This is a genomic window from Roseateles albus, assembly GCF_028595345.1.
Taxonomy (GTDB): Bacteria; Pseudomonadota; Gammaproteobacteria; order Burkholderiales; family Burkholderiaceae_C; genus Paucibacter_A; species Paucibacter_A albus.
Genome location: NZ_JAQQXT010000004.1, coordinates 57,672 through 167,804 on the forward strand (window position 1 = coordinate 57,672; position 110,133 = coordinate 167,804).

Sequence of the window (110,133 nt, forward strand, 5' to 3'; positions counted from 1 at the left end):
CTAGCCTTGCTGCTCGCCGCCAGCGGCATCGGGTTGATTGCCAGCCATACGGACGGCAGCGCTACGCCGCTGGGGCTGGTGATGATTCTGGCCGCCGCCTTCAGCTGGGCCTGCGCGAATATGCTCGGCAAGAAAGCCGGCCGGGTCAATATGCTGGCCTATATGGTCTGGACCAGCGTCTTTGCTGTACCGCCCTTGCTGGCGCTGTCCTTGATCGTTGAGGGGCCAACGGCCATGGCGGCAGGCCTGGCCCGGGCTGACGCGACGACCTGGGCCGCCGTGCTCTGGCAAGCCGTCGGCAACACCTTGTTCGGCTATGCCGCCTGGGGCTGGCTCCTGGCTCGCCATGCGCCGGCCACAGTCGTGCCCATGGCCTTGCTGGTGCCGGTCTTCGGCATGAGTACGGCGGCCTTGGTGCTGGGCGAGAGCCTGCCGGCCTGGAAGCTGATCGCAGCGGGCCTGGTGTTGAGTGGCCTGGCGCTCAACCTGCTGTGGCCGCTGCGGCCATGGCGGGTTCGCGCCGTACATTGATCTAGAGCAGGCGGCGCTCACTGGCTGGGAGTTGGCAGGCGGACTGGAGATTAGGATGGGACGATGAACGCCTCATACACACTCGCCTTGCTCAAACAGCCGCCCCGCTACCTTTTCTTCACCGGCAAGGGCGGCGTGGGCAAGACCTCTTGCTCGACGGCGGTGGCGCTGGCTTTGGCGGACAGGGGGCTGCGGGTGCTGCTGGTCAGTACCGACACGGCCTCAAATTTGGACGAGATGCTGGGCGTGCCGCTGCGCAACCACCCGGTGGCTGTGCCCGGCGCTTTGGGCTTGTCGGTCTTGAATATCGACCCGAATCAAGCCGCCGAGGATTACCGCCTGCGGGTGCTGGCTCAGTTGGCAGTTGACGTTAGCGAGTCCGAGCGAGGCACGGTACGCGAACAGTTGTCGGGCGCCTGCACGACCGAGATTGCCGCTTTTGACGAGTTCGCGACGCTGCTGGCCGAGCCGCCGGCGGACTTTGACCACATCATTTTTGATACCGCGCCAACCGGTCATACGTTGCGCTTGCTGAGCCTGCCCAAGGCCTGGAGCGGCTTTCTGGCCGACAACGACCGCGGTGCTTCCTGCCTGGGCCCGCATTCGGGCCTGAAGATGCAAGAGCAGCGCTTTCAAGCGGCCTTGGCCGCCCTGACCGACCCGGCCTTGACCGAGGTGGTGCTGGTGACGCGGGCCGAGGTGGCCGCCTTGGCCGAAGCCGGCCGCACTTCGGCGGAGCTGCGCGAACTGGGTTTGAACCGCCAACGCTTGCTGGTCAACGGCGTATTCAAGGCCAGCGACCGAAGCGACACGGTTGCGCTGGCGCTGGAGGCGCGGGGCGAGGCCGCCCTCGCGGCGATGCCTGCGGCCTTGTGCGAGTTGCCGCGCGATCAAGTGCCGCTGCGCTCTTTTGACACCGTGGGTTTACCGGCCTTGCGAGGCTTGTTGAGCGAGTTGCCTGTTGGCCATGCGACTTTGGCCGCTGTGGCGCCGCCCGCTCAACTCGACGCCGCCAGCCTCGGCGCGCTCTGCGATGACTTGGCTGCTGCGGGCCATGGCCTGATCATGGTGATGGGCAAGGGCGGGGTGGGCAAGACCACGATCGCGGCGGCACTGGCCATCGGCCTGGTGCAACGCGGCCATGCGGTTCACCTGACGACCACCGATCCGGCCGCCCATGTGCTGCCGACCGTGCACGGCGATTTGGCCGGGCTGCGCGTCGACTGCATAGACCCCAAGCGCGAAACCGAGCTGTACATCGCCAAGATCATGGCGGCGCGTGGGCGCACGCTTGACGATGCTGGGCGCGCGCTCTTGCTGGAGGACTTGCAATCACCCTGCACCGAGGAGGTCGCGGTGTTTCATGCCTTCTCGCGCGTGGTCAGCGAAGCGCGCAGCGCCTTTGTGGTGATGGACACCGCGCCGACGGGCCACTCGCTGCTGCTGATGGACGCCACCGGCGCCTACCACCGCCAGATGATGCGCGAGTTCGAGGGCCGCAACTCGGCGGGCAGGGTGCTGACGCCGCTGATGCGGCTGCAAGACCCGAAGCACACCCGCATCATCATTGCCACGCTGGCCGAGCAGACGCCGGTGTCGCAGGCGGCGGCGCTGCAAGACGATCTCAAGCGCGCCGGCATCACGCCGTTTGCCTGGGTCATCAACCGCAGCCTGCTGGCCGCTGGCGCGCGCGATTCTTTGCTAACGGCGCGGCTGATCGGTGAGCAGCGCCAGGTGCAACGCATCCGCGCCGGCCTGGCCGAGCGGCTCTATGTCTTGCCTTGGTCGGCCACACCGCCGGTGGGCGTGGCGACCTTGGCGGGTTTGACGGCCTCGTGAATCGCCGCACCTCTTGAGTGCAAGCAAACGGCTTCAGTTCCTGTGCGGCTGCGCCGTTTGAGCTTGCAGGCCGCTGCTCAAGGCATGGGCCAGCGCGAGCAAGGCATCAAAGCGCTTGCGAGCCTCGGAACGCTTCTTCGAGGCGATCGCAGTCAAGTCCGGCGGGCTCAGCGGCTCGCAGCTCAATTGATAGTCGCCGTCCGAGCGTTGTCGCGCCCCCATTTCTTCCCACAGGCTGTTGTAGTCGGCAAAAATCTTGCCCTTGCGGGCGGCGCTTCGGTGGGCGAGGTTGGCGTTGCCAACCAGCAATAGCTGGCGACAACCATAGCCATGACCTAAATGTGCCAGCAATCGCAGCATCAGGCATTTGGGACGCAGGCCATGGAAATCTTGAGTGGCTTGGCGGATGTGTTGGAGGCCGTCTTCGCCCTGCGGCCCTTGCATGCAGCCTATGCCCAGCGCCAGCTGGGTGCCCTCGCGGAAGAAAGAAAACGCCGCCGAGTAGATCAGCGTCTCGCCTTGCACCAGGCGCAGCACCAGTTCGCCTTCACGTTCGAGTGGCGCGATCGCCGACAACTCAATGCCGTAGCTCGCGCCGCTTTTGCCCTCGACTTGGGCCAGTAGCACTGCTTGCTGCGCGGCGCGCACGACCAAGGGGGCTAGGCCTTGACTGAAGATGAAGTGGTAATGCGCCTGCAGCAAAGCCAGCCTTTGGCTGCAGTTCAGGGTGTTGCTCAGGTAGGGGCGGTAGATCTTCAAGACCAAGCTCGGCTTGTGCTTGACCAGCTCGCTGAACGGTGAGTGGGCATTCAGCAACTGCAACCAGGCGGAAGTGGCCGGCCGGTTGGCGAAAGCTCGCCAGCCGATCTTGATGCTTTCACGTAAACGGGGCAGGCCTTGCCTTCCGCTCAGGCCCGAATTGAGGGTGATGGTTTGCGACAAAGTGGGGTCTTCAGCGGGGCGGTGGACGGCCGCGGATGGAGCAGCTGGTGCGATGGAGGTCTAGGACGCGAGGGGCAAGACTTCTTGCTGGTCTGTGGCCACAAGGTAATGAATTGTAAATCTTTGTGTTTTGGTACAACTGCCTTGACACCTCCCTCTGATGGGGGTGTCGGGCGGCAAATCGTCACGATTCAAGGCATGTTTCGCGTCATCTCCAGCTCCGGCACCAGCTGGACCATGCAGCCCATGCTGAAGAAAGTCCCAGGTCAAGCGGAGTTCCGGCGCCCCCATCCTGGCTAGCGCCGCTGGGCTGCGACCCATTGTTCGAGCGTGACAAGTTCAAGCCCGAGGCGCTGATAGTCCACCGCGAGATGCCCGTCCGGGGCCACCGTCACGGCCTCAGGTACCGCCACCGCAACTTCTTGAGCCAACACGCCGACATAAACGGTGTCGCTCCAGACGTAGCGATAGGCGTACAGGCCCAGTCCCGCAGGTGTGCGCTCCAGCAAGCTGATGTCTTGCTTCAGGCCTTGGTCTGAAAGCCAATACCAGCATGCGCGAACGGGGCCGGCGTAGCTGCTATTGCTGCCCCAAAAACCGTTGGGCGACTTGCGCGGCGACTTGAGTTCGGCTTGGGCGGCATTTTTGTGCTTTGTGATCTGTAGCCGAGCTTGGTTTGAATGCCCGCCAGTTGCCGAGGCTTGCCAAGCTTGGGTCGAACGCGGCTCGCCGGCGGCTTGTGCGGTGCCGGTGACGGCTGCCGCCAGAAGGCAAAGCAATGTGGCGCAATGCCTCAGGGTAAGGGTCGCTTTCATAGGGAGTCCTTGTTGTTCAGTGGTTTATCAGCGCGGGGCGACGGGGCGACAAATTGGCGAAAGTGCGAGACGCCTCGCGCTTGAAGGCCGCTCGCCGCCTGTGCTGCCAAACTCAGCCGCGCCGGCGATGAATCGCGCCAGCGCCGATCGCCAGCAGGCCCAGGCCCATCAAGGCCCAACTGCTTGGTTCAGGCACTGCCGTGATGTTGTAGGTGATGTCCTGCTCGAAGGTCCACTGGCTCGCAAACGGGCCGGTCGGCGAAGAATTGACCGTCCAGCGCACTTGATGATTGCCTGCGGACAGTCCCTCCATCGCGATCAGGTAGCCATCCGAAATGGCCGGGAAGATGCCGGCAGGCCAGCCGCCCAGATTGTCTGCGCCGACATGCAGCGGGAACAAGTCGGTTGATTGGCGGAATTGGCCCAGCGACGAATAGCCGGCTGGCAGCAAGGCGGGCGCGCCGTCGACGGTGATTGACATGCTGTTGATCGTGCCCAATACATGGCCCGCTATGAAGCGAAGGTCAGCTTCGGTTTCGTTAGCGTCGGGCCAGCCGGTCACGACCTGAAGATTCAGCAGCAGGGTCTGGTCAGGGCGCACAGTCACGTTGCGAACAACCGGGGTCGCGTTGAAGGAGCCTGGCAGAAAGAAATACCCACCTTGGTCGCCGAGCTGTGTGTTGGCGCCGGGCCCGTCGAGGAGGGGGTTGGTCGCGGCTGGAATCGAGATCCACCATTGGCTGAACTGGGCTAATCTGAAGCGCTGGTCGTAGCCGGCGACGAGGGCTTCGGGCGCGATCAGCTGCTGTGCCAGCGAGGGGCCGGCCGCGATGGCAAGCAGGGCGGCCGCAGCCAGCGGGAGCAGTTGGCGCCCGACGCCGTGAGCTGCGTGGCCATGTTGTGTTGCTAAGTTTGTCATGTCGTACATCCTTTGAATTGAGGTTCGAAGATGGTTCTCGGCCTGCGCCGCCAAGCTCAAGCGCGCCGGCGGTGCAGCGTGCCGGCGCCGATGGCCAGCAGGCCCAGGCCCATCAAGGCCCAAGTGCCTGGCTCGGGCACGGCGGTGATGTTGTAGGTGACGTCGTACGAGGTCGGCGGGCCACCGGCGTAGGGGCCGGTGGAGACAAAGGTCGAGGTGAAGCGCAGTTGGTGCTGGCCGGCAGACAAGCCCTCCAAGGCAAAGGTGTAGCCCAAGGTGACGGCCGGAAAAATGCCCGGTGGATAGCCCCACATGGTGTCAATAATGCCGCCGGGTGGCAGGCTCAGCGGAAACAAGGGGCTGGACTGCAGGAAGGGATTCCGCGAGCTGGCGTCATTGGACAGGAGGTCCACACCGTCAACCGTCACCGTCAGGCTGCTGACGTCACCAAGTGCGTAGGCGGCATGTGTGCGCATATCCGCCTCGGTGAAGACCTGGGCATCCGCCCAGTAGAGGATGGTGACCGGGCTGAACACCAGCGTCTGGTCGGTGCGCACGGTCACGTTGCGCACCACGGGAGCCTGGGAGAACGTGGACGCGAGGAAGAAATAGCTGCCCTGGTCGCCTTGCGCGGTATGGGCGCCGGTCATGTCCAGTATGGGGTTGGTCGCCGCGGGGATGGAGAACTCCCACTGCGCCATCTGGGCCGACAGGAAGCTCTGGCTGTAGCCGCCGACCATGGCGTTGGGTGCGATCAGTTGCTGCGCCCGCAATGGCGCAGCCGAGATGGCGAGCAGGGCCGCCGCGGCCAACGGCAGCAGTTGCCGCACCAGGCTAGGGGCGGCTTGGCGATGTGAAGCGTGTTGGTGTGACATTTCATTCATCCCTTGAATCTGGGCTTGAGGGTTGGCGGCAGCGTGCACTGCCTCGGGCACGGCGAAGTTCGTTTGCCGTGATGCCAATGTCCTACTTGGCCGGCGCGTCGTACTTAAAGCGTCTGAAACGGCACTTAAAAATTCTTAAAGTTTGCGGCCAGCGTTCAGATGCCCTGCTTTGAATCCCTATGATCGGCAGCGCTGTGTCCGGGAGTTAGTCTCCGCGCCAGCTTCTCAGTCCGCCAAGATTTCCGAGGAGTAGCCCGCCATGCCAATGGACTCTGCCAGTCTCGATGTGCCAGCAGCGCCGGCCACAGCTTTGGCGCCAGCGCCTGCCGGCCCTAACGATGCGCTGCGCTGGAAGGTGCTCTTGCTCGCCTTTTGCCTGATTTGCGGCGGCCTGCGTTTGTGGGCCTTGGCCTACATCGATCGCAGCGTTGTGGCCGAGGCTGCGGGTGGGATGGGGGCGGAGTTCAATTGGAAGTTCAAGGGCTTGCTGTGGATGAACGAGGTGGTGAGCGTTGAGCCCGACTCGGACCTCGCACGACAAGGCGTGAGGCCGGGCGACCGGATCTCCTATGACCTGCCGGCAGACACCTGGCGATACAAGGGCATCGGGGAGCCGATCGCGGTCACGATCGAGTCGCAGGGCCAGCTCCGGCACCTGACCGCGTTGACCATTCCAGACCCTGGCCGCATAACGCCGCTTGCCGTGGCGGCCTTGCTGGGTGACTGGATCGACAGTTGTATGGCCCTGCTCGTCGCAACGATCTTGGCTTGGCGCGGCGCGGCAAACAAGCCGATACGCGCGCTTTCAATCGCGCTGGCGATCTACAGTGTGGTCGGCATGACCCAAGGTTTGCCGGGAGGCATGGTGCAAAACCTACTTTCCGTATTCAGCATGAACGTTCTGTTCGTCCTGAGTACGGGGGCTTACCTGTATTTCGCCATCACGTTTGGGGATAGACAAAATCGACTGTCACAGGCGTGGGTGCACAGAGGTTTTGTCGTGCTGATGGGCTTGGGCTTGATCATTGCTCTGTTTGATGCGGGCTTGCTGCTGCGTTGGTGGCCGCTGCCGGCTGAATGGAAGCGTTTCAGTGAAACCTTGACGAACAACTATGCAGCGTTCATCAACGTGATCTCCTTGACCTTCCTGTTTTCGACATGGCGCCGAGCCGCAGGGGCCGAACGATATCGTGCCGCATGGGTAGGTATCTGCGTGGGCCTATTGCTCTTGAGCGGCATGGTGTTCGGCGTGGCGTCGGCGCTCATAGTGCGAACTTTTGAGAATGAATTCATGGTCAGGCTGGCGCAGGTCGGCTTGGACATTGTCGCGATGCTTGGCCTCGCCTACGCCGTGCTGCGCCACCGTGTCTTCGGCTTTGGTTTTGCGCTCAACCGCGCCTTGGTCTGGGGCCTGGTGTTGGCGGTCTTGTTGGCCGGCGTGGCCTTGCTGCGCATGCTGGGTGCGCGCTGGCCCGTGCTGGCCGACCCCAAGGTGGCAGCCGGCGTGACCGTGCCGCTGGCGCTGCTGTTCGCAGGCGCCGTGCCGCGCTTGCGCGGCTGGGCCGACGGTGTCGTGCAGCAACTCTTCTTCAGCAATTGGCGCAACCGGGAGGAGCAGCTCTGGATGGCCGCGCGGTCGGCCGCCACCCTGCAGGGGCAGGACGCGCTGCTGCAGCATTACCTGGCTGCGATCGGCGGCTTTGCCGACGGCGCACGGGCGGCGGTGTATCGCGTCGGCGCCGAGCAATGCGAACGCTTGGCCTCGACGGCAGCCTCGGCAGCCAGCGCGCCCGAGCTGCCCGTTGCGCTGACGCTGACGCCAGCTGATCTGCGCGGCATCCTCGCCCACCGCCTGCCGGCCGCGCTGGCAGCGCTGGTCGGTGTGGACGGCCTGGCCATTCCAATCAAACACCGCGAGCTTTTGAGCGGATTCTTGTTGTTGAATACAAGGCCGGATGCGGCGCCGTATCGACCCGACGAGGTGCGCGCCTTGGCCCGCGCTACCGAGATGATGCAAGAGGATTTGCAGGCCGATGCTGGGCGCTCGCAAGCGCAGCTGCTGGAGCAAAAGCTGGCCGCCGAGTTGGCCGCGCGCGAGGCGGCGCAATCGGCCAATGCGGCCAAGAGTGCCTTCTTGGCGACCGTCAGCCACGAGATCCGCACGCCTATGAATGGGGTCATAGGCATGAGCGGCCTCTTGCTCAGCTCGACTCTCAGCGAGGAGCAGCGCGACAACGCGCAAACCATCCGCGACTCGGCCGAAGCCCTGCTAACCATCATCAACGACGTGCTCGATTTCTCCAAGATCGAGGCCGGCAAGATGGAGCTGGAGGCGCAGCCTTTTGACCTACGCGAATGCGTGCGCTTGGCGCTTGACCTCGTCAGCGTACGTGCCGGCCAAAAGGGTTTGCGCCTGAGCTGCCATATCGGCGCGGAGGTGCCAGTGGCCGTGGTCGGCGATGCGGCGCACCTGCGCCAGATCCTGCTCAATTTGCTCAGCAATGCGCTCAAGTTCACCGATGCCGGTGAGGTGGCACTCAGCGTGACGGCGCCACGCAGCGGGCGGCTGGCGTTTGAGGTTCGCGATACGGGCATCGGCCTGAGCGAAGAGGGCCGCTCTCGGCTGTTTCAACGCTTCAGCCAAGCCGACAGCAGCATCAGCAGCCGCTACGGCGGCACCGGCCTGGGCCTGGCCATCAGCCGCCAGCTTGCCGAGCTGATGGGTGGCTCGATGGGTGTGGAGAGTGCGGGGCTCGGCCAGGGTTGCCGCTTCCAATTCGATATCGATGCGCCGGCTGCCGATACCGCTTTGCTGCCCCAGCGCAGCGCTGCGCCGACCACGGCGCTGGACCCCCAAATGGCGGTGCGCCATCCGCTGCGCATTCTCTTGGCCGAAGACAACGGTGTGAACCAGAAGTTGGCGCTGCGCCTGCTGGAGCAGATGGGCTACCGGGCCGATCTGGCCGGCAATGGGCGCGAGGCGCTGGACTGCGTGGCGCGCCAGCCCTATGACCTGGTGTTGATGGATGTGCGCATGCCGGTGATGGACGGGCTGGAGGCGACCCGCGCCATCACGGCGCGCTGGGCGGCCGGGCAGCGCCCGCGCATCGTCGCGATGACAGCCAACGCCCTCAACGGCGACCGGCCACAATGCCTGAGTGCTGGCATGGATGAGCACTTGAGCAAGCCTTTGCGCGTTGAGGCTTTGATCGCCGAGCTGAGCGCTACAGCCCGTAGAGTTGATGCGTAATGTCGAGGTGAAAGCCATGAACCAGCCCTTGATAGATCCGCTAGTTTTCGAAGCCCTGCAGGCCAATGCCGGCGCCGATTTCGTGCTGCAACTTATCGAGGCTTTTGCCGAGGAGGCGCCGCTGCTGGCGCAGCAGTTGCGCGAGGCGTCGGCTGCCGGCGACAGCGCTCAGTTCGAGACCATCGCGCACAGCTTGAAGAGCAATGGTGTGACCTTTGGTGCAGCGCGCTTGGCTGAGCTGGCCGGCCGCTTGGAGTGGCAAGGCTTGGCGACGGGTGGCGCGGCCACAAGCGCGGCGATCGATGAATTGACGGCCGAGATTGCTGCCGCCTTGCTGGCCCTGCAAGCGGCTGCGCGCGCATGAACGGCGGCCCTGCTTCGAGACTGGTGTTCCGCCATATTGAGCTGCGCCTGGACGAGCGCCGCGTGCTGGTCGATGGCCAAGCCGTCGCCTTGGGCAGCCGCAGCTTTGATCTACTCAAGGCTTTGGTCAACAAGCGCGAACGCGTCGTCAGCAAGGAGGAGTTGCTCGACGAGGTGTGGCCAGGCTTGGTCGTCGAGGAGAACAATCTGCAGGTGCAGATCTCGGGCCTGCGCCGTGTGCTGGGCGCGTCCGCGATCGCGACGGTGCCGGCCCTGGGCTACCAATTCACGCTGCCTTTGGGGCTGGCCGAAACTGCAGAAAGCGCCGAAACAGCAGACGCTAGCGAAAAGAGGCAACAAGCCCAACAGCCGCAACATAAGACGCCGGCTTTGGCGGGCAGCCTGTCCGCGCGGGTGCTGGTGGCCGATGACAACCGGGTCAATCGGCTGCTGCTATGCCGCTCGCTGGAGCTGATGGGGCATCATGTCAGCGCGGCCGCCAATGGTCGCGCGGCGCTCGACTTACTCAGGCAGCAGCCTTTTGACCTGCTGCTGCTCGACCTTGCGATGCCCGAGCTGGATGGATTTGGTTTGCTGCAAGAGCGGGCCGGTGACGCTGCGCTGCGCGAGGTCGCGGTGATCGTGACCAGCGCCTTGGGCGGCGTGGCGCCGGTGGCGCGCTGCATCGAGCTGGGGGTGGAGGACTTTTTGCACAAGCCGGTCGACCCCTGGCTGCTCAAGGCGCGGGTCGATGCCAGCTTGAACGCCAAGCTGCAACGCGACAGCCAGCGCGCCGCGCTGCGCCGCTTGATGCCCGGCGGCCCCAGCGAAGCCCGCAGCTTGCCCGATGTGACGGTGTTGGTCGTCGGTCTGCATGGCTTGGCCGCGCTGGAGTTCTTGCCCGAACAGATGCAAGAACTGCTCAGCGACTGGTGCACGCTGATGTTTGACGCTGTCGAGGGGCGCGCTGGCGAGGTGGCGCAGTTTTGCGGCGATAGCCTGATGGCTTTGTTCCGCACGCCGCAGGCGGCTGTATTGGCGGCGCAAGACATAGGCGAGCTGATGGGCGCATTCAATGAAGAACGGCTGGCCGCCGGTTTGGCGGCTGTCAGCTCGGGCTGCGGCCTGGCGCGCGGTCAGATCCTGGCCTGCACAGCGGCAGCCAGCAGTCGCGCGGCCTATGCCTGCATAGGTACACCGGTGGCGCAGGCGCAGCGGCTGGCGCGAGCCAGCGGGGAGGGCGGCCAGGGCTTTTTGATGGATGAGGCGGTGCGGGCCGGCCTGGCTGATCAATGAGGTGGCCGCGAGCCAGGATTTGGCGGGTATGCTGGTGCAATGAAGATTCAGCCTGCATGGGCCTCGGCGCTGGCCTTGTTCGCGCTTTCGTCAGTGGTGGTCGACGTGCTTGCCGAGGCTGGCGGTTCAAGCGCCGCTCAGCAAAACCTCTGGGTCGAAGTGCGCTGGGTGGACAGCGCGCTCAGCGGCGCGGCGCTGTCTGCGGTGCGCGAGGGCTCGGTCGTGGTGGGCACGGCCGGCTCGGTGTCGGCGCGGGGCAGCGTCGGCTTCAACACGCAGCGGCGTGATGAGCAGCAGGTGCAGCGCCTCTTGGTGCTCAACGGCCATCAAGCTTCGGTGCAGCTGACCGAATCGACGCCGGTGCAGTGGGTAGATTTCGCTGTGCCCTTCAATGCCGGGGGCGGCGCTGGTGGGGCTGTGCCTTTGCCGGCGGCGGGCGCTGGGGCGAACTCGAACCCAGGCTGGGCCATGCCGCGTAACGGTGTGAGCGAGCAGACTCAGGGTTTCACTGTCACGCCCCATTGGCCGGGCGGCCAGCAACCGGTGCGGGTGGAGTTGCGCGCGCAGGGAACGAGCGGCTCCGGCTCTTTGCTGCAAGGCCAGACTCAAACTCAGACCCAGGCACAAGTCTTCAGCACCGTTTCGGTGAGTCTGGGTCAATGGCTGACCGTAGCGCGCAGCGGCGCGGCCACCCAGCGCCAGGAGCGCGGCGTCATCAGCAGCCGTAGCGCCGAGACGCAGAGCACGCGCGAGCTGCAGCTGCGGGTGGATTTGGCGCCTTGAAAAACAAGCGCGGTGCTTGGCCGGCTTCGAGCAGCTATGCTCAGCCACCGGTCGCGCGGGTCGCGAAGTCAATCGTTAGGACTGCCCCATGACCCTTTGCCCAATCGCTCTCGCCGTCGGATGCCGCAAATGCCCGATCTTCAAGCTCTGCCCGGTCAAGGGTTTGATTGGCGATATGGGGGATTCGCGGGACACGCCCGCCGCCCCTGAAAAGCCCAAGGCCGCAGCCAAGAAGACCAGCGCTGCAAGAAAGAAGACATAGGAGCTGCCGCTGCGGCAGCTATTTCCCCTGCGCTACTGCATGCCGTAATTGCGCCTGATCTGCTTGAGCACACCGCGTGCTTCAAGGCGCTCGGCGGCGGCGTCGAGAAGCAAGACATCGGCCTCGGGCACGGTCTTCTTGTTGAACATCATGTGGACCGGCGCGTGCGAGATGTTGTGGGGCAGCGGGGCCAGGTCCATCTTGAGCCGTGCCGCTTCGGTCAGCAGCGTGGCGTGGTCGGCCATGATCAGCTCGCCGCGCTCCTTGCTCAGCATGACCAGGCCTTGCGCGAAGCCCTCGAAGGTGGAGCTGAGCTTGGCCTCGCGCAGCCGGACTATGTATTGCTCGTAGGCCGGCCCGAACCAACCCGAATTCAGGCTCAAGAGGGTGATGCGGCGATTCAGCACATCTTCAAAACCACGCACATCGCGGTAGCGCTCCAGCTTGGCCGGCAAGGTAAAGAAGCTGACCGTTTCGTTGCGATAGGGCTTTGAGAACCAAGCATATTCACGCCGCTCCGGCGTATCGGACGAGCCCGGGATCATGTCGAGCTCGCCAGCCATGAACATGGCCAAGCGGCGCTTGCGCGGCACTTCCTCGCCGATCTCCAGCTTGCAGCCGGCCTCTTTGAAGATGACCTGCATGATCTCGACATCACCGCCGACCGCGGAGCCGAGATCGCCGGCGTAGAAGTAGGGCGGCCAGGCCATCATGGCCACCCGCACCGGCTTGGAGCAGGCCTGTGCCGCAGGGGTCCACAGGCCCAGCATCGAGAGGGCAAGGGCAGATGCAGCGGCGGCAAACTTCATGCTTGTGATCCTCACGCCATGTGTCGGTCATTCCTGCACCGATTTTGCGCTTGAATCGCCGCCCTCAAAGCCCAAAGCTCATCAATAGTCGATGCCAACCCTCAGGCCATACATGCGTGGGTCGTTCCACATCGCCCGCACAAAGCCACCGCCGTCCTGGGCCGAGTTCTTGGTGTACTTGTTGGTGGCGTTGAAGACATAGACCTCGGCATACCAGCTCTTGGGCGCCGACAGCTTGATCGAGGCGTCGATCTTGGTGAAGGCTTTTTGCGCATCCGAGATATGCGGGTTGTCGAGGTTGCGCAGGGTGAAGTACATCTTGTCCTGCCACTTCAGGGCCAACCAAGGTGTCACCGAATAGCCGTCACCGAAATCGAACTTCTGCGAGAAGTTGACGCCCAGGCTGTACTTCGGTGAGAAGGGCAGGTGGTTGCCGGTGATGTCATAGATATTGCGGCCAATCAGATTCGGGTCGGTGCCCTCGTTCGCCGGCGGGCAGTCCGGTGCGCCCATCTCGTGGCGGTAGTCGCAGTTCCAGGTGTCGCTGAAGTTAGGAAAGTCCTTCACCTTGGAATTGATGTAGGTGAAGAAGCCGCCGATTCGCCCGCCGGCCCATGGCTTGTAGTCGAACTCCAACTCCAGGCCGGGGATATCGACCTTGCCGACGTTGATGGTCTGGTACTTCTTGACCAGGTCGCAGTCAAAGGTATTGGGCGTGCAGCCGGCTTCGGGCTTGACCTTGGCCGAGAAGAACTCGTCGGTGACCTGCATGTCCTTGTAGCGGCTGAAAAACGCCGTGGCGGAAATGCTCAGGCGGTTGCTCAGCATCAGCCCCTTGTAGCCGAACTCCAGGTTGGTGACTGTCTCGGGCTTGTAGGGGAAGAAGGTGTACTGGGGCGACGGGCCTTCAACGCAAGTCTTGTCACCGCAGCGGTCGTCCTTGTCACCGAAGCCACCCGCCTTGTAGCCGGTCGACAAGGAGCTGTAGACCATGTCCTTGGGTGTGATCTGCGTCATGAGTCCTAAGCGATAGGTGAACTTGCGCCAGGATTCGGAGTGGTCGTTCTGCGCTGGATCGCCCCAGTGCGAATAGGCGCCGGTGCCGGCGAAGGGGCCCATGGCATTGGTCAAATTGGCACTGTTGTGCGGGCGGAACTCGGGCGTGCCGGGGTGGCCGGGGTCGAAGTGGCCGTTGTAATAGGCGTCGCTATCGTCGGCCCAGCCGCCGAAGACCTTGCCGCCTTGGTCGGTCTTGCTGTCCCAGCTGTAGCGCCCGCCGACGGTGGCCGTCCAGGTCGGCGCAAATTTCCAGTCCATCTGGCCGAACAAGGCCTTGGCATCGATCTGGCGATTCGGCTGGTTGTAGAACTGGCTGTTGGGCAAGCCCCAGTTGTTGTTGGTCAAGAATTCCTGCGCATAGTCAATGGCATTCTTCTCACGCATCCAGAATCCGCCGACCACGTATTGCAAGGTGTCGGTTCTTTGCTTGTATTGCAGTTCCTGGACCAGGGACTTGTAGCGGGAGTTCAGCGTGATCGAGGAGTTGTCTTGCACTGGCCAAACGCCGGGGTGCAGGCCTTCGGCGGTCCACTCCGCCGTGACCTGGCTGGACAGGCGGTGATAACCCGCATCATCATCGGTCTGCTGGCTGCGCCGCTGGTCGGCATAGGCAAAGTTGTATTCCAGGCTGCTGGACTTGGACAGATTCCAGTTCAGGCCTCCGCGCACGGTGTCGATCGACATATCGATCTTGCCGGGCAAGTTGACATTGACGTCCCATTGGCTGCCTGGGCAGGCAAAGCGCGTGCCGGCGGCTTGCGCGCAGTCTTTCAGCGCGATCTCGCCGGCGCCGGAGTTCTGGAATTTTTCATAGCTCAGCGAAGCCTCGAAGTCGGGGGTGACTCTCCAGCGGCCGGACAGGCGACCCGCCCATTGGTCCTTGTTGTTGTAGGCGTCGGCCTTGCTGACCGGCGTGTTGCGGCGCTGGTCCACATCGGGGATGCCGTCTTTGTGGAAGCCATGCTCGGGCATGTCGATGTCGGTCTTGTCCTGCGTCTGGTTCAACCAGCTGTCGCGGGTCAGATGCATCAGCGTGGCGCGCAGCGCGAAGTTCTCGCCGATGCCGATGTTCTGGATCACATTGAGCTGGCGCTTGTTCAAGTTGCCCAGGTCCAGCTCGGCGCTGCCGTAGCTTGCGCCGTACTCGGGCTTGGCCGGCATGATGTTGATGGCGCCGGCCGTGGAGTTACGGCCAAACAAAGTGCCCTGCGGGCCGCGCAGTACTTCGACCTGTTCCAGGTCGAACATCAAGGCCATCGCACCCTGTGGGCGTGGCGAATACAGGCCGCCCACATGCAGGCCAACTGCCGGGTCGCCGATCTCGGTGAAGTTGTTCGAGCTGATGCCGCGGATGGCGATCTGCACGCCGGAGTCGGCGCCGGTCGAGAACTGCAAGTTTGGCACCGTGCCGGCCAGGCCGCGTACATCGGTGACGCCTTCGCGGGTCAAGCGGTCTTGCGTGATCGCCGTGACGGCAACCGGCGTTTGCAGCAGGCTGGAGCTGACGCGTGTGGCGGTCACCACCACCGTTTCCAGCTCGTTCTTGTTCTGTGCAGGCTGCGCAGTCTGTGCGTTCGCATGCTGGGCAATGCAGCCCAATGCCGCTGTAGCCAATGCCGTCAAGGCCAGGCGGGAGGGGTGGCTATTCTTCATTGAAGTCTCCTGAAAAAATTCAAAGTGTTTGAGGACAGGCGAAGGCGGCTATGCCTTGGCGGCATGGGACGGGCAAGAGTCAGGGAAAGAAAACGAAAATCAGGGCGAAAATCAGGGCGGGTTCTGGGCAGGCGATGCCGCCGGACGGCGGCGGCTGCTCAAGAGCTCGGTCAGTCGGACGGTCTTGTTAGCGACCAGGGGGCGAGCCCAAAAGGCCACGCTCAGGATGTAGGCCAGCGAGATGAAAACGCTGCTCATCGCCAGGCGCAGACCTATCGCTTCGCCCAACTGCCCGACCAGCATGGGCAGCACCGCACCACCCAAGATGCCGGTGCACAAGATGCCGGAGAAGGCGCCGTGATGCATGGGCACCGAATTCAAGGCCAGGGAAAACAGCACCGAGAACATCACCGACAAGCAAAAACCCGCAGCCGGGAAGGCCCACAAGGCGGTGGCCGCGCTGCCATAAAGCGCTGCGGCGACGCAGGCCATCGCCCCCAGCACGAACAGCATCAGCACCCGGCGCGAATCCATCAGTTTGAGCAGCAAGAGGCCCAGCAGGCAGCCCAGCGACATCAGGCCCCAGAACTGCCCGACCGCATCGGCGCCTTCGGCCGTGGCGGACAAGCCATGTTGGCTGCTGAGGAACTGCGACATCCAGTTGGCCAGTGTCTGCTCGGTGCCCACATAGGCGACGATGGCGAGGAAGTAGAGCCAGACATCGATGCGCGACAAGAGTTCGCGGTAGGCCTTCATGCCGCCCATGCGCTCGTCATCTTTCAGGTCCACGGTTGGCAAGGGCAGGCGCTGGTTGAGCAGCAGCAGAGCCACGAAGGCCGCGACAAAAGCCCAGTAGAAATCGACCCACACCAGGCCGCCGGGCGCAGTCACCGAGCGCGTCATCATCCACTGAAAGACCCAGGGGCTGATGAAGGAGGCCAGGCCGAATACCAACTGGCCCATCACAGAGAAGAAGGCGAAATTTGCTTCGCCGCCTGCGGTGCGCATCAGCGGGTTGATGACGACTTGCAGCAGCGCCATCCCGAGCCCAATGACGAACAGGCCGCCGATCACGACGGCAAATACCGGCTGCACGGCGATCGCCAGCGCACCGATCAGATTCAGCGCAAAGGCCAGCATCAAGGTGAACCTGGCGCCCCGGCGTTCGACCAGGATGCCGCCCGGAATCGACACCAAACCGTAGGCCAAAAAGAAGGAGAAGGGCAGGAAGCCCGCCATGCCCAGGCTGAGCTTGAAATCCTGGATCAGCACCGGCATCAGCGGCCCGATCAAGTTGGTCACGAAGGAGATCGCGAACCAGATGACCAGGATGTAGATCACGATGCCATAACGCTGCGCCATATTGCTCATCTTGTCGCTCACCTTCTTGCTCAACAATTAAGCCGGCAGTGCCAGCAGATCACTGAATTCACCCGGTTTGATGGTCTGGCGCGGAAAGCGCGAGAGCACCGCCGTGGCGATCCTGCAAGCACTGGCCAGCGCTTGCTCAAGCGAGGCGCCTTGCAAGAGCGCCGCCAGATAGCCGGCATTGAAACTGTCGCCCGCGCCTATGGTGTCAAACACATCGGCAGCCTGCGTGGCCTGACTCAGCTGCTGCCCGTCCTTGCATGCCAGGGCGCCGCGTGCGCCGGCCTTGACGACCAGGGTGGCCTCGGGGCGCAGCCAGGTCTGCAGCAGGGGCATGGCCTGGGCGACCTCGTCAACGCCGGCCAATTGGCAGACCTCCAGCTCATTGAGCAGCAGGTGATCGCATTGGCTCAGCCAGCCCCGGACCTCGGCGCGAACGGCCGGTGTCCAGCCTTCGCTGGGCCAGCCGGTGTCCAAGGCCACTTGGTAGCCCCGCGCGCGCAGCTCGCTCAGCAGCGTGGCGTAATGGGCGCGCAGGCCCGGCAGCAAAAACACGCCAGTCAGCAGTGCCAAGCTGCCCGGCACGGCTTCGGGCAGTTGACTGAGCACCTGCTCCAGCGTCAGTGCCGCCAGATGCCCCTCGGTGGTGAAGAAATTGCGTTCGCTGCAACTGTGCATCAGGCCGACCGACACCGTCGATGCGCAAGGGCAGACGGCGAGGCGTGCATCGACGCCGTGGAACTGCGCGCCCAGCCAGCGGCCGAAGTCATCATTGCCCACGGCAGACACCAGCCGAGCCGGCACGCCGATATGGCGCAAGGCCAGCACGGCATTGCCGGCCGAGCCACCGGCGCGCAACTCGCTGCGCGGCAGGATCAGCTCGGTGCCGATTTGTGGCCATTGTTCGAGCATGCCCATGACGAGGTCGACGCCGACATCGCCGATGACACAAATAAAAGGTTTTTTGCGATCCATGGGGGCGACTATAGGGCGCCCTTTATCCCTGTGTCAATAAATAAAACCAATGGATGTGTTTATTTATTTGCAAGCTCGTTTGCAGCCTTCATCCGCCCCAGCGGCCTCCGCTTCGGTGCCCCAGCAGCTCCGCCACATCGGTATCGGGCCGCCTGTCCTGCTGTACCGTTTCCAGCCGGGGAGAGAGCATTTCGTAGATCGGCAGCACGGCCGCGCCGAGGATGGAGCTGTCTCCTTGATGCTTGGACAGCAGCAGGCGCAGCTGCGGGTCGCTGACGCCGCCGCGCACCGAGCGGCGCAGGGGAAGTGCTGCGGCCATGAGGCGTTCGACCAGCGCCTTGGGTGCGGCGCCGCCGATGATGATGGCGCCGGGATCGAGCATGTTTTCAATCATGCAAATGGCGTCCCGCAGGCGTTCGCCGGCCTGGCGGCACCAGGCGTTGACGATTTCGTCGCTGCTGTCTTCCAGCCGCGCCAGCAGCTCGGGCGAATGCAGTTGCGGGTCTTCAATGCCCAGTGCTTCGGCCAGTGCATGCATGGAGACATAGCGCTCCAGGCAGCCCGAATTGCCGCAGTAGCAGGGCAGTCCGCCCGGCACCACCGGCACATGGCCGAGCTCGGTTGCATTGCCGTTGGAGCCTCGGTAGGCCGTCCGATTGACGACCAGCGCCCCGCCCAACCCCAAGCCCAGGTGGAGGTAGAAAAAGTTATCCAGCGATTTTGCGACCCCGAACAGCGTCTCGCCCAGGGCGCCGGCCACGCTGTCCACGCTATAGAACAGGGGCAGGCGGACCGCCTCGCGGAGCTCGTCCAGCAAAGACAAATCGGCCCAGCCCTCCATGGCCGTAGGCCCGAGAAAGCTGATGTCGGTGGCCCCCAGGGGCCCGGGCAGCGCGACGCCGATGCCCCATAGGCGCTCTCTGGCCCCTTTGCGCAGCTGCGTCACCTGGGTCAGCATGGTGGCCAGCAGCTGTTGCCGGTGGCTGGTGTTGACCGCAGTTTCGGTGCGCTCCAGCACGTCTCCGACCAGGTTGACTCTTGCCGCCGATACGCGCCCCGGCTCCAGACTGATGCCGATGGCATGCCCGCCTTCCGGGTTCAGCTCGAAGGCCATTGGGGGCTGGCCCCGCAATTTGTCGCCTTTTTGGCGGCGCGACACGATCAGGCCTATCGACTCCAGATCATTGGTGATGTTGACCACGGTCTGCGGGCTGAGCGAGACCATATCGGTGATGTCTTTGCGCGAGGCAGCGCCTTGCTGCCGAATGAAATCCAGCACCACGCGCCGGTTATAGGGCGCGCTCGATTGTTGGGTGGCGCCACGGCCGATGTTTCGCATGAGTGAGGTCCTGATCAGCTAGGGCAAATAATAGGGCAGGGGTGCTTGCAGCCGCCTTCAATGGCCGACTTCGTTTTGCAATTATCTTATTACTTCTAGTGGTTGTATGTATTGACGGATGAAAAACTGCTTGCTATGGTTGCCTGCAACCGGTCGATTGTCGGCCCACTCATTTCTGCTCAGCGAGACTCGCCGATGTTCCTGCTTTTATCTTCTCGATTCAGTCCTGCCGCTCGCCCCTTTCGACGCGTTCTTTGGGCCGCCCTGCATTGCGCATGCCTGAGCCAGGGCGTCGCGGCTGCAAGCCCGCCTGTTGTCAAAGCAGAGAAGGTGGAGGGCTTGGTGAGCCTGCCCAGCGCTGCGCTGCAAGTGCATATCAACCAGGTCGCGCTGGAACGTCTAGGCCCCAAGGTGGCCTTGGTGATCGCCAAAGGCCCCGCTGTGACGGGCCGTTACCGCGTGCTGCGCGATGGCCAGGTTCAGCTCGAAGGATTGCTCACCGCGCTGCCGGCCTTTGAGGCCTGGACGCCGGGGCGTCAGCATTTTGAGCTCGACTTTTCGCAGCTGACGCAGCCCGGGCGCTATCAGCTTGAGGTCTGGGTTGGCGGGCGCCATGCCCGCTCGGCCCCCGTGCAGGTCGAAGATCAAGCGCTGTTTAAGCGCACCGCTGCGGGCTTGCTCGATTACTTCAAGCAGTCCAGGCATACCGATGCCGGTGACCACCGTCGCCGCGTGTTTGAGACCGATCGCTATGTCGATGTGTGGGGCGGCTGGAATGATGCGGGTGGTGACACCGGCAAATATCTGTCCCATCTGGGTTATGCCAACTACTTCAACCCGCAGCAAGCGCCCATGGCCGCTTGGGTGCTGGCTCACAGCGCGCATGAGTCGGCCGCGCTCTATGCGCGCGCCGGGCTGCTGCGCCAAGCGCAGGATGAAGCATTCTGGGGCGCCGACTATCTGCACCGGGTGCTGGACCCGGCCGGCTATTTCTACACCACCGTCTTTGACAAATGGGGCGCCGAGGGCGCCGAGCGCATGGTCGTGGGCTACGAGGGTGAGGAGGGCGTTTACACCAGCGGCTACCGCAGCGCTTACCGGGCCGGCGGCGGCATGGCGATCGCGGCCTTGGCGCGGGCCGCCATATTGGCCAAGAGTTCCGGGCGCCAGGGCGAGTTTTCGGCGCAGACCTATCTGGATGATGCCCGTCGCGCCTTTGCCCATCTGCAAACCCACAACATCGGCTACACCGCCAATGGGCAGGAGAACCTGATCGACGACTACACCGCCTTGCTGGCGGCCGTGGAGTTGCAACGCGCCACCGGTGAGGAGGAATACCTCCAAGCCGCCCGCGAGCGGGTCGCGCAGATGCTCAAGCGCCAGGACACCGATGGGCATTTCTACAGCGACGCGATTGGGCAGCGGCCTTACTACCATGCGGTTGAAGCCGGCCTGCCCGTGATCGGTCTGAGCCACTACCTGAGCATCGAGCCCGACGCCACACGGCAAGCCATCGCCCGCCAGGGTATTGGCAAGGCTTTGGAGGCGCAGCAGCGCCTGGATCAAGCCGTCACCAACCCCTATGCATATGCCCGCCAACGCTTCCGGCAGGCCGCCCCGGGCACCGAGCCCGGCCCCGTCCAGAGCGGCTTCTTTATCCCGCATCGCAATGAAACCGGCTATTGGTGGCAGGGCGAAAGCGCGCGCCTGGCCTCACTCAGCGCGGCTGTCGTGCTGGGCGGCAGGGCTCTCGATGCCGTGAACGGCCAAGCGGCGCCGAGTGGGGCCGCCAACTTCGGCGTGACTGCCGCACAAGCGCGCAGCGCCCAAGCGCAGCTCGACTGGACCCTGGGTCGCAACCCTTATGGCATCTCGATGTTGTACGGCTTTGGTGCGCTCAACCCTCCGGCGGCTCCCAGCGCGGCCGGCGTGATGCTGCGCGGCGGTGTCTCCAACGGCATCACCGGCGCGCCCGACAGCGATGGTGGCACAGGCATCGCTTTTGCCAGCGGCCCGACGGACAACCAATGGCGCTGGAACGAGCAATGGTTGCCGCACACGGCGTGGCTGTTGATGGCCGCTGTGACGATGGCCCAGCCACCTACCAAGGCAGGCGCTCACCCGAGTAACTGATGAACTGGCCGGTGTCAGCCGGGCTCAGTCCGTCCAGCACCGCCAGCATCTCGGCCGCTGCGACTTCGGCGGGCCGGCCAATCTCGGCGCCGCGAAACGGTGCCGATAGCGCCGAGCTGACCGTGCCTGGATGCAGCGCCACCAGCACGGTCTGCGGCTGGCTGCGACGCAACTCAATGGCGGCGGTTTTGATCAGCATATTCAGCGCCGCTTTGGATGCACGGTAGCTGTACCAGCCACCCAGGCGGTTGTCCTCGATGCTGCCAACCTTGGCCGACAGCATGGCCATCACGCCACGCCGACGGTCCAGCAAGGGGCTGAAGTGGCGCAGCAGCAGGGCGGGGCCCAAGGTGTTCACGGTGAAGCTGCTGAGCAGCTGCTCGTAGCTGAGCTGGCCGAGCTGCTTTTCGGGCATGAAGCCGGGGCGGTGCAAGACGCCGGCGGCGTTGATGATGAGTTGAAACCGCCCTTGTGGCGCCAGCTCGGCCGCGGCTGCGGCGATGCTGCTCTCTTGCTCGAAATCAATCGCCGGCACCGTCTTGCGCCCCAGGCCCAGCACCAGGGCGCAGCGTGGGTCAGCTTGAAGCTTTTGGACAAAGGCCGCCCCGATCGCGCCGCTGGCGCCTAGCACCAGCGCCCGGTAAGCCTCGGGCATGGAGGCGAGCAGCGGCCCGCTCACAGCCAACCCTGGCGCCACTGCGCCGAGTCTTGCAGTTCGCGCCAGTCAATGCGCTGGCTGCGCTTGGACATCACCGCCTCCAACTCGACCGCTTCCACCGCCAGGGTCGCTTGAAGGCGCCCAGGCAGGGGTTCGGCATGGATGACGCGGGTCACCAGAAAATGCTTTTCTTTGGCCTGGGGCCGCACGGCCGTCCATTTACTCAGGTGCAGCTTCTTGGGATGTATCGGATTCATGGCCTTGAGGCTAGCCGAATTCCAGACCTTGAGCCTCCGGCCGGCGCTATACCTGGTCGGGCCGGCGGGGGATCGCGCCCAAGCAGCCGCGAGAATGGCGGGCGAAGCAAGAATGCCGAGCCGAAGATGCTTAAACAGGAGTTCTTATCTATGCCTTCAGCTCAGCATGTGGCCGTCATCGGCGCCGGCCTGGCCGGTTTGTCTTGCGCGACGGCGCTGCAGGCGGTGGGTCACCGGGTAACGGTTTTTGATAAGAGTCGGGGCGTGGCCGGACGCATGAGCACCCGGCGCGGCGAGGGCTGGGCCTGCGACCATGGCGCTCAGTACTTCACTGCCCGTGACAGCGCGTTCGTCGCCGAGCTGGCGCGTTGGCGCCAAGCGGGGGTGGCGGCCGTCTGGTCGCCGCGCTTGGCGGTGTTTGGCGAGGCCGGGCAGCACCGGCAGGACGGGGCCTTGCAGCGTTTCGTGGGTACACCGCATATGACGGCGCCGGCCCAATGGCTGGCCGGTAATTTGGCGCAAGCGGTGCGTTTAGGTCAGCCGATTGAGGCGATCTTGCCTGCGGCCAAGGGCTGGCGCCTGCAGTCCGGCGGTGCTGCGCTGGACGATGTTTTTGACGCGGTCTTGCTGGCGCTGCCAGCGCCTCAGGCCGCCGCGCTGCTGCAGGGCTGCGCGCCTGAGTTGGCGCATCAAGCGGCAGCGGTGCGCATGCGTGCCAGCTGGGCCGTGATGTTGACCTACGAGCAAGCGCTGGATCTGGGCTTCGACGCCGGTTTCGTCAATGCCGGGCCGCTGCGCTGGCTGGCGCGCAACAGCAGCAAGCCGGGCCGCATGGGTGCGGAAAGCTGGCTGCTGCATGCGCGAGCCGAGTGGAGCGAGGCCAATCTGCAAACGCCGCCCGAGCAGGTGGCGGCCGAGCTGCAACAAGCCTTCAAGGCGCTGGGCGGGGTCGTGAGCGAGCGCTGGACGGCGCACCGCTGGCTCTACGCGGACATAGCGCCGAACCCGACGGGCGTGGCCGAGCCTGGCTCGGCCGGCCCAGCGATCTGGGATGCGCGTCTGAGCCTGGGTTTGTGTGGCGATTGGCTGGGTGGCGGCAAGGTCGAGGGCGCCTGGCTGAGCGGGCAGGCCGCAGCGCGGCGGGTGATTGCGGGCGTTTGAATTGGCAAAAAGCCCAATTGGGGCGAATACGAGTAGGCGGCGCGCTTTGTTGCTTCACAATATGCCGTCGAAAGTCAATGCTATGTAGCCCTGAGGTTTGATTGATGAAACCAGCCCAAGCCCAGCCCAGGCCAGAGCGGGACACGAAGCAGGATGCACAGCAGCACAAAGAGCAGGAGTCGGCGCGACTGAGCGCCCTGCAGGCCCTGCAAGTGCTGGACAGCCCGCCCGAGCCTGAGTTCGACGCCTTGGTGCAGGCCGCCGCCCTGGCTTGCGCCGTGCCGATCGCACGCATAGGCCTGGTTGACGAGCAGCGGGTCTGGTTCAAGGCCGGTGTTGGGCTGGAGGGGCTGGATGAGTTGCCCCGCCATGAAGCGTTTTGCGCGCTGACGATTTTGCAAGATGACATCTTCGAAGTGGAAGATGCCAGTCACGATGAGCGCTTTCGCCATCTGCCGGCCATTGCCGGCCCGGTCGGGCTGCGTTTTTATGCTGGAGCGGCCTTGCGCTTGAGCGGGGGCCAGATCGTGGGCACCTTGTGCGTGCTGGATGTGCAGCCGCGCAGGCTCAATCAAGCGCAGCGCGACGTGTTGCTGCACCTGGCTCAGGCCGTGGTGCATGCCCTGGAGTTGCGGCGCAGCGCCCTGGCCGAGCGGCAGGCCGGGAACGCTTTGGCCGAGCGCAATGCCTGGTTTCAAACGCTCAATGAGGCGGCGCCTATCGGGATCTTTCACACCAATACCAGCGGTGCTTGCAGCTATACCAACCCACGCTGGCAAGAGATCTTCGGCCTGGCGGCGGAGCAAGTGCTGGGGCAGGGCTGGTCGCAGACGATCCACCCTCAAGACCGGGCGAGGGTTGTCGAACATTGGTTGAGCTGCGCCCGCTCGCAGCGCGAGTTCGAGATGGAGTTTCGTGTGCATGCGGCTGGCTCGGGCCTGCGCCATGTGCATGTGCGTAGCCGGCCGGTGCTGGGGGCGGCGGGTGAGTTCATAGGGCATGTCGGCGCGGTGGAAGACATCACCGAGCGCATCCGCTCGCAGGCAGAGCTGGCGGCCAGCCAAGCGCGCTTGAGCATGGCGCTGGACAGCGGCCGCATCGGCATCTGGGAGCTTGATCTGCATAGCGGCCAGCTTGTCTGGGATGACTGGATGCACCGTCTTTATGGGCTTGAGCCCAGCGGCAAGCCGATGACTTACTCCGCTTGGGCGGCCTGCCTGCATCCGGATGATTTGCGGCGCGCCGAGCATGAGGTGCAGCAGGCGATCAAGGGCCTGAAGCCTTTTGACACCGAGTTCCGCGTGGTCTGGCCTGATGCTAGCGTGCACCATCTGCGCGGCTCGGCGCGGCTGATGTTTGATGAGCAGGGCCGGGCGCTGCGCATGGTGGGCGCCAACTGGGATTTGACCCAGATTCGCCAGTTGGCCGAAGAAATGGCCGCGCGCATGGGCTCGGTGCTGGCCGAGCAGCATGAGCTGCTCTTGGTCACGCTGCGCTCGATCGGGGACGCGGTCATCACGGTTGACTCATCAAGCCAGGTGGTTTGGCTGAATCCCGCAGCCGAACAGCTGACTGGCTGGGCGGCCGAGGAAGCACGCGGGCGGCCGCTGGAGCAGGTTTATCACATCGTCAATGAACAGTCCCGCATGCCGGTCGAGAACCCGGTGCTGGCTTGTTTGAAAGAAGGCCGCAAGATCGCGCAGTCCGCCCAGATCTTGCTGATCTCCCGCACCGGCGAGGAATATGGCGTGCAGGATTCGGTGGCGCCGATTCGCAATGATCAAGGCGCCATCTTCGGGGTCGTGCTGGTCTTTCATGACGTCACCGAGCAGCGCCGGCTGAGCGGCGAGATGACTTACCGCGCCACCCATGATGCCTTGACGGGCTTGATCAACCGCTCGGAGTTTGAGCTGCGCCTGCGCCGCGTCCTGGAGCAAGCGCAGGGCGACCGCAGCCAACATGCCTTGCTCTATATCGATCTGGATCAATTCAAGCTGGTCAATGACGCATGCGGGCACGCGGTCGGGGATCAGCTGCTCAAGCAAGTGGCTGGCATCTTGGCGGCTGCGGTGCGCAACCGCGATACCTTGGCGCGGCTGGGCGGCGATGAGTTTGCGGCGCTGCTGGAGCATTGCTCGCCCGCGCAGGCGCAGCGGGTGGCGCAGCAGATTTGTGATCGCATGGAGGAGTTTCGCTTCGCCCACGAAGAGCGCCGGTACCGCATCGGCGCCAGCATAGGCCTGGTGCCGATCAGCGGGCGCTGGCCCTCGGCGGCAGCGATTTTGCAAGCCGCTGATACTTCTTGTTATGCGGCCAAAGAGCAGGGGCGCAACCGCGTGCATACCTGGTTCGACACCGATCTGGCGATGCGGGCGCGCCATGGTGAGATGCAGTGGACCGGGCGCATCGAGCAAGCCCTCGATGAAGACCGCTTTGTGCTGTATGCGCAACGCATCGAGGCCTTGCATCTGGCGCCGGTGGCCAGCACGGCGCAAGCGTCTGCCTTGCCCGTCTTGCCTGCCGCTGGCCTGCACGCCGAGATCTTGTTGCGCATGGTGGAGCCGAGCGGGGCCTTGGTCTTGCCGGGGGTGTTTTTGCCTGCGGCCGAGCGCTTCAATCTGGCCACCCGGATAGACCGCTGGGTATTGCGGCACGTGCTGGACTGGATGGCGGCCGAGCCCGAGCTGGCGGCGATCAAGATGCTCAGCGTCAATTTGAGCGGGCAGTCGATCGGTGACCGGGCCTTCCATCGCTGGGCCATTGCGGCCTTGACCGAGGCCGGGCCGGCCTTGTGTGGCCGGCTGTGCATAGAAATCACCGAGACGGCCGCCATCACCAGCTTGGCCGATGCGGTGCTTTTCATCGAGCAGGTGCGTGCGCTGGGCGTGCGCGGCGCGCTGGATGACTTTGGCGCCGGCGCCTCGTCTTTTGGCTATCTGAAGCATTTGCCGGTCGACTATCTGAAGATCGACGGGCAGTTTGTGCGCGACCTGGTCAATGACGCGCTGGACGAGGCCGCCGTGCGCTGCTTTGTCGACGTGGCGCAAGTGGTGGGCATGCAGACGGTGGCCGAGTATGTGGACAGCCCGGCGGTCTTGGCGCGGCTGCGCGAAATCGGGGTGAACTTTTCGCAGGGGTTTTTGCAGCATGAACCCATGCCGCTGAGCGAGCTGATTGGCTCCAGGCTCAATGCGCTGCCGCAACCGGCGTGAGTCGCCGGCGCGAGCGGGCCGGAGCAAGCCTTGCATTTGCCGCACAATGCGGGCCTTCGCCGCAGCCCCTCACGCTTGATCCTAGATTCGGCAGTTGACCGCTCCCCAATGTGAATAGACATCGATGACCATTGAGAACACTCGCGTTTACGAAATTCACCAATCAGGTGAGAACGCTAATCGCCCGCCTGAGCCGAACCGGAACTCGCTGTACAGCGTTGCTTCTCCTCGTGGGCAGGAGCCCACTTCGTCGTCGCGCCTTGCCAGCAAGCCCCGGCTCGACTCCTTCGGGTGCTTTCAACTGCCGAATCTAGGATGAGTTCTCCAAATCCTGATCGCCGTCGCCTGCTGAGCAGCGCCATGCTGCTGGCCACGGGTGGCCTGACCGCTTGCGGCCATGTCGGCACGCCCAAGGACACGCTGGTGCAGGCCTTCGCCTTCGATGACATCACCAGCATGGACCCGGCCACGTCCTTCGAGATCTCAGGCGCCGAGATCCTGGGCAACACCTACGAGCGCCTGGTGGCCTTTGATCTGGATGAACCCAGCCGCATCGTCGGGGTCTTGGCCGAGTCCTGGCAGATCTCGGCCGATGGGCTGGAGATCAGCTTCCAACTCAAGCCGGGCCTGCGTTTCGCTTCGGGCAATCCGCTCGGCGCCGAGGATGTGGTGTTCTCCTGGCAGCGGGCGGTGCGCATGGACAAGACGCCGGCCTTCATCTTGACCCAACTGGGTCTGAGCAAAAGCAATGTGGGCGAGCGCGTGCTGCAGACCGGCCCGCTGGCGCTGACGCTGCGCATCGGCAAGCCCTTTGCGCCCAGCTTTGTCTTGAATTGCCTGACCGCAACGGTGGCCTCGGTGCTGGACAAGCGGCTGCTCTTGGCCAAAGAGAAGGACGGCGATCAGGGCGCCGGCTGGCTGAAGCTCAACCACGCCGGCTCCGGCCCCTGGAAGCTGCGCGACTGGCGCGCCAACGAGATTTTGGTCATCGAACGTAATGATGTATTTCATGGCCCCAAGCCGGCGCTGACCCGCGTGATTTACCGCCATGTGAAGGAGGCCGCGACGCAGCGCCTGCTGCTGGAAAAAGGCGATGTGGACATCGCCCGCAACCTGGCGCCGCAAGATCTCGGCCCGCTGGCGGCTCACCCCGATATCAAGCTGACTCAGCAGGCCAAGGGCGTGGTGTATTACCTGGGGCTTAACCAGCGCAACCCCTTGCTGGCCAAGCCTGAGGTGCGCGAAGCCTTCAAATGGTTGGTGGACTACGACGCCATTGGCGCCACCTTGATCAAGGGTATTGGCCGGCCGCATCAGAACTTTTTGCCGCAGGGACTCTTGGGTGCCAGCAGTGAGCAGCCCTTCAGGCTGGATGTGGCCAAGGCGCGCGCGCTGCTGGCCAAGGCCGGGTTGGCGGACGGCTTCAAGATCACGATGGATGTGCGCACGATTCAGCCGGTGATGGGTATTGCCGAGGCCGTGCAGCAAACCGCTGCCCGCGCCGGCATAGCGATCGAGATCATCCCCGGTGACGGCAAGCAGGTGCTGACCAAATACCGCCAGCGCCGCCACGATATTTTCATCGGCGACTGGGGCACAGATTATTGGGATCCGCACAGCAATGCCGATACCTTCACTCGCAACCCCGATAACAGCGACGGCGCCAAGAACAAGCCGCTGAGTTGGCGCAATAGCTGGGACATCCCCGAGCTAACGCGTCAGACCGACGCTGCCGTGCTGGAGCATGACGGCGAGCGGCGGGTGCAGATGTATGCGGCGCTGCAGGCCGAGTTCCGCAAGACCAGCCCCTTTGTGATGCTGTTCCAGCAGACGCAGGTGGCGGCGCTGCGCAAAGGCGTGCAGGGCTTCCGCTTGGGGCCCACTTCAGATACGACCTATATGGCGCCGGTGAGCAAGCTGTGATGCCTTTTCTTAAAGCCCTGATTCGCTTCTTGCCGGTCGTTGCGCTGACCTATCTGGGTCTTTTGGCCGTTACCTTCTTTATCGGCCGGGTGGTGCCGGTGGACCCGGTGCTGGCCGTTCTGGGTGACCGCGCGACCGAGGATCAGATGGCGCAGATGCGCGAGACCATGGGCCTCAACAAGCCCCTGTGGGAGCAGTTCGGCAGTTACGTGGCCAAGGTCGCGCAGGGCGACTTCGGCGTCTCGGTGCTGACCGCGCGTCCGGTGCTGGATGACATCGTCCGTGTCTTCCCGGCTACGCTGGAGTTGGCGACGCTGGGCATCCTGATCGGCGTAGGCGTTGGCGTGCCGCTGGGGGTGTGGGCGGCGGTTCGTCGTGGCCGTCTGGCCGACCAGCTGGTGCGGGTAATGGGTTTGATTGGTTACTCGGTGCCCATCTTCTGGCTCGGACTGATGGGCTTGGTGCTGTTTTATGCCAAGCTCGATTGGGTCAGCGGCCCCGGGCGTATCGGCATCGCCTTCGAGTACAGCGTGCCCCGCGTCAGCGGCCTGATGCTGCTGGACTGCGCCTTGGCCGGCGAATGGCAGGCCTTCAGGAGCGCGCTCTCGCATCTGGCCCTGCCCGCGGGTTTGCTTGGCTACTTCTCGCTCGCCTATATCAGCCGCATGACGCGCAGCTTCATGCTGAAGGAGCTGAGCCAGGAATACATCGTGGCGGCGCGCGCCAAGGGCTTGAGCGAGGCGACCATCATCTGGCGCCATGCCTTGCGCAATGCGGCCGTGCCTTTGGTGACGGTGATCGCGCTGTCCTACGCGGGCCTGCTGGAAGGCTCGGTGCTGACCGAGACGGTGTTTGCCTGGCCGGGTCTTGGCCTGTACATCACCAACTCGCTGCAGAACGCCGATATGAACGCGGTGCTGGGCGGCACGCTGGTGGTCGGCTCCATCTTTATCGCATTGAATCTGTTCTCCGACCTTATGTATCGTTTGCTGGACCCGCGCACGAAATGAGCGGCGCTTCATCTCTTCACAGTTGGCTGATGAGCGAGCAGCCCGGCTCGCGCCGGCAAGCCGCTTGGGGGCGCGCCTATGCGGGCTGGCGCGCCTTTGCACGTAACCGCCTAGCGCTGGTGGGTCTGGCCATCGTGCTGGGCTTGGTGTTGGTGGCCGTTTTCGCACCTTGGCTCTCGCCCTACGCGCCGAATGTGGGCGACTTGATGACGACGCGCCTGTTGCCGCCGTCGGCCAGCCATTGGATGGGCACCGATGACCAGGGCCGCGACATCTTGTCGCGCATCCTGCATGGCTCTCGCATTACCTTGTTTGTGGTCACCTTGGTGGCCTTGTTGGCGGCACCGATTGGCTTGTTGGTCGGCACCCTGGCTGGCTATTTCGGCGGCGTGGTCGATGCGGCGCTGATGCGGGTGACCGACATCTTCTTGGCCTTCCCGCGCCTGATTCTGGCCCTGGCCTTTGTTGCTGCGCTTGGCCCCGGCATCGAGAACGCGGTGTTGGCGATCGCCATCACTTCCTGGCCGGCCTATGCCCGCATTGCCCGCGCCGAGACGCTGACGATCCGTAATGCCGACTACATCGGCGCCGCGCAACTGCTGGGCGCCTCGCGCTGGCGGATTGTGTGGCGCCACATCATGCCTTTGTGCCTGCCCTCGGTGATCGTGCGCGTCACCTTGGACATGGCCGGCATCATCCTGACCGCTGCGGGCTTGGGCTTTTTGGGCCTGGGCGCACAGCCGCCCAGCCCCGAGTGGGGCGCGATGATCGCAGCCGGCCGGCAATATGTGCTGGACCAATGGTGGGTGGCGGCGGGGCCGGGTCTTGCCATCTTCATCGTCAGCCTAGGCTTCAACTTGCTCGGCGATGGCCTGCGGGACGCGCTTGACCCTAAGGCCGGCGAATGAGTGATTCGAAAAACATGCTGGAAGTCGAGAACCTGCGGGTGAGCTTTCCGAATCGCGACGGGACGTTCAGCGAAGCGGTGCGCGGCGTGTCTTTCCAGCTCGGCCGCGAGCGTTTGGGCATCGTCGGCGAGTCCGGTTCGGGCAAGTCGCAGACCGGTCGCGCCATTTTGGGTCTGTCGGCGCCCGAGGCGCGGGTCACTGCGGATCGCTTGCGCTTTGACGGCATCGATCTCTTGGCCTGCAGCCCGAAGGAGCGCCGCAGCCTGCGCGGCCGGCGCATCGCCATGGTTTTGCAAGATCCGAAGTATTCGCTCAACCCGGTGATGCGCATCGGCGCGCAGATCGCCGAGACCTTGCTCGCGCATCAGCGTTTGGCAAAGGACGAGGTGCAGCGCCGGGTGATGCAGGCGCTGGCCGATGTGGCGATCGAAGATCCCGAGCGGGTGGCGCGGCTCTACCCGCATGAGGTATCGGGCGGCATGGGGCAGCGGGTGATGATGGCGATGATGCTGATCGCCGAGCCGCAGCTCTTGATTGCCGATGAACCGACCTCGGCGCTGGACGTCACCGTGCAGCTGCAGGTGCTGGGCATTCTCGATAGATTGGTAAGGGCTGATCGACCCATGGGCCTGGGCGAAGCGCAGGCAGCCCCCCAAGGGGAGTCGGGCGGCTTGGGACGGCCCGGCGCCGCCCAGCGCGGCATGGGCCTGATCTTCATCTCGCATGATCTGCGCCTGGTGGCGACGTTTTGCGACCGCATCCTGGTCATGTACGCGGGCCGGGTCGTCGAAGAGCTCAAGGCCAGCGAGCTGCATGCGGCCCAACATCCTTACACGCAAGGCTTGCTGAATTGCCTGCCGCAGCTGGGGGCGCCGCGCCATCCGCTGCCGACGCTGCAGCGCCAAGAGGCCTGGAAAACATCATGAGCATAGGCTTGAAAGTCAGCGGCCTGCAGGTGCGCTTCGGTGCTTTCACCGCCGTGCATGACTTGAACCTGGAACTCGCGCCGGGTGAGAGTTTTGGCCTGGTCGGTGAGTCGGGCTCGGGCAAGTCCACCGTGCTGCGGGCGATTTGCGGCTTGGCGCCCCTGGCAGCAGGCGCGGTCCAGCTGACCGGCGCTGGTGAGCTGCCAACTCCCGGTAGCAAGGCCTTCAGGCGCGCGGTGCAGATGGTGTTTCAAGACCCTTATGGTTCGCTGCATCCGCGCCAAACGGTCGACAGCATGCTGGCCGAGGCGCTGGCCATCCACGCGATAGGAGATGCCGAGCGACGCATCGAAGCGGTGCTGGACGCGGTCGGGCTGGGGGCGGGCTTTCGATTCCGTTACCCGCATCAGCTCTCCGGCGGCCAACGCCAGCGTGTTGCGATTGCGCGGGCGCTGATTCTGGAGCCCAAGATTTTGCTGCTGGATGAGCCGACCTCGGCGCTTGATGCCTCGGTGCAGGCCGAGGTCTTGAACCTGTTGGAGCGCCTGCGCGCCGAGCGCGGCCTGACGTTTTTGATGGTCAGCCATGACTTGGCCGTGGTCACGCATTTGTGCGAGCGCCTGATGGTGATGCGGCAGGGGCGCGCGGTCGAGAGCCTCAGCGCCGCCGATCTGGCCGAGCGGCGCGTCAGCGCCGACTACACCCGTCAGCTGATGCAGGCCTCGGCTGGTTTTGTGCGTGGCGCCTCTCTTGGCCCTTCTTCGTCTTGACGCTGCGCTGTAACCGCCAGTCTCTAAGATGAGCGCCATGAAACTCGCACTGATCGCCCACGACGGCAAAAAGAACGATATGGTGGCCCTGGCCGCCAAGCACCTCGCCCTGCTGCAGACTTGCAGCCTGATGGCCACCGGCACCACCGGCCGCCGCTTGAGTTCGGAGTTGGGCCTGACGGTCGACTGCCTGCTCAGCGGCCCGCATGGCGGCGACTTGCAAATCGGCGCCCGCCTGGCTGTGGGCGAGGTGGACGCAGTAATTTTTTTGCGCGACCCGATGACGCCGCAGCCGCATGAGCCCGATATCAATGCGCTGGTGCGCGCCTGTGACGTTCACGATGTGCCCTGCGCCACCAATCTGGCCGGTGCCGAGTTGATGCTGCAGGCCTGGACGCAGCGGGCCTGAGGGTTTCAGTCCGGCGCTGGGCCGGCCGGCGCACCCAGTACGGCCTTGATCAGCCGGTTCAAAAAGCTGTCAGGCGCCAATTCTTTGCTGGCGCTGGGCTTTCTGGCCTCAATGGCCAGCTTGCGGTAAAGCGCTTGTTGTTCCTCGTTGACGCCCAGGCTTTGCCAGCCGTCGGCGGTCAGCTCGAAGTTGTTGGCGATTCTTTCGCGCTCGGCCCGGGCCGCCTGCAGGTCGGCGGGTGAGGCCGCACAACCTGCCAGGGCGAGGGCGATCAACAGTGCTTGCAGTAGGGCTTGTTTCAATGGAGGGCGAGAGTTTGGCTGGACTTGCGCCAGTCTTGCCTTGGCGTGCGGGCGCGGCAAGCGGGTTCGTCAAAGTGCAGATTTCAGCCCTGCAGGAGGGCGTTTTGTGGCACCTTGGCGGCGGCGACTGCACAAAAATATGCGCGCGGCTTGGGCGAATCTCGTTTCCAAAGTAAAATGCCGGATTCTCTCCAACTCAGCCGGGTTGAAGTTGGGCGCATTTGAGGCCCGATCGTGACTGCGGCTTCCGCTGAGCGTGCTTGCATTCAAGCAGCGCCTGAGTGGAAAAGGGGTTGGTGAATTTTTGCATTCAGCTTCGCTGTCAGCTTTATCAATCCTTTGTACTGGAGCCACTCATGGGCAACAAAATCATCACCGAAGCCGCTCGTCGTGCTACTCCTCGTCCTGCCGCTCCTGTTGGCGTGACTTTCACCGCCGGCCACGGCCAAAAGTGCAGCCTCGAGCGCGGTGTGCACACCCGCAGCAAGAAGAACCCGGGCAAGCGCCCAAGCAAGGGCGGCTGATTGGCCGAAACCCTGTGGCACCAACATCCGGCGAGGATTTGGTGCCCGCGATAAGAATTGACACGAGGCCCTGGACGGGGCCTTTTGTCATTTCTGCAACAGCTTTTCATCAGATCGGGTTTGCAGCCCAAGCCCTTGAGCGACCAACATGCTTCGCATCACCGAACTCCGCCTGCCCCTGAACCATGCCGAGGACGCACTGCGCCCGGCGATCGTTCAGCGCCTGGGTGTGCTTGATGCGGACCTGCGAGCCTTCACTGTTTTCAAACGCAGCTACGACGCACGCAAAAAGTCGGCCATCGTGCTGACCTATACGGTGGACTGCGAGTTGACCGGTGAAGCTGTGGTGTTGCAGCGTTTCGCCGGCGACAGCCATATCAAGCCGACGCCGAACACCGACTACCACTTCGTCGCTCAGGCGCCTGCGAGCTTTTATGCCGGTTCGAATCCGCAGCCGCGACCCCTCGTCATCGGCTTTGGTCCCTGCGGTATTTTTGCGGCGCTGATCTTGGCGCAGATGGGTCTTCGCCCCATCGTGTTGGAGCGCGGCAAGGACGTGCGCCAGCGCACCAAAGACACCTGGGGCCTGTGGCGCCAGGGTGAGTTGGACCCGGAATCCAACGTGCAATTTGGTGAGGGCGGGGCCGGCACCTTCTCGGACGGCAAGCTTTGGAGCCAGATCTCCGACCCACGCTTTCTGACCCGCAAGGTCCTGACCGAGTTCGTCAAGGCCGGCGCGCCGGAAGAAATTCTCTACGTCAACAAGCCCCATATCGGCACCTTCCGTTTGGTGTCCATGGTGATCAAGATGCGCGCCGAGATCGAGGCCTTGGGCGGCGAGATCCGTTTCGAGCAGAAGGTCTCGGATGTGTTGATTGAGGATGGCCACATTCGCGGTGTGACGCTGGCCTCGGGCGAGCAGATCGCCAGCAACCAGGTGGTGCTGGCGCTGGGGCATAGCGCGCGCGACACCTTCACGATGCTGCATCAACGCGGCGTCTATATGGAAGCCAAGCCGTTTTCTATCGGCTACCGCATCGAGCACCCGCAAAGCATCATCGACGCGGCTCGTTTTGGCGCCAGCGCCGGCCACCCTATCCTGGGTGCTGCCGATTACAAGCTCGTGCATCACGCCAAGAACGGCCGCTCGGTCTACAGCTTTTGCATGTGCCCCGGCGGCACGGTGGTGGCCGCGACCTCGGAGCCCAACCGTGTCGTCACCAACGGCATGAGCCAATACTCGCGCAATGAGCGCAATGCCAATGCCGGCATCGTTGTCGGCATCAACCCGCAAGATTACCGCCAGGATGGCAAGGCAGATGGCCCCGTCAACCCGCTCGACGGCATGGCCTTCCAGCGCATCTGGGAGAGCCGCGCCTACGAGTTGGGCGAGGGCGGCTACAAGGCGCCCGGCGCGCTGGTGGGTGACTTCATCAAGCGCCAACGCAGCAAGGTGTTTGGCAATGTCGAGCCGTCCTACAAGCCCGGTGTGACGCTGACCGACCTGCAGCAGAAAGGCAACGGCAGCCTGCCCGACTACGCGCTCGAAGCGATCCGCGAAGCGCTGCCGGCCTTCGAGCGTCAGATCAAGGGTTTCTCCATGGCCGATGCTGTCTTGACCGGCGTCGAGACGCGTACATCCTCGCCGCTGCGCATCACGCGCGGCCGCGACTATCAAAGCCTCAACGTCAAGGGCCTGTACCCGGCCGGTGAAGGTGCGGGTTATGCCGGCGGCATCATGTCGGCCGGGGTGGACGGCATTGAAGTGGCCGAGGCCTTGGGCTCGGCCATGCTGCAGCCATCTTGAGGAATCATTCGCTGTAGTGCGGCTTGCTGCGGCGCAGATAGAACTGCTCAATTTGCGGTTTCAGTCGCTCTAGCGCCGCTCCGCTGAACCAGCTAGCGCTTGACTTGCGCATATGAGCCGCGCCGGCGGGCGTGCCGAGCACCTGGTCGATCGCCTTGACGGCGGCCAGCCCCCAGGCCGTGCGAGGGCAGGCAATGCCCAGCACCAGCGGCTCAGAAGCGCCTTGGATGGGCAGATCGAGGAAGGGCTTGACGTCAATGTTGCGGGCGCTCATCTGCGCCAAAGCGCCATTCGATTCGATCAGATAGTCGGCGCGATCACGCGCCAGCATGTCCTGCAAGCGCGAGCCATAGCCTGCCATTGAATAGTCGGCCAATTGCTTGTTTTGGCCTTGGCTGGCCAACAGGCGATCAATAGCCTCGCCGTAGCTGCGCCCGCGGGCATATGCACCGCGCAAAGAACCTTTGTTGATCAGCAACTCCAGATCGACCTCACCCGCTGAGTTGCGCGGCACAAGTGCCAGTTTGTCGCGCCGCACCAGCAACTCTGCCGGCGGCGCTAGATGGGTGTCGGCAAAGTAGGCCCGCTCCTCTCGCTGCGCGGTGCGCACCGTCACCGGGCGGCAGGCATGTTCGCCGCGCTCAATCATTTGCCAGCTCCGCAGCGCGTTCACCGACAAGTATTCATGCTGGATCGCCGGCAGGCGCTCGACGATATAGGCCGTCGCCGGATTGATTGCTTTGGCGTCGGCCTTCATCCAGATGATGCGTTCAAGCGCGGGCGGCTGCGCGTCGGGCTGCGAAATGCCTTGTGAAGCCAAAGCCGTCAATGGCCAGGCGAACAAAGCCAGCAGCAGCGCAGGCAACTTCATTTTGATGGCCTCCATGGCTGAGTGGCTTGGTGCGGACCAGTTTAGAGCATGTTCTTGGCCGCGCAATCTGCACAGTTGGCGCAGCGCCTGGAGTGCCTAGGGTGCTTAAGGGTAATGCGTTAGTTTGCTGCGCTCTTTGTAGAACTGCTCCAAGCGGGGCCCGTAGATGCGCAAGATCTCCGGCGTGGCCCAGCGCGTGCCGGCGCTTCTGAGCAGGCCCAAGCCGGCCGGTGAGGACATCAGCTTGTCGATCTGCCGAATCGCGCTCAAACCCCAGGCATTGCGTGGGCAGGCGATGCCGACAACGAGCGGTTCACTGGCTCCTTGAATCGGTAGGCCGACGAGCTGACTGCGCACTATGCCGCGTTCGTCCAGCGTGCGCAGAGCGACATCAAAGTCGACGGTGAAGTCGGCATGCCCTTTGAGCACCATCTGCAGCACATTGTCACCAAAGCCTTGGGAAGAGAAGAACTTCAGCGACTCGCCGGCCGGGCGGCTTGCCACCGCTGCGTCTACCACGGCACCATAGCTTCGCCCCTCGACCAGCGCGCCTTGCAAGTTGCCCTGGCGCAGCATCTGAGGCAGATCGACTTCACCCTTGGTGTTAAGCGGCAGCGCCGCCAGATGAGCTCGGTTGACGATCAATTGAGCGGGTAGCACCAGCAAGATATCGCTGAAATAGGCCAGCTTTTCGCGCTCGGCGGTGTGCACGGCGGTGGTGTGGCAGGCCGGCTCGCCACTGCCTATCATCTGCCAGCTGCGCTTGGAATTGGCCGTTAGCAACTGATGCTGAACCTGCGGCCATTCGCTGTCCATGAAGGCGATCAGCAGCTCGGTGATACCGTAGCTCGGCCCCTTGCTTTTGTGGGCGGGCGCGTCGGCTGAAAGCCATTGGATGTGGCTTACCACGTCGCTGGCCGCACGGCAGATCTCGGTCGGGCACGCACCGAGTATCAGCAGGGCGAGGGCGGCAGCAAAGCGCATGGGTTAGGCTCTCCTTGATTGCTACCTTGAGGCCTAGGCAGCGGCACAAGTATCGGCCCAAACTAGCCCGCCTGCAGCATCTCGATCAGCTCCTTCAAGAAGACCAAGGCTTCTTCGGGAGTGGCGAAATAGTATTCGCCGCCCAGGTCGGCGGCATCGCCGTCGGGGCCAATATGCACGACCGACCAGCCCTGTGCGCCGCCGTCGATGGCACAGATGCCGAATGAGCCGGGGCTGAGGTCCTTGGCGGAGCCGGAGGTGACAAAAATGTCGCGGTCAAGGTGGGAGTGGTAGCGTTTCACCGCTGCATTGTCGGCTGTCCTATAGTCCGGCCAGCATTGTTATTGGCAGGAGAGTCAAGATGAAAGCAGTTTGGAATGGCGTGGTCGTGGCCGAAAGTGACAAGACGGTGGTCGTCGAGGGTAATCATTACTTCCCGCCCGAGTCGCTCAAGCGCGAGCACACGACCTTCAGCAATCACAGAACCGGCTGCGCCTGGAAGGGCCAAGCCCATTACCTGAGCCTCTTTGTCAACGGCGAAATGAACCCGGACGCGGTCTGGTTCTACCCCGAGCCGACCGAGGCTGCCGCTGAGATTAAGGGTCACTATGCCTTTTGGAAAGGCGTGCAGATCCAGGAGTGATGGTGCACTTGAGCGCTCGCCGGCTGGACGCAGTCAAGGACGCTGATGCGCGAATTGATTGAGCTTTTGATCGCGCATGGCGTGCTGCTGGTCTTCTTGGTGACGCTGGCGGCGCGCGCCGGCTTGCCGCTGCCGGCCGCACCGATGTTGGTGGTAGTGGGCGGCTTGGCGGCCGAGGGACAACTCTCGGGCTCGGCATCGCTGGTGGCGGCCGTGTTGGCCAATATCGGCGGCGATGTGATCTGGTTTGTGGCCGGGCGGCGCCATGGCTACCGCGTCATGAAACTGCTGTGCCGCATTTCGCTATCGCCCGATGCCTGCGTGCGCCAAAGCGAGGGCCTCATCTTGCGCTGGGGCGGGCAGGCTTTGCTGGCGGCCAAGTTTTTGCCAGGCGTGTCGGTGGTTGCCGCACCGATGGCCGGCGCCCTGGGTTTCAGTTGGCAGCGCTTTATTGCCTATGACTTTGTTGCCGGCCTGCTGTGGAGTGGCACTTTTCTGCTCTTGGGTTGGATGCTGTCGGATCAGATTCAACAGGTCTTGGACATGCTGGCCAGCGCTGGCTTTTTTGCGCTAGTGGCACTGGCCTTGATTGTTGTCGGTTTGGTTTTGCGCCGCTTGTGGCAGCGCCGTCGTTTTGCCCGTCGCATCGTGGGCGCACGCATCACGGTGGCCGAGGCCGCGGCGCTGCAAGACAGCGGCGCAGGGCCGGTTTTCATTGATGTGCGCGCCGCCGGCGGCCGGGCGGTGGACCCGCGTCACATTGCCGGCGCGCTGCTGCTGGAAATTGACCAGCTCAAGGCACAGGCCGCCAGGCTGCCACGCGACCGCGAATTGGTCTTGTATTGCAACTGCCCTAACGAAGTCAGCGCGGCCCTGGCGGTGACGGTGCTGGCCGAGCAGGGCCTGCCGCGTGCGCGTGCCTTGGTGGGCGGCTTGGACGCTTGGGCGCAGGCGGGCCGGGCGGTGGTGGCAGACCAGAGTCCCATTTGAAACCTCCGCATAGCGGCGAAGGACAGGTCTTCTCTCGGCGTCTAAAGCCTATCGAGTTTTTGGGGCTTCTTGGTCTCTGGCCGGAAAGATTACCCGGCTAAAAATCAGCGTGATGAAGATGCCGAAATGGGTCGAGCCGATGATGGACTCGGCGATGAACAGCATCTTGCCGTGGGCATTGCAGGGTAGGAAGTCGCCAAAGCCAACGGTTGCGAAGATCGTGGTCGAGAAATACAGCGAATCAAGAAAGTCGGTGTTGTTGTTGCAGCCCGCGCTCGTGCCGTACACATCAAAGACCTGCCAGCCCGCCGCGAAGGTCAGGATCAACAAGATATTGCTGAGCAGAAAAAGCCAGACCGCTTGTGCCGGATGCAGGCCCATTTGCATGCGCTGGCCGTAAGCGATGCTGAAGATGAAGGACAGGTAATTGATGTAGGTCGCGGCAATAAACCAATACAGCGTCGTGCCGCCCGGGTCCAGAATTTTCGATCTGATCAAAAATGGCCAGAGGAACATGAACACCAGCGTGTAGAGCGGTATTTGCCGCCAATCTATGTTTTTGAATGACATCGGGGCGCGCGCTTCTTTGGGGGCGAACGGGTTGATTGCTGAGTTTTAGGCCGGCATTACCGGCGTCGCCTTGCCCGCTCAACAAAGAGTTGGAGTGCGGCAGCATACACAGCTTTGCGACCCAAGAGGCCTGCCGGCCGAGCGGGATTTCCCGCAAGCGCGGCAGGCTTACATGGCCCCCACCGGCCACAGCGCCCACAGCCGCAGCGGCTGCTTCATACGCCCGGCCTGCTGTTCCGCTTCACCACCCCAGCCCCAGAAATAATCGGCCCGCACCGCGCCGGTGATGGCGCTGCCGGTGTCTTGTGCCATCGCCAATTTGCGCAAGGGCTGCTTGGACAGCGGCTCGGTGGCGTCCAGCCAGACCGGCGTGCCGTAGGGGATGCTGGCGCGGTCCACCGCGATCGAGCGGCCCGGCGTCAAGGCCACGCCTTGTGCACCGCGCGGGCCGATGGCCGGGTCGGGCAAAGCTTCTTCGCGGAAGAAAACATAGCGTGGATTGCTCCACAGCAACTCTTTCGCTAACGCTGGATTGCGGCGCAGCCAGTCGCGAATAAGGGGCCAGGACGCTTCGCCAGCACGCAGCTCGCCGCGCTCGATCAAGGCCTTGCCGATGGACTGATAGGGATGATCGTTATGACCGGCAAAAGCCATGCGTACCCATTGCGTGCGCCCGCTCGCGTCGCTGACGCGCAAACGCCCCGAACCTTGGATCTGCAGTACCAGCAAGTCCAGCGGATCTTCCAAAAAGGCCAGCTCATGCGCCTTCAGGCGTGCCCGCAGCGCGGCATCGGATTCGATTTGCTGGCGGGTGAAATAGGGCCGGCGCTGCATCAGGTCGGCGGGTGCTGCATGCACCGGCACCTGAAAGCTCGCTTGTGGGCGACGTGTGGCCTCCAGCATCGGCTCGAAGTAGCCGGTGAGCAGGCCGACGGCTTCGCCTTGATGCGACTCGACCCGGTAGGGGCGCAGATGCTGCATCAACCAAAGCGACGCTTGTGCGTCATCGGCGGGCGCGGCGTTGCTCTTGGCCTGCGCGCAAACCTCGGCCCAGCCTTCAGCCGGACGTGCGCAGCCGCGCAGCAGCGCCGGCCACAGCTCGGCCGCGCGGTCGCCGCCCCAGCCGGGCAGCTCGCTCCAGTCGGCCTCGACCCAGCGGGCCCGCTCGCGCAGCAGCACGGCGCGCTGGCGTGTGGGGTCACCATTGGCAGCGGGCGCGGTCGCTGCGGGTTGGCCCGCCGGGCTGGGCTGCGGTGGTTTGGGCGGGCTGCTGCAGCCGGCAACCAAGCCCCCTAGAATCGCGGCCACTGCGGCAGTCCGCCGCAGGGCGTTGAATGTGTAGATCATCGAGGTGGCCGCAGCCATGACATTGCTTTTGTTGGAGGCGCTGGGGGCCTTGTGTGTTTTCGTGTTCATCATCTGGTGGACGATGTTTTCAGGCCGCAAGGGCGGCGAGCGGCGGCTGCCGGATGAAGACGGCAGCGACAAAAAGGATTAGGGCGCTGGTGGGGAGGCATCGCTGCTGGCCTTGGGCGGCAGTAGAAAGCTGCGCGGTTGCTCGCGCAGGCGCCGCCAGATGGCCGAACTGACCCGGGCTCGGTCGGCCAAACGGATGCCGCGCGAACGCAGCGCCACCTTCAGCGCCAGGTAGAAGCTAACGCTCAGATTCAAGATGCCGGTGACCGCAATGCCGGCCACGCACCACCAAAAGTCGGCCAAGCGGAAGATGTCTGTGCCCAGCGCGCCGACGGCGGCTGCCAATTGACCGGTCGAGAGCGTGACGTGACGCACATCGAGCGGCAGCCCAATGAAGTCCAGCAGCACCGGCACCAGGCCCAGCATCATGCCCAGCGAGACATTGGCGGCGATGCCGGACACATTGTCCCGCCACCATTTGGCCCAGCGCTGGGCCCGCGAGGCGCCCAGGCGGGCGATGATGGACGGGTTCCAGGCGATGGCACTCTCCAGCCGGTGCAGTACAAACCAGTTCTCGAACCAACCCGCCACCATGGAGCTGGCAAACAGCAGCACGCCGGTGAAGGCCGCATACAGCGCCGAGGGGCCCAGCAGGGTCAGCGAATGCAGCACGTAATGTGCCGACTTTTCGCCGACCAAGGGGGCGCCGAAGAGCAAGCTGCTGAGCAATTGCACGCCCAGTACGACCGGGGCGACCACAGCCAGATTGCCCAGGATGCCGGCAAACTGCGAACGCAAGAGATTGGCCACCTCGTCGACAAAGCTTTGCAGATCGGCGTCTCGCTCGATATGTTCGAGCTTTTGCGCCATCGCCGGCGCGGTCATGGCGGGCTGCTTGGTGGCGACCGTCCAGTGCAAGAGATGGATGATCAAAAAGCTCATCGCGTAGTTGGCGCCGGCCCAAAAGCCGGTCCAAAAAGCACTCATGCCGATGGCGATGACGGTGAATTTGGCAAAAGTGGTGCCCACGATGATGGCGCCGCCGCCGGCCGCATGCTTGAGCATATGGCCATAGTCGGCGCGGTCGCGGGTGATGTAGTGCTCGCCGGTTTCGGCGCTGCGCTCGGCGACCTTGCGCGCCAGCAGCGAGTAATGGCTGGAGAACAGCTGTGTGATGCTGCGCCGCTCATGCACCACGCGCACCAGGCTGGCCAGCAAACGCGCCAGTTCGCGTTGCGGCTGCTCAGCCACCAGGCAGATCAGCAGCGCTTCGATACGTTCGATGCGGGCTTGCATCTGCTCCAAAGCGAAGACGATTTCGACCGAGACGCCATGAGCTTCCAGATGGTCGGGGATGGTGGCAGCGGCTGCGCGGCAGGCTTCCAGCAAGGCGCGCAGGTATTGCAAGGCTTGCCCGGTTTTGTCAGCGTCCCCGGCGCGCAAGGCATCGACCATATCGTCGCAGGCGCTGGCCAGTTGCTCAAAGGGCTGATTGGCCAGCAAGTCGGCGCTCATGCGTCGGCGCAGCGTGGCGGATAGACCAGAAGCCCGCACCGTGCTGACCAAGGTGGTCAGCCCGCTGAGCATGGGTGCTTGCCAGGCTTTGTTGCGCGTCTGCCCCAGCAGCACATGGCTCAGGCGTTGCAGCAATTCATCATCGAGTGCCAGCAGCCACTGCTCGTCGGCCTGCTCGGGGAAGAGCAGGTCGAACAGTTCGGCCAGGTCGGTGGTGTCGGCGGTACGCGGCAGCAAGTGCTGGCGCAGGCGGTGCACAAACTCGCCCCACAAGGCCACGCGCGGCGCGAAACCGACATCGGCAAACAAGCCGATGGCGTCCACATCGCGCCAGATCGAGGTCAATACGCCGGCGAAGGCCCGAGCATGTTCGGGGTTGCGCTCCAGCACATTGAGCAGGTGCTTGATCCGCAGCACCGGCAGCAGCGTGGTGCCGGTGCTGGCCTCATCGCGGGAAACCGGGTGACGCAGCCATTCAAGCAGGCGCGCCAGCCAGAGATTGCGTTTGGCCAGGCTTGCGCGGGGTTCGGCGGCATTCAGCAGCGCGGTCAAGTCCCAACCGGGTGCCGCTCGAAAGAGTCCGAACATCAATGCAGCGCGCCGCTGTCGGCCAGCATGAATTCAGGGACCTCGGTGTAGAAGATTTCGGCCTCCTCGGTCACGCATAGCAAGCGCCCATGCATGCTGCCTTGGGGCGTGGCGATTTGCGCCCAGCTGCTGTATTGAAATTTTTGGCCCGGCGCCAGCAGCGGTTGATGGCCGACCAGGGCCAGCCCGTCCACGGTTTGCTCGAAGCCGCGCGCATCGGTGATATGCCAGTGCCGCGCGATGACCTGGGCGGCGATGTCACCGGTGTTCTCCAAGGTGATTGCGTAGCTGAAGGCGTAGACGCCTTGCTGTGCATCGGTTTGCTCGGGCAGGACTTGCACGAGCACGGTGCATTTGATTTGCGGATTAGCCATGGCTGGATTCTAGGGGCGCCGGTAAACCCATGCCCTGGGCGGGGCGCTATGCTCCGCGGGTTCAAGCCGATCCGACCTTCAGCCATGAGTGCAACCCAACCCCTTTTCTTACCCAGCGACGGCCAACCGCGCTGTTTGTGGTGTGCCGCTGCGGCGGGTGACGCCGGCTACCTGCGCTATCACGACGAGGAATGGGGTTTTCCGGTCGACGACGATCGGCGCCTGTTTGAAAAGCTCTGCCTGGAAGGTTTTCAGTCCGGCCTGTCCTGGCGCACCATTCTGAACAAGCGGGAAGCCTTCAGGGCCGCGTTTGCCAACTTCGAAATTGAGCGGATGGCGCGATTCGATGGCGCTGATATCGGGCGTTTGCTCCAAGACGCCGGCATCGTGCGGCATCGCGGCAAGATCGAGGCGGTCATCAATAACGCGCAGCGCTGTATCGAGCTGGTCGCCGAGCAAGGCAGCTTGGCAGCCTATATCTGGAGTTTTGAGCCGGCCGCGTTGGATCAGCCGCTGATGGCTACCGAGTCGGAGGCTTCGCGCGCGCTTTCCAAGGATTTGAAGCGGCGCGGCTGGAAGTTTGTCGGTCCCACCACCATGTATGCCTATATGCAGTCCATGGGTTTGTTCAACGACCATGCGCTGGGCTGCGTCACCCGCAGCCGAGCTGATTTGGCGCGTCAGCGTTTCAAACCGCCAAAGGTCTCTGTGCGAGCCTGAGCCAGCCCTGCGCTCAGAGAAGGCGGGGCCGAGTTAAATGCTGTCAGGCCAGGCTATTCGGGCAGGCCAAGCGATGCAGCACGCCATTGTTGGCAATTCTGTCACTGCCCGGATGCAGCGACTGGGGCTGGGCCCAGCTTGATGGGCCACAACTGATCAGCCCCAAGGGGCTCAGGCTGACGGCCTCACCGCTTAGGTTGGGGATTTGGCCGCCCCAGGGTATTTCGTCGCTGAGCCAGCGGCCCGCCACGAGGTGGCGGCCAAGCATATCTTCCAAGCGAAACGCAGCGCGAGCCTCGGCGGCGGCATACTGGCCGGCTTCCACTTGCGCGGCCCAAGCGCTATTGCAAGGGGCCAACACGGTGATGGGGCCGCCGCCGCTGAGCCAGCTGCTCAGACCGGTACTGCGCAGCGCCTGAAGAAAATCGCTGTGCGCGGGACTGTCGGCCAGCAGATCCAGCAGACCGCGCTCGGCGGGGCGCAACACGCGATCGATCAGACGGGCGACGGGCCCAAGCTTTTGCCGCGGGGCGATGAGGCCAAGCGTCTGGGCATGCCGGCCCAGGGCGTCACGCAAGCGGCCGTCTCCGAGCAATTGCAGCACGCCTTGGTCGGCGGTGCGCAGCAAGGCGCCGGGGCGTGCGGCCGTCAGGGCTGAGCCGTCCATCAGCACATGACCCAATAAGAGGCGACGCAGGCGCGGCAGATCCGCACAAAGCTCAGGCCAGCTCAGTTTCAGCTCATGCAATAAATCAAGGAAGGCGCGGTCGCTGGGCACCAGCAGGGCAAGGTTGCCGGGGCTGTGCATCAGGCTGCTCAGGCCGGCGGCCTGCAGGGCCTCGCGCCAACAGCCATCGCCCAAGTCCAGCGCCGCCGGGTGCCGCAGCGCTCGCGCGGGCGGGTCCAACAGGATTGCCGCGGAAGACGCAGAGCTTGGTGATGGCAATGATTCGATCAAGCGTGAAGCAGGGCGCGCCGGCGAGGGCTGAGCGGTGTTCTTGAGCCAGTTCAACATGGTGGGTGCTTTCGATGGGTGTCTGCAGATGGGGGTCTGGAGCGACCGGAGCAGCATTAGCGATTGGCGTAAATGTGAACGATACAGTTCACATTGTCAACTATACGGTACATATTGTGAATTGTTGGTTCTCGTAAAGACTGGCTTGTATTTTTTTGTGGGCAGGCAGCCTAGAATGGCGGCATGGCAAAAACCTCCTTCCGTGAACAACAGCTGCAGCTGCGCGAAGACGCGATCGTGGCGTCGGTCAACCGTTTGCTGGCCGAAAAAGGCTTCGATCTGATGACGGTTGACGAGGTGGTGGCCGACGTCGGCATTGCCAAGGCCAGCCTGTACAAGCACTTCAACTCCAAGGAGGATCTGGCCGCTGCGGCCATGGTGCGGGTGCTGGAGCGGGCATTGGCCGAGTTGGCCCGGCTGCGCGAGCAAGACCCAGCTGCGCCTGCCCTGTCGCAACTCAAAGCGGTGGCGCGCTGGACCATGCGTGTCCAGCTAGCAGGCGAGATGCCCTCGTTGCCGGCGCAGAATTCCAGCTTGCGGGCCGCGTTGCTGGGGCACAAGGTCTATTTGGACCGCTTGATGAGCCTGTCCGACGAACTGGGCGTTTGGATCACAGCGGCGCAGGCCGCCGGCGACTTGCGGCCCGAGCTGCCTCCTGAGGTGGTGCTCTACACCTTGTTTGCCCGGGCCTGCGACCCGGTGCTGGGTTTGCTCAAGGCCGGCGGCCAATACAGCGATGAGCAGATCATCGAGATCTTGCTGCTGAGCTGTTTCGGCGGTCTCGCGGCAGCGCAGCCTCTGCTCGAAAGCGAACCCAATGCTGCGCTTGCGCCGGCGAAAAAGCGCGCGCCTGCAAGCCGTGGTCGCGCCAGTCCTTAAAATCCGCCATCGCCCAATTCAACGCGCAGGCCGCACAGGCCCCGCCATATCGCCATGAGCAAGAGCAATTTCTGTATCGCCCCCAGCCTGCTGTCCGCTGACTTTGCCCGCTTGGGCGAGGAGGTGCGCAATGTGTTGGCGGCCGGCGCCGACTGGATTCACTTCGACGTGATGGACAATCATTACGTGCCCAATCTGACCTTCGGGCCTATGGTCTGCGAGGCTCTGCGCAAGCACTCGGTCAAGCCCGACGGTACGCCCGCGATGATAGACGTGCACCTGATGGTGGAGCCGGTGGATGCCCTGGCTGTCGCCTTCGCCAAGGCCGGCGCCGACATGATCACGTTCCATCCCGACGCATCCAAGCATGTGGATCGCACGCTGCAGTTGATCAAGGCTGAGGGCAAGCAAGCCGGCTTGGTGTTCAATCCGGCCGAACCGCTGGATGTGCTGGAGTGGGTGATCGACAAGGTCGACATGATTTTGATCATGAGCGTCAACCCCGGTTTTGGCGGTCAGAGCTTTTTGCCCAGTGCCTTGAAGAAGCTCGAGCAAGCGCGCCGCATCATCGAGCAAAGTGGCCGTGCCATCCGCCTGGAGATCGACGGCGGCGTCAAGATCGACAACATCCGGCAAATCAAAGATGCCGGCGCCGACACCTTTGTGGCCGGTTCAGCCATCTTCGGCAAGCCGGACTACAAGGCCGTCATCGACGCGATGCGCGCCGAGTTGGCGCGGTAAAACCTGCCGGCACCCGCATCAGGGCGCGCTTGCTTCCGGCCCAAACATGTTCAAGACCGCCTTGTCGCCATAGAGGGACTCATAGTGCAGCGTGAGTTGCAGCCTGGACAAGAGCAGCTTCAATTCGTCTGAAGTTTTGGCGCAGCGCTTGTCTAGCGTCCTCAACACCTGCTGGCGCTGGTTGACGCGGTAGAAATGCACCAGGCTGCCGGTGCCATAGCATTCCGCCGGTTCACCCAAGGCCTTGAGCGCGTCGCCCAAACCTTCAACTGCCTTGCCGTCGACCCGGTAGTCGACGCGCAACACCTTGGCCGGGCCGAGGCCGCTGTTGAGTACATAGCTCTCCCACCGGCCGTCAGCGTCGGTGTTGATCTCTTCGTCCAGAATCGGCTGCACCATCAAGCGGTTGTGCTTTTGAATCGTGTAACCCTGCCAGAGCGAGGTGCCCAAGGCGCAGAGCGCGATGATCATCGTGCGGGCGCGAATCGCCGATATCGTGGCCCAGCGATGACCACTGCGCGGCAGCGGTGCTGCCTCGTTGTTGGATTCGGAATTGCTGCTCATGAAAGCGGCTCATGAAGATGGAATTGGGCATTATCGAGGTGCCGACCAAGAGGTCACCGCTGCATCTGCCGGGCCGAAGGCGCCCAAGCGGTAATTGCCCGGCTCTTGCAATTGCAGGCGTGAGCCTGATGGCAGGATGATGTCATCGAGCTCCCCGTCCCGCGTCAGCCACAGCCAGCCCTGGCTGACCTGCACCAGCAGGCTTTGACCACACCGCAGCTGCAGCAATTGGCTGGCGGCATTGGCAGGCAGTTTGAGCTGCTTGCACAGCGAGCCCGGTTCAGGGGTGATGTCGGTTCGGGTCAGGGTGTTGTCCATGGCATTGACTTTGCGGCCTTTGTGCCTGTTCAGCCAGCCACAGACGCCGACCAATCTGTACCGTACAGACTCTGTGTTGCGCTGGACTGTATGGTGCGGCTTGCCCATCATCTGTATTGCTCGCAATACCGGAGCCTGGTACAAAATGCGGCATGGATGATGTCTCGAACGAGGGCCCGCTGTACCTGCAGATCGCCGAACGCTTGGCGCGCGCCATTCGCGCCGGTACCTTGAAGCGGGGCGAGCGGCTGGCCTCGGTGCGTGAACTGGCGTCGCAGCAGGCGGTGTCGGCATCCACGGCGGTGCAGGCGCTGCGTTGGCTGGAGGATGCCCGGCTGATCGTCGCCAAACCGCGCTCGGGTTACTTTGTGGCCAGCCGGCCGACGGCCTTGCCCGAGCCGCAGCTGTCGCGCGCACGACCGCGCTCGCGGGTGGTGCATTTGGACGAGCTTGGACAGGAAGTTCTGCGGCAATCGGCTGTGCCGGGCCTGATCTCCTTTGGCGCGGCCTGCCCGGAGCCCGAGCTTTTTGACCAGGACCGCGTGCGCCGGGCCTTCACGAAAGTGGTGCAACGCCACCGCGAACTCCTGTGCACCTACCCGCTGGGGCCTGGGCGAGAGGAAGTACGCCGCGCTGTTGCCCGATACGCACTCGGGCTGGGATGTGAATTGCAGGCCGGCGACCTGGTCATGACCAATAGCTGCATGGAAGCGATCACGCTATGCCTGAAGGCTGTCACCAAGCCTGGCGATGTAGTGGCCCTGGAGTCGCCGACCTATTTTGGCTTTCTCGAGATATTGCAGAGCTTGCATCTGCGCGCCTTGGAAATTCCTACCCATCCGCGCCACGGTATCTCGCTGGACGCCCTGCAGCTGGCGCTGGATACGCAGGCCATCAAGGCCTTGTTGGTGGTGCCTACGCTGTCCAACCCGATGGGCTCTTGCATGCCCTTGGCAGAGCGCAAACGGCTGGCGCAGATGGTTGCCCGGCACGATATCGCCTTGGTCGAAGATGTGATCTACAACGACTTGGCTGAGCAGGAGGACAAGCGGCGCGCCGTGCGCTCTTTCGACAACACCGGCCATGTGATGCTTTGCGGGTCCTTCAGCAAGACCATGGCCCCTGGCCTGCGCTTGGGTTGGGTGGATGGTGGGCGCTGGGCGCAAACCATTCACAAAATCCAGTCGGTGCAAGCCGGCGCGCAAACAGCTGTGGTGGAGCTGGCCCTGGCCGATCTCCTGAACCAGGCCGGGGCGGCAGCAGCACTGCGGCAATTGCGCGCCAACTTGGCTCGGCGGGTTGACGAGGCGCGCAGCCTGATCGCCGGCAGCTTCCCCAGAGGAACGCGCGTCAGTGACCCGGGCGGGGGCTTCATCCTGTGGGTGGAGTTGCCGGCCGGGCTGGATGCGGTGGCCTTGTACGAGGCTTGTATGGCAGAAAACATCTGTATCGCACCGGGCTCAATGTTCAGCGCCAGCCCGCGCTTTCGGCATTGCCTCAGGCTGAGTGTGGGTGGGCGCTGGGGCAAGGAGCATCCGCAAGCCTTGTGCCGAATCGGCGCCTTGGCCACACAGATGTTGGAAGCGGCTTTGCGCAGCCGCGCAGCCTGAGGCTGCCTCAGGCTTGCTTCAGTCCGGTTCAGGCTTTTTTCAAAAACTCTGACTTCAGCATCAGGCTGACGCCGTCGATCTTGCAATCGACGTCATGATCGCCGTCCACCAAACGTATGCTCTTGGCCTTGGCGCCTTTTTTGAGCGTGATGGACGAGCCCTTGACCTTCAGGTCCTTGACCAAGATGACCGAGTCGCCATCGACCAGAATCTGGCCATTGGCGTCGCGCACGACCTTGGCGCTTTCGTCAGCTGGGGCCGCCTCAGCCGCATCGCTCCACTCATGGCCGCAGTCGGGGCAGATGTTCATTTCGCCGTCGCGGTAGGTGTTTTCAAGTGTGCAGACGGGGCAGGCGGAGGGCGTGGGCATGGTCAATGTTCGGAACAAGATGCGGGGTGTCTAATGTACGCGAGCGCAGGTTCGCTCGGCAGGTGGCGATGCCTTTCGGCACAAGTCACCGACACGCGTCATACTGCGGCTGGCAAAAATTTTGCAAGTAAACAGTCGGAGCATCATCATGACCTTGACATTGAAAACGAGCCGCAACTTGACTTCGGGCCTGCTTATCGCTTGCTCGGCCTTTGCAGCCTTGAGCTTGACCGCGACAGCGCGGGCTGCAGCGGCAGAACCGGTGGATCAAGCCTTGAAGGCCGCGATTGCCGCGCCGCATCGCACGCCTGCCAATGTGGCCCGCGACTCGGCTCGCCACCCCTACGAAACGCTGAGCTTCTTCGGCATCAAGCCGAACTACACCGTGGTCGAGTTGTCGCCAGGGGGTGGTTGGTATACCGAAATCTTGGCACCCTATTTGCGCGACAAGGGGCAGCTGATCCTGGCCGGTGACGACCCCAGCTCCGAGATTCCTTACTTCCAGCGCAGTGCCGCCCGCATGAAGGAAAAGTTAGCGGCCCTGCCGGCCGTCTATGACAAGGCGCAGGTGACGGTGTTTGCGGCCGGCGCCGGCAAGCTGGATTACGCCAAGCCCGGCTCGGCCGACCTGGTGCTGACATTCCGCAATGTGCACAACTGGATAGGCAATGGCGAAGAGAAGACGCAAGCCGTGTTCAAGAGTGCTTTCACCGCGCTCAAACCCGGCGGCACGTTTGGCGTCGTCGAGCATCGCCGCCCGGCTTCGGTCAAGCAGGACGAAAAGGCCGAGAGCGGCTATGTGCACCAGGCTTATGTGATCCGTATGGCCGAAAGCGTGGGCTTCAAGCTGCTTGCAAGCTCCGAGATCAATGCCAACCCCAAGGACACGGCTGACCACGAGGGTGGTGTCTGGTCTTTGCCGCCCAGCTACGCGCTGAAGGACAAAGACCGGGCCAAGTTCGAGGCGATCGGTGAAAGCGACCGTATGACGCTGAAGTTCGTCAAACCCTGAGTTCACACGGATGAGCAGGCCCTTGTCGAGCCGTCGCATCGCCTTCATCGGCGCCGGTCGCCTGGGCCAGACCTTGGCGCGGGCCTTCTGCTCTGCGGGCTTGGACGTCGTCGCGGTTGCTAGCCGCAGCGCCGAGGCAGCCAAGGCACTGGCGGCCCAACTACCTGACTGCCGGGCGATGTCAGCAGCCGAGGCGGTGGCGGCTGCGGATCTGATCTTTCTCACCGTGCCCGACGATGCGATCGCTTCGCTGGCCGCCGCACTGCCTTGGGGCCCGGCCAAAAGCGCCGTGCATTGCAGCGGCGCCACCGAGCTGACGGCGCTGGGGCCGGCCGCAGCGGCCGGTGCGCAGACGGGTGGATTCCACCCGCTGCAGATTTTTTCAGACCCCACGCGCGCGGTCGCCTTGCTGGCCGGCAGTGCGGTGGCTATCGAAGTTAGCGTCAACTCACCGGCCTTGGCGTCCGACTTGCATGAGCTGGCCCGTCTGCTGCAGATGAATCCGCTGCAGCTGCAGCCCGGGACGCGAGCGGCCTATCACGGTGCTGCCAGTTTTGCGGCCAGCTTTTTGCTGTCGATGCTGGACGAAGCGACGCAGGTGTGGGCGCAGATCGGCTTGCCACCGGAGGCCGCGCTGAAAGCGCTGCTGCCGTTAGCACGCGGCACTTTGGACGCGGCCGGGTCGCGGGGCTTGGCCGGCGCCTTGTCCGGCCCGATTTCGCGCGGCGACCAAGGCGTGGTCGGTGCGCATTTGCAGGCCTTCGACCGGCTCGGCGGCGCGCATGGCGAGTTCTACCGCGAGCTGGCCCGGCGCCAGCTTGGCCTGGCGCGCGCAAGCGGACGCTTGGACGAAGCCGCTTTGCAACACCTGGCCAGGCTTCTAGAATCCAGGCCATGACGCTGGACCCTGCGACGCTCTACCTGGTGCTGACCGTGGTCGGCCTCTTGATGGCGTTCTGGGTTTGTTTCATGGCCTGGGGCCAGCCTCTCGGTCATGCGCTGTGGGCCTGGGCGCTGGCGCTGCTGGCCTACACGGCAAGCCATGTCATTTTCGGCCTGCAAGCGCTGCTGCCGGAGCTGGTTTTTTTGGTCGGCGGCAGCACGGCTTATGCGGTCTCCCTGGTCTTGATGCTGCAAGCAGTGCGGCGGTTTCAGGGGGTCGAGCAGCTCAGCCGCTGGTATATGGCGCCCTTGCTGCTGGTGCCGCTCGTTTGCATAACGCTGGCGCAGCACAGCACTTTGCGGGTGGTCATCTCCGCCTTGATTTACGTCTGGCAAATCGGCCTCATCATGGCGTCCTTGTTGGACCGTAGGCAGCCCCAGCATGGCCGCGGCCGCTACATCCTGGTCGGCGCATTTGCGACCATGCTGCTGATGCTCTTGGCGCGGGCTCTGTCGGCGATGTTTGGTTTGATCGACACCCATAACCTGAGCGCCAGCAGTGCCAGCTTGGGCCCGGTCTTTTTGGTATCACTGTGCGCCGTCTTGAGCATCACGCTGGGCTTCGTCTATATGACCATGGAGCGGGCCGAGCGGCGCAACTTCGAGCTGGCGATGAAGGATATGTTGACCGGCCTGGCCAATCGCCGCGCGATCGGCGACCAACTGGCGTCCACGGTCGCCCGGGCGCAACGTCAAGGTCAGTACCTGAGTGTGTTGATGTTGGACATTGATCATTTCAAACGCGTCAATGACAGCTACGGGCACCAAGCCGGCGATGTGGTCCTGCGCAGCGTCGCCCAGGCCTTGCAGAGCCGCTTGCGAGCACAAGATCAGATCGGGCGCTTCGGCGGCGAGGAGTTTTTGGCCATCCTGCCCGACACCAGCTTGGACGGTGCGCTGGTGCTGGCCGAGGCGCTGCGCGTGGCCGTCGAGGCGACGCCGACCCAGTGGGGCGCCCACCGTATTGCCACCACCATCAGCATAGGCGTGCGCGGCGGTGCCATCACCGGCAGCGACACGGCGGACAGCCTGGTGGCGTCCGCCGATGCGGCGCTGTATCGGGCCAAGCAAGGCGGGCGCAACCGGGTCGAGGTGGGCCACGCGCTGGTGCTGCCGTCGGCCTTTGATCTGGCGCCAGCCAATGCCTCAACGCTGGCCCCCGCACATGACATGAATAGCGAGGCCTGAGCACTATGTTTACCGTCTACGGCCTCAATGGGCGCATCTTCAGCGGCAGGCTGGAAGGCCTGCGTGAGCTCAGTGCCGTGCAGTCGGTGGCGCGGGTGCGGGCGGTTGAGGCCGTCACAAGGCGCGGGGACGACGCAGCAAGCGGTGTGATTCTGGCCGGGCCAGCGCCCGACACTACCTTGGCCGCGCTGGGCGGCGCGGAGCCGGCGCCACGGGCCGCCATTGCCGCCTACACACAGGCGCAGGCACTCACCGTCGACGGCGGGGCCGAGCGACGCGTCTTGAGTTGGGTCGAGCAGTTGATGAGCCTGGAATTGCACACGGTGCCGCTGGCCTCGACCGTGGCGCAGGGCTTGGCCATACTCAGCCAGGCCCGCGTCGGCCAAGCGCCGGTGGTGAATGAGCAGGGCCGCTTGGTGGGCCTGCTTTTGCGGGCCGACCTGTTGCCGGGGCCGGCTAACTTTCAAGATGCGCAGGCTTGGAGCGAGTGGTTGGCCGCACCGGTGTCGGCCGTGATGTGGAGCCCGGTGCCGGCGGCAAGGCCCGACACGCCGATCCGGGAAGTGGCTCAGGCCCTGCTAGAGCTGCGTCTGCCGGGCCTGCCCGTGGTGGACGACCGGGGCGATATGCTGGGCTTTCTATCTCGCACAGATATTCTGCGAGCCTTGACGCGCGAAGCGCCCTTGAATCTGTGGAGCTGAAGCCTTGGCTTATTGCCAGGTCAGCGGATTGATCCGGTAATAGTCGCTCAACACGCCGTAGAGCGCCGGGTGCTGCTGGGCCAGATCCAGCGGTCGCTCGAAGAACAACTCGCTGCTGACGGCAAAAAACTCTGCCGGGTCTGTAGCGCCATAAGCGTCAATCAGGCTCGGCTCACCTGTGCTTAGCCGAGCGCGCAAGGCGTCATATTCGTTTTGCATCACCGTCGACCAGACCCGGTAGGCCCGTTTATTGGCCAACTGTGGCGCGCCATTGGCATGTCCCTTGGCTTGATCGAGTTGGTGGGCGAATTCATGGATGACCACGTTGTGGCCATCATCCGGGTCGGCAGCACCGGCCTGCACATCGCGCCAGGACAGCAAGACCTGACCCTGCACCCAGCTCTCACCGGCCAGGGCGCGGCGCTGCTCCATCTGCACACCGCCCGCCTGATTGACCGGCCTGTCCACCACAAACGCGCCCGGGTAAAGCAGGATTTGCTTCAGCTTGGGGTAATAGCCGCGGCGCGCGCCCAAGAGCGGCAAGCAGGCCTGGGCGGCGATGCTGACGCGCATTTCATCGGTGACCGTCAGGCCGCCGCAACCCAAGATGGGTTTCTCGGCCAGAAACACCTGGATATCCTGCTTCAGGCGCATTTGCAGGTTGGCCGGCAGGCGCTGGAACAAGGGCAGGCGCCGCCGCAAAATGCGCCGCCAGGCTTGGGGGAAGGGTTGTTCCCGCAGCTTCTGGCGGCGCCGGCGCTGCAATAGCGGGCCGCCGGCCAGCCAGCCTATCAGGCCCAAGCCAAAGGCGATGGTGAGCAACAGTGGCAGGGCGTTGATGTCCATGGCTCACCACATGGGCGCGTTTGTGTTGATTGCAAGGGTGACTCAATGCCTTAGGCTTGGGGCCATGCAAAGCCCCAGCTCACTCACCAAAGCGCGGCCACTACAGGCTTGGCAAGTCATCGTGGGCGGCATCTGCGGCCTGATTCTGACCATAGGCTTGGCGCGCTTTGCCTACACGCCCTTGCTGCCCTTGATGCAAGCGCAGGCGGGCTTGTCCGATGTGGCAGGCGGTTGGCTGGCTTCGATCAATTACCTCGGCTATATGAGCGGCGCGCTGCTGGCCGCCTGGATTGATGATGCCCGGCTGCGCCAGCGCCTCTACAGCTGCGGGCTGATCTTGAGCTTGGTTGTCACCGCACTGATGGGCCTCAGTGGCAACTTCTGGGTCTGGGCCCTATCGCGTTACCTGGGCGGTTTGTGCGGCGCGGCTGGCATGTTGCTGGGTTCCGGCCTGGTGCTGAATTGGTTGATGCGCCATGGTCGCCGGCCCGAGCTGGGCCTGCATTTCACTGGCCTGGGGCTGGGCATTGTGGTGTCGGCGCTGGGCGCCTTTGTGATGAGCGGGCTGTTGATGACTTGGGCGCAGCAATGGTTGGGCTTTGCGAGCCTGGGTCTGCTGTTTTTGCTGCCTGCCTGGCGTTGGCGGCCGCCAGTGCCGCCCACCCTGACCGGCACACATGCGGCGCCGAGTGCCCCGTCGAGGCGCTGGATGGGTTTGATGACCTTGATGTATTTTTGTGCCGGTTGGGGTTTTGTGATCAGTGCCACCTTTACCGTCGCCATCGTCGAGCGCCAACCCTTGCTGGCGGGCCAAGGCCCCTGGGCCTGGGCGCTGGTGGGTCTGGCCGCAACGCCGGCGGTGTTCTTGTGGGACAAGCTGGCCCGCCGCTGGAGCGAGCTGACGGCCTTGCTGCTGGCTTTCGCGCTGCAGACGCTGTCGGTGCTCTTGCCGGCCTGGTCCAACAGCCTGGGCGCCGCGCTGGCGGGTGCTTTTTTGTACGGCGCAACCTTTATCGGCATTGTCAGCCTAACTTTGGCCTTGGTCGGCCGCCGCGCCCCCAACAACCCCGGCAAGGCGATGGCTAGGCTGACGCTCAGCTACGGCTTGGCGCAGGTCTGTGCGCCGGCTTTGGCTGGGGCTATGGCGCAGGCCAGCGGCAGCTATCGCGGCGCGCTGTGGATCACGGCGGCGGTGCTGGCGCTGGGTATGGGTCTGCTCCTGGCGCTCAGGCGATTACCGGCAGAGCCTTGAGCTTGAGGCGCCTCATGGCAGTCCGTGACCCCGGGTCCGGCTTCAACTGTCCTTGGGCGCTGGCTCTGCCTTGGCGGCGGCCGGCGCTCTGTCCTCGGCGGCTTGTTTTCTTCGCTTGGCAGTTTTGTCCTTGCGCTTTTCTTCGGCCGCGTCTGCCGCTGCTGCCCATTGCTTGAACTCGGCCGGCGTCTCCAGCGTGATGCGCCCGAGTATGCATTGGCGGAACTCATAAATCAGCACCTCGGCGGCTTTTTGCAAATTGACGCGGCCGCCGCTGAGCATGGCGCCGCGTTTGCGGCCGATGGCGGTCAGTAACTCCTCGTCGCTCAGGCCGGCCACGTCGCCGAGCTTGTAGCGCTCTTCCACCTGGCCGGCATAGTGCTGGCGCAAGCGTGCCAATAGCTCCAAGGCCACCTCTTCTTCTTCAAAGGCATTGCGGCCAATCGCGCCGCTGGCGGCCAGGTTGTAGCCGCTTTCTTCGATCGTGATGCGCGGCCACAGCATGCCGGGCGTGTCGAAGAGGTAGAAATCATTCTCCAGCACGATCTTCTGTTCGATCTTGGTGATGCCGGGCTCGTCGCCGGTCTTGGCGATGCGCTTGGTCGTGATGGTGTTGATCAGCGTGGACTTGCCCACGTTCGGAATGCCGCAGATCAACACCCGCACCGGCTTGACCATGCCACCACGCAGCGGCGCCAACTCGCGGCAGGCCTTGATCAAAGCTTGGGCGGGCGCTTTGATCGAGGCGTCCAGGCCAATCGCCCGCGTGTCGGGCAAGGCGTTGTAATGGTCCAGCCACATGGCGGTGCGCTCGGGGTCGGCCAGGTCTTGCTTGTTCAGCAGCTTGAGCGTGGGCTTGCCCTCGGTCAGCTTGGCCAGCAGCGGATTGGCGCTGGAGCCGGGCAGGCGCGCGTCCAGCAGCTCGATCACCACGTCGAGGCCGGCCTTCATGCGATCGTTGATCGCATTGCGGGTCGAGTTCATATGCCCGGGGAACCAGTGGATGGCCATTGTTCTTGTGTCTTTCTAAAGCGCGAGCTCGTTGTCGCAGGCTGTCGCGGCCAGGTGGCCGGACGAATTCAAGACCCGATTGTCGCGGGTCGGCGCCTGAAACATTGCTTACCTGTTGTTGCACCGTTGCCGCGCTGCCGCTGCAAGATGGTGGCACAGGTAAAAAAGAGAGGCGCCCCCAATGGGCTAGGCCTCGCTCCTAAGGCTCAAAGAGGTCAGGGGGTTTCAGAGTGAGTGAGGTCCATCATGCGTTTCGAAGGCAATCTGACGATCTGGCATATTGATCGAGGCTATGGCGCGGTCACGCCCGATCAAGGCGGGCAAGAACTGTTTATTCACGTCTCGGCCTTCCCGCCCGAGGGGCCGCAGCCGGTCGTGGGTGAACGGCTGAGCTTCGAAGTTGTGAGCGGACGCAACAATCAGAAACAGGCCTGCCGTGTGCAGAGACTCAAATCCAGCAAGGCAATGCCGCCGGCCTTGACGCCTGCGCGCAGTCACGCGCGGCGGCCGCCGCTTAAATCGGAGCGCCCGACCTTGGCCTATGTCTTGCTGGGTTTGGCGCTGGCTGCCGGCGTGCTGAGCTGGTTTGAGTTCAGCCAAGCGGATGGGCGGCACTTCGCCCGCTTGGTGAACAGCAGCACTACCTTGCGTTGAGCCTGTACCGTCGGTCGGTTCAGTCCGTGTGCTTGCCCCAGGGCAGTGAAGCGGCCTTGCGGTCCGCGCCCTTGCGGGTGCGCAGTACCGCATCAAAAGCCTGATTGGCGCCGTTGACGACGCTGGTGAGCAGACCCACGACGTCCTCTTGGCTGAGTGCATCGGCATCACGCCGAAACTGTTTGATGGCCATGGCCAGCATCTCGCGCGAGACCGCCGGGTGAGTGACGACCACCGCCTGCATCGCGTTGAAAAGATCGGGGAAACGCCCGCACAAGGCCTTGATGCGGCGCAATGACTGGGCCGGCGTGCTGCGCCCGCCTGGGGCGATCCAGCTCAACTCCTCGTCGGCTGCCTTGAGGCTGAGCTCAAGGCAGCGGATGCGGGTCAGCAGGTATTCGGTATCGCGCGCCTCGACCGCTTGCAACTCGGCCTCGTCATCGCTCTCGGCCTCGAAGTAGCGCTGATGCACCATGGTGGCCAGGGCGGCCTCCAGTTCGGGCAGGGTGAGGCGGCGTGCTGCATCCATAGGGGCTGTGGTCTAGCGACTTGATCGCTGTATTTCGGCCTCTGGGTGCTGGACTTGAGCGCCCGGCAATCAATCTTCGTTATTGAACACCAGCTTGACTTCGTGCGACTGCTTTTCGCCGCTGGCTTCAAAGCGCCAGTCCATCAAGGCGCGGGTGACGGCCTTGTCGAAGACCTTGCGCGGCTGCGCTTCCAGGATGTCAACGCCGGTAACGGCGCCTTCCGCATCAATCGACATCTTGGCCTTGACCACACCATTGGAAACCGAGGCCTTGGCGGCTTCGGCTGGAAACTCGGGCGGCACCTTTTTCATGATTTTTGGCGCGGCCGCTTGGGCGCTGAAGGCTAGGGCCAGGCCGGTGCAGAAGAGGGTGGCGGCGCGTGTCAGGGTCGAGCTTGTAGTCTTGGACATGATGATTTTCTAGAACAGGGAAAGGAAAAAAGGGGAAGCGAAATAAAAGGAGTGCAGGCCTTAGGCCAAGGCGTCGGCCGCGCGGAAGAAGCCAACGGCGTCCAGCAGGCGGGAGGAACTGTTCTTCAAGGCGTCGGTGGAGCGACCCAGGTCGTCTACCAGCGTGGTGTTTTGCTGAGTGGCACGGTCCAACTCGTTCATCGCGTTATTGACCACGCCCACACCGGCCGCTTGCTCATGGGCGGAGTGCGAGATTTCCTCGATCAGCTGGCCCATATTGTTGACTTCGTCGACGACGCTGCGGATGGTGATGCCAGCGTTGTTGACCAGGGCGGTGCCGTTCTCGACCTTGACCGAGGATTCCTGGATCAAGACCTTGATTTCTTTGGCCGCCGAAGCCGAGCGCGAAGCCAGGGCGCGCACCTCGGAGGCGACCACCGCGAAGCCACGGCCATGTTCGCCTGCGCGTGCAGCTTCCACCGCCGCGTTCAGCGCCAGGATATTGGTTTGGAATGCGATGCCGTCGATCACGCCGATGATGTCGCCGATCTTCTTCGAGCTGGCGCTGATGTCTTCCATCGTCGCAACCACTTTGGAGACGACAGCGCCACCCGCCGTTGCGGACTGGCGGGCCTTGGTTGCGATGCCGGCGGCCCGGCGCGTAAGGTCGCTGGCGCCGTTCAAGTTGGCGGCAATCTGTTCCACCGAGGCGGCAGTGTTTTGCAGGCTGGCGGCGGAACGGGCGGTGCGGTCGGACAGATTGACATTGCTGTCGGCGATATCAGACGAGTTCTGCACCACTTCGCCGGCGGCTTCGCTGACGCTATTGACCACGCCCGACAAGGCGCGCTGCATTTCCTGCATCGCGCGGAGCATCTGCGAGAGTTCGTCCTGGCCATGTGCCTGAATGACTTGCGTGAGGTCGCCGGCGGCGATGGCTTCGGCAGCGGCCTGCGCTTGCTGTGCCGGCAGCACGATGGAGCGAGCAATCACCAAGCCGCCGCCGATGCCGATCACCGCTGCGACCGCCACCAACACTGCGGTCAGGAGTACCGAGGAGCGCGCCAGCTCGCCGCCACTGACGGCCAGGTCACGCGCGGCGTCGAACTGCAGGTCGACCAGGCCTTTGAGGCCGTCTTGATAGCTTTGCTGGGCCGGGCGCACGTCGGTGATCAGGCTCTCGCGTGCCTCGTCCGGGCTGCCGTCCTTTTGAATCTTTTGGAACTTGGCCACGGCGGCGAAGAACTTGGCCTGGTTGGCCCGCACTTGACTGATCAGCTCTTTTTCCTTGCTGCCGTCGAGGCTTGCTTCCAAGGCGCTCAGCTGCTTTTCACTCTCTTGCAGCGCGCCTTCGATGGCGGCTTTTTGCTTCTTGATCTGGCGCGCTTCGTCGAGCAGCAGCAGGTCGCGGGAAGCACGTGCGATCACATTGACTTGACCTTCTAGCCCATTGGCCGAGGCAATCTTGACCAGGCTGATATTGGCCGTGTGGTCCAGATCCTTGGCCAGGTGGCTGGCGGTGCCGGCGCCGTAGCTGCCAATCGCGACCAGCAGCAAAATCAGCAGGCCATAGCTGACCGCCAGGCGCTGGCTGATGCGTAGTTTCGTCAGTAGATTCATTTATCGGGACCCTCGTCAACGATTGTTTCTTTTTGGCGCCTTCGGCACCTCTTCGGCAATTTGTGCGCTTTCGGCCCGGCTTGCTCAAGACTTGAGAGCTTGCCGCTCGCCGCACATTGGCTTCGTGAAATTTGACGCATTTCAGAGTCGGCAGTGCAGGTCTGGCTTGAGGCTGTCGGCGCCAAAAAACGCGGCAGAGGCAGTGTCGGAGGGTTTGACTGTTTTGTGACCAAAGCTATCCGCCACATGCGTGACAAAGTACCCGCTTGGTGCGGGGGAAACCCCCGAAAGGGGGCTTGCGCGCAGCGGCGCTTGGCTGGGGGCCCGGGCGCAGCCGGGTTTCAGTTGACGCGTTGGGTCTTCAGTTGCAAGACGTCGAGCGGCCGCACATCGGCGGCCTGATTGCCCCAGGCATTGCGCACAAAGCTGGCCAGGGCGGCCTGCTCGGTGTCGCTCAAGATGCCAGCAAAGGGCGGCATGCCGTAGGGGCGTGGATTGCCGGCGGTAGCGGGGGCGAAGCCGCCGCGTTGAATGATGCGTAAAAGATTGGCCGGGTTTTGCATTTGTACGCTGCGGCTGCCGGCCAGCGCGGGGTAGGCGGCTTTGACGCCTTCGCCTTGCTCGCCATGACAGCGGGCGCAGTGGTCGGCGTACAAGGCTTTCCCGAGTTCGCGCAGCGCCGGCTCGGGTCGCCTCTGCGTGCTTTTAGCGGCAGCATGTTGCGGCAGGCTTTGCAGATAGGTGGCCATGGCCGCCAGATCGGTCTCGTTCAAATACTGCGTGCTGCCGAGAATCACCTCGCCCATGGGGCCGAGCGCGCTTGAGCTTGCGCTGCTGCCCGTCTTCAGCCATTGCCGCAAGTCTTGCGCCGGCCAGTCGGCCACACCGGCTTCGGCGGGGTCGTGCAGCGACGGGGCATACCAAGCCAAGGGCGCCAGCATGCCGCCCGAGAAATCGGTGGCCGCTGGCGTGGCGCCCAGGCTGTTGCGCGGTGCGTGGCAGGCATTGCAGTGGCCCAGCCCTTGAGTCAGGTAGGCGCCCCGGTTCCATTCGGCGCTGCGGCCGGCGTCGGGTTTGAACACGGCCGGGCGGAAATAGAGGGCGCGCCAGACCGCCATGGCCGGCTGGGTGTTGTAGGGGAAGCGCAGCTCATGGGCGCGATTCGCCTGGGCGACGGCCGGCAAGCTTTGAAGATAGGCGAACAAGGCATCGGCATCTTCGCGCGTGACCAAGGCGTAGTTGGTGTAGGGGAAGGCGGGCGTCAGCAAGCGGCCGTCTTTGCTGCGGCCGTTGTGCAGCGCAGCCCAGAAATCATTGCTCGTCCATTGACCCAGGCCGGTCGCCGGGTCGGGCGTCAGATTGGGCGCGAAGACGTCGCCAAAAGGTGTGGGCAAGGCGCGCCCGCCCGCATAGGGGGCGCCGCCGCGCTGGGTATGGCAGCCCATGCAGTTGCCGGCGCGGGCCAGGTAGGCGCCGCGCTCGACCATGGCCGGGCTTGTTGCCGCGGCGCTTTGAGTTGGCGCGGCCTCGTCCAGATGATTGAGCCCGTAGACCATCGCGCCGGCGAGCGCCAGCGCAGCGAGCAAGGCCACAGCAAGCAGACGGGCCTTCATTGCAGACCACCGCATTCAAGCGGCAGGGCCGCGGGCAGGCTTGCCAGTGAAGCCAGAGCCGGTTTGCTGCCCAGGGCCAGGTCTTGCCCCGCCAGCCAATGCGAGATCGCGTTGATCTCCTCGGGCTGCAGTTGCTTGGCGATCTGGGCCATGCAGTCGGGTGCGACGGCGTGGCGCTGGCCGCTGCGCCAGGCCCCTAACTGACCATTCAGATAGTCGCGCGGCAGGCCCAGCAAGCCGGGGATGAAGGGCTGCACGCCCGTCAAAGCCTGACCGTGGCATTGCACGCAGGCAGGCAGCTTGCGGGCCGCATCACCTTTGAAAATCAGCTGCTTGCCCTTGGCCAAGGCCGCGGCGTCCAGACCGGGCTTTTGCGCAGGCGGATAGGGCAGGCTCAAGCCCGCGAAGTAGCCGGCCAACTCATTCAAATAAGCGTCGCTCAAGGGGTCGATCAGATCGCTCATCAAGCCGTAATGGCGTCGGCCATCGCGAAAATTTAGCAATTGCTTGTAGAGATAGCCCTGCGGCTTGCCGGCCAGGCGCGGGTAATAGCCGTCTGCCGCCGCGCGGCCCTCTCGCCCGTGGCACAGCGTGCAAGCTTGCGCGCGCTGGGCGATCGAGTCCTCGAACTTGGCAGGCTCGGCCTGGCTGCGTGGTGCCTGCAACAAGGCCGCAAAGACCGCCAGGGCGTAGATGAGTTTTGTACTCATCCGTATTGGCGCGCGCCAAAGATCGCCGAGCCCACGCGTACCAGCGTCGTGCCTTCGGCAACCGCCGCTTCCAGATCGGCGCTCATGCCCATAGACAGGCTGTCCATCTGCAGGCCGAGTTGCTGATTCACCTCGGTCAGCAAGGTGGCCAGGGCGCGGTGCGGTTGCCGCTGAGTTTCGAAGTCAGCGGCCGGCTCAGGAATGGCCATCAAGCCGCGCAGACGCAGGCGAGGCAGTTCGCTAACGGCCAAGGCCAGCGCCGCCACCTCAGCCGGCAACAGTCCGCTTTTGCTGGCCTCTCCGCTGATATTGACTTGCAAGCAGACATTCAAGGGCGGCAGTTCGGCAGGGCGTTGCTCGGCCAAACGTTGCGCGATCTTGAGCCTGTCCACGCTATGCACCCAGTCGAAATTCTCGGCCACCGGCCGGGTCTTGTTGCTCTGCAGCGGGCCGATCAAATGCCACTCCAGCTGAGGGCGCAGCGAACTCAGCTCGGCGATTTTGTCCAGACCCTCTTGCACATAGTTCTCGCCAAAGCGCCGCTCGCCGGCTTCATAAGCTGCTTGCACCGCGCTGGCCGGAAAAGTCTTGCTGACGACCAGCAATGTGACGCTTTGCACGGCTCGCCCGGCTTGGGTGCAGGCCCGATTGATGCGCTCGTGCTGTTCTTGTATGTTCTTTGCGATCGTCGCCATAATGGCCCTCAGCTCATCTGCCCACACATATGGACATCACTCAATTACTGGCATTCTCGGTCAAGAACAAGGCCTCCGACCTGCACCTCTCGGCCGGCCTGCCGCCGATGATCCGCGTCAACGGCGACGTGCGCCGTATCAATGTCGAGGCGCTCGAGCACAAAGATGTGCACGATATGGTCTACGACATCATGAACGACTCGCAGCGCAAGGCCTACGAGGAGATTCTTGAGGTCGACTTCTCGTTCGAGATTCAGGGTCTGGCGCGCTTTCGCGTCAATGCCTTCAATCACAACCGGGGTGCCGGCGCGGTGTTCCGGACCATCCCGTCCAAGATCTTGTCACTTGAGCAGCTCAACGCGCCGAAGATTTTTGCCGAGCTGGCCCTGCGCCCACGCGGCTTGGTGCTGGTGACCGGGCCGACTGGCTCGGGCAAATCGACCACGCTGGCCGGCATGGTCAATCACCTGAACGAAAACGAATACGGCCACATCCTCACCATCGAGGATCCGATCGAGTTCGTGCACGAATCCAAAAAGAGCCTGATCAACCAGCGCGAGGTCGGGCCGCACACGATGAGCTTTGCCAACGCCCTGAAGTCGGCGCTGCGCGAAGACCCGGACGCGGTGCTGGTCGGCGAAATGCGCGATCTGGAAACGATCCGGCTGGCGCTGACCGCGGCCGAAACCGGTCACCTGGTCTTCGGCACCCTGCACACCAGCTCCGCCGCCAAGACGGTGGACCGTATCGTTGACGTCTTCCCGGCGGCCGAAAAAGAAATGGTGCGGGCGATGGTGTCGGAGTCGCTGGTCGGCGTGATCTCGCAAAGCCTGTGCAAACTCAAAGACGGCACCGGCCGGGTGGCAGCGCATGAGATCATGCTGGGCACCTCGGCGATCCGCAATCTGATCCGCGAGAACAAGGTGGCGCAGATGTATTCGTCCATCCAGACGGGCAATAGCCAGGGCATGCAGACCTTGGATCAGAACCTGACCGATCTGGTGCGGCGCAACATCATTGCGCCGTCGGAAGCCCGAGCCAAGGCGAAGTTTCCGGAGAACTTTCCGGGCTAATCACTCGATCTATTTTTGGTGGCACCGCTATATTGCGGCGGGTCAAATGATGCTTCGCTCAGGGAAACGCAAAAATCATGGAACGCGATCAAGCCACCAAATTCATCAACGACCTCTTGCGTTTGATGATCTCCCGAAAAGGCTCGGACCTATTTTTGACGGCGGAATTCCCGCCTGCCATCAAGGTCGACGGCAAGGTCACCAAGGTCTCGCCCCAGCCCCTGACCGGCCAGCACACGCTGCAACTGGCGCGCGCCATCATGAACGACAAGCAGGCGGCCGAGTTCGAGCGCAGCAAGGAATGCAATTTCGCTATTTCGCCGCAAGGTGTCGGGCGCTTCCGGGCTAACGCCTTTATTCAACAGGGCTCGGTCGGTCTGGTGCTGCGCACGATTCCGGCCGATGTACCGACCATTACCTCGCTGGACTTGCCGCCCGTGCTGCGCAAAGTGGTGCAAGAGAAACGCGGCCTGGTGATCGTGGTCGGCGCCACTGGCTCGGGCAAGAGCACTTCGCTGGCGGCGATGGTCGATGAGCGCAACCAGACGACCTTCGGCCACATCATCACGATCGAAGACCCCATCGAGTTCGTGCACCCGCACAAGAACTGCATCATCACCCAGCGCGAAGTCGGCATCGACACCGACAGCTGGGAGCAGGCGCTGAAGAACACGCTGCGGCAAGCGCCCGATGTGATCCTGATGGGTGAGGTGCGCGATCGCGAGACCATGGAGCACGCAGTCGCCTTCGCCGAGACCGGTCACCTCTGCATGGCCACGCTGCATGCCAACAGCGCCAACCAGGCGCTGGACCGCATCATCAACTTCTTCCCCGAGGAGCGCCGCGCACAGCTGCTGATGGATTTGTCGCTGAACTTGCGCGCCTTGGTGTCGCAGCGCCTGCTGCCGCGTCGCGAAGGCAAGGGCCGAGTCGCGGCGGTCGAGATCATGCTGAACTCGCCGTTGATCTCCGACTTGATCTTCAAGGGTGAGATCGGCGAGATCAAGGAAATCATGAAGCGCTCGCGTGAGCAAGGCATGCAGACTTTTGACCAGGCCTTGTTTGATCTTTACGAGACCGGCAAGGTCACCTACGAAGATGCGCTGCGCAACGCCGACTCAGTCAATGATTTGCGCCTGCAGATCAAGCTCAATAGCGAGCGGGCCCGCTCCGAAGACATGTCGGCCGGGACCGAACATTTCACGATTGTTTAGATAGTTGTTTATGAGCACAAGAACCTACGAATCCGTCGCACCCCTCAAACTCGCCTTCCTGGGCCTGGGCGTCATGGGCTACCCCATGGCCGGCCATTTGCAACGCGCCGGCCATGCGGTGACGGTCTACAACCGCACGGCGGCCAAGGCGCAGGCCTGGGTGGCTGAATACGGCGGCGCCTCGGCCGCCACGCCGGCCGAGGCCGCGGCGGGCGCTGACATGGTGTTTGCCTGCGTCGGCAATGATGACGATCTGCGCTGGGTGGTGTTGAGCACGCAAGGCGCATTCGCTGGCATGAAGTCGGGTGCGATCTTTGTTGACCACACGACCGCCTCGGCGGAAGTTGCGCGCGAGCTGCATGCCGAAGCAAAAAAGCGGGGCCTGCATTTTGTCGACGCGCCGGTGTCGGGCGGGCAAGCAGGCGCCGTCAATGGGGCGTTGACGGTGATGTGCGGCGGCGACGCAGGCCCATTCGAGGCCATGCAGCCGGTGGCGATGGCCTATTCCAAGGCGGTCACGCGGGTCGGCGAATCGGGCGCCGGGCAGTTGGCCAAGATGGTCAATCAGATCTGTATCGCCGGCCTGGTGCAGGGCTTGGCCGAGGCGATTGCCTTTGGGGACAAGGCGGGCCTGGACATGAAGCAGGTGCTGGACGTGATCGGCAAGGGCGCGGCGCAGAGCTGGCAGATGGACAACCGCGGCAAGACCATGGTGGACGGCAAGTTCGACTTCGGCTTTGCCGTCGACTGGATGCGCAAGGATCTGGGTCTGGTGCTGGATGAGGCGCGCCGCAACGGCGCAAGGCTGCCGGCGACCGCCCTGGTTGATCAGTTCTATGCCGATGTGCAAGCGGCGGGCGGCGGCAGGCTGGATACCTCCAGCCTGATCAAACGTTTGACTTGAGTTTGACTTGAGTTTTACTTTGCTGCCTCGGCCTTAGCAGGCTTGGGCAGCATCCGCGCCAACTCTTCTTCGCTGATGATCTCGACGGCGCGCACCACTTTTGTCACGCCGCTGACGCCGCGCGCAATGCTGACCGCACGAGCAGCTTCCCGTTCGGTGACCCGGCCCATGATGAAGACCTCACCGCGCTCGACCACGATGTAAAAGGCGTTTGAGATCAAGTCGGGCGCATCGACCAGGCTGGCCTTGACCTTGGTGGCAATCAACACATCGTTGGAGCGGCTGGTGTAGGAGCTCAGGAAGGTCACGGCGGTCTCGTTCAGCACACGGCTGACGTTTTCAACGCCGGCGACGATTTGCTCCAACTTGGCGCGGTCGGCTTCGGTTTTCGTCTCACCGGTAATCAATACCATGCGGTTATAGCTGTTGACGTTGACGTGCACTCGGTCGCCGAGTTGCTCGCGGATGCGAGCGCCGGCCTTGTATTCGATGCCCTCGTCTTCCACCTGGGCGCCCGATGTGCGGCGATCGGTCGCCATCAAGCCGCCGCCGACCATGGCGCCGCCCACGGCCAGCGGCACGCAGGCGCTGCTGACGACGGCGCCTGCCAAGGCGAGCAAGAGCACCGGGAGGCGCGAAAGCTTGTGGAGTGATGAGGCAGCTCGAATAGTCATGGTTTTCCTGGAGAAAGGGCCGGCTTATTCGCCGTCACCCAGCAATTGAACATCGACCGCATCGCACAAGCAGTGGGCGAGCAAGCGCTGCGCCTCGGCGACGCGGGCGCTGCGGGGGTGATGGACGCGAATTTGTACATCGGTGTCGCGCAGCAAGCCTTGCAGCTCATCGTTGGCGCTGCCGGTGATGGCGATCACGCTCATGTCTTGCTCATGCGCGGCCCCAAGAACCTCGGCCCATTGGCCCAAACCCGTTTGGCGCGAGTCAAAGATCAGCAGCAGATCGCCCGGGTGCCCATGTGCCTGTATCTGGCGCGTTAGGGCTGCCAGCTCCGAGCTGCTGCCATGGGCTTGGGTGTCCAGACTCCATGCGGCCAAGCCCGGCCTATCCTGCTCGAAGCGGCCGACCAGCAGAGCGGCCATATAGCTGGCGTCAAGTGCCGAAAGACCCTGGCCGCAGCACAGCACGCGGCCGCCGCCGGTGATGCCGTCCAGCAGCATTTGCGCGGCGCTGGCCAGCGGGCGTGACAGGGTCTCGGCGGCCTGATACAGCAGGTCGGCGCTCTCGAAGAATTGTTGTTGGATGCGTTGCTCTAGCATGGGGCGCGATCATAAGCGAGGGAGAGGTTCTCAGCCTCCGAGCTCAAATGCCGCCTGAATCCAGTCGATGGCTTCACCGTCTATCGCCAGCACATCGAAGCGGCAGGGCGGCGGACTGGCGATGTTCAAGAGGTAATGCTGCGCAGCAAAAATCAGTCGGCGCTGCTTGGCCGGCGTGACGCTGGCCGCTGCGCCGCCATGTGAGAGGCTGGCGCGGGCACGTACCTCGACGAACACCAGCGTGCCGTCCTTGTCGCCCAGAATCAGATCGACTTCACCGCCGCGCGCCCCCGGGCCCGCGGCGACCCGATAATTGCGCTCCACCAGGCGCAGACCGCGCTGCTGCAAGTAGCGCAGCGCCAGGTCTTCCGCCGCCGATCCGAGAATCTTGGGAGAGCCCCACTTGAACATAGTTGCCGATGCCTCCCTGCTGATGATGCAGGCCGCCGCCGCTGCGGCCGGGAGTCAGCAGTATCCCGCGTCCACGCTGTATGTGGTGGCGACGCCGATCGGGAATCTGGCCGACATCACGTTCCGCGCCGCCCATGTGCTGGGGTTGGTTGACGCGGTGGCTTGCGAGGACACCCGGGTCAGCGCCGGCCTGTTGCGCCATCTCGGCCTGCACAAGCCGCTTTTGAAGCTGCACCAGCACAACGAGCATGAGGCCAGCGCGAGCTTGGTGGAACGGCTCAAACAAGGCGAGCGCATCGCCTACATCAGTGACGCAGGCACGCCCGCTATCTCCGACCCCGGCGCGGTGCTGGTGGCTGCGGTGGCCGCAGCGGGCTTGCGGGTCTTCCCGGTGCCGGGTGCCAGCAGCACGGTGACGGCGCTGAGCGTGGCGGGCGACACGGTGGCGCAGGGCTTCGAGTTCGCTGGCTTCTTGCCGACCAAGGCGGCCGAGCGTCGCACGGTTTTGCTGACGCTATGTGGCCGGCCGCGCAGCCAGGTTTTGTTTGAGGCGCCGCATCGCATCAAAGCGGTGATCGAACTCTTGGCCGAAGTCTGTCCGGCGCAGAAGGTCACCGTCAGCCGCGAGCTGACCAAGCAGTTTGAAACCGTCCACACAGCCCTTGCGGCCGAGTTGCCGGCCTGGATGGCTGCAGATGCTCAGCGTGAGCGTGGCGAGTTCGTGCTGGTGCTGCATGCGCTCAAGCCGGAAGCAGCCTCTGAGGGCGAGCTGCCTGCCGAGGCGCTGCGCGTGCTGGCGCTGCTCAGCGCCGAGTTGCCCTTGAAGCAGGCGGTGGCGCTGGCTGCCGAAATCAGCGGCAGCTCGCGCAACCGGCTTTACGACTTCGCTTTGGCGCAGAAAAAAGCACGCGAGCAATAAGCGAGTTCGGCGCGCCGTCAGGGTTACTGAGGGGCCGTTGCCTAGCTCTTGCGGGCCCGATCCAAACGCGCCGCAGCCGATTTCATCTCCCCCGAAGCCGAGTGCAAGCTGCCGGCCTTTCCGAGGCCAAAGGCCGGCATATTGACGTAGATGTTCTCGTAGCTGCCTGGGCTGGCCGCATAGGTTTCATGCCAGATGCCGACCGAGCCATCGTCGCCTATGGCCTTGTTGAAGGCCGTCCAGGCCGGCAAGTGCGCGGCTTCACGGTTCTTGGCGTAGGCCAGCAGATGTTCCATCGAGCGCCAATACTGCACCATGATCAGGGTGCGAGAAAACCAGCTTTCGCCATGCAAGAAGCCCAGCTCGGGGTTCTTTTCGAGCTCGCTCAACATGCGCGGCATGGCGGCCGCCACCGGCCACCATTTGTGCACCTTAAGTGGCTTGTTGATGCGCATACCTATCATGAAGACGACGAAATCGCCGTCCAGTTTGGCGGTAAGGCGGGCGGCATTGATCATCATGCTGTCGCTCCTGCCGTTGCCCCTGCTGTCCCTGCTGCCACCCCTGCGGCAGGCATGCCGAGTGCGACCAGACTGTCTCGCAGCGCGGTGACCAGCCGCGTTTGAGGCGGCTCACCGATCAGCAAGCGCAGCTCGGTATCATCCAAACGGTGCGGCCGCAGCCACAGGTAGCGCATCTCGGCGATCGCGCGCCAGCTGGCGACGAATGGAGATCCGAGGCGAATCGCCAGCCAAGGCAAACCGCCTGCCTTCAAAGGCTGGCCCCAGGCTTGCTCCAAGGCTTGCTGCATGACTCGACCTTCGACCGAGTGGCCGGCGTAATGCAGGCGGTGATGGCCGCTCAAGTCATTGCGCTTTTCAGCGACGCGCACAAAGCATTCGGCCAGATCGGGCAGATAGGCCCAGGCATGGGTCTGGTCCAGCGGGCCGGGATAGATGAAACGGTCGCTTTTGAGTTTGGATGTCAGGGCCAGATCGAACCAACTGCCGGTCCCCGGTCCGCCAAAGAAATCACCGGCCCGCAGCACCACCGAATCCAGGCCCGGCTCGGCCGCCATGCGCGCCTCCATCGCTATGCGCAGGCCGGCTTTAGGGGTGTTGGCTCGCTCGGGTGTGTTAGGCGTCAGCAGGCTGGGCAATTCGTTGCCGAAGTTATAGACATTGCCGGGCAACATCAGCAAAGCGCCGAGTGCCTTGGCTGTTGCCTGCGCCGCGTCGGCCAGCGGCAGCAGCAATTGATGCCATTCGGTATAGGGCGGGTTCAAGGCGTTGATGACGACGCTGGCACCTTGTGCGCCCTTGAGCAGGGCGGCTCGGTCAAGCGCGTCGCAGTTCAGCGTGCGTACATTGGCGAGTTTGCTCAATTCATCTGGCAGCGGCTTACGTGCCTGTGCGATCACCTGCCAGCCGGCTGCGGCGAAGGTGCGCGTCAAACATTGGCCCAGGCGGCCGGCCGCACCAAGAATCAAAATGGAGGTTTGCATAGCGAGTCCTGCTGTTGTTATCACGATTGCTTGGGCTGCAGTTTGAGTCGCTTGAGGTCAATTCGGAAGTGGCTATCATGCAATTCAGGTATTCAAAAATGAATGGCGAGGCGTTGTGTGCTTGATTGGTCGCAGGTTCAGATCTTTTTAGGGCTGGCTGAAGCGGGCTCTTTGAGTCGCGCCGTGGGCTTGCTGGGTCAGAGTCAGCCGACCTTGAGTCGGCAGTTGTCGGCCTTGGAGGCCTCACTTGGCCAAAGCTTGTTCGAACGTCACCCGCGCGGCCTGAGCTTGACGGCAGCAGGCCAAGCGCTGCTGCCGGCCGCAAGGCGCATGCGCGAGGGGGCCCAAGAGCTGAGCATGGCTCTGGCGGCACGAGAAAAGAGCCTGGCCGGCACGGTGCGCATCACTGCCAGCGAGATCGTCTGCTGCTATTTTTTGCCTGAGTTCTTGGCGCAGATGCGGCTCGACCATCCGGAGATACAGCTTGAGTTGGTCGCCAGCGACGAGGTCGAAAATTTGCTGGAGCGCAGCGCAGACATTGCGCTGCGCATGGTGCGGCCCGAGCAAGGCATGTTGGTGGCGCGCAAGCTGGCTGACTGGCCGCTAGGGCTCTATGCGCACCGGCGCTATTTGGCCCGCCACGGCGTGCCGACGGTGGCAACCATGGGCCAGCACCAATGGCTGGGCTATGACCGTTCTGACCAGTTGCTGCGCGGCTTTGCGGCGGCAGGGTTTCCGGTGACGCGCGAGTTTTTCGGTTTGCGCAGCGACAGCCAAGTGGCGATATGGGAGGCGATGCGAGCCGGCTGCGGTATCGCCGTGGGGCTACAGCGTGCGGCAGCGCGCGATCCAGATCTTCAACAAGTGCTGCCCGAAATGCCGATACCGCCGCTGCCGCTGTGGTTGACCGCTCACCGCGAACTGCGTGATACGCCGCGCCTGCGTTTGGTGTTCGAGGCCTTGGCGGCTTGGGCCCTTGCGAGTCCATGATTTGCCTTCGAGCGAACTGGACCCGTCCCTCCTACAATGAACTCATGATTTCGCGCGAACCCACCCTTGCCCGCCTGGTAGCAGCCCGTAGCCAATTGCTGGAGCCTTACGGCCTCAGCGAGCCCTTGCTGGCCAAAGCGCTGCGGCTGATCACCGAGCACCGCGTCGACGACGCCGACCTCTACTTCCAGCACACACGCTCCGAGGGCTGGAGCCTGGAAGAGGGCATCGTCAAGAGCGGCAGCTTCAGCATCGACCAGGGCGTGGGCGTGCGCGCCGTGGCCGGCGAGAAGACCGCGTTTGCCTATTCCGACGATATCTCCGAGGCCGCCATCATCGATGCGGCGCTGACGGTGCGCTCGATTGCCGCCGCCGGCCAGAGCCGCCGCGTCAAGGTCCCCGCCAATCCCACCGTGTCGAAGAGCCGCTCGCTGTACGGCCCGGCCGACCCGATTGCCAGCCTCGACAGCACCGAAAAGGTTGCTTTGCTTGAGCGTGCCGAGCGCATGGCGCGCGGCAAAGACCCGCGTGTGGCGCAGGTGATGGCCGGCCTGGCCGCCGAGCATGAGGTGATCCTGGTGGCGCGTGCCGATGGCACCTTGGCGGCCGATGTGCGGCCGCTGGTGCGCCTGAGCGTGACGGTGATTGCCGAAAGCAACGGCCGCCGCGAGGTTGGCTCGGGCGGCGGCGGCGGGCGCTTTGGCCTGGCCTATTTCACCGACGAGATGATCTCCAGCTATGTCGATCAAGCCGTCAATGCGGCGCTGACGAATCTCGAGTCACGCCCGGCCCCGGCCGGCGAGATGACCGTGGTGCTTGGCCCCGGCTGGCCCGGTGTGCTCTTGCACGAGGCGATTGGTCATGGTCTGGAAGGCGACTTCAACCGCAAGGGTTCGAGCGCTTTTGCCGGCCGCATCGGCCAGCGCGTGGCGGCCAAGGGGGTCACGGTTTTGGACGATGGCACGCTGGCGGATCGCCGCGGCTCACTGAACGTCGACGACGAAGGTTGCGCCTCGCAGCGCAATGTCTTGATCGAAGACGGCATCCTGAAGGGCTATATCCAGGATGCGATGAATGCGCGCCTGATGAAGGTCGCGCCGACCGGCAACGGCCGACGTGAGAGTTATGCCCATGTACCGATGCCGCGCATGACCAACACCTATATGCTCGGCGGCGACAAGGACCCCAAGGAAATCATCGCCAGCATCAAGAAGGGCATCTACGCGACCAATTTCGGCGGTGGTCAGGTCGACATCACTTCGGGCAAATTCGTGTTCTCGGCCAGTGAAGCCTTCTGGGTCGAGAACGGCGAGATTCAGTACCCGGTCAAGGGCGCCACCATCATCGGCAGCGGCCCCGAGGCACTGACCCGCGTCACCATGATTGGCAACGATATGCAGCTCGACACTGGTGTCGGCGTCTGCGGCAAAGAGGGTCAGAGCGTGCCGGTCGGCGTCGGTCAGCCGACGCTGCGTATTGACGGCCTGACGGTCGGAGGCACGGCTTGATTGTTGCGCGCTAGCCGCAGTGCGGCTGGGCTGCAATATTCGCGTGCTACATTCAAGTCATGCCTACGCAAAAGTTTTATACATTCTTTTGGTTCTCATACCGCACCGGCGGCAGAGAGGCGAACGCGTAAACCAAAAACGCAAATCAAATTTCTGAAAACCGCCGGGTTCACCCCCGGCGGTTTTTTTTTTGCTCATCGAATCAGAATCAGAAAGACCGCCACGATATGAACGCCAAGAATGTGAAAGCTGAGGCCACCGCCGAACGCTGGTACTCGCCGCAGGACAAAACCAGCGAGACCGATGACCAGCGCATCGTCGACGTTACGCCGCTGCCGCCGCCAGAGCACCTGATCCGCTTCTTCCCGATTCGCGGCACGCCGATGGAACCGTTGATTGCTGGCACCCGCGCCAAGATCCGCAAGATCATGCAGCGCAAGGATGACCGTTTGCTGGTCATCATCGGCCCCTGTTCCATCCACGATCCGGCCGCCGCGATCGAGTACGCCCGCAAGCTGCAAGTGCAGCGCGAGAAATACGCCGACACGCTGGAAATCGTCATGCGCGTCTACTTCGAGAAACCGCGCACGACGGTGGGCTGGAAGGGCTTGATCAACGACCCCTACTTGGACGAGAGCTACCGCATCGACGAAGGCCTGCGCATCGCACGCCAGTTGCTGCTTGAGATCAACCGGCTGGGCATGCCGGCCGGCTCCGAGTTCCTCGATGTGATCTCGCCGCAATACATTGGCGACTTGATTTCTTGGGGCGCGATCGGCGCACGCACGACCGAAAGCCAGGTGCACCGCGAGTTGGCGTCGGGCCTGTCCGCACCGATCGGTTTCAAGAATGGCACCGACGGCAATATCAAGATCGCCACCGATGCCATCCAGGCCGCGGCCCGCCCGCACCACTTTTTGTCGGTGCACAAGAATGGTCAGGTCGCCATCGTCGAGACCAAGGGCAATAAGGATTGCCATGTGATTTTGCGCGGCGGCAAGGCGCCCAATTACGACGCCGAGAACGTGGCAGCCGCTTGCAAGGATCTGGCCGCGTCCAAGCTCGACACCACGCTGATGGTCGACTGCTCGCATGCCAATAGCTCCAAGCAGCATCTGCGGCAGGTGGATGTTGCGGCCGATGTGGCGGCGCAGATCAAGGCCGGCAGCACCAGCATCTTTGGTGTGATGGTCGAAAGCCATCTGATCGACGGTGCGCAGAAGTTCACCCCCGGCAAGGACGACGCTAAGAAGTTGGAATACGGCAAGAGCATCACCGACGCTTGCTTGGGCTGGGACGATTCGCTCAAGGTGATGGAATTGCTCAGTGATGCTGTAAAAGCGGCACGCGGCTGATTTCTAGGCCAGAATCGGCGCGTCACAAGCCCACAAAGGCCAGCGATGCGCAGTCTCGTGAAGGTCGTTTTTAGTCCGATTCAGCAGTTCGATTTGGTCGTTGACGAGGCCGAAGTCTTGAGCTTCGAAGCCGCCCGTCAATGGCTGGATGAGCAATTCATCCAGCATGATTGCGCGCCGATGCGGGGCACCGGCAAAGTCTTGCTGGCCGACAAAATCCTGGGCGTTGCCAGCACGGCTGGGCCGGCTGCTTTTGCAGATGCCGCCTGGGCACTCGACTTCGCGCGAGCCACCAGCAGCGCCTTGAGCAAGGCGCTGCTGCGGGTCGATGTGGCCAAGCGGACGCTGTCTTACTGAATTTATTGGCTGAGCTGCGGCGCAGGCAACTGCCAGCCGTAGTGCAGCGCCGCCAGTCGCAGCGCCACCACCGTCAACATGCCGGCAAAAAAGGCCAACTGGCGCGGCACCCCTAAGGCCCGCAGCAGCAGATAGGCGCTGATGCCACCGATGGCCGCACTCGCATAGATGTCGCGGCGCAGCAGCAGCGGGACTTGGCCCGTCATCAGGTCGCGCAGTACGCCGCCGCCGCTGGCGGTGATGGTGCCCAGCAGCACGACGACAAGGCGCGGCTTGCCGGCTTCCTCGGCGATCTCGGCACCGCATAAAGCAAACAAGGCCAGGCCCAGGGTGTCGGCGATCAAGAGGGCGCCATTGCCGGTCTGCAAGACCTGACCCCAGCCGCTGGCCATCTGCGTGGCCAGGGCGGTCAGCATTGCGGTCAAGCCGATGACCTTGATGTAGCGGGTGTCGCGCATCCAGAAGATCGGGTGCCGGCCCAAAAGCATGTCGCGCAAGGTGCCGCCGCCAATCGCCGTGATGGCGGCCAACACCAGCACGCCGAACAGATCGAGCCTGGCCTGCATCGCCGCCAGCGCGCCACTGATGGCAAAAACGGCCACGCCGGCCAGATCCATCCAGTACAGGACGACGCGCGCTTTGGGGGTCAGTGACTCATTGGGGGAATTGCTCATGGGCGGCATTCTGGCAGCGATACGGGCAAGCGATGCTGTCAGCGTGCAATAGGTCTTGAAGCCGGCCGAGACGACCCCACATCGGGTGCACGGGCGCAAGCTCAGGTGGGTGGTGGCGCAAGCCGACCGCTCATCACCGTTTTCAGCCATTTGAAAGAAGCACAAGCCATGACAAAGCAAACCCATGCCTTCCAGGCCGAGGTCAAGCAGATCCTGCACCTGGTCACTCATTCGCTCTACTCCAACAAGGAAATCTTCCTGCGCGAGCTGGTCTCCAATGCGTCGGACGCTTGCGACAAGCTGCGCTTCGAAGCGCTCGACAACGCCGCCTTGTTTGAAGACGCACCGAACCTGGAAGTACGCGTCAGCTTTGACGAGGCCGCCCGCACCGTCACCATCAGCGACAACGGCATCGGCATGAGCGAGGAAGAGGCGATCTCGCATCTGGGCACCATCGCCAAGAGCGGCACGCGTGAGTTCATGGCCAAGCTCGAAGGCGACCAGAAGAAGGACGCCAACCTGATCGGCCAGTTCGGCGTCGGTTTCTACTCGGGCTTTATCGTCGCCGACCGCATCACCGTCGAAACTCGCCGCGCCGGCGTGGCCGCCGATGCAGCGGTGCGCTGGACGTCGGAAGGCACCGGCGACTACGAAGTCGAGACCATCACCAAGGCAGGCCGCGGCACCGATGTGATCTTGCATCTGCGCGAAGGCGAGGAAGAATTCCTCAAGACTTGGCGCCTCAAGTCGGTCATCAGCAAGTATTCCGACCACATCTCCCTGCCCATCCTGATGCGCAAGGAAGAGTGGGACCCGGAGAAGTCCACCCAAGTCCTGAAGGACGAGTGGGAGCCGGTCAACAAGGCCTCGGCACTGTGGTCGCGCTCGAAGAGCGAAGTCACGCAAGAACAGTACGACGAGTTCTATAAGCAGATCAGTTACGACACCGAAGCGCCGCTGGCCCATACGCACAACCGCGTTGAAGGCCGCAGCGAGTACACGCAGCTGCTCTACATCCCCAAGAAGGCGCCGTTTGATCTGTGGAACCGCGACAAGCGCGGCGGCGTCAAGCTCTATGTGAAGCGTGTCTTCATCATGGACGATGCCGAGGCGCTGATGCCGGTCTACCTGCGCTTTGTGAAGGGCGTGATCGACTCGGCCGACCTGCCGCTGAACGTTTCGCGTGAGCTGCTGCAAGAAAGCCGTGACGTCAAGGCGATCCGCGAAGGCTCGACCAAGCGCGTCTTGTCGATGCTGGAAACGCTGGCCGACAGCGAAGATGCGGCCGAGCGCGCTAAGTACGCCGACTTCTGGAAGGACTTCGGCTCGGTCTTGAAGGAAGGCATTGGCGAGGATCACGCCAACCAGGAACGCCTGGCCAAGCTCTTGCGCTTTGCCTCGACGCACGCCGACGAGGGCGTCTCGCTGGCCGACTATCTGAAGCGCGCCAAGGACGATCAGGAAGCGATTTACTACATCACGGCCGACTCTCTAAGTGCAGCCAAGAACAGCCCGCAGCTGGAGATCTTCCGCAAAAAGGGCATCGAAGTGCTGCTGCTGGTGGACCGGGTCGACGAGTGGATGCTCTCGCATCTTTACGAGTTCGAAGGCAAGGCTTTGCAGTCGGTCGCCAAGGGCTCGATCGATCTGGGCAAGCTGCAGGACGAGGACGAGAAGAAGAAGGCCGAGGCCGACGCCGAGACCTTCAAGCCCTTGCTGGATCGTCTGAAGGAGACGCTCAAGGCCCGCGCCAAGGATGTGCGCGTGTCGACCCGCCTGGTCGATTCGCCCGCTTGTATCGTCGTTGAAGAGGGCGATATGAGTGGCCACTTGGCACGTCTGCTCAAGCAAGCCGGTCAAGCCGCACCTGTGAGCCTGCCGACGCTGGAAATCAACGCCGAGCATGCGCTGGTGAAGAAGCTGAGCAGCAGTGAGGCCCATTTTGACGACCTCGCTAACGTGATCTTCGATCAGGCTGTGCTCGCCGAAGGCGGCAATCTGGAAGACCCTGCAGCCTATGTGCGGCGCGTCAACGCGATGCTGCTGGGCTGATGGTTATTGACGGGGGCTATTTAAAGCCCTCGTCAAAGGCGATGTCGTCGTCTTTGAAGTTGTCCAGCACGACTTCATCCGCTGGCCGCATCGCCTCCAGTTGTTCATTCAGTTTGGCAACTTGGTCATGCCAGTAGTTGGGCGTGCCAAACCAGGGGAAGGCCAGAGGGAAGGCCGGATCGCCCCAGCGCTTGGCCAGCCAGGCGCTGTGGTGAATCATCCGCAGCGTGCGCAGCGGCTCGATCAGCTTGAGCTCGCGGCGGTCAAATTTGGCGACTGTTTCATAGCCCTCCAGCACACAGGCCAGTTGCTGTCGCGTGGCCAGCGCGTCGCCCGATAAGAGCATCCATAGGTCTTGTACGGCCGGGCCGGTGACGGCGTCGTCGAGGTCGACAAAATGGGGGCCGTGGTCGGGCGTCCAGAGAATGTTGCCGGGGTGGCAGTCGCCGTGCAAGCGCAGCAGTTGCAAGTCAGGAATTGCATCAAACGCGGCCTGAATGCGGTTCAAGCAGGCATTGACGACGGATTCCCAAGCGTTTGCGACTTCAATCGGCAGCGTCTTGTTGTCGAGTAGCCAATCTCGGGCGATCTGGCCTGGTTCTGCTCCAACCCAGCTCAAGCGGTGTTCAAACGGCCGTTGCCGGCCCACCAGATGCAGGCGCGCGAGCAGGCGACCTATCCAAGTCAACACTTCGGGATCATCTAGCTCCGGTGCGCGGCCACCTTGGCGCGGTGTGACGGCAAAGCGCTGATCGCCAAAATGGGCCAGCGTTGCCGGGCTGCCACTCAGTTTCAACTGACCCTTGATATCGGCAAGCGTCCAGGGTGCAGCCACCGGCACTTCCGCCGCGGCCAACTCCAAGGCGAATAGGTGTTCTTCGAGAATCTGCGCGTCGGTCCAGCGGCCGGGCCGGTAAAACTTGGCGACCGCAATCCGCCCATCTTCCAGATGCAACTGCAGCACGCGGTTCTCATACGAGTTCAGCTGTAGCATGCGGCCGTCTCCGTAAAGGCCGGCGGCGTCGAGGGCGTCCAGCATGAATTCGGGTGTCAGGTTGCCGAAGCTGCGATCGAGGTCTGGGGTCATTGAGTGGCAGAAAAAGAAACGGCGTCAGACCGACTGGCCTGACGCCCTAGTATCAGCGCAAATTTTCGCTGTAACGCTTAGCGAGGCAAGCGGCCACCATAGCGGGGGGAATCAACTACCAGACCGACGATGTCATTGGGCGCTTCATCGGGGTAGCGCGACTCGCCGCCCAAGGCTTCACCAAACGGCGTCACGCTGTGTGCGCCTGCGCTGCTATTGCGCGCCATGCGAGGCAGGTCGGGCCCTGCAGCAGTGTCAAAGCGGCTATCCGGCGCGAAGAAAGAGTCATGAAAAACGGCAGAGTCTTGCCAAAGACTGTTGCGACCTTTGGTGCTGGCCGCATTGCCGCCGGCAATCGATTGAGTACTCGCGCCGCTGCGGCGTGGAGTCGAACCATTGATGGGGCTACGCGCATTGATTGCACTGTGGGGCGCGGGAGCAGGTTGAGGGCCGCGCGAATTGCTGTTGCTGAAGGGCACCAAGAGCTGCAATTCGGCAGCGCTGGGCAAATTGTCGATAGCGCAGCGCAGATAGCGCACCCGGCAAGCGCCCAGCACCGATTGTTTGATTTGGAGGCCGCGCCCGGAAATACCGCGCTCGCTGTCCAGATCAACAGCGGCCAAGACGCGGCCGTTGGGGCTGCAAATCGCAAAAGTGACGTTAACAGCGCCCAGCAACTCAAACCAATAGCGCACTTCGCTGGCTTCGGTGGGCTGGCAAAACCGCACCATCGGCAGTTTGGCCAAAATCACATGGTGAGGCAGCGCTTCTTTGAGCAATCGGTAGACGCGGCGTTCGTCGGCGCTGAAGACTGGACGTGCCGTCAGCGCCCATTCGGTAGGCAGGGGCTTATTGGCGGCGTTCTTCGGGCGACGCAAGACCCATGCCGCAAGAAAGGCAAGCAGGCTGCTGCCCACGACCAAAGCGACTATCCACGGAATGGTGATTTGCATTGCCCTCGACCGCCATTTATTAGGTTTGCACTGTATGTCCAGCGCTTATGCGGGCAATGTAGCGCATCGTTGTGACAAATAGGCTTGGTAGCTACCCCCGGTTTGGGTGGTGGGCGGCCGAAAATTTTCTACAGCTTGGCGGCCTTGCCGGCCTCGCTGAACTTGGACTTCACCTCGGCCACGCCGTCGATGATTTGCCCAATGACACGCACATGGCGTTTGAACTGAAAGTCCAGTTCGGCCATATGGCGCTCAATGGCTTCGCCAACATGGGATGACACGGTGTCGGGCGGCAGGCGCAGCCAAGCTTCTGATTCCGAGCCGTCGCGTTCCACCGTCGCACCGGCGTTGCGTGCGATTTTGAGCATGGCGCCGTTCTCGCTCAGTGCATGGATGAAGAGCGTGTCGATGCCGCGGTTGCGTGCGTGTAGCGCAGCGCGCTCAAACAGGCGCGCGCCCAAGCCGCGGCCCCGAGCCTGACTCAAGACCGAAACCCCAAACTCGGCCATGGCGGGCAGGCCGGCGCGTTGCGGCTGTGGGGAGTAAGCCAAGTGCGCCATCGCAATGAGTTCGAGTTTGCGATTGAAGATGCCGAAAACTTCGTCCCGGTCAAAATCCATCGCCATCGCGTAGCGACTGATTTGATCGTCTCCCGCTGCATAGCCAAAGCGCAGGTAGCGGTCACGCTCGGTTAGCGCCAGCAAGTGCAAAGCAATCCGCTTGCGATGTTGCCGGCCCAGAGAGCGAATCGGTATCCAATTGCTCATGCGCTTCAAAGCGGCCGAGGGTGCCCATGCGGCAAGCGCACCGACGTTTGAACTTGCGGGTTCAGGCGGTGTTGTGCTGTTGCTTGGATTGGGCTTGGACTTCATGCGATGGTGCGAGGCTAGACGAGAGGCTGAATTATTGGTGTTAACCCTGATTTTAACCCAGAGCCGGCCAAAGCCAGCTCGGAGGTCGATTTGTGTCGCGGGCTTGCCGAGCCTAGTAATTTTCGGCGACATCCTGCTAGAATGGTCGGCTTTTCCGTATTTGGCTGCGGGGAAGAAGTTTTTGCGTTCGGCGTGAGAGGTTGCGAGAGCGGGGTAGTTGGAGCGGCATCAAGCTGCTTTGGCGGGCCTAGTTCCCAATAAGCAACACCGAGCGAAGTCGAAACGTTGGCCGGGCTTTTGCCTGGTGGGCGAAAGTAAATGGACGCAAAAATCTAAATCAGCCATCCGACCGCTGAGTTCCGTTTTGGAGCCAGCATTCGAAAGTAACTCATGAAGACCTTCAGCGCCAAACCGGCAGAAGTGACGCACGAGTGGTTTGTGATTGACGCCACCGACAAGGTGCTCGGACGTGTTGCCAGCGAAGTGGCACTCCGTTTGCGCGGCAAGCATAAAGCCATTTATACGCCTCACGTAGATACCGGCGATTTCATCGTCATCATCAACGCAGAAAAACTGCGTGTCACTGGCAACAAGGCCAATGACAAGGTGTACTACCGCCATTCGGGCTTCCCAGGCGGCATTCACGCCACGAAGTTCAAGGACATGCAAGCCAAGCATCCAGGCCGCGCGCTGGAGAAGGCTGTCAAGGGCATGCTGCCCAAGGGTCCTTTGGGCTACGCCATGGTGAAGAAGCTGAAGGTCTATGCCGGTGACACGCATCCGCATGCCGCTCAGCAGCCCAAGGCTCTGGAAATCTAAGGAACGATGATGATCGGAAACTGGAACTACGGTACAGGCCGCCGCAAGTCGTCGGTCGCTCGCGTCTTCATCAAGAAGGGCACTGGCCAAATCGTTGTCAATGGCAAAGCCATCGGTGACTATTTTGGTCGTCAAACCTCCATCATGATCGCCAAGCAGCCTTTGCTGTTGACGAACCATGGTGAGACTTTTGACATCAAGGTGAATGTTCATGGTGGTGGTGAGTCGGGTCAAGCCGGTGCATTGCGCCACGGCATCACTCGCGCGCTGATCGACTATGACGCAACTCTGAAGTCCGAACTGAGCCGCGCTGGCTTCGTGACGCGTGATGCGCGTGAAGTCGAGCGTAAGAAGGTCGGTCTGCACGGCGCTCGTCGCAGGAAGCAGTTCAGCAAGCGCTGATCCTGCTCGGTTTGCCGTCTTGGACTTGGTTCAGCGACGGCAAGCTCACAACAAAGCCGCTCCCGTTTACGAGGGCGGCTTTTTTTTGAATTGAGCATTTCGGCCTGCTCGCGAATAACCCTGTTCCAGTACGGGCTCGCCGAGCGTGGCATCATCCGAACACAGGTCAAATATTTGTCTTTTGTTTGCATGGACAATATCGGCCGAAGTGCAATTACATCAGGAATCCATATGAGCGCAGTTCTTGAATCTCCAGCGGCCGATGCCGATGCAATGCCCGTGCCCTTGATCTTCACCGATAGCGCCGCCGAAAAGGTGGCCGACTTGGTGGCCGAGGAAGGCAATCCTGAGCTGAAGTTGCGCGTGTTCGTGCAAGGTGGCGGCTGCTCTGGCTTCCAGTACGGCTTCACCTTCGATGAAGCGGTCAACGAAGACGATACACAGATGCACAAAAATGGCGTGACCCTGTTGATCGATGCGATGAGCTTGCAGTACCTGGTCGGCGCGGAAATCGATTACAAGGAAGATCTGCAAGGTGCGCAGTTCGTGATCAAGAATCCAAATGCAACGACGACTTGTGGCTGCGGATCGAGTTTTTCGGCCTGATCGCGGGCATTTGCCCTCAATAAAAAACCGCCAAATTCAGGCGATTTTTTTATGCTCAGGCCGGATAGAGGGCGCCCAATAGGCGTGGTCCCAGAGCGCCGGTTGCCGCAGCCAAGTTGCCCGGCAGCTGACGCAGATGACGCATGGCCAGCCAGGCAAAGGCCGCCGCTTCCACTTGCATGACCGGCAGCCCTCGCGCATCGCTGGTCATGACCTGTGTGTGCGGCAGCAGGGCCTGCAGCCGCGTCATCAACTGCGTGTTAAAGGCGCCGCCACCGCAGACCAGCAGTTCTGTGGTATTCGGGCTGTGCTGCAGAAGACTTTGCGCGATCGTCTGCGCGCTCAACTCCAGCAGGCTGGCTTGCACATCTTCCTGGCGCAGATCGGCGTGCTGCAGTCGGCTGTCCAACCAAGCCCGGTTGAACAGATCTCGCCCCGTGCTGCGCGGAGGCGGCAAAGTGAAGAAGGGCTCGGCAAGCAGTCTGTCCAGCAGCGCTGTCGAAACCTGACCCTGCGCCGCCCAGGCGCCGCTCGCGTCAAATTCGTGACCCAGATGTTCTTGGATCCAAGCGTCCATCAGGCAGTTGCCCGGCCCGCAGTCAAAGCCCAAGGTACTGCCGTCTGCACCCAGCAGGCTGATATTGCTGATGCCACCGATATTGACAACGGCAATGTCGCGCCCGACCTGGCCAAATTGCGCCCGGTGAAACGCCGGTACCAGGGGGGCGCCTTGCCCCCCGGCCGCCACATCGCGGCTGCGCAGATCACAGGCCACGGCCACGCCGCTTTGCTCCGCCAGTAAGGCGCCGTTCAAGAGTTGTGTGGTGTAGCCACAGCCATCGAACTCGCCGGGTCTGTGCCTGACGGTCTGGCCGTGGGCGCCGAGCGCCGCCACCTGCGCCGCTTGGATGCAGCAGGCCTCCAGCAGCTGAGCGACCACATCGGCATAGGCGCGCGCCACCGCATTGCCGGCCAGCGCGGCCCGGTGTAATTCATTGTCGCCAGGACTGTTGAGTGCCAGCAGCTCGTCTCGCAGCGGTTTGCTGAAGGGTTGATGCAGGTGGCCTAGCACTTGCATGGCTGTGCCGTCTGCTGGGAATCGCGCCAATAGCGCGTCCACTCCGTCCAGCGAGGTGCCGGACATCAAGCCAATGAAGAGCTCGCTACTCATCTGCGGCGAGCCGCCTATGGGTTTCAGTCTGCGCCGCTGACGCCGCCGTCCATGGTCTGAGCGACGCTCAGCTGCGTCTTCACGCTGGCGACGGTCTGCTTGAACTGCGTGCGAGCGTAATTGGGCAGAGTGACGGCTTCCGAGGCGCGTGCGATTGCGCGCGGGTCTTGGTGGCTGCCCTTGACGCGGAATTCAAAGTGCAGATGCGGGCCGGTGGCCCAACCCGTTGCGCCGACGGCGCCAACTTTCTGGCCCTGTTCAATGCGCTGACCCTTCTTGACGTCGATGCGGCTCAGGTGAGCGTAGACCGTTGTGCGATCGCCGCTGTGGCGAACATGGACGACATTGCCGAAACCATTTTGCCAACCGGCAAATTCGACCGACCCATCTCCGACGGTACGCACGGGCGTCCCGGTGGGGGCGCCGTAGTCAACGCCGAGGTGCTGGCGCCAGGTTTGATGAATCGGGTGAAAGCGCATCGAGAACCCGGAGGTCACGCGCGAAAACTCCATCGGGCTGGCCAAAAAGGCGCGGCGCTTGCTTTGACCGTCAAAGCTGTAGAAATTGCCCTTGCCGGTGGCGTTGTCTTTGAACCAGACGGCCGAATGGGTGCGCCCGTTGTTGATGAATTCACCTGCGATCAGCCGGCCCGCGAAGTTGTCCCAGCTGACGTTTTCGCCGTCGGCGGTCATGCTTTCATAGACGACGGAAAAACGGTCACCCTTGCGCAGCTCGCGGTGGAAGTCGATCTCGCCCGAGAACATATCGGCCATCTGAGAAGCGATCGCATCTGGGATACGCGCCTCGTCGGTAGCAGCGAACAGCGAGCTTTGGATGCTGCCGCTGCCCAAGCGAATTTGTGCCTGCAGCGCTGCCGTTTCCAGCTTGGAGACAAAGCCCTTGCCTTCGCGTGTGATGCTCAGACGGCTGAAATGAGTCGCTTGCTGTTCAGCCTTTTCGGCCGGAAAGCGCACCACCATTGTTTGAACAATGCCCGAGGCATCGGCCGTCAATTGCACCGACTTGCCAGCGCGGCCTTGCAGCGTGCGCCGTGCCAAAGGGTCGTTGCGCAAGAACTGGGCGGCAGCAGGGTCAAAAGCGCCCAGGCGTTTGAACAGGCTCTCGACGGTGTCGCTGCTGCGAGTCAATTCGCTGCGGCTCAGGCCAATCTGATGTTCGGCCAAGGCTGAAAGCTGTGCGTCTAGGTCATTGGTCTGCACCAACTCCGCCAGCGTGCGCTGAGGCAGGTCGCGTGCATCGGGTGCGAGCGGTGCAATACCAAAGGCGGTCACGGCGAAGCCGGTCAACAAACCCACCACGGTGCCGGTCAGCGCGCGTGGGTGGCGAGCGGCAAAGGCGTCGGCTCGCGCAAAGGCCTGGGCCGCGGCCACTTTCACTTCAGTCATCCGGTCGGTCACGTTGCAGAATCCCTCGTTGCTCAGTCAGTGGCGATAGCCGATGCTGGCTGACAAAAAGCGGCGCATCTTTGTTCGAGTCGCGTCCACTAGAATTGGTGTCTTTGCTGCCGCCCCCCTACTTTTGGGGGTGCCGGCTTCAAGCTAGGCGCGAGTATACCGAGTTGATCGGCGCGTCAAACTCTAGAAAACCCCATATATCAAGGCTTTAGCCGAGGCTCGACTGCTGCTATGTCCGAAATCCGAACTTCCGTGACACCTGCTTTTCCCGTCACCGACCGCGTCCGCGAAGCCTTTGCCGTCAGCAAGCGCGCCTGTGATGAGCTTTTGCCCGAAGCCGACTGGCTGCAAAAGCTGGCCAAATCCGAGGCCACCGGCGTGCCGCTGCGTATCAAACTGGGTCTCGACCCGACCGCGCCCGACATCCACCTTGGTCATACCGTGGTGCTCAACAAGCTGCGCCAGTTGCAGGATTTGGGCCATCAGGTGATTTTTCTGATCGGCGACTTCACTTCGATGATCGGCGACCCGTCAGGCCGCAACGCAACGCGCCCGCCGCTGACGCAAGAGCAGATCAAGGCCAATGCCGAGACCTATTACGCCCAGGCCAGCCTGGTGCTGGATCCGGCCAGGACCGAAATTCGCTACAACTCCGAGTGGAGCGACCCGCTGGGCGCACGCGGCATGATCCAGTTGGCGGCCAAATACACGGTGGCGCGGATGATGGAGCGTGATGATTTCACCAAGCGCTTCGCCGCGCAAACGCCGATCTCGGTGCATGAGTTTTTGTATCCGCTGATGCAGGGCTATGACTCGGTCGCCTTGAAGAGCGATATCGAGTTGGGCGGCACCGATCAAAAGTTCAATCTTTTGATGGGTCGGCATCTGCAGCAGGAATATGGCCAAGAGCCGCAGTGCATCTTGACCATGCCGCTGCTGGAAGGTCTGGACGGCATCGAGAAGATGTCCAAGTCCAAGAACAACTACATCGGTATCAGCGAGCCGGCCAACAGCATGTTCGCCAAGGTCTTGTCGATCAGCGATGTCTTGATGTGGAAATGGTTTGCGCTATTGAGTTTCAAGAGCGAGGCCGAGATTGCGGCGCTGAAGGCGGAGGTCGACGCGGGGCGCAACCCCAAAGAAGCCAAGGTCTTGCTGGCCAAGGAAATCACGGCGCGCTTCCACAGCGCCGAGGCGGCCGATGCGGCGGAGGCCGATTTCAACAACCGTGCGCGCGGCGGTATTCCGGACGATATTCCTGAAGTCACGCTGAGCGGTGCGCCTTTGGGCGTCGGCGCGATGCTCAAAGCGGCCGGCTTGGTCGCCTCGGGCGGTGAGGCCACCCGCATGATCGAGCAGGGCGGCGTCAAGATCGACGGCGTCACCATCAGTGACAAAGCCTTGAAACTGGAAGCCGGCAGTTTTGTCGCTCAGGTGGGCAAACGCAAGTTTGCCCGTGTAGAGCTCAGTTAAGGCATTTTGATCGGCCGGGGATAGGCGCCAGGCTTTGGCATGACCTTAGGCTTGGAGGCCATCTCATGCTTCAGATGGGCGATCGCCGCATCCAGCTGCGCGTCGCCACCCAGGAAGGTGGCGCGTGGTGGGTTGTCCACCTCAATGTCCGGCTTGACGCCTATGCCCTCGATGATGAATTGACCATCGGCCGTCATCTGGCCGCTCTCGGCTGCCCGCATGATGCCGTTGTCCAGCAAGCGGTTCTGATCCGACAGCCAGACGCCCGCGCCCGAGGTCGTCTTGCCTATCACCGGTGCCAGCCCTAGGCGCTTGATGCCCTCGGCAAAGGTCTCGCCGTCGGAGTAGGTCTCCTCGTTGGCCAGCACCACCAAATGGCCCCGGAAGGCGTGCTGCATATTCGAGCTGGCCGGCGGCGCGCCTTCGGGCGAGCGGCGCTGCCAGAAGGCCCAGGCGCGGCGCATGAGCTTCTCCAGAATCCAGCTGTCAATATTGCCGCCGCCGTTGAAGCGCACATCGATGATCAGCCCCTCGCGGTCGCTGTGGGCATAGAACTCGCGGGCAAAGTCGGCAATATCCTCTCGCCCCATCGCGCGCAGATGCAAATAGCCGATGCGGCCGTCCGAGGCGGCCTCGACGGCGCGTGCGTGTGCGTAGCGCCAGTCACCAAAGCGCAATTGCTGTTCGCGCCGCTGCGCCACCGGGGTGACGACGGCCTGCTTGTCTTTGCCATCAGTGCTAAGCAGTTGCAGCAGCACCTGCTTGCCAGCCTGGCCGCGCAGCAGCTCGGAGGGATGGGCGGCGTCCAAGGCCTTGCGGCCATTCACGGCGGTGATCACATCGCCGACCTGGATGCTGACGCCCGGCGCGGCCAAGGGCGAGGCCTCGCTCGGCAGCTCCGGGTCGCTGCGGTAAATCTGCTCGACGCGCCAGCCGTTCGAGGCGCGCGTAAGCCGGGCGCCCAGACCCGCCAATCCAGGTGCAGCGGGCTCCTCGGCGGCAGCCCGCACATCGCCGGCACCCACCTGGCTGTGCAAGGCGCTCAACTCGCCGACCATCTGCGCCATCAATTCGGCCAGCTCAAGGCGGTCGGTCACGCGCGCCACCAGCGGCTCGTACTTGGCCCGCATGGCCTGCCAATCGACGCCGTGCATCTGCTTGTCGTAGAAATAGTCGCGTTGCATGCGCCAGCCGTCGGCAAACATCTGCTGCCACTCCAGCTTGGGGTCGGTGGCAATCTGCCAATCGCTCCACTTGATTTGAAACTTGGCCGTCTCGGGTGGTAACTTGGCTGTCGCCTCGACCAGCAAGATCTCCGCCGCCGCGCCCGGCGCCGCTGCGCGCACCAGCATCAACTTCTTGCCGTCGGCGCTGAGTTCGAACTCGCGCACATCGGAAGCGACCGTTTCGGGCGAGGCTCCCAGCCGGTCGATGGTGACCGTCTTCAGGCTGCTCTTGCGCTCGGGCGAGCTGCTCGCTTCGCTTTCCAGCCACCACAGGCGCTTGCCATCAACGCGCAGCTCGCCGTAATTGGCCGCAGGCAGCGGCAGCTCAAACAAGCGCTCGGCCAGGCCGGCCCAAACGATGGCGGGTTTGGAGGCTGGTTTGGCGTCTGCCTTGATGTCAGGTTTGGCCTCCGCTTTGGCTTCACTCTTGGCTTCACTCGGGGTCAACTCATCCCGGGGGGCGAAAGGGAAGCTCTGGCCCGGCTGCAGGGCTAGTGCATAGAGCTTGCCGCGCTTGTCAAAGAAGGGGCCCATATTGCGGTCGCCCCAGGGGCCGCTATTGCCGGTGACCGAGAAGTTGCGCTGAGAGGCGAAATAGAGCCAGCGCCCATCGGGGCTGAAGGCCGGCGCTGCGCTTTCATAACGATCACTGCTGACGGTGTGGGTCTTGCCGTCCGCGACGCTGTAGAGCCGCAGCTGAGCCCGTCCGACCGCGCGCAGCGGCTGCGTGAAGGCGAGCGCTTGGCTGTCGGGCGACCAAGTCAGGTGCTCGATGTCTGCGGCCAGCTTGTCATGGCCGATCAGCCGGGTGGCTGCCGTGCCGCTGGCCTTCAGATCGGTCAGGAACAAGTGCCCTTCCTTGTCGGTATGGGCCAGGTAGCGGCCATCGGGCGAGGGCTGCAGATCGCTGCGCTGAGCGGTGGCCCCAAAAGTGATTTGTTCGCCGCCACCCAGGCCGTCGGCGGGCAAGCGCCAGACCTCGCGCTCGCCGCTGAAGTCGCACAGCGCAAACACCTGGCTGCTGTCGGCGCTGAACACGCTCTTGTGGCAGCGGCTGGCGGCCGGCTGCACCAGCTCGGCCCGGCGCAAGTTGCCGGTGCCTTGCGTGGCTAGGCGGCCGCGGCTGGCCAAGAGCACGCGCTCGCCGTTCGGGGCCAGCGTGGTGCCGGTCAGAAAGTCTTGCGGCTTCTTGATCCAGCGTTGGCGCTGCTGGTCAAAGTCACCCGTCAAAGTGAGCTTCAAGCGCTGGCCCTGGTCGGCTGTGGCCGCTTCCAAGTCGAGCAAGTAGATGTCGGCACCGACCGCGACGCTGACGCGCGTGCCGTCGATCGAGGCATGGCGAATGTCCCAACCCTTGAAGCGGCTGTGCTGGCGCAGGTCCTGGCCCTGTGGGTTGACCGACCAGAGATTGACGGTGCCGTCGCGGTCGGACAAAAAGGCGACCCGCTCACCCGTGGCGCTGCGGTAGGGCAGCGGCCGAGAGTCGTTTGCACCCTCGGCAAGCAGCGGCCGGGCTTCGGCGCTGCCGCTCAAATCCATCGTCCAGAGCCGCGCGATCGCACCGCCCCGGTATTGGCGGGCGTTGTCGCCGCGCAGGCCGTTGCGGGTGAAATAGAGCTGCTTGCCGTCGGCGCTGAGCGCGCCGTCGCTGGCCTGGCCCACCGGCAAGGCGCGGCGCTGTGCGGTCTTGGGGTCCACCGCATAGAGCTGATTGATCGGTTGGCCCGATTGCGAGGGGCCGCTGTAAATCACTTCGCCGGCCGGGCCGAAGCCCCAGACCTTCTGGGCCGAGCCTTCCCAGCTGAGTCGTTTGGGCACACCGCCTTGGATGGGCATGATGTAGACATCGGCGGGGCCGTCGTACTGGGCCACAAAAGCAAGCCATTGGCCGTCGGCCGACACGGCGGGCATGCTCTCGGCGCCGGGGTGCGTGGTCAAGCGCTCGGCCCGGCCGCCGTCGGTGGCGGCGCGCCAAATGTCACCCTCGGCGACCAGCAAGAGCTGGGTACCTCGCAACGCCGGCTGGCGATAAAAACCTTCGGTCTGTGCCTGGGCCGGCAATTGCAATGCGACCAAACAGGCCGCCGTGAGAAGACGCAATTTCATCAAGCAATTCCTTGTGGGAGGATGTGTGCGGCGGCGCTGGTGGCGCAGCCGAGGCATTGTCAGCGATTCGAGATGCCCGAGGTGACGTGGCCTGCCGGTACATGGGGCGCGGCGTTAGCGACATGACCGGCCTGGTCATCGAAGAAGAAATCGGGCTCGAACTCGCGCAGGAATTCGCCCTTGGCAAGGCCGCCCAGGAACATCGCCTCATCAACCTCTATCTGCCAGTTCATCAGCGTGCGGATGGCGCGTTCATGCGCCGGCGCGCTGCGGGCCGTTACCAGCGCCGTGCGCACCCGCATCGGGCCACTCGGGTTTTGCTGCAAACGCTGCAAGGCTTCGAGCACCGGCTTGAACGGGCCGGCCGCCAGCGGCGTGTTGGCGTGTGTGGACTCGTGACTTTGGAAAGCAGACAGGCCATCGCGCTGGAACACCTGTTCGGCTTCGTCGGAAAACAGCACGGCGTCACCGTCAAAGGCGATGCGCACTTCAAAGGGATGCTCTCCCGAGGCTCGCGCCGACAGCGGCAGCACCCGTGCTGCGGCCACGCCGGCGGCCAGCGCGGAGCGCACGTCGGCTTCGTTGGTTGACAAGAAAAGCTGCGCCTTCAAGGGCCGTAAGTAACGCCAAGGCGACTCGCCACGGGTGAACACACCGCGTTGTATGCCCAGGCCGAAATGCGCCGCCGAGCGGAACACCCGCATGCCCGAAACCGGGTCATTGCGTGACAGCACGACGATCTCGACCTGAGGCCGCTCCTGCGAGTTGAAGGCCAGCAACTTGTTGACCAGCGAAAAGGCCACGCCAGGCTTGGCCGGCAGGTCGAGCCGACTTTCTTGCAAGGCCATATAGGCGCGGTCATCGCCGGCCTCGAACAGTTCGTTCTCTTCTTCAAAATCAAACAGCGCGCGGGACGAGATGGCGACGACCAACTGCCCGTCCAGATTGGCTGCCATGGTTTACTTGACCCAGGTGTTCAACTGGATGATAGGCATCAAGACGGCCAAGACAATCATCAAGACGATGGCTCCCATCACCACAATCAGAATCGGCTCCAGCAAGGTGGCGGCAGCCATCGAGCGGCGTTGCACCTCGACGCTGAGCTGCTTGGCGGCACGCTCCAGCATCTGCGGCAATTGCCCGGTCTGCTCACCCAGTCGGGCGAACATCGCCAGGATGCCGGGGAAACGCTTCTTGCCGGCCAAGGCCGAGCCCAGTGGCGCACCTTCGCGCACCTGCACCAGCGCGTCGAGCGCGTCGGCCCGCATCGCGCGGTTCGAGAGCGTCTCGGCCGCCGCCTGCAAGGCTTTCAAAATCGGCACACCGGCGCCTGCCAGCATCGCCAAGGTACTGGCAAAGCGCGCCGCGTTGTAGCCGCGCGCTAGCCGCCCCAGCAGCGGCACTTGCAAGACGCCGGCATCAAAGCGCTGCCTGAAGGCTTCGCCGCGCAGCGCCGCCGACAAGCCCATGCCGCCGGCGACCAGGGTCAAAATCATCAGCCAGCCCCACTGCCGCACAAAGGCGCTGATGGCTAGCATGGCGACCGTCAGAAACGGCAAGGCCCGCTTGGAATTCGTGAACACGGTTGCGATCTGCGGCACCACATAGGTGACCAGAAAGATCACGATCATCACCGAGATCAGCGACACGATGGCCGGGTAGGCCATCGCACCGACCAGCTTGCCGGACAGGTCTTGGCGCTCCTCCAAATCGTCGGCAAGCTTTTCCAGCACGTGGCCGAGCGCGCCACTTTGCTCGCCTGCCGCGACTACGCCGCAGAAGACCTCGTCGAACTCGCGCGGCGCCGTCGCCAAGGCGCGTGCAAACGAAGCGCCGGCATTGACCTCGGCCTTGAGTTGCGATAGCAACTCGCGCTGACGGGCGTCCTCGCATTCGTCGGTCAAGGCAGTCAGCGCCCGCTCGACGGGCAGGCCGGAGCCGACCAGACCGGCCAACTGCCTTGTCCAAACGGCCAAAGCCGTTGCATTGAAGACCCGCCTGGTGAAGCGGCTGCCGCTGGCCTGGCCATGCTGCTGCACCGTCTGTAGGGTCAAGGGCACCTGGCCTTGCGCGCGCAAGAGCGCTCGCGCGGCGCGCGGCGTATCGGCCTCGATCAGGCCGCTGACGCTGCGCCCGGAGGCGTTGAGGGCTTCGTATTTATAGGCCGGCATGTTTTCTATTCACGCGTGACCCGAATCACTTCTTCGGCGGACGTAATGCCGGCCGCCACCAGGCGAGCACCGTCGTCGCGCATCGAGCGCAGCCCGCCCGCTTGCGCCGCCGCCAGCAATTCGCTCTCGGCCGCTTGGCTGTGAATCAGTCCACGCACCTTGTCATTGGCGATCATCAATTCATAGACGCCGGTGCGGCCCTTGTAGCCGGTCTGGCTGCAGGCATCGCAGCCAACGGGATGGTAGTGGCCATGTTCATCCGCGCGTTTGCACACCGGACATAACTTGCGAACCAAGCGCTGCGCGAGCACGCCCAAGAGGCTGGAGCTGAGCAAGAAAGGCTCTATGCCCATATCGGTCAAACGTGTTACCGCGCTCACCGCGTCATTGGTGTGCAGCGTGGCCAGCACCAAGTGGCCGGTCAGCGAGGCCTGGATGGCGATTTGTGCGGTTTCATGGTCGCGGATTTCGCCGATCATGATGACGTCCGGGTCCTGCCGCAGAATCGCGCGCAGCGCCTTGGCGAAGGTCAGGTCGATCTTGGCATTGACCTGTGTCTGGCCGATGCCGCCCAGCTCGTATTCGATCGGGTCCTCCACCGTCAACACATTGGTCGTGCCCGTGTCCACCGTCTGCAAGGAGGCATAGAGGCTGGTGGTTTTGCCGCTACCGGTAGGTCCCGTCACCAAGACGATGCCGTGCGGCTGCTGCACCAGGCGCTTGAAGCTGCTCAGCACATCGCCGCTCATGCCTAAGCCCTCGAGCGTGAATTTCGATTCACTCTTGTCCAGCAGTCGCAACACGGCTCGCTCGCCATGCGCCGAGGGCAACGTCGAGACGCGCACATCGATGGCGCGCCCGCCGATGCGCAGCGAGATGCGGCCGTCTTGCGGCAAGCGCTTCTCGGCGATATCCAACTCTGCCATGATCTTCAGGCGCGAGATCAGCGCGGCATGCAGACCACGGTTGGGTTGCACCACCTCGCGCAGCGTGCCGTCGACGCGAAAGCGTACCGAGCTGGCGCGCTCATAGGGTTCGATATGGATGTCGCTAGCGCCATCCTTGGCGGCCTGTGTCAGTAATGCGTTAAGCATGCGGATGATGGGGGCGTCGTTGGCGGCCTCCAGCAAGTCCTCAACCGCCGGCAAGTCCTGCATCATGCGGCTCAGATCGACCGCGCTTTCGACCTCGCCGATCACCACCGCCGCGCTCGACTCAGAGCCCGCATAGGCCGCGTTGATGCGCTCGCTCAGGGTGCTGCGAGGTTCTTGCTCGAAGCGGTCAAGGACGTAGAGCCGCTGCACCTCGGACAAGGTGGCCAAGCTGACCTCGGGCGGCGCCCACAGCACCAGGGTGCTGCCGTCGTCTTCCAGCAGCACGGAATTGGCCTTGGCAAAGGCGTAGGGCAGGGGGTGGCGGATGGCCATCGGATATCAATCTAAAAGGATGGGCGATCAGGGCTGCTGCTGTGGCTGCGGATCAACCACGGCCTTGGGCGGCTTCATGCCTTCGGAGGCTGAAGCCGAACCCGGCAGAGCCGGCAACACCGGCACGCCGGTATCGGGCAGCACAAAGCTGGGGGCCGGCTGAGATTTTTGTTGCACAGCGCGAATCGACTCGTAGCGATCCAGCGTCATCTGGTCGGCTGTTTGCTGGTCACGCATCACCACCGGGCGCAGGAAAACCATCAAATTGGTCTTTACCCGCTTGCGGTTCTCGCTCTTGAACAGCGCACCCACCAGCGGCAAATTGCCCAGTCCAGGCACCTTGTCGTCACCGTCGCTGTATTCGTCCTTGAGCAGGCCGCCCAGCACAATCGTCTGTCCATCGTCGACCACCACGGTCGTTTCGATCGAAGCCTTGTCGGTGGTCGGCCCCAGGCTGGAGGTGCCCGGCACCACGGCGGAGTTTTCCTGGAACACCGTCATGCGCACAGTCCCGTTTTCACCGATCTGGCTGCGAATGCGCAGCGTCAGGCCGACGTCCTTGCGATCAACGGTTTGAAAGGGGTTGACTGCGCCGCCGGCGCTGCCGGTATTTGAGAAGGATCCGGACAGAAAGGGCACGTTCTGGCCGATCACGATCTTCGCTTCTTCATTGTCCAGCGAGACCAGATTTGGCGTTGACAACACATTGGCGCCGGCCTGTGACTCCAGGAAGTTGGCGATCGCGCCCAGCGTGTAAAAGCTGCCCAGCTTCTTGAGGAATCCTAGATTGAAGCCCATGGGCGCGGGGCTCGCCGTAAGCGCCTTCCCAACGCCTTCTCGGCCGCCTGCTACCGCCAAGGAGCCATTGATGATATTGCTCGATCCAGTGCCGAAATTGGTGCCCACGCCCGTAATGACGCTGTCCCCCTTGTCGCCAAACAGGTTCTGCCATTGCACGCCGAATTGCGCCGCCTTGCTGGCATCGACCTTGACGATCATGGTTTCGACATAGACCTGCGCACGGCGCGAATCCAGTTGGTCAATGACGCCACGGATCTGGCGGTAGAACGGGCCTGAGGCCGTGATGATCAGCGAGTTGGTGGCCGGATCGGCCTGTACAAAACCGCCGGTCGAGGGACCTTGGCTTTGCGCCACCGGCGTGGTGGCCGCCGTGGAGGGGCCGCTGTTATTGCCCTGGCCCGCGCCGGTCAGCGCGGAGCCACCCAGATTGCTGCCGATGCCGCCGCTGTTGCTGCCGCTGCCCGAGGCATTGCCCAAACCGCTGCTTGCGCCGCTCGCTCCACCGGACCCGCCCGCAAAAGCAGCCCTGAGCACGGTCGCCAGCTTGGTCGCGTCTGCATTCTTCAAATAGACCACATGGATATTGCTGCCGGTGCCGCCGTCGCTGGGTGGCTGATCGAGCTTGTCTATCATGCCGCGCGCCATCGCCATCCGAGCCGGATTGGAGGCGCGCAGGATCAAGGCATTGCTGCGTGGGTCGACCAGCACACTCAAAGACCCGCCGGCTTGGCCCGGCACTGCAGCCGCACCGCCGTCGGCCAACTTTTGCACCAAGGCGGCCAAGTCCGAGGCGACCGCATGCTTGAGCGGCACCACCTCGAGGTCTGTGCTGCCCGGTGTGTCCATGGTGGTGATGATGCGGCCCAGGCGCTGCAGATTCTCCGCGTAGTCGGTGATCACCAGGCTGTTGTTGCCCGGATTGGCGTTGATGGTGTTATTGGGGCTGATCAGCGGCCTCAACACGGCCACCAGATTGTTGGCGTTCTCGTGGTTGAGGCGGAAGATCTGCGTGATGATTTGATCGCCACGCACATTGCTGGCGCCAACTGCGACCGAGCCCGCCTGCAGCTTGGCATCGGCTTCGGGCACGACCTTGTACATGCCGGTGTTCTCAACCACCGTGAAGCCCAGGCCGCGCAACGCCGCCAGGTAGTTCAGGTAGGCCTCGCGCACGGTCAGGGGTTGCTCGCTGTAGAGCGTGATCTGGCCCTTGACGCGCGGGTCGATGATGAACTGGCGATCCATCATCACGCCGATGGCGCGGGTGACGGCCTCGATGTCGGCATTGACGAAGTTCAGTGTCACCGGCGTTTGGGCCTTCAAGGCTGGGCCGCGTGTGCGATTGCTGGTCTGCGGCAAGCCGCTCGCGGGCTGAGCCCAAGTGGGGTTGACCAAGGCCAAAGCCAACAGCGAGAGTCCAGCCTGCCGAGCTCGGCGCGCAATTTGCGGGCGCATTTTCATTGTCATCCGATCGAAATGACGGAGCGCGCGCCTTGGCGGCGTCCGATGATATTCAGTAAGTTATTCAGGGCCGCTTCGCGTCCCGGTGCTGCCGATGCCTCGCCCAGAAAGCGGGCCTTGCCTGCCCCCATGGTGCCTTCGCCTGACAGTAGCAGGGCGCCGTCCAGCGTGATCAATGTGAGCGTGCTGATGCCTGCCTTGGACTCATCGCTGCTTTGCGCTGCCAGCGTGAAACGATAGCTGCCCAAGGGGGCCAGCGTGGAGATGCGCGAGGATAAATTGATCAGATCCAAGTCCAGTTGACCAAACTGGCGCCAGCGCCCTTGCACCCACTCCAGTTTGAAGTCCCGTGCAGTCAAACGGATAGAGCCGCCCAGCTGCAAGGTGTTCCAAGGCGTGCCCAGGCCCGCCAGCAAGCCGGCCGGCCAGCGAGCCAGCCAATCCGCATGGCTGATCAGCGCGACCTCAAACCGACCCCAGCCGGGCCGAATCTGCAGTTGCAACTCGCCATTGATACAGCAGTCTTGGCTGGCTTTCAATGCCAGCGCCATGCCTTGCACATGCATGGACCAGCGCAGCCGGCCGGGAAGCAGACTGGCGTCGCGGCTGTCCAGGCCGCCGGTCAAGACCAGCACGCCGCTGCCGTTCCAGATGCTGCCGCGGGTGTCGGTGATCAAGACATGGCCATTGCTGGCCGAGGCCACGCCATGGGCCAACCAACTGGCCGGCGCAAACATGATCAATGAAAGCAGACCACCGAGTACGGCGCCGGCGATGCTCCAGCGCAAATTGGTTTGGGTGCGGCCGCGCCAACTCGGCTCAATCTGACGCGAGTCTTGCCATTGGGTTGGTGCCAACTCGGTCAGCGGCGCCTCGTTGCGGCGGCGCCGGCTGAACCATGATTTCATCGAGAAGGCAGTCATGGTGCGGCTCCGCTGAGCATCAGCACGATGGTGCCGGTATAGCCATTCGGGCTGCGTTGCAATTTGGCTTCCAGCGGCCGGGCGCGAGCGGCGCTGCGTACTTCGCCGAGCCAAGCCTGCAGAGGCTCCGCACCGACGCCGTTGACGCTCAACACCGCCCGGTCGCCGTTGACGCTGAGCTTGGCGGCCGGACCGAGATGCTCGCTGGCTGCTTGCAAGGCCTGGGCGGCGAGGGCGATCGGCACGGCCGGTGTGGCGCGCAGTTCGCGGGCTTCGGCGGCCAGTGCTTGCATCTCCTGCAACTGCAGCTCCAGCGCTTCCAACTGCGCCGGTGCCTGGCGCAGGCTGCGCAGACCGGGCTGAATGGCAATCAGCCAAAGTAGCAGCAGGGCCAATATCCAGGCGACGAACTGTAGCGCCAGCTGCTCGCGGTCGGCCAGCGCCTGCCAGCGTGTTTGTGCCTGGGCTTTGAGCGCCGGCCAGTTGAGGGTTTTGGGCTGGTTCATATTTTGTTTGCGCTCAGGGCGTTGCCGCCGCCAAGGCCTTGTACTCGGCTCAGCGTCAGGCGACCTTCAACAGCGTCGAGCTGCCAGCCTTCACTGCTCAACTGGCTGCGGAACTGCTGGATATGGGCTTCGCTCCATCCCGTCGACGAGAGGGTCAGTCGGCCGGATTCGAAGGACAGCGTTTCGACCGGGCCGCGTTCGGCCGGCCAAGCGGTGGCCGCCGCCGCCAGCAGGGCTTCGAGGTCTTGATCACTGCTGCGACCCGCCATGGCACGCAGCTGATCGGTTTCGCGCTGCATCTGTACCGGTGCATCGCGGATCGCGCGCACCTGCGGGAAGCTGGCAGTGAGCGTGCTATCCATCGTGGCGCGCTTGGCTTTGAGTTGCTGGTTTTGCTGCCAAGCGAGCAGATTCAGGCCCAAGACCTGCACCGCCACCAGACCGGCCAAGCCCCAGCGCACCGGCCGCCAATTGCGCCGCATCAGGCCGCGCAGCAGATGGCGCAGGGCCCGGATGCCACGGGTGCGCGGTGCCAGTTCGAACTGGCGCAAGTTCCAGGGGCTGTCGATCACGGCCAAGGCCCGCTCGGCGGGTGTGATCACATTGACGGCCGTGCCCAGCCAGCGTTCGGACTGAGCGGCCACTTCGGGCGCGGCCGTCCACTGCGACATCTGCACCAGCGAGGCCGGGAAAAGTTGGCGCGACAGGCTGCCATCAAGCGGCAAATTGGTCACCCCCTCGGGGTGGCTCCAGCGCAGAGCGATCGGCGTCAACTCGTTGCCGGTTTCGTAAAAATGCCCGCGCGGTGGCGCATCGGGCCAGGCCAGCGGCGACACCCGGTCCACAAAAACCTGGGCCGCCTCCAAGGCCGTCAAATGCTGTTGCAACCATGCCCGCGAGGTGATCGCGACCCAGGCGACGTCACCCCCGGAGGCCTCCGATTCGACCGCGAAATGCAGGCTATCTGCATCGTCAAGCAAGGACTCTTCCAACATGCCCGCCAGCGCGGAGCGCATTTGCCGGCCCGCGCGCGGCAGGGTCACGCGCTGCCAAGAGAGATCGGACTCGGCCGGAATGGCAATCACCACATCTGCGTGTGGCAACTGTGCCGCCGCGCGGCTGCCTTGGGCCGAGATGCTGCTGCCGTCGGTGGTCAACACATAGTCGTAGTCGCGCCCGGGCACGGCGCGGCCCAGGCCTTCAAGGGTCTGGATGCTGCGGCCTTGGGCATGCAGGCGACTGCGGGCTGGCAGGAAGAGGAGTAATGTCGTACTCATGGATGCGGTGGAGCCTATCTCATTCTAGAAGTCTGACAATTTCAAGTCCTCTGAAATCAAAGACTTAGAGCGGCTATTTGTAGTGCGCACGCAGCAATTCTGAGGCATCAAGGTTTAGTTTCCAGTCGGGGTACTACGCGTTGACGATCCAGCACAATGATTTCTAAATCGCGCCTTTGTACCAAAGAACGTTCCTCCAGCACCCGCTCCTCCAGACGCAGGCGCCCGTTGACGATGAAGAAGGCAGAGTTCACCGAGGCCCGCTCGGCCGTTACCACCACGCCCTTGGGGAAGAAGTCGGCGCTATCTTCCAGCTTGCTCAGGGGCTTTGACTGCCGGGCCTGCACCAAGCGTTCGGCAGAGGCCAGATCCATGCCGTCGAATAAGGCAGCAATGACCTCGCGCGGCGCGGTGTTGAGATTGACGGGCGTGGGGATGGGCAAGAGGGTCAGCAGCGGACTCAGGCGCTCGATGGTGTCGGCACTCAGGCCGAACCAAGCGAGCTGGGCGATGTTCTTCGGCTGCAAGGGTATCTCGGCTTTATCTCCGCTTGATGACGGACCTTCAGATTCGGCCTTGACGGCATAGGCGCTGCGCAGCTTGCTGATGATCAGGGCCGCCGTGCCAGGCGCCGCACCGGCGCTGACGACCAAGCGCTCCAGGACTTTTTGCTCCAAGGGCGGCACCACCTTGCCGCTGAGCAGGTGACGAAGGTTGTAGCGCGACTGCGCGTCTTGCAGGCTGCCGGACAAAAAGGCTTCCGGACCGTCGTCAGCAGTGTTTTTGTCGGCAGCTAAAAAGGTCGAAAGGCGGGCCTCGGCCAGCGGCACGGACCAGACTTCACCCAGGTGATCGACGGCCTGCTCGCCCCGCCGCTGCGCGTCACGGTCGGCGCGTGCGTCTTCGCGCAGGATCAAACGGGCCCAATCCAGCGAGCCTTGCAAAATCCAGCTGGCCTGGGCGCGAGCACGCTCGGCCGCCTCGATTTGCACCGCGCGGTACTGGCGCCAGACCATGGCCGAGGCCAGCGTCGCGACCAGGGTGACGATGATCATCGCGGTCAACAAGGCCGCACCCTGCTGGGATTCAAACCGCCGCCTCATGACTGCGGCCTCAGTTCAACCTGGCGCGTCAAGGGCCCGCCAAAGCCGCTGCCCGGGCCGAATTGGATCAGCATGCGAATGCCGCTGGGTAGGGCCTGGCGGGGCTTTTCCGGCGGGGCCGCGCCCGATGCGCCGGACGCAGGCGGCAGCGGCGGGGCAGTCTCGTCGTTGCCGCTGGACAGGCAATTGCTCCAGCTATTGCCCCGGTAGCAGTAGAGCTGCCAGCCTGAGACGCCTTCCAGCGCGCGCAATTGGCCCGCATCTTGGGCCAGCAACTGCGCGCCGCGCTTGAAATTCTCTTCCAAGGGGCCGACCGTTTGCACGGGTTTGCTTTCCCAGCGATTCAGAGCGCCGCCGCGCACGGACCAGACGACGACTTGGATGCCTTGCGGGTGCTGGCGCGTCAGGCGCAGGCTGGCACCGTCAAAATTCAAGGCATCGACGCTGCCGCTGTCTTGAATCGAGCGGAGATCCTGTTCCCACTGAGCCAAGACGGTTTGAAGGCGTGCGCTTTGATCGAGGTTGGTCTGAGCGATCTCGCGGCTCTTGATCAAGGCATCAAGACCGCGCCACGCCATCATGGCCAGGGTGGACATCACGACCAGGGCGACCAGCACCTCGATCAAGGTAAAACCTCGGGCCCGCTGCATATCAGTAGCGGCCCATGATGGTCGAGATCAGCAGCAGTTGATTGCCGGCCTCGTCACGAATGGCGGCATCGACACGGCGAAAGCTCGGGTTAGGCGTTGGGCGCACGGTGACCTGGCCTTTGTAGCTTTCGCCGAATTGTTCGCAAGCGAAATCGCTGTCGCCGACGCTGGGGAATTGTTTGGACAGCCGCAACTCGGTCAGCTGATTTTCGGCGCACCACTGCGCCGCGCTGATGGTGCGCAAGCGCCCCGCGTTCAAGGTCAATGCGCCGGCAGCCTTGACGCCGGCGGTCAATGCAATCGCCACGATCACCAGCGCGACCAAGACTTCTATCAAAGTAAAACCGCGCACTGGCTTCATGGCGTTGGTGCTGGGGCCACTTCGAACGCCGACAAGCCATCGGTCGCCAAGACGATCTGCTGAGTGCCCAGGCTGAGCTGCAGGCGCTGCGCGCCAATCATCGGCTCCGGGCCCAGGTTGATGACGTTCGCACCGGCAATCTGCACGGCGACCGGCTCACCGAGCCAGCGCTGCGGCAATATGATCCGTTTGGGCAGACCGAGGAACTGGAAGTCGTCGCCAGTGTCTTTTTTGCTCGGCGCCCATTGCACAGGCAGCCCGGCGGCGCGGCTTTCGGCGCGGGCGGTTTCGAACAAGGCGGTCAGGCGCTCCGCCTCGCGCTCCAACTGAGCGGCGGCCGGGTCGCGCAAAGACAGGCTGACGGTGGCCGTCGCGATCGCGATCAAGGCCACGACCACCAAAAGCTCGATCAGAGTGAAGCCATGAGCCCCAAGGCTACGGCCGGCTGCGATCACAGAGTCACTGCCCAGAGCGGCACAACACTTATTGCCAAGAACCGATGTCGGCGTCATTGCCCTCGCCACCGGCGCGGCCATCGGCACCGAAGCTGTAGACATCGATCTCGCCCTTGATGCCGGGGTTGGCATATTGGTAGGGCTGCTTCCACGGATCCAGCGGCAGCTTCTCGACATAAGGCTTCCAGTTCGGCGGCGGCGTGCCGGCAGTGGGCTTGCGCACCAAGGCCTCCAGGCCTTGCTCGGCGCTGGGGTAACGTTGGTTGTCGAGCTTGTACAGCTTCAAGGCCTGCATCAGATTGTTGACGTCGGTGCGGGCGGCGGTGACGCGGGCCTCGTCGGCACGGTCCAGCACATTGGGCACCACCAGCGCTGCCAGCACGCCGATGATGACCAGTACGACCAGCAATTCGATCAGGGTGAAACCTGCGCTGCGGCGGAGGTTTCGGCGGCGCGGGATTGAAGGCAGCGTTGCTTGGATATGCATTTGAGCGTGAGCTTGTTGTGGCGAAGATGAAGCTACTGAAACCCACCTGATGAGTGGGCCAGCGGATGAATCATAATCTGCTCATGCTTGCACGAATGATTGCTTTTTTGGTGTGGGGTTTGCTCGCCTGTAGCGGCGGCTTTTGGTTGATCCAATTGCTGGCCAGACCCATTCAAGTGCCGGCTCAGGCTCAACCGGCGCTGGAGCAGCGTGCGGGCCAAGCCGATTTGACTCGCTTGTTCGGCGCGGCAGCGGCTGTGGCGGCCGAGGCGGCGCCGGCCGTTGAGAGCCGTTTCAAACTGCTTGGCGTGGTGGCGCCTAAAAATGCCGGTGCGAGTCAGGCTGGCGGCGAAGGTGTGGCCTTGATCGCCGTCGACGGCGTGGCCCGTACTGTCCGCGTTGGTGCCTTGGTGGACGGCAATTTGCAACTGTTGTATGTGGACGGGCGCTCGGCCAGTTTGGGCGAGGCGGGTGTGGTCAGCATGACTCTGCAGATCGCTCCTCTGGCTGCTGCCGCAACCGGTGCTTTGCCTGCTGCTCAGCCCTCACCGGTGGTGCTGGGCTCCTACGCGCCGCCGCCCATGGCGCCGGCACAAGCGCCGCTCGAAAGCCAGCCTCGGCCTTTGCATGATCCGGCCGGGCCGTCCTCTACACATTAAGCATAGGCATTAAGCATTAAGCTCATTTAAGTCGGTCAGCAGGGCCGCCGCGCTGCGAATCATCGGCCAGGCCAATGCCGCGCCGGTGCCGTCGGCACTGTCCATACCGAGCTCCAGCAAGGCCGAGGCATGAAACATGGCCAGCGCCTCATCCAAACCACGGTGCCCATGGCTGCGGCAAAAGACCGCGTAGTCGGTCACCGGGGGCGCAATCTTGGCGGCAATTTTCAAGGCCGCGCAGGCGGTCATGCCGTCGACGATGATCAGGCTGCGCTTAGACGCGGCGACCAGCATCGCGCCCACCATCACGGCGGTCTCGAAGCCGCCAAAGGCCGCCAAGACCTCCATGGGGTCGTTGACATTGCGGTGTCGGGCCTGCGCCGCCTGCAAGACGTTCAGCAAATGAGCGAGGTCGTCCTGGCGCATATCGGGGCCAGAGATGACAAAGTCGCGCAAGGGGCAATCCATCAAGCGCGCCAAGACCAGTGACGAGCTCTCGTCCGAGCCTTGGCCCATGCCAGCACAGGCCAGCACATTGCCGGTGAGCTTGTCGGCTACCTCCATGCCGACGCGCACACCCGCATGGGCTTGCTCCAGGCTCATGGCGGCCGTGACCCGCGCATTGCGCGTGCCGTGAGCGATCTTTCGCGCCAGCAGTCTTGCGTGCGGTGCCAGCGCCTCCGCGATACCGCAATCGACCAGCACCAACTGCAAGCCCTGCAGGCGCGCAAAGACAGCCAGTGGCAGGCGGTTTTGCAGGGCCAGCAGAGCTTGCTCGCGTGTGCTGCGGCCCCATTGGCTGCCAATGCCGTCGACCGCCAATCCATGGTCGGCAGCAAAGAGCGTCAAGGCCGGGTCGCGAAAGCGCGGCGTGAGGGAGTTCTGAATCAGTCCGAGCCGCACCGCCAGTGGCTCCAACTCGCCGAGCCCGCCGGCAATTTCCCCATGTCGATCAACCCGGTCTCGCAGTGCCTTTTCCAGTGCTGGATTGGCCGTCGGACTGATCAGGGACTGTTGAATGGGCATTGACGGTTGGGCGCGCTGCAAATGAGGAGGCTGGATTTTGAGGACGGGGCCGCGCTTTGCGCATCCGCACTTGCCCCTGTCCGCGCTGACGCTTTATCCCAGGAATTGCTTGTAGACCGGGTTGTTGGACTCGTCCACAAAGGGGTAGTTCAAGGAGTCCAAAAATGCGCGCAGTGCGGTGTTGTCGCCGCGCGGAACCTGGATGCCGACCAAGATGCGACCGTAGTCGGCGCCCTGGTTGCGGTAATGAAACAGGCTGATGTTCCAGTCTGGGTGCATGGAGCTCAAAAAGCGCATCAAGGCGCCGGGCCTTTCCGGAAATATGAAGCGGTACAGGCGCTCGTTGCGGGCTAACTCGGAGCGGCCGCCGACCATATGGCGAATATGCAGCTTGGCCAACTCATCGTCGCTCAGGTCCAGTGTCTCGAAGCCATGTTTGGCGAAGGTCTTGGCCAGCTTCAAGGACTCTTCGCGCTTCTGGGTGGCGATGCCGACAAAGATATGGGCTTTGTTGGCGTCCGAAATGCGGTAATTGAATTCGGTGACGCTGCGTGGGCCCAGCAGTTCGCAAAAGCGTTTGAAGCTGCCGCGCTCCTCGGGGATGGTGATGGCGAACAGCGCCTCGCGGTGCTCCCCCACTTCGGCGCGCTCGGCCACAAAGCGCAGGCGATCGAAGTTCATATTGGCGCCGCAGGTGATGGCGACAAAGGTCTGGCCCTTGCAGCCATGCTCGGCCACATACTGCTTGATGGCCGCGACGCCCAAGGCGCCGGCCGGCTCCAGAATGCTGCGGGTGTCTTCAAAGACATCCTTGATGGCGGCACATACCGCGTCGGTCTCCACCAGCACAAAGTCGTCCACCAACTCGCGGGTGATGCGGAAGGTTTCTTCGCCCACCAGTTTGACGGCCGTGCCGTCGGAGAAGAGACCCACATCGGCGAGCGTGACGCGCTTGCCGGCCTTGACCGAGCGCACCATGGCGTCTGAGTCCTTGGTCTGTACGCCTATGACCTTGATCTCGGGGCGCAGCGCCTTGATGTAGGCGGCGACCCCTGAAATCAGCCCGCCACCACCAATGGCAACAAAAACCGCGTCAATCGGGCCTTGGTGCTGGCGCAAGATCTCCATCGCCACAGTGCCCTGACCCGCTATCACATCGGGGTCATCGAAGGGGTGTACAAAAGTCAGCCCTTGCTCGCGCTCCAGCTCCAGCGCGCGCCCGTAGGCATCGGTGAAACTGTCGCCATGCAATACGACTTCACCGCCAAAGGACAAGACTGCATCAATCTTGACCTTGGGCGTCGTGACCGGCATCACGATGACCGCGCGGCAGCCGAGCTTTTTGGCCGACAGCGCCACGCCCTGCGCATGGTTGCCGGCGGAGGCGCAGATCACGCCTTTGGCCAAGCTTTCGGCGCTCAGGTTCACCATCTTGTTGTAGGCGCCGCGCAGCTTGAAGCTGAAGACCGGTTGCTCGTCTTCGCGCTTTAAAAAGACCTTGTTGCCCAAGCGTTTGGACAGGCTTTTGGCCGGCGACAGCGAGGTTTCGATGGCGACGTCATAGACGCGCGCGTTCAAAATTCTCTGCAAGTAGCTGTTGTCGCTGGGAATCAGAGCTGGCAGTGCGGACTTGCTAGCCTTGGCGGCCTTTGCGGGCCGAGGTCTTGCGGGGGAGGGGCCAGCCATGAAATCTCCGATGCCAAACTATTGCGGTGCAGCATGATAAGCGAGTGCTCTCATCTCATTGCTGTCCAGCTGGGGCAAAAAAAAGCCCAAGCTTTTGCAAGCTTGGGCTGAATCCACCATGGAGGCGGTGGAGGAGACAATCGGTGCGAGGCAAGCAGTTCGGTATCACATCAGAATACCAAGCGGAAAATACCGCTTAGAGACCACTTGCTGATTTCGCTTGGGTCTGATTTTAGCCGGAAGTTATGCTGCGCTGCAATATTTCCTGGTGAATACTTGAGTCCCTGTGAAGAAACGCTGCCGCAGAGGCGGCAAAAAATGGAGAATTCTTATGGAGTGCACGATCAATTGGATGGGCGCAGGTGGTATGGCTTTTGTGGCCGAAACCGGCAGCGGTCACATGCTGGCGATGGACGGTGCGCCGGACGGCGGCGGTCGAAATTTGGCGCCTCGTCCCATGGAAACCGTGTTGGCCGGCACGGGCGGCTGCACCGCCTATGACGTGGTGTTGATCCTCAAACGCGGGCGCCACGATGTGACCGGTTGCCAAGTCAAACTGACTGCCGAACGGGCGCCGACCGAACCCAAGGTCTTTACCGCCATCCATATGCATTTCCTGGTGACCGGGCGCGGGCTCAAGCAAGATGTGGTGGAGCGCGCGGTAGCTCTGTCGCATGAAAAATACTGCTCGGCCAGCATCATGTTGGGCAAAACGGCGGCGATGACGACCTCGGTCGAGCTGATCGAAGGATGAGCTGCGGGGCTTGCTAAATGTAATGTGCGGTGCGGGTCATCACGCGTGCTGCCAAACGCATCAGTTTGCCCAGCGGGGCCGACAAGGGGCGCGCACCGGCGTCCAGGGCTTCTGCGGCGTGGCGGGCCTCTTCCTCTTTCATTTGCGCAACGATGGCGCGCGAGCGCAGGTCATTGAGCGGCAGGCGTTCGAGGTGAGTGGCCAGATGCTGCTCCACCTGGCGTTCGGTTTCGACCACAAAACCCAGACTGTTGCGGTCGCCGGCTAGGCCCGCCAAGCTGCCAATCGCAAAGGCGCCGCCGTACCACAGCGGGCGCAACCGACTGGTGTGGCTGCCTAATTCATCAATGCGTTGCTGCGTCCATGCGAGGTGATCCAACTCTTCTTTGGCGGCTTGGGCAAAGTGGGCGCGTAAATCAGGGTCGCGTGTCAGCAGGGCTTGGGACTGATACAAGGCCTGCGCGCAAATTTCACCCACATGATTGACCCGCATCAGCGCTGCGGAGAGCCGGACTTCAGCGGGGCTCAAGGCGGACTCGTCGACAATGGATTTTGCTGGGGAGGCTCGCGCGGCCGGTGGTTTGCCGAACACAGTCCTCAGCCCATGGTCGGCGCTGGCCAGCAGCAGATCCAGTTTTGAGAGCTTGATGCGAGAGGTCATGGGTGTCGGTGGGGAGCGAAGAAGCGGGTCTAAAGTCCGCAGTCTACGGGGCGCTCGGTCAAAACCACCGAATGTGACGATGTTGTGATGCCTGTTTTTTGTTGTGAGTCAACAACGCAAACCCTAGTTTTATCGGCCCTGTTGTCGAAAAGTGGCATTCATCTGGTGCAATACGGCAACTTCCGATGAAGGGAGTGGGTCCGGCGAGCGCTAAGTGGTGTTTGCAGATCGGCCCTTTTTGAACACTTAGGAGTATCGAATGAAGAAATCTATTGTTGCTTTGGCCGTACTCGGCTCGTTCGCTGGCGTCGCAGCTGCTCAATCGTCGGTGACCTTGTTCGGCGTGGTTGACGCTGCTATGCGTTACACCGATGCCAACGGCAAGAGCGTGTACAGCCTGGCTTCCGGTGGCAACACCACCAGCCGTTTCGGCGTGCGTGGCGTTGAAGACCTCGGCGGCGATCTGAAGGCTGGCTTCTGGCTGGAAGGTGCTGTTAACACTGACACCGGTGCAGCTGATTCCGCTTTCTGGGCTCGCCGAGCTACCGTCAGCCTGATCTCGGCCAGCATGGGCGAAGTGCGCCTGGGTCGTTTCAAGACCATCACCAAGATCACCGTTGAAGAATTCGATCCTGTCAGCGCCACTGGCCTGGGTTCGGTCTACAACCTGTACAGTACGCTGGGCGCGACTGGCCTGAACACAAGCCGCACCGACAACCAAGTGTCGTACTCCGCTCCAGCTAATCTGGGTGGCTTCTACGGCACGCTGGAAGCTTCGGCCGGCGAAGGCACGAATGAGTTGAACAAGAGCGTTGGCGGCCGCGTGGGCTACAAGGCTGGCGCGTTTAATGTGGCAGCTGCCTACACTGAATTCGGCACGAACAAGAAGTTCAAGTTCATGAGCTTGGGCGGTTCGTACGACTTCGGCATGGCCAAGGTCAGCGGCCTGTACTCGACCAACGAGTTTGGTGAGCACAGCCAAGACCTGTACACCATCGCCGTGACTGCACCTATCGGTGCCGGCTCGGTCTGGGCTTCGTACACCGACGCCAGCTACAGCAAGAGCAATGCCAAGACTGTTGCCGTTTCGGGTGACTCTTCGCAACTGGCTGCTGGCTACGTGCATAACCTGTCCAAGCGCACTGCGCTGTACACGACCGTGTCCTATATCGACAACAAGGCCGGCGCAAACTTCGGCGTCAACGGTGCTGGCGCTAGCGCCAACCCTGCAGTTGTCAAGGACGGCCGTTCCGGCGGCTTCGACGTCGGCGTGCGTCACAGCTTCTAAGCAATACGGCTGATGGGCCCTCGGGCCTGTTGACCAAAAAGCCGCCTTCGGGCGGCTTTTTTGTGCCTGATGGGCGAGCGAGTCGCCTGGGTGACAGGGTTAGCGCCTGTGGGTGTCGTGCAACACAGCGCCCTATGAGTCGATCGAATACTTCAAAATCAAGTCATTCGAATTTGATAACAGGAGACATCCATGAAGAAGACCTATCTCGCCCTCAGCTTGTTGGCTGTCAGCACTTCTGCCGCTTGGGCGCAGTCCAGCAGCGTGACGCTGTACGGCATCGTTGACGCCGGTGTGACTTACACCTCGGGTGTGCGTGGCGGCAATGTCACGCAGGTGGTCAGCGGCATCATGGACGGCTCCCGCCTGGGCGTGCGTGGCACCGAAGATCTGGGTGGCGGTTTCAGCGCCGGCTTCACCTTGGAAAATCGGCTTGAAGCCGACACTGGCGGAACCAGTAACCGACCAGTCAGCGGTGGGCAACTGCCCGACCGCTTGAGTCAGGCCAAGTTGCTGGGCTTGCCGGCGGCATTGCAGCCCATCGTGAACGGCGTCGCTGCGAATCTGGGCAATAGCTTTGGCGTCAACGTCGCCAATAACTTCTGGGATCGGCAGGCCTTTGTTCGACTGGTGACGCCCGTCGGTGCGGTATCCGCTGGCCGCCAGTACACGCCCGCGTATTTGATGCAGGCCGAGTTTGACATCATGCAAACCCAGTCCAGCTTGGCGGCGGGTCAAGTGGCAAGCTTCCCGCCTGCGATCGACATCCGTCAGAGCAACTCGGTGCAATACGGCATTCAAACGGGCGGATTCACCGCAGCTGCCATGGTTGCTGCCGGAGAAGGGTCTGCTGCGCAGGGCCATTTCATGGGCCTGCTGAGCTACTACCGCTCGGATGCTTTCACCGTGGGTTTTGGCTATCAAGAGCGTGAAAACGAAAACGGCCAGAAGTCGCTTAAGAATCTCGTCGTCGGTGGATCCGCAGCATTGGGCCCGGGCAAGCTGAGCGCGATGTACATCACCGCCAAGGATGACAATCCTTCCGGCTTGGGTGGCATCCGCGCGTCTTTGCTGGCAAGTCCATCCACAGCGCCTTATGCCGGTTTGGTGTCGAATGCCTATATCAATGCGCTGAAGCAAGACTCGGTGCTGATGCACATTGGTTACAAGATGACGATGGGCGCGAATACCTTCTACACGGCGTATTCGAAGCTTGACGACAAGACGAAATCGAATGCCGATACCCAGTCTTACGGGGTTGCTTACACCTACTCCTTCTCCAAGCGCACCGATGTCAATATGGTGCTGACTCACTTCGATAATACCGGTCTGGGCCAGATGGCTCCTGGTGGCGCTGGCTTCTTGGGCGGCGTGACCACCAGTGCCGGTACGGATTCCAATAGCTTTGGCGTTGGCTTGCGTCACCGCTTCTGATCGTTTCTATCGCTGTATTTCGGGCGCGCTCCAGATGAGCGGTCTGTCTTGAAAAAGGGTCGCTCTGCGACCCTTTTCTTTTTCTAGGCAGCTTTTTGGGGTGATCCCGGCCTTCGTATACTGTGCACATGCCTGAGCAAAGCCCTCCGCCACCCTTATCGCTGAGGTCTTTTGGCCTATTGCTTGCCGCAGTCGGAACACTTCTGGCTTGTGCCTCGCCTGCGCCTCCGCACACCAAGCCAACCGAGGCCTACGCCTCAGTCGAATCCATGCCGGAGGCTCTGGTGGATTGGTCGGCTAAAGAGTTGCCGGGCAAGCGCGTCACGCAGTATTCCTTGGCCAAGCGGGGTGGACAGGATTGTGTGCTGGCACAGGCCGCCGAATCCGTCAGCCTGTGGCGCCGTGCGCTGAAGATCGAGCCTGAGCAGCTCGAGGCGGTGCAATTCGATTGGTGGATACATACACTGGACGCGCGCTCATCGGTCCAAGAGGCCGACACCGATGACGCGCCGGCGCGGCTGCTTTTGGGCTTTGCTGGCGATGAAGGCAGCTTGTCCTTGCGTAACCGCATGCAGTTCGAGTTGGTGCAGACCCTGACCGGTGAGGCGCCTCCGTTTGCGACGCTGATGTATGTATGGGATGCCCATGCCGCGCCGGAGACGGTGCTGATCAGCACGCGCAGCGACCGCGTTCGAAAGATTGTCGTCGGCTCCGGCGAGGGCGGGCGAGGGACTTGGCAACGTCTGCGGCGCAATGTGCGTGCCGACTATATGAAGGCTTTTGGCGAGGAGCCCGGTCGACTCACCTCAATGGCTATGATGACCGACGGCGACAACACACGCAGTCGCGCCGAAGCCTGTTACGGCAATATTCTGTTGCTGGATGCCCATCAGCAGGCGCTCAAGGGGAGCTTGCAATTTTGATCTTACGCAGGCTCGTTAGACTGCTCTAAGGGCTTACCCGTTTGTGGCGAGGCACGCTCTTCGCCATCATGTGTCAGCTTTTCCTTAGCGTCGGTTTTGAAGCCGGCGCTCGCTTGGCTCTACTCCTATAGTCTTCTTGGCCGCCCGCGATTGCGTCGCTCGTCGGGCAGCCACCGGTCCATGCACAACCCATGCTAGTTTTCATTCTCAGACGCCTTGCCCAAGCCATCATTGTGATGTTGACGGTGGCTTTTATCGCCTTCATGTTGTTTCAGTATGTGGGCGACCCGGTGACTAATTTACTGGGCCAAGACGCGACCGAGGAACAGCGCGTGGCCCTGCGCCATGACCTCGGACTCGACGCGCCGTTCCCGGTCCAGTTCGCCCGCTTCATCGGCAATGCGCTGCAGGGCGAGTTCGGGCTCAGCCTGAGGCAGGGTCGCAAGGTGTCGAGCCTGATCGTCGAGCGTTTCCCTGCAACCTTGGAGTTATCGATGGTGGCCGGTTTGATTGCGCTTGGCGTAGGCATTCCGCTGGGCGTTTATGCGGCCCTGCGGCGCGGCCGGGCCAGCTCGCAGTTGCTGATGATGTTCTCGCTCTTGGGCGTTTCGCTGCCGACCTTTTTGATCGGTATCTTGCTGATCCTGGTCTTCGCGGTCTGGCTGAAATGGTTGCCCAGCTTCGGGCGCGGTGACGTGACCGCGTTCGGCACTTGGACCACCGGCCTGCTAACCGCCGATGGCCTGCGCCACGTCTTGCTGCCGGCGATCACGCTGTCGGTGTTTCAGCTGACCTTGATCATGCGTTTGGTCCGTGCGGAGATGTTGGAGGTACTGCGCACCGACTACATCAAGTTCGCGCGGGCACGCGGCTTGAGCAATCGCAGTGTCTACTTCGGCCATGCGCTGAAGAACACCTTGGTGCCGGTGATCACCATCACCGGCCTGCAGCTCGGCTCTTTGATTGCTTTCGCCATCATCACCGAGACCGTGTTCCAGTGGCCGGGCATGGGGCTGCTCTTCATTCAGGCGGTGCAGTTCGCCGACATCCCGGTGATGGCCGCCTATCTGTGCCTGATCTCCTTCATTTTCGTGACCATCAACCTGCTGGTCGACCTGCTCTATTTCGCGGTCGACCCGCGCTTGCGTGTTGAAGGCAAGGCGCATTGATGATGTCACCCGTCAAACCCCGTCTTCTTGCCGAGTTCCTTTACGCATGAGTTCTCTTTCTTCGACTGCTGCGCCGGGCGCGCTGAGCCGTTTTTTTGCAGGCGACG

109 protein-coding genes (2 of these 109 running past the window's edge) are annotated in these 110,133 nt (G+C 63.0%); 51 read left to right on the top strand and 58 right to left on the bottom strand.

Features of this window, described 5'->3' with window-relative positions; translation table 11 throughout:
* On the top strand, positions 1-531 hold the 3' portion of the coding sequence (locus PRZ03_RS07710) for an EamA family transporter (protein WP_273599751.1). Its footprint begins 369 nt before the window's first position; the window shows 531 of its 900 coding nt (coding positions 370-900); the start codon falls outside the window, past its left edge; its stop codon occupies positions 529-531.
* Positions 532-594: 63 nt separating this feature from the next.
* Positions 595-2,370 (top strand): arsenical pump-driving ATPase, encoded by a 1,776-nt coding sequence (gene arsA / locus PRZ03_RS07715; protein WP_273599752.1) that lies wholly within the window; start codon positions 595-597, stop codon positions 2,368-2,370.
* Positions 2,371-2,403: 33 nt separating this feature from the next.
* On the opposite strand, the gene PRZ03_RS07720 is transcribed toward arsA, so the two are convergent.
* The 4 genes from PRZ03_RS07720 to PRZ03_RS07735 all read right to left on the bottom strand — a co-directional run bounded on the left by PRZ03_RS07720 (position 2,404) and on the right by PRZ03_RS07735 (position 5,921).
* A complete protein-coding gene (locus tag PRZ03_RS07720) occupies positions 2,404-3,312 on the bottom strand; it encodes a DUF535 family protein (protein ID WP_273599753.1) in 909 nt (302 codons plus the stop codon).
* 296 nt (positions 3,313-3,608) lie between these two features.
* Entirely contained in the window at positions 3,609-4,127 is a 519-nt protein-coding gene (locus tag PRZ03_RS07725) for a tail fiber domain-containing protein (protein ID WP_273599754.1), read from the bottom strand.
* A gap of 112 nt (positions 4,128-4,239) precedes the next feature.
* Entirely contained in the window at positions 4,240-5,046 is an 807-nt protein-coding gene (locus PRZ03_RS07730; RefSeq protein WP_273599755.1) for a PEP-CTERM sorting domain-containing protein, read from the bottom strand.
* Between the two features lie 56 nt (positions 5,047-5,102).
* A complete protein-coding gene (locus PRZ03_RS07735; protein ID WP_273599756.1) occupies positions 5,103-5,921 on the bottom strand; it encodes a PEP-CTERM sorting domain-containing protein in 819 nt (272 codons plus the stop codon).
* Positions 5,922-6,189: 268 nt separating this feature from the next.
* Here PRZ03_RS07735 and PRZ03_RS07740 point away from each other — a divergent pair, with 268 nt between their 5' ends.
* From PRZ03_RS07740 to PRZ03_RS07760, 5 genes are all read left to right on the top strand, one after another.
* Complete coding sequence (locus PRZ03_RS07740; RefSeq protein ID WP_273599757.1) at positions 6,190-9,180, top strand: ATP-binding protein; 2,991 nt, start codon at positions 6,190-6,192, stop codon at positions 9,178-9,180.
* Between the two features lie 16 nt (positions 9,181-9,196).
* Positions 9,197-9,544: an Hpt domain-containing protein gene (locus PRZ03_RS07745; RefSeq protein WP_273599758.1), complete on the top strand. Its 348-nt coding sequence runs from the start codon at positions 9,197-9,199 to the stop codon at positions 9,542-9,544.
* Positions 9,541-10,839: a response regulator gene (locus PRZ03_RS07750; RefSeq protein WP_273599759.1), complete on the top strand. Its 1,299-nt coding sequence runs from the start codon at positions 9,541-9,543 to the stop codon at positions 10,837-10,839. The genes PRZ03_RS07745 and PRZ03_RS07750 overlap by 4 nt, the downstream gene beginning before the upstream one ends.
* Positions 10,840-10,878: 39 nt before the next feature.
* On the top strand, positions 10,879-11,622 hold the full coding sequence (locus PRZ03_RS07755) for a hypothetical protein (protein ID WP_273599760.1): 744 nt from the start codon (positions 10,879-10,881) through the stop codon (positions 11,620-11,622).
* Between the two features lie 88 nt (positions 11,623-11,710).
* Positions 11,711-11,884, top strand: a complete 174-nt coding sequence (locus tag PRZ03_RS07760) for a hypothetical protein (RefSeq protein WP_273599761.1) — start codon at positions 11,711-11,713, stop codon at positions 11,882-11,884.
* A gap of 32 nt (positions 11,885-11,916) precedes the next feature.
* Here PRZ03_RS07760 and PRZ03_RS07765 read toward each other — a convergent pair whose 3' ends face one another.
* From PRZ03_RS07765 to PRZ03_RS07785, 5 genes are all read right to left on the bottom strand, one after another.
* Complete coding sequence (locus PRZ03_RS07765) at positions 11,917-12,693, bottom strand: substrate-binding periplasmic protein (RefSeq protein WP_273599762.1); 777 nt, start codon at positions 12,691-12,693, stop codon at positions 11,917-11,919.
* 81 nt (positions 12,694-12,774) lie between these two features.
* A complete protein-coding gene (locus tag PRZ03_RS07770; RefSeq protein WP_273599763.1) occupies positions 12,775-15,405 on the bottom strand; it encodes a TonB-dependent receptor in 2,631 nt (876 codons plus the stop codon).
* A 111-nt stretch (positions 15,406-15,516) separates the two neighbouring features.
* The gene (locus tag PRZ03_RS07775; protein ID WP_273599764.1) at positions 15,517-16,800 is read right to left on the bottom strand and encodes an MFS transporter; all 1,284 of its coding nucleotides are present in this window, start codon (positions 16,798-16,800) and stop codon (positions 15,517-15,519) included.
* Between the two features lie 3 nt (positions 16,801-16,803).
* On the bottom strand, positions 16,804-17,748 hold the full coding sequence (locus PRZ03_RS07780) for a carbohydrate kinase family protein (RefSeq protein WP_273599765.1): 945 nt from the start codon (positions 17,746-17,748) through the stop codon (positions 16,804-16,806).
* Positions 17,749-17,836: 88 nt separating this feature from the next.
* On the bottom strand, positions 17,837-19,087 hold the full coding sequence (locus PRZ03_RS07785; protein ID WP_273599766.1) for an ROK family transcriptional regulator: 1,251 nt from the start codon (positions 19,085-19,087) through the stop codon (positions 17,837-17,839).
* Between the two features lie 342 nt (positions 19,088-19,429).
* Here PRZ03_RS07785 and PRZ03_RS07790 point away from each other — a divergent pair, with 342 nt between their 5' ends.
* Complete coding sequence (locus tag PRZ03_RS07790) at positions 19,430-21,220, top strand: glycoside hydrolase family 9 protein (protein ID WP_273599767.1); 1,791 nt, start codon at positions 19,430-19,432, stop codon at positions 21,218-21,220.
* Here the strand turns inward: PRZ03_RS07790 and PRZ03_RS07795 are convergent.
* Both PRZ03_RS07795 and PRZ03_RS07800 read right to left on the bottom strand, forming a co-directional pair.
* A complete protein-coding gene (locus tag PRZ03_RS07795; protein WP_273600070.1) occupies positions 21,189-21,875 on the bottom strand; it encodes an SDR family NAD(P)-dependent oxidoreductase in 687 nt (228 codons plus the stop codon). The genes PRZ03_RS07790 and PRZ03_RS07795 overlap by 32 nt on opposite strands.
* A 20-nt stretch (positions 21,876-21,895) precedes the next feature.
* A complete protein-coding gene (locus tag PRZ03_RS07800; RefSeq protein ID WP_273599768.1) occupies positions 21,896-22,135 on the bottom strand; it encodes a TIGR02450 family Trp-rich protein in 240 nt (79 codons plus the stop codon).
* Positions 22,136-22,285: 150 nt separating this feature from the next.
* On the opposite strand from PRZ03_RS07800, the gene PRZ03_RS07805 reads away from it, so the two are divergent.
* The 8 genes from PRZ03_RS07805 to PRZ03_RS07840 all read left to right on the top strand — a co-directional run bounded on the left by PRZ03_RS07805 (position 22,286) and on the right by PRZ03_RS07840 (position 32,454).
* Positions 22,286-23,296 carry an NAD(P)/FAD-dependent oxidoreductase gene (locus PRZ03_RS07805; protein ID WP_273599769.1) on the top strand — a complete coding sequence of 337 codons (1,011 nt, stop codon included), beginning with the start codon at positions 22,286-22,288 and terminating at the stop codon, positions 23,294-23,296.
* A gap of 104 nt (positions 23,297-23,400) precedes the next feature.
* On the top strand, positions 23,401-26,508 hold the full coding sequence (locus PRZ03_RS07810; protein WP_273599770.1) for an EAL domain-containing protein: 3,108 nt from the start codon (positions 23,401-23,403) through the stop codon (positions 26,506-26,508).
* A gap of 315 nt (positions 26,509-26,823) precedes the next feature.
* Complete coding sequence (locus tag PRZ03_RS07815) at positions 26,824-28,431, top strand: ABC transporter substrate-binding protein (protein WP_273599771.1); 1,608 nt, start codon at positions 26,824-26,826, stop codon at positions 28,429-28,431.
* Complete coding sequence (locus tag PRZ03_RS07820) at positions 28,431-29,441, top strand: ABC transporter permease (protein WP_273599772.1); 1,011 nt, start codon at positions 28,431-28,433, stop codon at positions 29,439-29,441. Before PRZ03_RS07815 ends, PRZ03_RS07820 begins: the two co-directional genes overlap by 1 nt.
* Positions 29,438-30,349 carry a nickel transporter permease gene (gene nikC, locus PRZ03_RS07825; protein WP_273599773.1) on the top strand — a complete coding sequence of 304 codons (912 nt, stop codon included), beginning with the start codon at positions 29,438-29,440 and terminating at the stop codon, positions 30,347-30,349. Before PRZ03_RS07820 ends, nikC begins: the two co-directional genes overlap by 4 nt.
* Complete coding sequence (locus PRZ03_RS07830; RefSeq protein ID WP_273599774.1) at positions 30,346-31,275, top strand: ABC transporter ATP-binding protein; 930 nt, start codon at positions 30,346-30,348, stop codon at positions 31,273-31,275. The genes nikC and PRZ03_RS07830 overlap by 4 nt, the downstream gene beginning before the upstream one ends.
* Complete coding sequence (locus tag PRZ03_RS07835; RefSeq protein ID WP_273599775.1) at positions 31,272-32,045, top strand: ABC transporter ATP-binding protein; 774 nt, start codon at positions 31,272-31,274, stop codon at positions 32,043-32,045. Before PRZ03_RS07830 ends, PRZ03_RS07835 begins: the two co-directional genes overlap by 4 nt.
* A gap of 37 nt (positions 32,046-32,082) precedes the next feature.
* A complete protein-coding gene (locus PRZ03_RS07840) occupies positions 32,083-32,454 on the top strand; it encodes a methylglyoxal synthase (protein WP_263533646.1) in 372 nt (123 codons plus the stop codon).
* Positions 32,455-32,459: 5 nt separating this feature from the next.
* Here PRZ03_RS07840 and PRZ03_RS07845 read toward each other — a convergent pair whose 3' ends face one another.
* A complete protein-coding gene (locus PRZ03_RS07845; protein ID WP_263533647.1) occupies positions 32,460-32,756 on the bottom strand; it encodes a hypothetical protein in 297 nt (98 codons plus the stop codon).
* A gap of 356 nt (positions 32,757-33,112) precedes the next feature.
* Between PRZ03_RS07845 and PRZ03_RS07850 the strand changes: the two genes are divergently transcribed.
* Both PRZ03_RS07850 and PRZ03_RS07855 read left to right on the top strand, forming a co-directional pair.
* Positions 33,113-33,280, top strand: coding sequence for a hypothetical protein (locus tag PRZ03_RS07850; protein ID WP_263533648.1), 168 nt, complete (start codon positions 33,113-33,115; stop codon positions 33,278-33,280).
* 148 nt (positions 33,281-33,428) lie between these two features.
* On the top strand, positions 33,429-35,087 hold the full coding sequence (locus PRZ03_RS07855; RefSeq protein WP_273599776.1) for an NAD(P)/FAD-dependent oxidoreductase: 1,659 nt from the start codon (positions 33,429-33,431) through the stop codon (positions 35,085-35,087).
* Positions 35,088-35,091: 4 nt separating this feature from the next.
* Here PRZ03_RS07855 and PRZ03_RS07860 read toward each other — a convergent pair whose 3' ends face one another.
* The 3 genes from PRZ03_RS07860 to PRZ03_RS07870 form a co-directional block, all read right to left on the bottom strand.
* Positions 35,092-35,973 (bottom strand): hypothetical protein, encoded by an 882-nt coding sequence (locus PRZ03_RS07860; RefSeq protein WP_273599777.1) that lies wholly within the window; start codon positions 35,971-35,973, stop codon positions 35,092-35,094.
* A 90-nt stretch (positions 35,974-36,063) separates the two neighbouring features.
* Positions 36,064-36,942, bottom strand: coding sequence for a TIGR02285 family protein (locus PRZ03_RS07865; RefSeq protein WP_273599778.1), 879 nt, complete (start codon positions 36,940-36,942; stop codon positions 36,064-36,066).
* A 62-nt stretch (positions 36,943-37,004) separates the two neighbouring features.
* Positions 37,005-37,244, bottom strand: coding sequence for a hypothetical protein (locus tag PRZ03_RS07870; RefSeq protein ID WP_273599779.1), 240 nt, complete (start codon positions 37,242-37,244; stop codon positions 37,005-37,007).
* A gap of 59 nt (positions 37,245-37,303) precedes the next feature.
* On the opposite strand from PRZ03_RS07870, the gene PRZ03_RS07875 reads away from it, so the two are divergent.
* Entirely contained in the window at positions 37,304-37,585 is a 282-nt protein-coding gene (locus PRZ03_RS07875) for a DUF427 domain-containing protein (RefSeq protein WP_273599780.1), read from the top strand.
* Between the two features lie 45 nt (positions 37,586-37,630).
* Positions 37,631-38,575 (top strand): DedA family protein/thiosulfate sulfurtransferase GlpE, encoded by a 945-nt coding sequence (locus PRZ03_RS07880; RefSeq protein WP_273599781.1) that lies wholly within the window; start codon positions 37,631-37,633, stop codon positions 38,573-38,575.
* Between the two features lie 48 nt (positions 38,576-38,623).
* Here PRZ03_RS07880 and PRZ03_RS07885 read toward each other — a convergent pair whose 3' ends face one another.
* Entirely contained in the window at positions 38,624-39,145 is a 522-nt protein-coding gene (locus tag PRZ03_RS07885; RefSeq protein WP_273599782.1) for a potassium channel family protein, read from the bottom strand.
* Between the two features lie 168 nt (positions 39,146-39,313).
* Positions 39,314-40,510, bottom strand: a complete 1,197-nt coding sequence (gene mltA, locus PRZ03_RS07890; RefSeq protein WP_273599783.1) for a murein transglycosylase A — start codon at positions 40,508-40,510, stop codon at positions 39,314-39,316.
* Here mltA and PRZ03_RS07895 point away from each other — a divergent pair.
* On the top strand, positions 40,509-40,643 hold the full coding sequence (locus tag PRZ03_RS07895) for a hypothetical protein (RefSeq protein WP_263533659.1): 135 nt from the start codon (positions 40,509-40,511) through the stop codon (positions 40,641-40,643). The two genes, mltA and PRZ03_RS07895, sit on opposite strands and share 2 nt — an antisense overlap.
* Here the strand turns inward: PRZ03_RS07895 and PRZ03_RS07900 are convergent.
* Both PRZ03_RS07900 and apaG read right to left on the bottom strand, forming a co-directional pair.
* On the bottom strand, positions 40,640-42,664 hold the full coding sequence (locus tag PRZ03_RS07900) for a site-specific recombinase (RefSeq protein WP_273599784.1): 2,025 nt from the start codon (positions 42,662-42,664) through the stop codon (positions 40,640-40,642). The two genes, PRZ03_RS07895 and PRZ03_RS07900, sit on opposite strands and share 4 nt — an antisense overlap.
* Positions 42,664-43,038: a Co2+/Mg2+ efflux protein ApaG gene (apaG, locus tag PRZ03_RS07905; protein ID WP_263533661.1), complete on the bottom strand. Its 375-nt coding sequence runs from the start codon at positions 43,036-43,038 to the stop codon at positions 42,664-42,666. Before apaG ends, PRZ03_RS07900 begins: the two co-directional genes overlap by 1 nt.
* Positions 43,039-43,122: 84 nt before the next feature.
* Between apaG and PRZ03_RS07910 the strand changes: the two genes are divergently transcribed.
* The gene (locus PRZ03_RS07910; RefSeq protein ID WP_273599785.1) at positions 43,123-43,758 is read left to right on the top strand and encodes a DNA-3-methyladenine glycosylase I; all 636 of its coding nucleotides are present in this window, start codon (positions 43,123-43,125) and stop codon (positions 43,756-43,758) included.
* Between the two features lie 43 nt (positions 43,759-43,801).
* On the opposite strand, the gene PRZ03_RS07915 is transcribed toward PRZ03_RS07910, so the two are convergent.
* Complete coding sequence (locus tag PRZ03_RS07915) at positions 43,802-44,773, bottom strand: fasciclin domain-containing protein (protein WP_273599786.1); 972 nt, start codon at positions 44,771-44,773, stop codon at positions 43,802-43,804.
* Positions 44,774-44,956: 183 nt separating this feature from the next.
* On the opposite strand from PRZ03_RS07915, the gene PRZ03_RS07920 reads away from it, so the two are divergent.
* Together PRZ03_RS07920 and rpe are read left to right on the top strand one after the other, a co-directional pair.
* On the top strand, positions 44,957-45,652 hold the full coding sequence (locus PRZ03_RS07920; protein WP_273599787.1) for a TetR/AcrR family transcriptional regulator: 696 nt from the start codon (positions 44,957-44,959) through the stop codon (positions 45,650-45,652).
* A 54-nt stretch (positions 45,653-45,706) separates the two neighbouring features.
* Positions 45,707-46,393 carry a ribulose-phosphate 3-epimerase gene (gene rpe / locus PRZ03_RS07925; protein WP_273599788.1) on the top strand — a complete coding sequence of 229 codons (687 nt, stop codon included), beginning with the start codon at positions 45,707-45,709 and terminating at the stop codon, positions 46,391-46,393.
* Between the two features lie 18 nt (positions 46,394-46,411).
* Here rpe and PRZ03_RS07930 read toward each other — a convergent pair whose 3' ends face one another.
* Positions 46,412-46,957 carry a hypothetical protein gene (locus PRZ03_RS07930; protein ID WP_273599789.1) on the bottom strand — a complete coding sequence of 182 codons (546 nt, stop codon included), beginning with the start codon at positions 46,955-46,957 and terminating at the stop codon, positions 46,412-46,414.
* Between the two features lie 30 nt (positions 46,958-46,987).
* Positions 46,988-47,275 (bottom strand): DUF2917 domain-containing protein, encoded by a 288-nt coding sequence (locus PRZ03_RS07935; RefSeq protein ID WP_273599790.1) that lies wholly within the window; start codon positions 47,273-47,275, stop codon positions 46,988-46,990.
* A gap of 152 nt (positions 47,276-47,427) precedes the next feature.
* Here PRZ03_RS07935 and PRZ03_RS07940 point away from each other — a divergent pair, with 152 nt between their 5' ends.
* The gene (locus PRZ03_RS07940; RefSeq protein WP_273599791.1) at positions 47,428-48,885 is read left to right on the top strand and encodes an aminotransferase-like domain-containing protein; all 1,458 of its coding nucleotides are present in this window, start codon (positions 47,428-47,430) and stop codon (positions 48,883-48,885) included.
* Between the two features lie 28 nt (positions 48,886-48,913).
* Here the strand turns inward: PRZ03_RS07940 and PRZ03_RS07945 are convergent, their stop codons facing one another.
* Positions 48,914-49,255 (bottom strand): zinc ribbon domain-containing protein YjdM, encoded by a 342-nt coding sequence (locus PRZ03_RS07945; RefSeq protein WP_273599792.1) that lies wholly within the window; start codon positions 49,253-49,255, stop codon positions 48,914-48,916.
* A gap of 148 nt (positions 49,256-49,403) precedes the next feature.
* Between PRZ03_RS07945 and PRZ03_RS07950 the strand changes: the two genes are divergently transcribed.
* From PRZ03_RS07950 to PRZ03_RS07965, 4 genes are read left to right on the top strand one after another with little or no spacing between them, the layout of a single operon-like run.
* Complete coding sequence (locus tag PRZ03_RS07950) at positions 49,404-50,267, top strand: class I SAM-dependent methyltransferase (protein WP_273599793.1); 864 nt, start codon at positions 49,404-49,406, stop codon at positions 50,265-50,267.
* A 10-nt stretch (positions 50,268-50,277) separates the two neighbouring features.
* On the top strand, positions 50,278-51,165 hold the full coding sequence (locus tag PRZ03_RS07955; protein ID WP_273599794.1) for a Rossmann-like and DUF2520 domain-containing protein: 888 nt from the start codon (positions 50,278-50,280) through the stop codon (positions 51,163-51,165).
* Entirely contained in the window at positions 51,162-52,397 is a 1,236-nt protein-coding gene (locus tag PRZ03_RS07960; protein ID WP_273599795.1) for a GGDEF domain-containing protein, read from the top strand. The genes PRZ03_RS07955 and PRZ03_RS07960 overlap by 4 nt, the downstream gene beginning before the upstream one ends.
* Positions 52,398-52,402: 5 nt before the next feature.
* On the top strand, positions 52,403-53,098 hold the full coding sequence (locus PRZ03_RS07965; RefSeq protein WP_273599796.1) for a CBS domain-containing protein: 696 nt from the start codon (positions 52,403-52,405) through the stop codon (positions 53,096-53,098).
* A 9-nt stretch (positions 53,099-53,107) separates the two neighbouring features.
* Here PRZ03_RS07965 and PRZ03_RS07970 read toward each other — a convergent pair whose 3' ends face one another.
* Positions 53,108-53,944, bottom strand: coding sequence for a M90 family metallopeptidase (locus tag PRZ03_RS07970; RefSeq protein WP_273599797.1), 837 nt, complete (start codon positions 53,942-53,944; stop codon positions 53,108-53,110).
* A 64-nt stretch (positions 53,945-54,008) separates the two neighbouring features.
* Between PRZ03_RS07970 and PRZ03_RS07975 the strand changes: the two genes are divergently transcribed.
* Positions 54,009-55,196, top strand: coding sequence for a YbfB/YjiJ family MFS transporter (locus tag PRZ03_RS07975; protein ID WP_273599798.1), 1,188 nt, complete (start codon positions 54,009-54,011; stop codon positions 55,194-55,196).
* A 42-nt stretch (positions 55,197-55,238) separates the two neighbouring features.
* Here the strand turns inward: PRZ03_RS07975 and ylqF are convergent, their stop codons facing one another.
* On the bottom strand, positions 55,239-56,207 hold the full coding sequence (gene ylqF / locus PRZ03_RS07980) for a ribosome biogenesis GTPase YlqF (protein ID WP_273599799.1): 969 nt from the start codon (positions 56,205-56,207) through the stop codon (positions 55,239-55,241).
* 246 nt (positions 56,208-56,453) lie between these two features.
* On the opposite strand from ylqF, the gene PRZ03_RS07985 reads away from it, so the two are divergent.
* Positions 56,454-56,861 carry a cold-shock protein gene (locus PRZ03_RS07985; RefSeq protein WP_273599800.1) on the top strand — a complete coding sequence of 136 codons (408 nt, stop codon included), beginning with the start codon at positions 56,454-56,456 and terminating at the stop codon, positions 56,859-56,861.
* A gap of 19 nt (positions 56,862-56,880) precedes the next feature.
* Here the strand turns inward: PRZ03_RS07985 and PRZ03_RS07990 are convergent, their stop codons facing one another.
* The 6 genes from PRZ03_RS07990 to PRZ03_RS08015 form a co-directional block, all read right to left on the bottom strand.
* The gene (locus PRZ03_RS07990; RefSeq protein ID WP_263533679.1) at positions 56,881-57,390 is read right to left on the bottom strand and encodes a hypothetical protein; all 510 of its coding nucleotides are present in this window, start codon (positions 57,388-57,390) and stop codon (positions 56,881-56,883) included.
* 69 nt (positions 57,391-57,459) lie between these two features.
* The gene (locus PRZ03_RS07995; RefSeq protein ID WP_263533680.1) at positions 57,460-57,801 is read right to left on the bottom strand and encodes a TonB family protein; all 342 of its coding nucleotides are present in this window, start codon (positions 57,799-57,801) and stop codon (positions 57,460-57,462) included.
* Between the two features lie 60 nt (positions 57,802-57,861).
* The gene (locus PRZ03_RS08000) at positions 57,862-59,421 is read right to left on the bottom strand and encodes a methyl-accepting chemotaxis protein (protein WP_273599801.1); all 1,560 of its coding nucleotides are present in this window, start codon (positions 59,419-59,421) and stop codon (positions 57,862-57,864) included.
* 341 nt (positions 59,422-59,762) lie between these two features.
* Entirely contained in the window at positions 59,763-61,034 is a 1,272-nt protein-coding gene (locus tag PRZ03_RS08005) for a cytochrome c (protein ID WP_273599802.1), read from the bottom strand.
* Positions 61,031-61,744, bottom strand: coding sequence for a c-type cytochrome (locus PRZ03_RS08010; protein ID WP_273599803.1), 714 nt, complete (start codon positions 61,742-61,744; stop codon positions 61,031-61,033). Before PRZ03_RS08010 ends, PRZ03_RS08005 begins: the two co-directional genes overlap by 4 nt.
* Entirely contained in the window at positions 61,741-62,439 is a 699-nt protein-coding gene (locus PRZ03_RS08015; protein WP_273599804.1) for a YggS family pyridoxal phosphate-dependent enzyme, read from the bottom strand. Before PRZ03_RS08015 ends, PRZ03_RS08010 begins: the two co-directional genes overlap by 4 nt.
* A gap of 29 nt (positions 62,440-62,468) precedes the next feature.
* Between PRZ03_RS08015 and PRZ03_RS08020 the strand changes: the two genes are divergently transcribed.
* The 3 genes from PRZ03_RS08020 (at position 62,469) to PRZ03_RS08030 (ending at position 65,630) form a co-directional block, all read left to right on the top strand.
* Positions 62,469-63,512: a type IV pilus twitching motility protein PilT gene (locus tag PRZ03_RS08020; protein WP_263533685.1), complete on the top strand. Its 1,044-nt coding sequence runs from the start codon at positions 62,469-62,471 to the stop codon at positions 63,510-63,512.
* Between the two features lie 77 nt (positions 63,513-63,589).
* Positions 63,590-64,726, top strand: coding sequence for a PilT/PilU family type 4a pilus ATPase (locus PRZ03_RS08025; RefSeq protein WP_263533686.1), 1,137 nt, complete (start codon positions 63,590-63,592; stop codon positions 64,724-64,726).
* Between the two features lie 10 nt (positions 64,727-64,736).
* A complete protein-coding gene (locus PRZ03_RS08030; RefSeq protein ID WP_273599805.1) occupies positions 64,737-65,630 on the top strand; it encodes an NAD(P)-dependent oxidoreductase in 894 nt (297 codons plus the stop codon).
* A 14-nt stretch (positions 65,631-65,644) separates the two neighbouring features.
* On the opposite strand, the gene PRZ03_RS08035 is transcribed toward PRZ03_RS08030, so the two are convergent.
* From PRZ03_RS08035 to PRZ03_RS08045, 3 genes are read right to left on the bottom strand one after another with little or no spacing between them, the layout of a single operon-like run.
* Positions 65,645-66,304 carry a BON domain-containing protein gene (locus PRZ03_RS08035; protein WP_263533688.1) on the bottom strand — a complete coding sequence of 220 codons (660 nt, stop codon included), beginning with the start codon at positions 66,302-66,304 and terminating at the stop codon, positions 65,645-65,647.
* Between the two features lie 24 nt (positions 66,305-66,328).
* A complete protein-coding gene (locus PRZ03_RS08040; RefSeq protein ID WP_263533689.1) occupies positions 66,329-66,904 on the bottom strand; it encodes an SIS domain-containing protein in 576 nt (191 codons plus the stop codon).
* A 30-nt stretch (positions 66,905-66,934) separates the two neighbouring features.
* Positions 66,935-67,315: a YraN family protein gene (locus tag PRZ03_RS08045; protein WP_273599806.1), complete on the bottom strand. Its 381-nt coding sequence runs from the start codon at positions 67,313-67,315 to the stop codon at positions 66,935-66,937.
* Between PRZ03_RS08045 and rsmI the strand changes: the two genes are divergently transcribed.
* Positions 67,308-68,234, top strand: coding sequence for a 16S rRNA (cytidine(1402)-2'-O)-methyltransferase (gene rsmI, locus PRZ03_RS08050; protein ID WP_409993939.1), 927 nt, complete (start codon positions 67,308-67,310; stop codon positions 68,232-68,234). The genes PRZ03_RS08045 and rsmI overlap by 8 nt on opposite strands.
* Before the next feature lie 41 nt (positions 68,235-68,275).
* On the opposite strand, the gene PRZ03_RS08055 is transcribed toward rsmI, so the two are convergent.
* Together PRZ03_RS08055 and PRZ03_RS08060 are read right to left on the bottom strand one after the other, a co-directional pair.
* The gene (locus PRZ03_RS08055) at positions 68,276-68,755 is read right to left on the bottom strand and encodes a DUF4188 domain-containing protein (RefSeq protein WP_338109596.1); all 480 of its coding nucleotides are present in this window, start codon (positions 68,753-68,755) and stop codon (positions 68,276-68,278) included.
* Positions 68,752-69,738, bottom strand: coding sequence for an NAD-dependent epimerase/dehydratase family protein (locus PRZ03_RS08060; RefSeq protein WP_273599807.1), 987 nt, complete (start codon positions 69,736-69,738; stop codon positions 68,752-68,754). The genes PRZ03_RS08055 and PRZ03_RS08060 overlap by 4 nt, the downstream gene beginning before the upstream one ends.
* Before the next feature lie 102 nt (positions 69,739-69,840).
* Between PRZ03_RS08060 and PRZ03_RS08065 the strand changes: the two genes are divergently transcribed.
* From PRZ03_RS08065 to PRZ03_RS08080, 4 genes are all read left to right on the top strand, one after another.
* Positions 69,841-70,728 (top strand): LysR family transcriptional regulator, encoded by an 888-nt coding sequence (locus PRZ03_RS08065; RefSeq protein WP_273599808.1) that lies wholly within the window; start codon positions 69,841-69,843, stop codon positions 70,726-70,728.
* A 44-nt stretch (positions 70,729-70,772) separates the two neighbouring features.
* Positions 70,773-72,236, top strand: coding sequence for a metalloprotease TldD (gene tldD / locus PRZ03_RS08070; protein WP_273599809.1), 1,464 nt, complete (start codon positions 70,773-70,775; stop codon positions 72,234-72,236).
* A 227-nt stretch (positions 72,237-72,463) separates the two neighbouring features.
* Positions 72,464-73,591 carry a 3-deoxy-7-phosphoheptulonate synthase gene (locus PRZ03_RS08075; protein ID WP_263533694.1) on the top strand — a complete coding sequence of 376 codons (1,128 nt, stop codon included), beginning with the start codon at positions 72,464-72,466 and terminating at the stop codon, positions 73,589-73,591.
* A gap of 45 nt (positions 73,592-73,636) precedes the next feature.
* On the top strand, positions 73,637-73,948 hold the full coding sequence (locus tag PRZ03_RS08080; RefSeq protein WP_263533695.1) for a hypothetical protein: 312 nt from the start codon (positions 73,637-73,639) through the stop codon (positions 73,946-73,948).
* Positions 73,949-73,950: 2 nt separating this feature from the next.
* On the opposite strand, the gene PRZ03_RS08085 is transcribed toward PRZ03_RS08080, so the two are convergent.
* Entirely contained in the window at positions 73,951-74,622 is a 672-nt protein-coding gene (locus tag PRZ03_RS08085) for a trimeric intracellular cation channel family protein (protein ID WP_263533696.1), read from the bottom strand.
* A 168-nt stretch (positions 74,623-74,790) separates the two neighbouring features.
* Here PRZ03_RS08085 and htpG point away from each other — a divergent pair, with 168 nt between their 5' ends.
* Positions 74,791-76,674 carry a molecular chaperone HtpG gene (htpG, locus tag PRZ03_RS08090; protein ID WP_273599810.1) on the top strand — a complete coding sequence of 628 codons (1,884 nt, stop codon included), beginning with the start codon at positions 74,791-74,793 and terminating at the stop codon, positions 76,672-76,674.
* Positions 76,675-76,690: 16 nt separating this feature from the next.
* Here the strand turns inward: htpG and PRZ03_RS08095 are convergent, their stop codons facing one another.
* From PRZ03_RS08095 to PRZ03_RS08105, 3 genes are all read right to left on the bottom strand, one after another.
* Positions 76,691-77,761, bottom strand: coding sequence for a serine/threonine protein kinase (locus PRZ03_RS08095; RefSeq protein ID WP_273599811.1), 1,071 nt, complete (start codon positions 77,759-77,761; stop codon positions 76,691-76,693).
* 77 nt (positions 77,762-77,838) lie between these two features.
* Positions 77,839-78,714, bottom strand: a complete 876-nt coding sequence (locus PRZ03_RS08100; RefSeq protein WP_273599812.1) for a DUF2726 domain-containing protein — start codon at positions 78,712-78,714, stop codon at positions 77,839-77,841.
* A gap of 128 nt (positions 78,715-78,842) precedes the next feature.
* The gene (locus PRZ03_RS08105; RefSeq protein ID WP_263533700.1) at positions 78,843-79,481 is read right to left on the bottom strand and encodes a GNAT family N-acetyltransferase; all 639 of its coding nucleotides are present in this window, start codon (positions 79,479-79,481) and stop codon (positions 78,843-78,845) included.
* 495 nt (positions 79,482-79,976) lie between these two features.
* Here PRZ03_RS08105 and rplM point away from each other — a divergent pair, with 495 nt between their 5' ends.
* From rplM to erpA, 3 genes are all read left to right on the top strand, one after another.
* Positions 79,977-80,405, top strand: a complete 429-nt coding sequence (gene rplM / locus PRZ03_RS08110) for a 50S ribosomal protein L13 (protein WP_263533701.1) — start codon at positions 79,977-79,979, stop codon at positions 80,403-80,405.
* Between the two features lie 9 nt (positions 80,406-80,414).
* Positions 80,415-80,807 carry a 30S ribosomal protein S9 gene (gene rpsI / locus PRZ03_RS08115; RefSeq protein WP_263519022.1) on the top strand — a complete coding sequence of 131 codons (393 nt, stop codon included), beginning with the start codon at positions 80,415-80,417 and terminating at the stop codon, positions 80,805-80,807.
* A gap of 231 nt (positions 80,808-81,038) precedes the next feature.
* A complete protein-coding gene (gene erpA, locus PRZ03_RS08120) occupies positions 81,039-81,413 on the top strand; it encodes an iron-sulfur cluster insertion protein ErpA (protein WP_263533702.1) in 375 nt (124 codons plus the stop codon).
* Positions 81,414-81,468: 55 nt separating this feature from the next.
* On the opposite strand, the gene PRZ03_RS08125 is transcribed toward erpA, so the two are convergent.
* Positions 81,469-82,584: an anhydro-N-acetylmuramic acid kinase gene (locus tag PRZ03_RS08125; protein ID WP_273599813.1), complete on the bottom strand. Its 1,116-nt coding sequence runs from the start codon at positions 82,582-82,584 to the stop codon at positions 81,469-81,471.
* A gap of 23 nt (positions 82,585-82,607) precedes the next feature.
* A complete protein-coding gene (locus tag PRZ03_RS08130; RefSeq protein WP_273599814.1) occupies positions 82,608-83,990 on the bottom strand; it encodes a M23 family metallopeptidase in 1,383 nt (460 codons plus the stop codon).
* Positions 83,991-84,230: 240 nt separating this feature from the next.
* On the opposite strand from PRZ03_RS08130, the gene tyrS reads away from it, so the two are divergent.
* A complete protein-coding gene (tyrS, locus tag PRZ03_RS08135) occupies positions 84,231-85,472 on the top strand; it encodes a tyrosine--tRNA ligase (RefSeq protein WP_273599815.1) in 1,242 nt (413 codons plus the stop codon).
* Here the strand turns inward: tyrS and PRZ03_RS08140 are convergent.
* The 13 genes from PRZ03_RS08140 to gspG form a co-directional block, all read right to left on the bottom strand.
* Positions 85,469-88,804 (bottom strand): S41 family peptidase, encoded by a 3,336-nt coding sequence (locus PRZ03_RS08140; protein WP_273599816.1) that lies wholly within the window; start codon positions 88,802-88,804, stop codon positions 85,469-85,471. The two genes, tyrS and PRZ03_RS08140, sit on opposite strands and share 4 nt — an antisense overlap.
* A 59-nt stretch (positions 88,805-88,863) precedes the next feature.
* Positions 88,864-89,760, bottom strand: a complete 897-nt coding sequence (locus tag PRZ03_RS08145; protein ID WP_273599817.1) for a 5'-nucleotidase — start codon at positions 89,758-89,760, stop codon at positions 88,864-88,866.
* 3 nt (positions 89,761-89,763) lie between these two features.
* Positions 89,764-90,975, bottom strand: coding sequence for a type II secretion system inner membrane protein GspF (gene gspF, locus PRZ03_RS08150; protein ID WP_273599818.1), 1,212 nt, complete (start codon positions 90,973-90,975; stop codon positions 89,764-89,766).
* A 5-nt stretch (positions 90,976-90,980) separates the two neighbouring features.
* Positions 90,981-92,402 (bottom strand): type II secretion system ATPase GspE, encoded by a 1,422-nt coding sequence (gene gspE, locus PRZ03_RS08155; protein WP_273599819.1) that lies wholly within the window; start codon positions 92,400-92,402, stop codon positions 90,981-90,983.
* A gap of 27 nt (positions 92,403-92,429) precedes the next feature.
* Positions 92,430-94,664, bottom strand: coding sequence for a type II secretion system secretin GspD (gspD, locus tag PRZ03_RS08160; protein WP_273599820.1), 2,235 nt, complete (start codon positions 94,662-94,664; stop codon positions 92,430-92,432).
* Positions 94,665-94,666: 2 nt separating this feature from the next.
* The gene (gene gspN / locus PRZ03_RS08165) at positions 94,667-95,587 is read right to left on the bottom strand and encodes a type II secretion system protein N (protein ID WP_273599821.1); all 921 of its coding nucleotides are present in this window, start codon (positions 95,585-95,587) and stop codon (positions 94,667-94,669) included.
* A complete protein-coding gene (gspM, locus tag PRZ03_RS08170) occupies positions 95,584-96,093 on the bottom strand; it encodes a type II secretion system protein GspM (RefSeq protein ID WP_273599822.1) in 510 nt (169 codons plus the stop codon). The genes gspN and gspM overlap by 4 nt, the downstream gene beginning before the upstream one ends.
* Entirely contained in the window at positions 96,090-97,370 is a 1,281-nt protein-coding gene (gene gspL, locus PRZ03_RS08175; protein ID WP_273599823.1) for a type II secretion system protein GspL, read from the bottom strand. Before gspL ends, gspM begins: the two co-directional genes overlap by 4 nt.
* Positions 97,371-97,477: 107 nt before the next feature.
* Positions 97,478-98,473, bottom strand: coding sequence for a type II secretion system minor pseudopilin GspK (gene gspK, locus PRZ03_RS08180; protein WP_273599824.1), 996 nt, complete (start codon positions 98,471-98,473; stop codon positions 97,478-97,480).
* A complete protein-coding gene (locus tag PRZ03_RS08185) occupies positions 98,470-99,123 on the bottom strand; it encodes a PulJ/GspJ family protein (RefSeq protein WP_273599825.1) in 654 nt (217 codons plus the stop codon). The genes gspK and PRZ03_RS08185 overlap by 4 nt, the downstream gene beginning before the upstream one ends.
* Position 99,124: 1 nt before the next feature.
* Complete coding sequence (gspI, locus tag PRZ03_RS08190; RefSeq protein ID WP_263533716.1) at positions 99,125-99,484, bottom strand: type II secretion system minor pseudopilin GspI; 360 nt, start codon at positions 99,482-99,484, stop codon at positions 99,125-99,127.
* Positions 99,481-99,939, bottom strand: coding sequence for a prepilin-type N-terminal cleavage/methylation domain-containing protein (locus PRZ03_RS08195; RefSeq protein WP_273599826.1), 459 nt, complete (start codon positions 99,937-99,939; stop codon positions 99,481-99,483). Before PRZ03_RS08195 ends, gspI begins: the two co-directional genes overlap by 4 nt.
* A 28-nt stretch (positions 99,940-99,967) precedes the next feature.
* Positions 99,968-100,426: a type II secretion system major pseudopilin GspG gene (gene gspG, locus PRZ03_RS08200; protein ID WP_263533718.1), complete on the bottom strand. Its 459-nt coding sequence runs from the start codon at positions 100,424-100,426 to the stop codon at positions 99,968-99,970.
* An 83-nt stretch (positions 100,427-100,509) separates the two neighbouring features.
* On the opposite strand from gspG, the gene PRZ03_RS08205 reads away from it, so the two are divergent.
* Positions 100,510-101,085, top strand: a complete 576-nt coding sequence (locus PRZ03_RS08205; RefSeq protein WP_273599827.1) for a hypothetical protein — start codon at positions 100,510-100,512, stop codon at positions 101,083-101,085.
* 9 nt (positions 101,086-101,094) lie between these two features.
* Here the strand turns inward: PRZ03_RS08205 and PRZ03_RS08210 are convergent, their stop codons facing one another.
* Together PRZ03_RS08210 and ilvA are read right to left on the bottom strand one after the other, a co-directional pair.
* Positions 101,095-102,111 (bottom strand): nicotinate-nucleotide--dimethylbenzimidazole phosphoribosyltransferase, encoded by a 1,017-nt coding sequence (locus tag PRZ03_RS08210; RefSeq protein WP_273599828.1) that lies wholly within the window; start codon positions 102,109-102,111, stop codon positions 101,095-101,097.
* Between the two features lie 93 nt (positions 102,112-102,204).
* Positions 102,205-103,797, bottom strand: a complete 1,593-nt coding sequence (ilvA, locus tag PRZ03_RS08215) for a threonine ammonia-lyase, biosynthetic (protein WP_273599829.1) — start codon at positions 103,795-103,797, stop codon at positions 102,205-102,207.
* A gap of 331 nt (positions 103,798-104,128) precedes the next feature.
* Between ilvA and PRZ03_RS08220 the strand changes: the two genes are divergently transcribed.
* Entirely contained in the window at positions 104,129-104,551 is a 423-nt protein-coding gene (locus tag PRZ03_RS08220; RefSeq protein ID WP_263533722.1) for an OsmC family protein, read from the top strand.
* Positions 104,552-104,564: 13 nt separating this feature from the next.
* Here the strand turns inward: PRZ03_RS08220 and coq7 are convergent, their stop codons facing one another.
* Positions 104,565-105,212: a 2-polyprenyl-3-methyl-6-methoxy-1,4-benzoquinone monooxygenase gene (gene coq7, locus PRZ03_RS08225; protein WP_273599831.1), complete on the bottom strand. Its 648-nt coding sequence runs from the start codon at positions 105,210-105,212 to the stop codon at positions 104,565-104,567.
* 259 nt (positions 105,213-105,471) lie between these two features.
* Here coq7 and PRZ03_RS08230 point away from each other — a divergent pair, with 259 nt between their 5' ends.
* From PRZ03_RS08230 to PRZ03_RS08250, 5 genes are all read left to right on the top strand, one after another.
* A complete protein-coding gene (locus PRZ03_RS08230; protein WP_273599832.1) occupies positions 105,472-106,500 on the top strand; it encodes a porin in 1,029 nt (342 codons plus the stop codon).
* A gap of 192 nt (positions 106,501-106,692) precedes the next feature.
* Positions 106,693-107,934 carry a porin gene (locus PRZ03_RS08235; protein WP_273599834.1) on the top strand — a complete coding sequence of 414 codons (1,242 nt, stop codon included), beginning with the start codon at positions 106,693-106,695 and terminating at the stop codon, positions 107,932-107,934.
* A gap of 269 nt (positions 107,935-108,203) precedes the next feature.
* On the top strand, positions 108,204-108,857 hold the full coding sequence (locus PRZ03_RS08240; protein WP_273599835.1) for a DUF3047 domain-containing protein: 654 nt from the start codon (positions 108,204-108,206) through the stop codon (positions 108,855-108,857).
* A 191-nt stretch (positions 108,858-109,048) separates the two neighbouring features.
* Complete coding sequence (locus PRZ03_RS08245; protein ID WP_263533727.1) at positions 109,049-110,026, top strand: ABC transporter permease; 978 nt, start codon at positions 109,049-109,051, stop codon at positions 110,024-110,026.
* 46 nt (positions 110,027-110,072) lie between these two features.
* A protein-coding gene (locus tag PRZ03_RS08250; protein ID WP_263533728.1) for an ABC transporter permease crosses the window boundary here: on the top strand, positions 110,073-110,133 show its start. 875 nt of this gene lie beyond the right edge of the window; the window shows 61 of its 936 coding nt (coding positions 1-61); its start codon is at positions 110,073-110,075; its stop codon lies off the right edge, out of view.

Bases quoted from the DNA above. Each gene is read 5' to 3' on its own strand.
- PRZ03_RS08040 (WP_263533689.1), bottom strand. From the start codon at position 66,904: ATGCTAGAGCAACGCATCCAACAACAATTCTTCGAGAGCGCCGACCTG.
- PRZ03_RS07820 (WP_273599772.1), top strand. From the start codon at position 28,431: ATGCCTTTTCTTAAAGCCCTGATTCGCTTCTTGCCGGTCGTTGCGCTG.
- PRZ03_RS08230 (WP_273599832.1), top strand. From the start codon at position 105,472: ATGAAGAAATCTATTGTTGCTTTGGCCGTACTCGGCTCGTTCGCTGGC.
- PRZ03_RS07900 (WP_273599784.1), bottom strand. From the start codon at position 42,664: ATGTTCGGACTCTTTCGAGCGGCACCCGGTTGGGACTTGACCGCGCTG.
- coq7 (WP_273599831.1), bottom strand. From the start codon at position 105,212: ATGACCTCTCGCATCAAGCTCTCAAAACTGGATCTGCTGCTGGCCAGC.
- PRZ03_RS08085 (WP_263533696.1), bottom strand. From the start codon at position 74,622: ATGAGCAATTCCCCCAATGAGTCACTGACCCCCAAAGCGCGCGTCGTC.
- PRZ03_RS08030 (WP_273599805.1), top strand. From the start codon at position 64,737: ATGAGCACAAGAACCTACGAATCCGTCGCACCCCTCAAACTCGCCTTC.
- PRZ03_RS08100 (WP_273599812.1), bottom strand. From the start codon at position 78,714: ATGCAAATCACCATTCCGTGGATAGTCGCTTTGGTCGTGGGCAGCAGC.
- PRZ03_RS07930 (WP_273599789.1), bottom strand. From the start codon at position 46,957: ATGAGCAGCAATTCCGAATCCAACAACGAGGCAGCACCGCTGCCGCGC.
- PRZ03_RS08045 (WP_273599806.1), bottom strand. From the start codon at position 67,315: ATGTTCAAGTGGGGCTCTCCCAAGATTCTCGGATCGGCGGCGGAAGAC.
- PRZ03_RS07835 (WP_273599775.1), top strand. From the start codon at position 31,272: ATGAGCATAGGCTTGAAAGTCAGCGGCCTGCAGGTGCGCTTCGGTGCT.
- PRZ03_RS07880 (WP_273599781.1), top strand. From the start codon at position 37,631: ATGCGCGAATTGATTGAGCTTTTGATCGCGCATGGCGTGCTGCTGGTC.
- PRZ03_RS07940 (WP_273599791.1), top strand. From the start codon at position 47,428: ATGGATGATGTCTCGAACGAGGGCCCGCTGTACCTGCAGATCGCCGAA.
- gspN (WP_273599821.1), bottom strand. From the start codon at position 95,587: ATGACTGCCTTCTCGATGAAATCATGGTTCAGCCGGCGCCGCCGCAAC.
- PRZ03_RS08060 (WP_273599807.1), bottom strand. From the start codon at position 69,738: ATGCAAACCTCCATTTTGATTCTTGGTGCGGCCGGCCGCCTGGGCCAA.
- gspG (WP_263533718.1), bottom strand. From the start codon at position 100,426: ATGCATATCCAAGCAACGCTGCCTTCAATCCCGCGCCGCCGAAACCTC.
- PRZ03_RS07735 (WP_273599756.1), bottom strand. From the start codon at position 5,921: ATGTCACACCAACACGCTTCACATCGCCAAGCCGCCCCTAGCCTGGTG.
- gspL (WP_273599823.1), bottom strand. From the start codon at position 97,370: ATGAGTACGACATTACTCCTCTTCCTGCCAGCCCGCAGTCGCCTGCAT.
- PRZ03_RS07885 (WP_273599782.1), bottom strand. From the start codon at position 39,145: ATGTCATTCAAAAACATAGATTGGCGGCAAATACCGCTCTACACGCTG.
- PRZ03_RS07855 (WP_273599776.1), top strand. From the start codon at position 33,429: ATGCTTCGCATCACCGAACTCCGCCTGCCCCTGAACCATGCCGAGGAC.
- PRZ03_RS08145 (WP_273599817.1), bottom strand. From the start codon at position 89,760: ATGGCAGCCAATCTGGACGGGCAGTTGGTCGTCGCCATCTCGTCCCGC.
- gspM (WP_273599822.1), bottom strand. From the start codon at position 96,093: ATGAACCAGCCCAAAACCCTCAACTGGCCGGCGCTCAAAGCCCAGGCA.
- PRZ03_RS07945 (WP_273599792.1), bottom strand. From the start codon at position 49,255: ATGCCCACGCCCTCCGCCTGCCCCGTCTGCACACTTGAAAACACCTAC.
- PRZ03_RS07840 (WP_263533646.1), top strand. From the start codon at position 32,083: ATGAAACTCGCACTGATCGCCCACGACGGCAAAAAGAACGATATGGTG.
- PRZ03_RS08010 (WP_273599803.1), bottom strand. From the start codon at position 61,744: ATGAGTACAAAACTCATCTACGCCCTGGCGGTCTTTGCGGCCTTGTTG.
- PRZ03_RS07765 (WP_273599762.1), bottom strand. From the start codon at position 12,693: ATGAAGTTTGCCGCCGCTGCATCTGCCCTTGCCCTCTCGATGCTGGGC.
- gspK (WP_273599824.1), bottom strand. From the start codon at position 98,473: ATGAGGCGGCGGTTTGAATCCCAGCAGGGTGCGGCCTTGTTGACCGCG.
- PRZ03_RS07910 (WP_273599785.1), top strand. From the start codon at position 43,123: ATGAGTGCAACCCAACCCCTTTTCTTACCCAGCGACGGCCAACCGCGC.
- PRZ03_RS08055 (WP_338109596.1), bottom strand. From the start codon at position 68,755: ATGATGATCAATGCCGCCCGCCTTACCGCCAAACTGGACGGCGATTTC.
- rplM (WP_263533701.1), top strand. From the start codon at position 79,977: ATGAAGACCTTCAGCGCCAAACCGGCAGAAGTGACGCACGAGTGGTTT.
- PRZ03_RS07725 (WP_273599754.1), bottom strand. From the start codon at position 4,127: ATGAAAGCGACCCTTACCCTGAGGCATTGCGCCACATTGCTTTGCCTT.
- PRZ03_RS08075 (WP_263533694.1), top strand. From the start codon at position 72,464: ATGAACGCCAAGAATGTGAAAGCTGAGGCCACCGCCGAACGCTGGTAC.
- PRZ03_RS08080 (WP_263533695.1), top strand. From the start codon at position 73,637: ATGCGCAGTCTCGTGAAGGTCGTTTTTAGTCCGATTCAGCAGTTCGAT.
- PRZ03_RS07815 (WP_273599771.1), top strand. From the start codon at position 26,824: ATGAGTTCTCCAAATCCTGATCGCCGTCGCCTGCTGAGCAGCGCCATG.
- PRZ03_RS07810 (WP_273599770.1), top strand. From the start codon at position 23,401: ATGAAACCAGCCCAAGCCCAGCCCAGGCCAGAGCGGGACACGAAGCAG.
- PRZ03_RS07860 (WP_273599777.1), bottom strand. From the start codon at position 35,973: ATGGAGGCCATCAAAATGAAGTTGCCTGCGCTGCTGCTGGCTTTGTTC.
- PRZ03_RS08015 (WP_273599804.1), bottom strand. From the start codon at position 62,439: ATGGCGACGATCGCAAAGAACATACAAGAACAGCACGAGCGCATCAAT.
- PRZ03_RS08140 (WP_273599816.1), bottom strand. From the start codon at position 88,804: ATGAAATTGCGTCTTCTCACGGCGGCCTGTTTGGTCGCATTGCAATTG.
- PRZ03_RS08220 (WP_263533722.1), top strand. From the start codon at position 104,129: ATGGAGTGCACGATCAATTGGATGGGCGCAGGTGGTATGGCTTTTGTG.
- tyrS (WP_273599815.1), top strand. From the start codon at position 84,231: ATGTCCGAAATCCGAACTTCCGTGACACCTGCTTTTCCCGTCACCGAC.
- PRZ03_RS07740 (WP_273599757.1), top strand. From the start codon at position 6,190: ATGCCAATGGACTCTGCCAGTCTCGATGTGCCAGCAGCGCCGGCCACA.
- gspD (WP_273599820.1), bottom strand. From the start codon at position 94,664: ATGAAAATGCGCCCGCAAATTGCGCGCCGAGCTCGGCAGGCTGGACTC.
- mltA (WP_273599783.1), bottom strand. From the start codon at position 40,510: ATGGCTGCGGCCACCTCGATGATCTACACATTCAACGCCCTGCGGCGG.
- PRZ03_RS07730 (WP_273599755.1), bottom strand. From the start codon at position 5,046: ATGACAAACTTAGCAACACAACATGGCCACGCAGCTCACGGCGTCGGG.
- PRZ03_RS07780 (WP_273599765.1), bottom strand. From the start codon at position 17,748: ATGGATCGCAAAAAACCTTTTATTTGTGTCATCGGCGATGTCGGCGTC.
- PRZ03_RS08105 (WP_263533700.1), bottom strand. From the start codon at position 79,481: ATGAGCAATTGGATACCGATTCGCTCTCTGGGCCGGCAACATCGCAAG.
- PRZ03_RS07805 (WP_273599769.1), top strand. From the start codon at position 22,286: ATGCCTTCAGCTCAGCATGTGGCCGTCATCGGCGCCGGCCTGGCCGGT.
- rpe (WP_273599788.1), top strand. From the start codon at position 45,707: ATGAGCAAGAGCAATTTCTGTATCGCCCCCAGCCTGCTGTCCGCTGAC.
- PRZ03_RS07760 (WP_273599761.1), top strand. From the start codon at position 11,711: ATGACCCTTTGCCCAATCGCTCTCGCCGTCGGATGCCGCAAATGCCCG.
- PRZ03_RS07895 (WP_263533659.1), top strand. From the start codon at position 40,509: ATGACATTGCTTTTGTTGGAGGCGCTGGGGGCCTTGTGTGTTTTCGTG.
- PRZ03_RS07985 (WP_273599800.1), top strand. From the start codon at position 56,454: ATGCGTTTCGAAGGCAATCTGACGATCTGGCATATTGATCGAGGCTAT.
- PRZ03_RS08235 (WP_273599834.1), top strand. From the start codon at position 106,693: ATGAAGAAGACCTATCTCGCCCTCAGCTTGTTGGCTGTCAGCACTTCT.
- PRZ03_RS07995 (WP_263533680.1), bottom strand. From the start codon at position 57,801: ATGTCCAAGACTACAAGCTCGACCCTGACACGCGCCGCCACCCTCTTC.
- PRZ03_RS08025 (WP_263533686.1), top strand. From the start codon at position 63,590: ATGGAACGCGATCAAGCCACCAAATTCATCAACGACCTCTTGCGTTTG.
- gspF (WP_273599818.1), bottom strand. From the start codon at position 90,975: ATGCCGGCCTATAAATACGAAGCCCTCAACGCCTCCGGGCGCAGCGTC.
- PRZ03_RS07915 (WP_273599786.1), bottom strand. From the start codon at position 44,773: ATGTTGAACTGGCTCAAGAACACCGCTCAGCCCTCGCCGGCGCGCCCT.
- PRZ03_RS08245 (WP_263533727.1), top strand. From the start codon at position 109,049: ATGCTAGTTTTCATTCTCAGACGCCTTGCCCAAGCCATCATTGTGATG.
- PRZ03_RS07850 (WP_263533648.1), top strand. From the start codon at position 33,113: ATGGGCAACAAAATCATCACCGAAGCCGCTCGTCGTGCTACTCCTCGT.
- PRZ03_RS08035 (WP_263533688.1), bottom strand. From the start codon at position 66,304: ATGACTATTCGAGCTGCCTCATCACTCCACAAGCTTTCGCGCCTCCCG.
- PRZ03_RS07990 (WP_263533679.1), bottom strand. From the start codon at position 57,390: ATGGATGCAGCACGCCGCCTCACCCTGCCCGAACTGGAGGCCGCCCTG.
- rpsI (WP_263519022.1), top strand. From the start codon at position 80,415: ATGATCGGAAACTGGAACTACGGTACAGGCCGCCGCAAGTCGTCGGTC.
- PRZ03_RS08005 (WP_273599802.1), bottom strand. From the start codon at position 61,034: ATGAAGGCCCGTCTGCTTGCTGTGGCCTTGCTCGCTGCGCTGGCGCTC.
- PRZ03_RS07955 (WP_273599794.1), top strand. From the start codon at position 50,278: ATGAGCAGGCCCTTGTCGAGCCGTCGCATCGCCTTCATCGGCGCCGGT.
- PRZ03_RS07950 (WP_273599793.1), top strand. From the start codon at position 49,404: ATGACCTTGACATTGAAAACGAGCCGCAACTTGACTTCGGGCCTGCTT.
- ilvA (WP_273599829.1), bottom strand. From the start codon at position 103,797: ATGGCTGGCCCCTCCCCCGCAAGACCTCGGCCCGCAAAGGCCGCCAAG.
- PRZ03_RS08125 (WP_273599813.1), bottom strand. From the start codon at position 82,584: ATGAGTAGCGAGCTCTTCATTGGCTTGATGTCCGGCACCTCGCTGGAC.
- PRZ03_RS07755 (WP_273599760.1), top strand. From the start codon at position 10,879: ATGAAGATTCAGCCTGCATGGGCCTCGGCGCTGGCCTTGTTCGCGCTT.
- PRZ03_RS07770 (WP_273599763.1), bottom strand. From the start codon at position 15,405: ATGAAGAATAGCCACCCCTCCCGCCTGGCCTTGACGGCATTGGCTACA.
- PRZ03_RS07865 (WP_273599778.1), bottom strand. From the start codon at position 36,942: ATGCGCTTTGCTGCCGCCCTCGCCCTGCTGATACTCGGTGCGTGCCCG.
- PRZ03_RS07785 (WP_273599766.1), bottom strand. From the start codon at position 19,087: ATGCGAAACATCGGCCGTGGCGCCACCCAACAATCGAGCGCGCCCTAT.
- PRZ03_RS08240 (WP_273599835.1), top strand. From the start codon at position 108,204: ATGCCGGAGGCTCTGGTGGATTGGTCGGCTAAAGAGTTGCCGGGCAAG.
- arsA (WP_273599752.1), top strand. From the start codon at position 595: ATGAACGCCTCATACACACTCGCCTTGCTCAAACAGCCGCCCCGCTAC.
- tldD (WP_273599809.1), top strand. From the start codon at position 70,773: ATGATTTCGCGCGAACCCACCCTTGCCCGCCTGGTAGCAGCCCGTAGC.
- PRZ03_RS08185 (WP_273599825.1), bottom strand. From the start codon at position 99,123: ATGCAGCGGGCCCGAGGTTTTACCTTGATCGAGGTGCTGGTCGCCCTG.
- gspE (WP_273599819.1), bottom strand. From the start codon at position 92,402: ATGGCCATCCGCCACCCCCTGCCCTACGCCTTTGCCAAGGCCAATTCC.
- PRZ03_RS08095 (WP_273599811.1), bottom strand. From the start codon at position 77,761: ATGACCCCAGACCTCGATCGCAGCTTCGGCAACCTGACACCCGAATTC.
- PRZ03_RS07795 (WP_273600070.1), bottom strand. From the start codon at position 21,875: ATGCCCGAGGCTTACCGGGCGCTGGTGCTAGGCGCCAGCGGCGCGATC.
- PRZ03_RS07935 (WP_273599790.1), bottom strand. From the start codon at position 47,275: ATGGACAACACCCTGACCCGAACCGACATCACCCCTGAACCGGGCTCG.
- apaG (WP_263533661.1), bottom strand. From the start codon at position 43,038: ATGGCTAATCCGCAAATCAAATGCACCGTGCTCGTGCAAGTCCTGCCC.
- PRZ03_RS07970 (WP_273599797.1), bottom strand. From the start codon at position 53,944: ATGGACATCAACGCCCTGCCACTGTTGCTCACCATCGCCTTTGGCTTG.
- ylqF (WP_273599799.1), bottom strand. From the start codon at position 56,207: ATGGCCATCCACTGGTTCCCCGGGCATATGAACTCGACCCGCAATGCG.
- PRZ03_RS07830 (WP_273599774.1), top strand. From the start codon at position 30,346: ATGAGTGATTCGAAAAACATGCTGGAAGTCGAGAACCTGCGGGTGAGC.
- PRZ03_RS07875 (WP_273599780.1), top strand. From the start codon at position 37,304: ATGAAAGCAGTTTGGAATGGCGTGGTCGTGGCCGAAAGTGACAAGACG.
- PRZ03_RS08130 (WP_273599814.1), bottom strand. From the start codon at position 83,990: ATGACTGAAGTGAAAGTGGCCGCGGCCCAGGCCTTTGCGCGAGCCGAC.
- PRZ03_RS07920 (WP_273599787.1), top strand. From the start codon at position 44,957: ATGGCAAAAACCTCCTTCCGTGAACAACAGCTGCAGCTGCGCGAAGAC.
- erpA (WP_263533702.1), top strand. From the start codon at position 81,039: ATGAGCGCAGTTCTTGAATCTCCAGCGGCCGATGCCGATGCAATGCCC.
- PRZ03_RS07800 (WP_273599768.1), bottom strand. From the start codon at position 22,135: ATGAATCCGATACATCCCAAGAAGCTGCACCTGAGTAAATGGACGGCC.
- PRZ03_RS07745 (WP_273599758.1), top strand. From the start codon at position 9,197: ATGAACCAGCCCTTGATAGATCCGCTAGTTTTCGAAGCCCTGCAGGCC.
- nikC (WP_273599773.1), top strand. From the start codon at position 29,438: ATGAGCGGCGCTTCATCTCTTCACAGTTGGCTGATGAGCGAGCAGCCC.
- PRZ03_RS08000 (WP_273599801.1), bottom strand. From the start codon at position 59,421: ATGAATCTACTGACGAAACTACGCATCAGCCAGCGCCTGGCGGTCAGC.
- PRZ03_RS08205 (WP_273599827.1), top strand. From the start codon at position 100,510: ATGCTTGCACGAATGATTGCTTTTTTGGTGTGGGGTTTGCTCGCCTGT.
- htpG (WP_273599810.1), top strand. From the start codon at position 74,791: ATGACAAAGCAAACCCATGCCTTCCAGGCCGAGGTCAAGCAGATCCTG.
- gspI (WP_263533716.1), bottom strand. From the start codon at position 99,484: ATGAAGCCAGTGCGCGGTTTTACTTTGATAGAAGTCTTGGTCGCGCTG.
- PRZ03_RS08210 (WP_273599828.1), bottom strand. From the start codon at position 102,111: ATGCCCATTCAACAGTCCCTGATCAGTCCGACGGCCAATCCAGCACTG.
- PRZ03_RS07750 (WP_273599759.1), top strand. From the start codon at position 9,541: ATGAACGGCGGCCCTGCTTCGAGACTGGTGTTCCGCCATATTGAGCTG.
- PRZ03_RS08065 (WP_273599808.1), top strand. From the start codon at position 69,841: ATGGCGAGGCGTTGTGTGCTTGATTGGTCGCAGGTTCAGATCTTTTTA.
- PRZ03_RS07960 (WP_273599795.1), top strand. From the start codon at position 51,162: ATGACGCTGGACCCTGCGACGCTCTACCTGGTGCTGACCGTGGTCGGC.
- PRZ03_RS08020 (WP_263533685.1), top strand. From the start codon at position 62,469: ATGGACATCACTCAATTACTGGCATTCTCGGTCAAGAACAAGGCCTCC.
- PRZ03_RS07965 (WP_273599796.1), top strand. From the start codon at position 52,403: ATGTTTACCGTCTACGGCCTCAATGGGCGCATCTTCAGCGGCAGGCTG.
- PRZ03_RS07975 (WP_273599798.1), top strand. From the start codon at position 54,009: ATGCAAAGCCCCAGCTCACTCACCAAAGCGCGGCCACTACAGGCTTGG.